This window comes from Streptomyces caeruleatus, assembly GCF_001514235.1.
Lineage (GTDB): Bacteria > Actinomycetota > Actinomycetes > Streptomycetales > Streptomycetaceae > Streptomyces > Streptomyces caeruleatus.
The window spans coordinates 654,898-770,240 of record NZ_KQ948926.1; the positions used below are offsets into that span (position 1 = coordinate 654,898).

The window sequence follows — 115,343 nt, forward strand, 5'->3', positions numbered from 1 at the left end:
CGTGAGCGCGGCTGGCAGTTGGCCCACTGGGCCGTGGCCAACGCCTCCGATCTGCACATCAAGCGGGTCGCGTACGCCGGCCGGGAGTGGACCGCCGGGAACACCGACAGCCAGTGGCGGGCGACCGCGGCGTCGGGTTCCTCGGGGGCGGAGAGCGGGCTGGACTCGGTCCGGATCGTGACGACCCACTAGGACCTGCCGGTCACGCGAGCCTGTCGTCGTACGCGCGAGGTACGCGCGGGCCGTACGCGCAGGAGTTCGGCGGCTCACTCGTGAGGATCACCCGAGGTGTCGGCCGGCGATGGTGTGGGCAGGTTTCCGCGCGGTCACCCCGGTATCCGTAAAAGCCCTTGGGAATCAAGGGCTGTAAGGATTCCGCAGGCTTTCCGGCGAGGATCTTTTTGCCCGTATTTATCCGCAGGCGATAATGCGACGCATTGCCAACTCTTTACGTTGCGCCGCCGCAACCTTCACGGGCTTCGAGCGGTAGTCACTGCGTCCGAGCCCGGAGATCAACAGCCAGTCGGTCAACTGCCGGGTGCGGTCGGACACTTCATCGTTCTCATCCGACATACCCGTCGAAGGAGCATCATGTCCCTCCCCCTGACCCGCCGGATCGCCCGTGCCGCGCTGATCGTCGCTGCGGGAGCGGCTGCCGGGGTCGGTGCGGCCGGCTCCGCCAGCGCGGCCCCCGAACTGCCCGACGCCACCAAGGTCGGCGGGCTGACCGCCCTGGACGGCGCGAGCGTCGTCGACGGCGCGGCCACCAACGCCACCGGGATCGCGGGTGGCGCCGTCGACACGGCCGTCGACGGCGCGCTGCCGACCGCCACGAAGGCCGGCGACAAGGTGACCAAGACCGGCGGCAAGGCCGCGAAGAAGGCCGTGCCGACCGCGACGAAGGCCGGCGGCAAGGTCGCCAAGAAGGCGACGCCCGCGGCGCAGCAGACCGCCGGCGGTGTGGCCGGGTCGGTCGGGTCCGTCCTCGGCGAGGCGGCCGGTACGGCCACGCAGGGCGGCGTGCCGGCGACCGGTTCGCTGCCGGTGCAGGGTCTGCCCCTCAGCTGACGCTCGGCTGACGCCTGGTCCGAGCCGGCGGGGCCCAGGGAGTTCCCTGGGCCCCGTCGGCTTTTTGCCTGCCTGGGGTGCTACGTCAAGCGCTGTACCGCTGCCCGTACCCGTTCGTCCGTCGCCGTGAAGGCCACGCGTACGTGCTGGGCGCCGGCCTCGCCGTAGAAGTCGCCCGGGGCCACCAGGATGCCGAGGTCGGCCAGGGCGGAGACGGTGGTCCAGCAGGACTCGCCCTTGGTGGCCCAGAGGTAGAGGCTGGCCTCGCTGTGTTCGATGCGGAAGCCGTGCGACTCCAGGGCCGCCCGCAGGGCGTCGCGGCGGGCGGCGTAGCGGTCGCGCTGGACGCGGACGTGTTCGTCGTCGCCCAGGGCCGCGACGACGGCCGCCTGGGTGGGCGCGGACGTCATCATGCCGCCGTGCTTGCGGATCTGGAGGAGGGGGCCGAGCACATCCGGGTCGCCGGCCAGGAACGCGGCGCGGTAGCCGGCCAGGTTGGAGCGCTTGGAGAGGCTGTGGACGGCGACGATGCCCTCGTACGAGCCGCCGTTCACGTCCGGGTGCAGGACCGAGACCGGGTCGGCGTCCCAGCCCAGCTCCAGGTAGCACTCGTCGGAGAAGACCAGGACGCCGTGCGAGCGGGCCCACGCCACGATCCGGGTGAGTTCCGGCTTGGCGAGGACCTTGCCCGTGGGGTTCGACGGCGAGTTCAGCCACAGGAGCTTCAGGCCCCGCGGGTCGAGCTCCGTCGGGTCGTCGTAGACCTCGTGGTCCGCGCGGGCCAGACGGGCGCCCACCTCGTACGTCGGGTACGCCAGCCGCGGGTGGGCCACCCGGTCGCCGGGGCCGAGGCCCAGCTGGGTGGGGAGCCAGGCGACGAGTTCCTTGGAGCCGACGATCGGCAGGACGTGCCGGTGGGTGACCTCGCGGGCGCCCAGGCGGCGCTCCACCCAGCCCGTGATCGCGTCCCGCAGCGCCGGGGTGCCCCAGACCGTCGGATAGCCCGGGGAGTCCGCCGCGTCGATCAGGGCCTTCTGGATCAGCTCGGGGACCGGGTCGACCGGCGTGCCGACGGAGAGGTCGACGATGCCGTCCGGGTGCGCGGAGGCCGTCTTCTTGTACGGCTCCAGCTTGTCCCAGGGAAAGGTCGGAAGGCGGTCGGAGACTGCGGACACGGGATCTCGCTCACTTTCTGGTACTGCCGGATACGGCAACGCCCCGGTCCCGTACGGCGATCAAGGCGATCAGGCCGTACGGGACCGAGGCGGCACGCTGTGCGGGTCGCCGGTGGGGACTACTCGGCCTGCGGCGGCAGCGCGGCGATGAAGGGGTGATCCCGCTCGATCAGGCCCAGCTTGCTGGCGCCGCCGGGGGAGCCGAGCTCGTCGAAGAACTCGACGTTCGCCTTGTAGTAGTCCTTCCACTCCTCCGGAGTGTCGTCCTCGTAGAAGATCGCCTCGACCGGGCAGACCGGCTCACAAGCACCGCAGTCGACGCATTCGTCCGGGTGGATGTACAAGGACCGCTGGCCCTCGTAGATGCAGTCGACCGGGCACTCCTCGATGCACGCCTTGTCCTTGACGTCGACACAAGGCTGCGCGATGACGTAGGTCACGCTGTCGTTCCTCCTCGATAGGGCGCTGGCGGGCCTCCGCAGGCTCCGCCGCCTGGCGCGCGGGAGCGCGGCGTCGTCGATGCCCGCCCCTAGTATCTCCGTTCTTGGGCATGATCCGAACAGGAGGGGTGAACTGACCTGTGGAAATCTCTGCGACAGGGCGCCTTGAGGTCCGTATCACCGCTGCTGACGTGGGTAAACGGGTCTCCGTACGCCGCCTGAACGATCCTTTGGCGGCGGGTGAGAAATTCACCGACACGGTGGGTGTTCTCGCATCATGGGACGAAGGTGTGCTGCTGATCACACGGAAGAGTGGCGAGACCGTCCGCATCGCGGAATCGTCGCTGGTGGCGGGGAAGGTCGTGCCGGGCGCGCCGGCCCGTCGCCGGGGGCCCTCGGCCTCGTACGAGGAACTCGCGCATGTCTCCACGCGCGCGTGGCGGCCGGTGGAGAGCGAGATGCTCGGCGCGTGGGAGCTGCGGGCCGCGTCCGGGTTCACCCGGCGGGCCAACTCGGTGCTGCCGCTCGGCGACCCCGGGATGCCGCTGCCGGACGCGCTCGATGTCGTACGGCGCTGGTACGGCGAGCGGGGGCTCCCCGCCTATGTCCAGACCGCCACCGGGGCCGAGGGCACGCAGGAGCTGCTGTGCGCGGAGCTGGAGCGGCTCGGGTGGGTGCGGGAGGTCTCCGCCGAGATGTGGATCGGGGCGCTGGCGCCGGTCGCCGACCGGGGCGAGGACGCCGGGGTGGTGCTGTCCCGGGAGGCGGACGAGGCCTGGCTCGCGCGGTATCAGCGCAAGGGGGTGAGCGAGGTGGCCCTGAAGGTGCTGGGCAGTGGGCCGTCGGTGTGGTTCGCGACGGTTCCCGGTGCGGGAGGCGGTGCGCCCGCCGCCATCGGACGGTGTGTCGTGGACGGGCGGTGGGCCGGGTTCGCCGCCGTGGAGGTCGATCCGGCGCTGCGCCGGCAGGGGCTGGCGACCCGGGTGATGACCGCGCTCGCGCGGCGGGCACTCGACGAGGGGGCGTCGGCGGCGTGGTTGCAGGTCGAGGCGGAGAACGTGGGGGCGCGGGAGATGTACGCCGGGATGGGGTTCGGCGCGCATCACTCGTATCACCACTACCGATCAGCTTGATCAGCCGCGTTCGATCAGTGTGAGCAGCGGTACGGATCGTCGTGAAAGGGCACTAGCCGGCTATGCGTCCCCCCTACCCCCCGCCGCCCGAACGCTCCGCCGAACTGCGGCGGCGGTTCGCCGAAGAGGCACGGTCCGAGCGGCCCGATCTGTCCCTGCTCTGTCTGCTGGTGGGCGCCGAGGCGGACGGGGAGCTGGACGAGGCGGGGATGGACGCGGCGCAGGTGGAGCTGGACTCGCTGGCGGGGCAGCTGCCGTTCCGGCCCGGGGGGCCGCGGGCGTGGGCTGTCGCCCTGCGGGAGCTGCTCGGGGAGCGGTACGGGTTCCGGGGCTCGGCCGCGGACTACCAGCGGCTGGAGTCGTCGTTGCTGCACCAGGTGCTGGTGCGGCGGCGGGGGCTGCCGATCCTGTTGTCGGTGCTGTGGATGGAGGTGGCGCGGCGGGCGGGGGCGCCGGTGTACGGGGTCGCTCTGCCGGGGCACTTCGTCGTCGGGTTCGGGCCGGCTGAGGAGCAGGTGCTGGCCGATCCGTTCGACGGGGGGCGGGTGCTGACCGGGGGCGATGCGGAGTTGCTGGTGGCGGGGGCGACGGGGGCGGCGCTGGAGCCGTCGATGTTGGCGCCGGCCGATCCGTTGGATGTGGTGTCGCGGATTCTGAACAACGTCCGGGCGTGGGCCGCGGCTCGGCCCGAGCGGACGGATGTGGCGCTGTGGGCCGTGGAGTTGTCGTTGGCGTTGCCTTCGCATCCGGCTCGGTTGCGGGTTGAGCGGGCGCGGTTGCTTGTTCAGCGGGGTGACTTCGTCGATGGGGCCGTGGGGTTGGAGGAGTACGCGGAGTTGATCAGCGGGGTGGATGAGGGGGCGGCTGAGCGGGTGCGGGGGGAGGCTCGGGCTGCTCGGGCGATGTTGAACTGACGGTGCGCCCAGGCGCCGTAGGGGGTTCGGTGGGTGGGCGGGGTGCCGGTACGTCGTGGCTTGTCGCGCAGTTCCCCGCGCCCCTAGGGGGTTGCCCGCAGGCGGCGTTCGGAAGCAGCTCTCTGCCTCTTACAGCCAGCCCTTCTCCCTCGCTATCCTCACCGCCTCCGCTCTGTTTCGTGCCGTGAGCTTTTGGATGGCTGTCGAGAGGTAGTTGCGGACCGTGCCCTGGGAGAGGTGGAGGGCGGCTGCCAGTTCCGCGTTGGTGGAGCCGTCCTCTGCTGCTCTGAGGACCTCTCGTTCGCGGTCGGTCAGGGGGTTGGCGCCCTCGGCGAGGGCCGCTGCCGCCAAGGTGGGGTCGATGACCCGCTCGCCTGCCAGGACCTTTCGTACGGCCTGGGCCAGTTGGGCCGCGGGGGCGTCCTTGACCAGGAAGGCGTCGGCGCCGGATTCCATGGCGCTGCGGAGGTAGCCGGGGCGGCCGAAGGTGGTGAGGACGACCAGCTTCACGGCGGGGAGTTCCTTGTGCAGCAGGGCCGCGGCCTCTATGCCCGTCGCGCCGGGCATCTCGATGTCCAGGAGTGCCACGTCGATGTCGTGCTCGCGGGCGGCCTGGAGGACCTCGTCGCCGCGGGCGACCTGGGCGACGACCTCGATGTCGTCCTCCAGGCCGAGCAGGGCGGCCAGGGCCTCGCGGACCATCGACTGGTCCTCGGCGAGCAGGACCTTGATCGTGGGGCTCATGGCGCGGATTCTACGGCTGCCGCGGTGGCGGTGACGGGGACGCGGGCGGTGAGACGGAAGCCGTGCCTGGTGCCGTCGGCGTCCAGGGTGCCGCCCGCCTTCTCCAGGCGTTCCGTCAGGCCCGTCAGACCGTTGCCGGGGCCCCCGCCCTGGTCGCCGGAGCCGTTGTCCTCGACGGAGAGTTCGAGGACGGGGCCGTCGAGGGTCTGGCGGCGCAGGAGTTCGACCGTGCAGCGTCCGGCGCCGCTGTGGCGCACGACGTTGGTGATCGCCTCGCGCAGGGCCCAGGCGAGGGCCGTCTCGCCGTCCTCGGCGACGCCGGTGAGGTCCGGTTCGGCGGCGGGCAGGGCGGCGACGACTCCGGCGGCGGTCAACGCGACCTTGGCGCCCGCCAGTTCGGCGGCGAGGCGCGGGCGGCGGTAACCGGTGACGGCCTCGCGGACGTCCACCAGGGCCTGGCGGCTGACCTGTTCGATGTCGGCGACCTGGCGGGCCGCCTTGTCGGGGTGGTCGGGGAGCATCCGGCCCGCCAGTTCGCTCTTGAGCGTGATCAGGGAGAGGGAGTGGCCCAGCAGGTCGTGCAGGTCCCGGGCCAGGCGCAGTCTCTCCTCGTTCGCGGCGAGCTGGGCGACCGTGGCGCGGGCCTCGCGCAGCGCGACCGTCGTGCGGACGAGTTCGCGTACGCCCGTCATGGCGAAGCCGCCCAGCAGGGCCGGGATCAGCAGACCGGCCAGGAAGGACCTGCCGCCCGGGGTCGCGAGGGCGATCAGGGTCATCAGCGTGCACGCGGCCGGGATCGTCCAGCGGGCCATGCGCAGGGGCAGGGCCGCGCCGGAGGCGATCGAGACGTACACGAACAGCACCAGCCACTCCCGGCCCAGGGTCAGCGCGAGGACCGTGGACTGGGCCGCGAGGACGCCGAGGGAGGCGAGGACGACGTTGTTGCGTTCGCCGCGGCCGGTGCGGAAGAGCAGCAGCATGTACCAGGTGACGAAGGCGCAGAGACCGGTCCAGCCGAGGATCCGCACGCCTGTGCTGTGGCCGCCGTGCAGCAGGTCGCTCGCCGGGGCGCTCAGGTAGACCAGCCAGATGCCGGTCCACAGGAGCTTGACGAGCCGCTGCTTGGTGTTCTCCGGGCGCTGCCCGATGCCGACGCCTGTGCCGCTCACGCCTTCAGTGTGTCCTTCCGGTACAGCCAGGCCGCGCCGCCCGTGAACAGGGCGAAGAAGACGGCGAGGACGACGAGGTCCTTCGCGTGCGGGGCCTGGCTCTGTTCGATGGCCTGCCCGAGGGCAGCGTACGCGTGCGTGGGCACCCAGGCGGCGATGTCCTGGAGCCACTGCGGGAAGGTGGTCGTGGGCATCCACAGGCCGCCGAGGATGGACAGCCCGAAGTAGGTGATCATGGTGATCGGACGGACCGAGTCGCCGCTCGCGAGGTAGCCGATCGCCACTCCGAGCGCGGCGAACACCAGGCTCCCGGCCCAGATCGCGCCGGTGAGCGCGAGCCACTGCCAGGCGTCGAGCCGTACGTCCTTCACCACGGCGGCGACGACGAAGATGACGACGATGGACGGCAGGCTGACCACGGCGGCGCTCGCGGTCTTCGCCAACACGTACCCGCGGCCCGGCAGGGTGGTCAGCCGCAGCTGCCGTACCCAGCCGCTCTCGCGCTCCTTGGCTATGCGCTCGCTGTTGCCCATCAGGACGGCCGTCAGGGCGCCGAAGGAGGCCATCGAGACCATCATGTAGGTCGGCAGTGTCAGGCCGGTGCCGTCGACCTTCGTCGTGCTGTCGGCGCTGCCCGCGATCAGCAGGAACAGGATCGACGGGTAGAGCACCGAGAAGAACAGGAACTTGCGGTTGCGCAGGGCGCGGGTGAGTTCCAGCCGGATCAGGCCCTTCATGAGGTACGCGCCTCCTCGGCGGTGGTGATGGCGACGAAGGCCTGCTCCAGGCCCAGCCCGGCGACCTCCAGGTTGCGGGGGTAGAGGCCGAGGCCGTAGAGGGAGTGGACGGTCGCGTCGGCGTCGGAGGACTGGAGCCGGACCGTGCGGCCGGACACATCGAGGGTGGTGAGGAAGGGCAGGGCCCGCAGTGCCGCCTCGTCGACGGGGCCGTCGGGCAGGTCGAAGGAGATCCTGCGGGCGCCCGCCTTCGCCTTGATCTCGGCGGCCGTGCCGTCGGCCAGCAGCCGGCCCCGGTGCAGGACGAGCACCCGGTCGGCGATGGCGTCGGCCTCCTCCAGGTAGTGCGTGGCGAACAGGACCGTACGGCCCTGGTCGGCCTGTTCGCGCAGGGTGGCCCAGAAGGCCTGGCGGGTGGTGACGTCCATGCCGGTCGTCGGCTCGTCCAAAACGATCAGGTCGCTGTCGCCGGCGGTGGCGAGGGCGAAGCGGACGCGCTGGGCCTGGCCGCCGGAGAGCTTGTCGGCCCTGCGGTCGGCGATCTGTGTGACGCCGGCGCGGGCGAGGACCTCGGAGACGGGGTACGGCCGCGGATGCAGATCGCAGGCCAGCCGCACCAGCTCGGCCACCGTGACCTCGTCCATCAGTCCGCCGCTCTGCAGCATGGCGCCGACCCGCCCGGCGACGATCGCCTCGCGCGGCTCGGTGCCGAACAGGCCGACCGTGCCGCTGTCGGGGCGCTTGAGGCCGAGCAGCAGGTCGAGGGTGGTCGACTTGCCCGCCCCGTTCGGGCCCAGCAGGGCCACGGTCTCCCCCGGGTGCAGCGCGAGCGTCAGGCCGTCGACGGCGCGCACATCCCCGTAGCTCTTGGTCACCTGGTCGAATCCGACCACTGTCGTTGTCATGTGCCCAGGGTGGCCGGGCGGGCCCCCGGACCGGCAGTGCCGACGGTCCTGACTGCCGGATGACAGATGTCATACGACGGCCAGGGGGCACCCGGCAGGTGCCGGGTGCCCCCTGGTCCGAGCGGTCGCGCTAGCTCGGGTTGGTGTCGATGGTGACGGTGCGCTCCGCCGCCGTCTTGGCGCGCAGGGCCTTGCGCAGGGCGGAGGCGACGTCCTGCGGCAGGACGTCGCGCTTGCCGCTGGCTCCGTTGATCTGCACGCCGTCGAAGGTGGCGCCGTACGCCGCCTTGAGTGCCGTGAGGTCGTAGGTGTCCACGAGCTTGCCGTCGACGGCCTTGACGCCGAGGATCTTCGGCAGGGACAGGGCGCCGAACGGGATGCTGTGCGCGGCGTCCGTCTGGATCGTGACCTTGTTGGCCATCGCGGGCTCCGCGAACTCCTTCATGAACCGGTCGACCTCGGCGTTCGAGACCGTCGGCTGCTGCGTCGTCGTCGGCACGGTCACCGGGTCGCTCGCGCCGGTCTCGACCTGGACGCGGTAGGCCTCCTCGACCGCGTCGGTGGACTTGGCGACGTCGATGCCCTTGCCCGCCTTGCCGTAGACGGCGACGGCCTTGCCGGAGTCGAACTTGACCGTGCCGTCGGTCACCGAGCCGGAGCCGCCGGAGGCCTCCTCCAGGGCGGCGTGCAGCTTCTCCTCGTCGGTGGGCATGACCGGGTCGACGACACGGTGGTTGCCGAAGAGGGAGCCGATGACGGAGACCGGGTTGTAGTCGCTGGTCGCGGCCGAGCTGACCGTCTGCTGCATGTCGAACTGCAGCCCGGCCTTGTCCGGCTCCAGCGTCACGGTCTTGCCGCCCACGGACAGCTTCAGCGGCTTGTTCACGCGGTCGTCGAAGGCGTCGTTGAGCTTCTTGACCGCGTCGTCGCGGGTGCCGCCGCCGATGTCGACGCCGAGCACGGTGGTGCCCTTGGGCACGTCGGAGTGGGCCATCAGCAGGCCCGCGCCGTACACGCCGCCCGCGAGGACGATCACTCCGCCGCCGACCAGCGCCAGCTTGTTGCGGCCCTTCTTCTTGGGCGCGCGGGAGGACTGGGTGTCCGACGAGCCGGTCTCGGGCAGCTTCGGCGGCGTGTGCGGCCCGGAGGGCTCGGTACCGCCCGGCCCGAAGGGTCCGCTCTGGGCACCCGAGGGCACGACGGGGATGCCGCTGGTGACGGTGTGACCGGAGACGTTGTCGGCGACGCCGCCGTAGTGCGGGGTGCCGGGCTCGGGGGCCGGCTTCTGCGGGGTGAGGATCGCGGTGTCGTCGCTGAGCCCACCGCCCGGGCCGTGGCCTGGGACGTGCGGGGAGGCGGCGCCGGGGCCCGCGGAGATGCCGGGGCCGACCGGGGCGCCCGGGCCGGAGGGTCCGGGAGGGCCACCGGGGCCGGAGGGGCCACCCAGGCCGCTGCCGGGCCCGCCAGGCCCACCGGGGCCACCCGGGCGGCTCGGACCCGCGGAGATGCCGGGAGCGCCCGGACCGGCCGGGCCACCCGGGCCGGCGGAGATGCCGGAGCCGACCGGACCGCCGGGGCGGCCGGGCGCACCGGAACCACGCGGGCCACCGGGGCCACCCGGGCCTCCGGGGCCACCGAATCCGCCCTGGCCGGCGCCCGCGACCGGCGGCACCGCCGGGCCGTCGCCGGTGACCGGGCCGGTCGTCGGGCCCGTGGGGCCGTGCGGGCCGCCCTGGCCGCCGCGGCCGTTCGGGCCGTTGAAGTCACTCGGGCCGCCGAAGTCGTCGAGGCCGCGAGGGGCACCGAAGTCGTCGAAGTCGTTCGGGGCGTTGAAATCGGCGGCGGGGTCGAAGCCGCCGGGGCCGCCCTGGGTGCCGTAGCCGTGCTGGCCGCCCTGGCCGTTCGGGCCGTGCTGGCCACCGTTGTCCGAGAAGTACGGCAGGTCGTCGCGGCGCGCCTCGTCGCCGGGGCGGGCACCGTTGCCGTTGCCGCGGGGGCCTGCCGCCAGTGCCTCGGTCACGTCGAAGGAACCGGTGCCTCCGCCGTGCCCGGGAGCCACGGGGCCGCCGGTCGCGCCGGAGAGGCCCGCGCCGTTCGTGGCACCGGGGCGGGAGCCGCCCGGGACGTTCATCGAGCCGACGGCACCACCGGGCCGAGCGGTGCCGGCACCGGCACCCGGACGCGCGCCACCGGCGCTCGGGCCCGCGGGACCGCCGGGGACCGAACCGCCGGGCAGACCGGCACCGTTGGAGGGCGGGCCGCCCTGACCGCCCTTGGGCGCGCCGGACTTGCGCGGTGCGAACCAGTCGCTCGTCTTCTCCCCCGCCTGCGCCGTGGGCTCGGCCGGGGGTTCCACGGTGCCCGTGGACATGGAGGTGGCGGCGGACGGCGTCGGCGTCTCGGCGGGGGCGCCGGAGCCGGAGCCCGAGGGCTGCCCGTCGGCGTCGGCGACGGGCTGGCGGACGACCACGGGCGGAATGGGCCGCGATCCGGGGATGTTGATCCGGATCCGCGTCGTCAGCGTGGTCTCGGTCTTGCGTTCCTCCGGCTGCGGGGCCGAACGGCCCGCGTCCGCACCGCTGTCGGAAGCCATGGGGGTCCCGTACGGCGGCGTGCCCGAGGGGTATGCGGCTCCGCCGTGCCCGTTGGGCCCGGAGGACGGAGTGTCAGTTTCACGACTCAAGGCAGGTTCTCCCGGTTGGCTCCGCCGCCGTTTCGACCCCATTGCTCCGGGCGGCTCGGCGGCGCGCACCACCATACTGGCCACTTCTGGCCCGTATCCCACGACCGCCTGGGAAACCCACACGGGACTCGCACGTGTGCGTTGTGGAGAAGTGGTACGTCACTTGCCAAGTCGGACGCCGTCGCCACCTGGTTGCCGCACCGGGGCGAGGGTGGCGCAGATCACAGCCACGGCCATGCCGCCGAGCAGGAAGAGATAGGACGAGGCGCCGGTGCCGAAGACGAAGTCGCCTTCGGGGCGGCTGGCGGTGAGCAGGATGACGGTGATCATCCAGCCGCCGGCGGGCGCGACGGCCCCGGCCCGGCTGCCCAGCGCCCGGGCGGCGCCCAGGCAGAGGCCCGCCTCGCCGGCGAGCGCGAGCAGCAGGCCGCCGGGGAACCAGGCGGGCTGCACCAGGGCTCCGGCCAGTGCGACGACCGCGCCGAGCACGAAGAGTCCGAGGTGGGCGAGGACGCGCAGGGCGGAAGGGCGCTTCAGCTTCAGCGGCTGGGCGAGCATCGAGCTCATGACGCCTCCCCGAGGGTCACTCCGGCGAACAGGTCGGTCTCCTTCGCGGCGCCCGGCTCCGCCGCTCTCTCCCCACGGACCAATTCGTAGTACTCGGTGGTGAAGAGGGGTTGCGCGAGTTCGTTGGAGAGCGCGAAGTACGGCGCGGTCGGCTCGGCCACCTCGATCTGGGTGGCGTGCGCCCGCATCGCGGCGGCCTTGGCGGTGGCGTGCGCGGCGCCGTCGATCACGGTGGTGATCCGCTCGTCGGCGACGACGCCCGGGACGTCGGCGACGACGGCCGCCTTGCCGAACGGCAGTCCGGGCAGATCCGCCTGAAGCCGGGCGAAGGCCTCGTCGGCGACCGTGCGCGGGACGCGGTTCCAGTAGATCTTGGGGATCCGCCAGCCGGCGTCGTCGGCGAGCTCGGCCGCGCGCATCGCGATGCGGTGGGCCTGGATGTGGTCGGGGTGGCCGTAGCCGCCGTCCGGGTCGTAGGTGACGAGGACCTGGGGGCGTACCTCCAGGATCACCTCGACGAGCTCGCGGGCCGCCTCGTCGACGTCCGCCTGCCACAGACAGGCCGGGTCGTCGTTGTCGGCGATGCCCATCATCCCGGAGTCCTCGTAGCGGCCCTTGCCGCCGAGGAGACGGAAGTCCTCGACGCCGAGCTCGCGCATCGCGGCCGTGAGCTCACCGAGGCGGTGTTCGCCGAGCGCGGTGCCGGTCAGGTGCCGGAGCCCGGCGGGAATGACCTCGCCGTGCTCACCGAGGGTGCAGGTGACCAGGGTCACCCGGGCACCCTCGGCCGCGTACCTGGCCATGGTGGCGCCGTTGTTGATCGACTCGTCGTCCGGATGCGCGTGCACCAGGAGCAGACGCCGGTCGGGCAGTTCCGTCATGGGCACCACCCTACGAGGCGCCACTGACAGCGCCGCGCCGAGCGGCGGCTCAGAACTTGATGCCGCCGATCATGCCCGCGATGTTCGTCGTCAGCTCGCTGATCGTGGGAGCGATGGTCGAGGACGCGAGATAGAAGCCGAGCAGCATGCACACGACCGCATGGCCCGCCTTCAGTCCTGACTTCTTGATCAACAAGAAGACGATGATCGCCAGCAGCACCACCGCCGAAATCGAGAGTGCCACGGCGGTTCACCTCCAAGAATCCCGAGGGCGGGGGGGTCGGACTATGGGGGCAGATAAATCCAAACAACAGCCAGCAGGTTCATACCCACTATGCGCTAGTGATCATAACTATCCGTCCGTGCGCATCGATCGGCGCACAGCCGCACAAGGGGGCGCACTGGCCAATATGGTCGGGGCATGACGACCGAGCCTGTCTCCTTCCCCCGCCGGCACGCCCGCACCCAGAGGTTCACGCTCGGCGCGCCGCGCGCGTTCGCGGTGGCGCCCGACGGTTCCCGTGTCGTGTTCCTGCGCTCCAGCTCCGGTACGGATCCGGCGAGTTCGCTGTGGGTGCTGGACACGGCGGACGGCCGGGAGCGCGTGGCGGCCGACCCGCGCGCCCTGCTGGGCGGCGTCTCCGAGGACCTCTCGGCCGAGGAGCGGGCGCGCCGCGAGCGCAGTCGGGAGGGCGGTGCCGGCATCGTCGGACAGGCCACCGACGCGGCTGTCGAGTTGGCGTCTTTCGCGTTGTCAGGGCGGCTTTTCACGGCCGAGCTGCGGGCCGGTACGGCACGTGAACTCCCGGTCCCCGGGCCGGTGATCGACCCGCGCCCCTCCCCCGACGGACGGCACATCGCGTATGTCGCGCAGGGCGCACTCCGGGTGGTCGGCGCCGAGGGGGAGGGCGACCGTGCGCTCGCCGAGCCGGAGTCGGACGGGGTGACGTACGGACTGGCCGAGTTCATCGCCGCCGAGGAGATGGGGCGCTCAAGGGGCTTCTGGTGGGGCCCGGAGTCGGACTCGTTGCTGGTGGCGCGCGCGGACGACACGCCGGTGCGCCGGTGGTGGATCGCCGATCCGGCGCGTCCGGAGCGGGAGCCGCAGCAGGTGGCGTACCCGGCGGCCGGGACGGCGAACGCCGAGGTACGGCTGTTCGTGATCGGGCTCGACGGGGTGCGTACGGAGGTCGCGTGGGACCGGGCTCGGTACCCGTATCTGGCACGAGTGCACTGGTCAGCGGCGGGTGCGCCGCTGCTGCTCGTACAGGCGCGCGACCAGCGCAGCCAGCTGTTCCTGGCCGTGGACCCGGCGACCGGGGCGACGCGGATGGTGCACGCGGACGAAGATCCACAATGGCTGGATCTTTTCCCTGGGGTGCCCTGTTGGAGCCCTTCCGGGCACCTTGTGCGCATCGCCGACGAGGGCGGGGCGCGGGTGCTCACGGTGGGCGAACGCCCGCTGACCGGGTCGCAGTTGCATGTCCGGGCGGTCCTGGACGTCTCCGACGACGACGTGCTGATCTCGGCTTCGGCGGGCCAGGGCGCCGCGGACCCGGAGATCGGTGAAGTGCATGTGTACCGGGTGAACGAGCTCGGCATGGAGCGCGTGTCACAGGGGCCCGGCGTGCACTCGGCGGTGCGCGCCGGGGGCGTGACGGTGTTGGTGTCCCATACGCCGGACCGGCCCGGGGCCCAGGTTCGGGTGGTGCGCGACGGGAAGCAGGCGGCGACAGTCCGGTCGTATGCCGAAGATCCCGGTTTGACCCCGCGCGTGACCCTCACCGAGGGGGGCGCACGGCGCATCCCGTGCGCCCTGCTTATGCCTCGGGACTACGCCGGAGACACACCGCTCCCGGTTTTGCTGGATCCCTACGGGGGACCGCACGCCTCCCGGGTCGTCGCCGCGCACAACGCCTACCTGACCTCGCAGTGGTTCGCCGACCAGGGGTTCGCGGTGGTCGTGGCGGACGGGCGCGGGACGCCCGGGCGCTCGCCCGCCTGGGAGAAGGCGGTCCACGGGGACTTCACGGCCTCCCTGGACGACCAGGTCGACGCGCTCCAGGACCTCGCGAAGTCCCACCCGCTCGATCTCTCCCGGGTGGCGATCCGGGGCTGGTCGTACGGCGGCTGGCTGGCGGGGCTTGCGGTGCTGCGCCGCCCGGACGTCTTCCACGCGGGCATCGCGGGCGCGCCGGTCACCGACTGGGGGCTCTACGACACGCACTACACGGAGCGGTACCTGGGCGACCCGGCCGCGCGGCCGGAGTCGTACGCGAGGAGTTCGCTGATCACCGAGGACGGGCTCTCCTCACCCGCCGAGCCGCACCGGCCGCTGATGATCGTGCACGGGCTGGCGGACGACAACGTCGTGGTCGCCCATGCCCTGCGGCTGTCCTCCGCCCTGCTGGCCGCGGGCCGGCCGCACGAGGTGCTGCCGCTGTCCGGGGTCACCCACATGACCCCGCAGGAGCAGGTCGCGGAGAATCTGCTGCTGCTTCAGGTGGACTTCCTGAAGCGGTCGTTGGCCCTGTGACGGCATAGCCACGCAAAGGCACACGAACCGCGTTAACACGCAGGCAACTTCACGGAAGCGGTACCGATATACGGACGGTGGAGGCTGAACAGCGTACGGCCGTGCGGGTGCCGTAAGCGGGCCGGGGTGCGCCATGTCACCCCGGCCCGTTGCTGTGCCCCGCCACCGCCGCCACCGCCGCGAAATGGCACGCCGAGTCGTGTGCCTCGGGGCCGCTCGGCGTCCGCAGTCGCGATGGCACGGCGAGCGGAGGTACCTCCCGGGCGCAGCGGTCCTCGGCCTTCCAGCAGCGGGTGCGGAAGCGGCAGCCGGAGGGGGCGTTCGTCGGGGACGGCACGTCGCCGGTGAGGATGACGCGTTCGCGGCGGTCGCGGGCCTCCGGGTCGGGGACGGGGACCGCGGAGAGCAGGGCCTGGGTGTAGGGGTGCGTGGGGTGGTCGTAGATCTCGGCGTCCCTGCCGATCTCCACGATCCGGCCGAGGTACATCACGCCGACGCGGTCGGAGATGTGCCGGACGACGGACAGGTCGTGGGCGATGAAGACGTAGGAGAGGTCGAACTCGTTCTGGAGGCGGTCCATCAGGTTGACGACCTGGGCCTGGACGGAGACGTCCAGGGCGGAGACCGGTTCGTCGGCGACGATGACCTCGGGGCGCAGCGCCAGCCCGCGTGCGATGCCGATGCGCTGGCGCTGGCCGCCGGAGAACTGGTGCGGGTAGCGGTTGATGTGCTCGGGGTTGAGGCCGACCACGTCCAGCAGTTCGCGCACCCTGCGGCGCCGGTCGCCCTTCGGGGCGACCTCGGGGTGGATGTCGTACGGCTCGCCGATGATGTCGCCGACCGTCATGCGGGGGTTGAGGGAGGTGTACGGGTCCTGGAAGACCATCTGGATGTTGCGGCGTACGGCCTTCAGGGCGCGGCCGGAGAGCCTGGTGATGTCCTCGCCCTTGTACCTGATCGAACCGGCCGTCGGGCGTTCCAGGTTGACCAGCATCTTGGCGACCGTGGACTTGCCGCAGCCGGACTCGCCCACGATGCCGAGGGTTTCGCCGCGGTGCAGGGTGAAGTCGACGCCGTCGACGGCCCTGACGGCACCGATCTGCTTCCTGAAGAGGATGCCGCGGGTGAGCGGGTAGTGCTTGACCAACCCGCTCACCTCGAGAATCGCCTCAGCCATGCAGGCACTCCCTCCAGAAGTGGCAGGCGCTGTGCCGGGTGGTGTCCGTGCCGGTGACCTCGTACAGCGGGGGTACGTCGGTGCGGCACAGGTCCTGGGCCAGGGGGCAGCGGGGGTGGAAGGCGCAGCCCCGCGGGATGTTCATGAGGTTGGGGGGCAGGCCCTTGATGGCGTAGAGCTCCCGGCCCTTGTGGTCCAGGCGCGGGATCGACTCCAGCAGGCCCTTGGTGTACGGGTGCGCGGGCGCCTTGTAGATGTCGTGGACCGGCGCGGACTCGACGATGCGGCCCGCGTACATGACGGCGATCCGGTCGGCCACGTCGGCGACGACGCCGAGGTCGTGGGTGATGAGGACGAGCCCCATGCGGTACTCGCGCCGCAGCTCGGCGAGCAGGTCCATGACCTGGGCCTGGACGGTGACGTCGAGGGCGGTGGTGGGTTCGTCGGCGATGATGAGGGCCGGTTCGAGGGCGAGGGCCATCGCGATCATGATGCGCTGGCGCATACCGCCGGAGAACTGGTGCGGGTACTGCTTGACGCGCTCCTTCGCGGCCGGGATCCGCACCCGGTCCATCAGCTCCACGGCCTTCGCCCGCGCGTCCTTGCGCGACATCCCCCGGTGCACGACGAACATCTCGCCGAGCTGGTCGCCGACGGTCAGCACGGGGTTGAGGGAGGACAGGGCGTCCTGGAAGATCATCGCCATCTCGGCGCCGCGGAGCCTGCGGCGCTCGTCCTCCCTGAGCTTCAGCAGGTCCCGGCCCTGGAAGAGGATCTCGCCGCCGGTGATCCGGCCGGGTGGCATGTCGAGGATGCCCATCACGGCCTGTGCGGTGACGGATTTTCCCGAGCCGGACTCTCCGAGGACGGCGAGGGTTTCTCCCGCGTCGACGCCGTAGCTGACGCCGTTCACCGCCTTGACGACCCCGTCCCGGGTCCGGAACTCCACTTGCAGATCACGCACTTCGAGCAGCATGCCGGGGCTCACCTCACTTTCCGGTTCAGGGCGTTGGCGCTGCGCTGGTTGTGCCGCGATGGGTCGTCGGTTGTGTGCAGGTCCGTCGTGGCTGGTCGCGCCCACGCGGCGGAGCCGCAAATCGATACAGCCCCGCGCCCCTGTGGGGACTGCCGAACCGGCGCGGACTCCGTTCGGCCTGCTTCGCCTGACGAAGGTCGGCCCCCGCCTCGCCGACCCCGGAAGCTTCCGCCCCACGTCAACCTCACCTCAGCTTCGGGTCCAGGGCGTCGCGGACCGCGTCGCCCAGCATGATGAAGGCGAGGACCGTGACGGCCAGGGCGCCTGAGGGCCAGAGGAGGGCGTGGGGGGCGTTGCGGATGTAGGGGGAGGCCGCCGAGATGTCGATGCCCCAGGAGACGCTGGGGGGTTTGAGGCCCACGCCCAGGTAGGACAGCGTTGCCTCCAGGGCGATGTAGGTGCCCAGGGCGATGGTGGCGACGACGATCACGGGGGCCACGGCGTTGGGCGCGATGTGGCGGAGCAGGATGCGGGAGTTGGAGGCGCCGAGGGCGCGGGCGGCCTGGACGTAGTCGTTCTGCTGGGCGGTGATGACCGCGCCGCGGGCGATACGGGAGATCTGGGGCCAGCCGAGCAGCACGATGAAGCCGATGACCGGCCAGATGCTGTTGCTGGTCACCACGGAGAGCAGGACCAGGCCTCCGAGGATCACCGGGATCGCGAAGAAGACGTCGGTGACGCGGGAGAGAAGCGAGTCCCACAGGCCGCCGAAGAAGCCGGCGAGCGCGCCCAGCACCGAGCCGAGGACGGCGACGCCGAGCGTGGCGCAGACGCCGACGGCGACGGAGGTACGGGCGCCGTAGACCGTGCGGGTGTAGACGTCGCAGCCCTGGCCGTCGTAGCCGAAGGGGTGGCCGGGCGCGGAACCCTGCTGGGCCTTGGCGAGGTCGCACTTGAGGGGGCTGCCGGAGGCGATCGTCGAGGGCCACAGGGAGATGACGACGAGGAAGACGATGATCAGGGTCGAGAGGATGAAGACCGGGTTGCGGCGCAGGTCCCGCCAGGCGTCGGACCACAGGCTGCGGGGGCGTTCGGGGGAGGCGGAGGGTGCCCCGGGGTCTTCGGGGGCTGAGGGCTTCAGCGTGGCCGTCCGGGGGGACAGCGGGCTTTCGAGGGTCTCCGCCTCGCTCGTGGCCCACGGCATCGCACCGCCCGTGCCACCGCTGCCGGCGACGGCTCCCGCGCCCTCGGGCTGGAACGGCTGTTCAGGCATAGCGGATCCTCGGGTCGAGTACGGCGTACAGGAGGTCGACGACCAGGTTGCAGAGGAGGAAGACGAGGACGAGGACCGTCACGAAGCCGACGACCGTCTGGGTGTTCTGGCGCAGGATGCCCTGGTAGAGCTGGAAGCCGACGCCGTGGATGTTGAAGATCCGCTCGGTGACGATCGCGCCGCCCATGAGGAAGCCGATGTCGGCGCCGAGGAAGGTGACGACGGGGATCAGGGAGTTGCGCAGGAGGTGCCGGGTGACCACCCGGTGCCGGGGCAGGCCCTTGGCGACGGCCGTGCGGACGTAGTCGGAGCGCCGGTTCTCCGCGATGGAGGTGCGGGTCAGACGGGTGACGTAGGCGAGGGAGACCGTGGCCAGGACGAGGCCCGGCAGGAGCAGTTCGCCGAAGGGGGCGGCCGGGGAGACCGACGGGCGGATCCAGCCCCACTCCACGCCGAGCAGCAGCTGGAGCAGCAGGCCGGTGACGAAGGTGGGGACGGAGATGACGACGAGGGTGAGCAGCAGGACGCCGGTGTCGACGGGGCGGCCGCGGCGCAGGCCGGTGAGGACGCCCAGCGTGACGCCGACGACGATCTCGAAGAGGATCGCCACGATCGTGAGCCGGAGGGTCACGGGGAACGCCGTCGACATCAGCTCGGTGACCTCCTGGCCGTTGAACGCCGTGCCGAAGTCCCCGGTGAAGACGTTCCCCATGTAGGTCAGGTACTGCTGCCACACGGGCATGTCGAGGCCGAACTCCTGGCGCAGCCGGGTCGCCGTCGCCGGGTCGCACTGCCGGTCGCCGCACAGGCCCGCGATGGGGTCGCCCATCACATGGACCATGAGGAAGATCAGCAGGGTGGCTCCGATGAACACCGGGACCATCTGGAGCAGGCGGCGTACGACGTACTGGCCCATGGCGGGCTCAGCCGACCTTGATCTCGTGGTAGACGGGGACGCTGAAGGGGTTGAGGGCCACGTTGGACAGCCGCTGCGACCAGCCGGCGCTGCCGTTCTGGTACCAGAGCGGGATGGAGGCCATGTTGTCCCGGACGACCTCCTCGGCCTTCTGGAACATCCGCACGGCCTTCGCGGGGTCCGTCTCGGCGTTCGCCTCGTCGACGAGCCGGTCGAACTCCTTGCTCGAGAACTTGCCGTCGTTGGAGGAGGCGTTGGTGTAGTAGAGCGGCTGGAGGAAGTTCTGGGTGAGCGGGTAGTCCATCTGCCAGCCCGCCCGGAACGGGCCGGACAGCTTCTGGGTCGTGGACTTGCTGCGGAAGTCGGCGAAGGTGCCGATCGGGTTGCCGACGCAGGCCCGGTCGTTGTCCAGGGCGTTGTTGATGGAGTTGCAGACGGCGTCGACCCACAGCTTGTGGGAGCCGGTGTCCGCGTTGTAGGTGATCTTCACCTGCCCGCCGGGCAGCCCGCCGCCCTCCTTGATCAGCTTCTTCGCGGCGGCGGCGTCGTACCGGCACCACTCGCCGCACAGCCCCGCCTTGTAGCCGCCGTCCTTGCCGAGGACGGGTGAGGTCCAGTCGGTGGCGGGGGTACGGGTCTTGTCGAAGATGGTGTCGGTGATCTGCTCGCGGTCGATCGCCCGGGACAGCCCCTTGCGGACCTTGACCGAGCCGGCGGTGTTCCATTCCCTGTCGTAGTGGGGGAAGGCCAGGGTCTGGATGATGCCGGCGGGGGTGCTGAGGTAGCGGTCGCCGAGGTCGCCGCGGACGTTCTTGAGCTGTTGGGCGGGGACGTCGTCGACGAGGTCGAGGTTGCCGGCCATCAGGTCGGTGTAGGCCGTGTTGTTGTCCGTGTAGACCTTGAGGGTGACGCCGCCGTTCTGTGCCGCGTCCGGGCCCGGGTAGGTGTCCCACTTCGTCAGGCGCATCTCGGAGCCCTTGGTGTACGACTCCACCGTGTAGGGGCCGTTGCCGACGGGCTTGGCCAGCCAGCCTGCGTGGTCGTCGTAGAACGCCCTCGGCAACGGGACGAAGGCGTTGTAGCCGAGGGTGTCGGGGAAGCCGGAGAACTTCTGGCTGAGCCGGACGGTGAACGTCCGGTCGTCGACGACCTTCAGTCCGGACAGGGTGTCGGCGCGCTGTTCGCCCTGCTCCGGGTGGACCTGGTCGTAGCCCTCGATGTAGCTGAAGAAGTAGGCGTTCTTCTGGTTGTTCTTCAGGCTCGCGCCGTAGTTCCAGGCGTCCACGAAGGACCTGGCGGTGACCTTCTCGCCGTTGCTGAAGGTCCAGCCGTCCTTGAGGGTGATCGTGTAGGTGCGCGAGTCGGGGGTCTCGATCTTCTCGGCGAGCATGTCCTCGGCGGCGCCGGTCTTCGGGTCGTACTGCTTCAGGCCCCGGAAGATCATGGAGAGGACCTTGCCGCCCTGTACCTCGTTGGTGTTGGCGGGCTCCAGCGGGTTCTGCGGGTCGGTCCACGAGGAGCTGAACACGGCGCCGCCGGCGCCCGCGCTGTCGCCCCCGCCTCCGCAGGCCGTGGCCGCGAGTGCGACCACCACCGCGCATACGGCCCGTCCGGCGTGCGTGGCTCCCCGCATGGAGGCCTCCTCTGTGTGCGCTGCGCTGGTCGGCGCCGAGACGCCGATCCCTTATCGGTCAATATCAACCCATAAGGTGCGCAACGCATGAGTACGCCCCCCTTTCGGGGTGGGGAGGAGGCCGACCGCCCCGGGTCAGGCGGCGCCCGCCTCCCGGCCCGGCCGGTGGGCCCGGCCGACGACGGCCGCCACCTCCGCACGGGACGAGACCCGGAGCTTTTTGAAGATCCGGCCCAGATGGGTCTCGACCGTCTTGTGGCTGATGGCCAGTGCCCGGGCGATCTGCTGGTTCGTCCGTCCGCCGCTGACCAGGACGGCGATCTCCGTCTCCCGGTTGCTCAGCGAGCCCAGCGGCCGGGGCGCGGCACCGACGTCCGGCGTCGGCGACGGCCCGGCGTCCGATACGTCGTCCACCACCTCGTCCGGGCCCGCGTCCTGGAGGGCGGCGAGCGCGGCGCACAGCGCGCCGGCCTCCTGCCGCAGGCGTTCGCTGTCGGTGCCCGCCGCGGCGTACTGCGCGCACGCGGCGTGCCGGGCGGCGCCCGCGGCATCTCCCCGGCTCAGGTCCAGGGCGCCCACGGCCGCGGCGAATCCGGGCACCAGGGCACGCAGCGAGCGGGACTCGGCGAGACGCAGCCCGCGTTCGTGGTGTCCACGCGCCGCCTCCTCACGTCCCAGGGCCGACTCGGCCACCGCCAGCCAGAAGACGCCGTCGAGATGGGGTACGACGGCTGTGCCGGAGAGACCGTCCAGCAGTCGGGCGGCGACCACCGAGTGGAGTTCGGCGTGCTCGGCCGCCCCGGAGCGGGCCGCCGCGGCGGCGATCAGGGCGTGGGCCCGGCCGCGCGCGGCTCCGGCCAGCGTTTCGAGCGCGCCGAGCAGTTCGGTGACCAGCGCTCCGTCCGGGGCGCCGATACGGGCGTCCAACTGACCGACCAGCCGGTCTGCCAGGAGCATGCCGGGCCGGGCCGGGCCGAGGCCGGTGACGTCGTGGTCCGCGTCGCGGGACTCGGTCGCCGGGGCCGCGGCCGCCAGTTCCGCGCCGGCCTCCGGATGCCGGCCGAGCAGCCTGAGCGCCAGGGCACGCCAGCGCGCCGCCTCCGCCGCGACAGCGACGTCCGGTGCGCTCTCGTCCCGCGGCATGGGCAGCACCCGCAGTGCCTCGCCGAGCCGTCCGTCGAGCACCAGGGCCGCGCCGAGCACGAGCCGCGCACGGTGACCGCTGTCCAGCGCCCTGCGCGCCCAGTCCGCCGCCCGCGCCGGGTCGGCCCACAACCGGGCGCTCGCCGCGGCGAGGAGGGTGCGGGAGCGGTCGGCGCTGTCGACGGTGGTGAGGGCGCGGTCGAGGTGGTCGGCGAGGATCGCTGGGGAGTGGTCGCCCGGACCGGAGAGGGCCTGGGCGGCGCGGGCATGGGCGCCGAGGAGCCAGCCGGGGCCGGCCGACTGGTAGGCCGCGGCGCGCAGCAGCGGGTTGCTGAAGCGCAGGCGGGCCGCGCCGTCGTCGGCACGCAGCAGGTCCTGCCGTATCAACTCGTCGATGGCGCGGCGCAGTTCGGCGTCGGTCACCTGGGCCACGGCCTGGAGCACGTCGAGTCCGCACGGTTCGCCCACGACCGAGGCCGCCTCGGCGACCAGCCGGCCGAGGTCCGACAGACCGCGGAAGTCACGCAGGCTCTCGGTGAGGACGTCGAGCGGCAGGACGTGGCCGCCGGTCTCCAGGAGCGAACGGGTGGCGGCGAACGCCTTCAGCAGACCGGGGTTGCGTCCCGAGCCGGTGAGCATCGACGCGCACCGGGTGCGGCTGAGATCGCCGGGCAGCAGTGCGCGGGCGGCCTCGTCGGACAGTTCGGGCGGGCCGACCCGGCGGGTCAGGCCGGTGCCCACCGCCAGGTTGAGCACGCTGCGCAGGCCGAGGTCCACCTGGCGCGGCCGGTGCGTGAGGGCGATCACCACGTCTCCCTGCGGCGGATGCCTGAGCAGGTACGACAGCAGGGCGAGCGACGCCTCGTCCGCCCAGTGCACGTTGTCGAGGCCCAGCAGCAGCCCGCCGTCCGCGCCGAGCGAGCCGAGCAGGGCGCGTACGGCACGGAAGACGCGGTAGCGCTCCAGCGGGTCGGCGGGGAAGAGACGGGGCTCGGCGGCGGGCACCGAGGGGAAGACGGTGGCCAGGGCGGCGGCCTGACCGTCCGTCCAGGCGTCGAGCAGTTCGGGAGCGCAGCCGGCCAGCAGATCGTCGAGCGCGTCCACGAAGACACCGAAGGCGACATTGGGCAGCGTGCGCGATTCGGCATATCCCGAGACGGCTCTCCAACCGCGTCCGGTGGCCTCGTCGAGAATATGGGAGAGCAGGACACTCTTACCGGTCCAGCGGTCTCCCTGGATTTCGATCACCGAATAGGTGCGGGAAGCTCCGAGAAACGACTCCGTCGCGCCGTTCCACGCTGCGTCGCCCTGCGCGGGAGTTGGATTTCCAGTGCTGATGAGCGGCGGAAGATGGGCCTCGATAGTCATGTGAGAAAGCCTCTTCGACGAGAAGTTCGCAAGGGCTGGTGACCCGGAACAAATTGCGCGAGGGGAACGGCTTGTGGCCGTTTCTCCCCGCTCCTCACTGCCAGCCGGTGGTGTCCTTCGACGCCTGTACGACGGCCACCGGAGCGGTGGCGGACGCGGGCGCGGCGGACGCGTGTCCCGCGGCGGCGACCTGGAGGGCCAGCGGCAGGACGAGCGCGGCGATGGCGAGGCGAACCCTGGTCATGTCAACTCCCGAGAGGGTGCGGGCGGTTCCGTGGCGCGACGGAGCACATGGCGTCGCCGCCCGCACCCCCGTGCCGTTCACCACTCACTTTTCACGATGCCGAGGCGCCGTGTCACCGCTCGGACCTGTCCTGATCCTGCAATGGCACATACCGTTCACCTGCGCCGTCCGACAGCAGCAGGTCGTAGAACGGGGCCACCAGCGGCACACCGCAGGAGACGATCTCCGCGTCCAGCAACGGCGGTCGCAGCCCGAGCGCCCTGAGCACGAGGGCGCGCGCCGTGCGCTCCGCGCTCTCCAGCGAAGGGGCGGTCACATACAGGCCGAGCACGAGCAGGTCCGAGCGGTCGGTGTGGACCACGACGTGTTCCACGTGCTCGGCGGGTTGCGCGAGTGACGACAGGGAATTTCGCAAGTCCGTGGGAACGGCGGCATCGGAGGTCCGCCGCAAATGCACATGGACTAGATACATGAGTAGGCATCCGGGAAGTCGTGCGCATCGGAGCGATGCGCGTCGGCAGGGTGGCATATCCCGGCCTGAACATGTTTCTGCCAGGGCGAGATCACGACGGGGCCGAAGATGGTGCCCCAGAATCGTGTGCGCCGCGCAGGGTGGGGCGGCGCCGGTATCGCCGGTGGAAAACCGAACAGGAAGCTGACTTCCGACCCGTTCTCCCAAGGCCGGTCCTTCACGGAGGATTCCATGAGTAACATACGCCATCCGATGAGCCGCCGGGCCGGACTTGCGTTCGCCGTTCTCGGAGAGGTCCGCCTCTGGCGCGACGGGGTCGAGGTCCCGCTGGGTCCGCCCCGCGGACGTGCCCTGCTCGCCGCGCTGTTGCTGCGCGAGGGAGCGCCGGTGGACCGGGACCACATCCTGGGCGGTCTGTGGGGCGACTCCTTTCATGTGGACGGCGCCAACCTCGTGCAGGTGTACGTGTCGAAGCTGCGCCGGCTCCTCGAACCCGACCGCGCGCCCAGGGCCGCCGCATCACTGCTGCCCCGGGTCGGCAACGCCTACCGGCTGGCGGTCGAGGCGGACCAGTGGGATCTGGGGTGCTTCCAGCGGGCGCGCACGGAGGCACGCGAGCTGCGGTCGGCCGGTCGACTCGCGGAGGCGGCACGGGCGTTGGGCGACGCCTTCGCGCTCTGGCCGGGTCCGGCCCTGACCGGGGTCGAGGGCCCGCTGCTGGACGTCGAACGCGTCCGGCTGGCCGAACTGCGCCTGGCGGCCACCGAGGAGCACCTCGAACTCGCCCTGGAGACCGGCGCGGAGGACGACGTGATCCCCGCGCTTCTCACGCTCACCCGTGAACACCCGTACCGGGAACGGCTGTGGGCGCTGCTGATGGTGGCGCTGTACCGAGGCAGCCGGCAGGCGGACGCGCTCGCCGCGTACCGCAGGGCCGCCCGCGCCCTCAAGGACGACCTCGGGCTCTCCCCCGGCCCCGAACTGCGCCGCGTCGAGGAGGCGATCCTGGCCGGCGTGCCCAGCGCCACGCTGGCCGCGCGGCCCCGCGCCGGTTCGGTCCGGCCGCCGCAGCACCGGTCGGGTGGCGCGCCGGGCCGGCCGCGGCTGACCCTGGTGCACGGCACGGGCGGCGGTGCCACGCCGTCCCGCGGGGCGGCCGTACCGCCGTATCGCGCACGGCGGCTCGGCGACCGGCACTGAGCCCTGCCTGCCTACGACGTCGGCTCCGCTTGTTCGCCGGTCTCCCACTCGGGGCTGCCGGTGATCTCCACGACGGCGCTGGTGCAGCTGTACCCGGTGCCGCCGCCGACCAGCAGCACGAGGTCGCCGGGGTGGACGGCGCGCCGCTCCATGAGGTCGTTGAGGCCCGCGAAGTGGTCACCGGCGCCCAGGTGGCCGACCTCGCCGCAGAACTCCCAGTTGGAGATCTTCTCGGGCACCCCGAGCTGGAGCTCCAACTGCCAGCGCATCCGGGAGCGTCCGGTGGCGTTGAGGACCACGCGCGTGATGTCCGCCATCTTCACTCCGGCCTCGTCGAGGGCACGGTGGACCGACTGGTCGGCGATCTCGGCGATGCGCAGGCCGGCCTGGCGGGCGAGGGCGGGCGTGTGGAGGAAGGCGTCGGCCCGGGCGCTGAGGTCGACGGGCGTCGAGGTGTCCGGCAGGGCGTCGAGGGCGGCTCCGCGGGCGACGGCCTCCAGGGAGTTGTCCACGGCGGTCGCCGTGGAGAGCAGGCGGGCGAACCCGGCGCGGGAGGAGAGCACCAGGGCGGTGCCGCCGTCGCCGTAGACCAGGCCGCGTTCGCAGCGCCAGCGGTCGAAGGCCGGTGCGGCGAAGCGGTCCGCGGTGGTGAGCAGGGCGGCGTCGTCGGGGCCCAGCAGCCGGGCGGCGTGTTCGAGCGCGGCGAGTCCGGCGTTGCACGACTGGAGCAGTTCGAGCGCCGGAACGTCCGCGCCGACGGTCCGGTGGGCGATGTACGAGGCGGGGGCCCACATCTCGGCGCCCTGGAACCAGGTGCGGCTGTGGAGGACGGACGTGACGTCCTGGCGGGCCGGCCCCGAGCGGGACAGCGCGACCCGGGCGGCGGCGACCGCCATGTCCGGCGGGGACGGCTGGTTCTCGCCGTCCGCGGCGGTGACCGAGACAATGCGGTTCGCCTGATGTTCATCGGTGTCGTATTGACCCGAGGCCAAGGCTTCCTCGACACGTTTGCGTTTCGGCAGCCAGCTGCCGGTTCCCGCAATGTGTACTTCATTCCAGCGCATGCCTCTCCCATCCCAAGACTCCGCGAGAGATATCCGGAGTCACTGCTCAGGAAATGATCGCGGACACCTCTTGGGCGCCACTGTCCGATCACTTACAGACGACTGAAATCCGTAGAAGTAAACTTTCTGACCATTTAGAAAAAACGTCGAAAAAAGGGGCATACAGGACTGCGTGAGCGGTTATACTGACGCTCGCCATCAGGATGCTCACTGACCATGAGCCTGTACGGGGGAGGGCTGTTTGTCGAACAGTCTTGACATTGGGGGCGACGCCGCACGCGTCTATCGGGCGATGCTGGCGCATCCGAGTATGGATCTCCAGGAGCTCAGGAATTGCACCGGTCTGCCGGAAGACGATCTCCGTGAGCAACTGGACAGACTGAGTGAGCTTTCCCTGGTCCGCCCGTCGACCAGCGAGCCTGGCGCGCTGCACGCGGTGGGGCCTCAGGTGGCGACAAAGCTCATCCTCGCGCGCCAGGAAGCCCGTCTGGCCGCGGAACAGAAAAAGACGGCCGATATCCGTCTGGCCATGGAGGAGCTCTCCGAGGAATTCCGGCAGGGATTCAGCTCCGGCGTGGACGGAATCGACGCGGCCCAGGGAATCGACGAAATTCGTGACCGTATCCACCTGCTGTGCTCCGAAGTGCGCGAGGAAGTCATGGCCATGGCTCCCTCCGGCGCGCAGACGGCCGAGAACATGGAATCAGCCAAACCGCAGGACGCGGAATTGCTGGCCCGAGGTGTGCGCATGCGCACGCTTTACCAGGACAGCCTGCGCAACGACCGGCCGACGGTGAACTACGCGGCATGGCTGACGAGTTCGGGCGGCCAGGTCCGTACAGCACCGACCCTTCCCGTCCGGCTGCTGATCTTCGACCGGTCCACGGCGATCATTCCCATGGACGCCCATGGCGGTGGCAGTCGGGCCCTGTTCGTCCGCAGCGGCGGTGTGCTGCTGGCCCTGTGCGAGCTCTTCGAGGCCGCGTGGGTCAACGCCGCGCCGCTCGGCGACGGCTCGCACAAGGAGCGGGAGCGTGAGCGGGGCCAGGAGTCGCTGGTGTCGCCCGAGCACGAGTACCTCCGGCTGCTCGCGCAGGGGCACACCGACGAGACGATCGCCAAACGGCTGGGCGTCTCCCCCCGCACGGCCCGCCGTATCGCCGCCCAGCTGATGGAGAAGCTCGGCGCGCGCAGCAGGTTCCAGGCCGGCGTGGAGGCGGCCCTGCGGGGCTGGGTGCAGACGGTCGACCCGTGAGCCGGCCGCACCGGGCCTACGGCGTGTCCCGCGGGCCGAAGACCCGGAAGGTCGGGTCGCCGGCGATGCGGGTCAGCAGGGTGCGGTAGTCGGCGGCGATGTCGTGGGCGCGTTCGGGTGTGTAGGCGGCGGTGCGGTGGGTGACGATGATGTCCGTGCCGCTCGCACCCGAGGTGACCCGCAGGGCGAGGTCGCGCTCGGCGCGGTCCCAGGGGAGGTCGACGGCCGGTTCGGCGCGTAGGCCGGGACCGATGTCCAGGCCGACGTCGGGGTCGCTCTCCTCGGTGAACAGCACCCGCGTGAGGTCCCGTCGGCCTGCGGCCGGCGCCCGTCGAAGCGCGCTCACCACGTCGTCCAGCGGCAGCTCGTGGTGCTCGAAGTCGGCCACCGTGTGCTGCCGCACCTGACGCAGCACGTCCAGGTAGGAGGGGTCGCCCGACAGGTCGGCCCGCAGCAGCAGGTAGTTGATGAACGCCCCGACCGTGCGCCCCAGCTCCGGCCGGTCGCGGTAGGAGTACGGGGTGGTGACGAGGACGTCGCGCTGCCCGGAGCGCCGGGCGAGCAGGATGTGCAGGGCGCTCAGGGTGACCATGAACAGGGTGGAGTTGTGCCGCCGCGCCAGCTCCCGGAGTGCCGCGACGACGTCGTCGGGGACGGCGAGCCGGAGGGTGCGGCCCTCGGGGCCCGAGCCGCCCGGGCCGTCGGCCGGGGGTGCCACCGGGACGGCGCCGTCCAGCCGCCGCGTCCAGTAGTCCACCAGGTTCCGGTGCTCCGGGCCGCTCAGCCGCTCGTTCTGCCACACCGCCAGGTCACCGGGCTGGACCGGGAGTTCCGGCAGCGGGGACGGCAGTCCGGACGAGAACGCCAGGTACAGCGCGCCGAGGTCCTCGATCACGATCTGGGTGGTCGCCAGGTCGCTGATGGCGTGGTGCAGGACCAGGACGACCAGATGCTCCCGCGCGCTCAGCCGCAGCACCTTCAGCCGCACCAGGTCGTCCTCGCCGGGATCGAAGGGCTCGGTGATGACGGCCGCCGCGCTGTCGGTGACGGCTTCGGGGCTCACGTCGGCGGTCAGCAGCGGCACACGATGCCCGACGGGCCGTACGACCTGGAGGAGTTCGCCCCGCTCGTCCAGCCGGAACCTGGTGCGCAGCGCCTCGTGGCGGTCGACGAGCGCGGCGTAGGCGCGGGCCAGGACCGTGGTGTCCAGCGGCCCGTGGAGCCTGACCCCGCCCACGGTGATCCAGGTGTTGGACCCGGGGTGCTCATGGTGCAGGTCCCACATCAGGCGCTGGATCCGGGACGCCGGGAAGACCGTGTCGTCACCGGAGCCGGAGCGCGCCAGCCGGGGGATCCCGGGGCGGGCGGTCTTCTGGCGGCGGGCCAGCAGGGTGGCCTCCAGCCGGGCGCGGGCGGCGAGTTCCGCGTCGGTCGTCGTCATGCCGGGCCCGCCTGTTCGCTCTCCGCGCGCAGTTGCTCGAAGATCCGGTTGCCGAGTTCCTCGACGGTCGGTTCGATCGCGAACAGCACCCGGAACGGAATCCGCACCCCCAGTTCCTCGTCCACGTCCGCGAGCATCCGGACGGCGCTCAGCGAATGGCCGCCCAGTTCGAAGAAGTTGTCGTGGATACCGACGCGCCGCACGCCGAGGACCTCGGCCCAGATCCGCGCGAGTTCCTCCTCGACGGGGGTGCGGGGCGCCACGTACTCGGCGGCCGCGACAGCCTGGCCCGGGTCCGGCAGCGCGCTCCGGTCGATCTTGCCGTTGGCGCTCAACGGCAGCTCGTCGAGGAGGACGTACGCCTTCGGGACCATCCAGTCGGGCAGCCGCTCGGCGAGGAAGTCCCGCAGCCGGGCCGGCTCGACCTCCGTGCCGGGGACCGGGACCGGATAGGCGACCAGCCGGGTGTCGCCGCGTGCGTCCTGGCGGGCCACGACCGCACAGCCCGTCAGGTCGGGGTGCTGGGCCAGGACGGCCTCGACCTCGCCGGGCTCGACCCGGTAGCCGCGGATCTTGACCTGCCCGTCGGCCCGGCCGACGAACACGAGGGTGCCGTCGGCGAGCCGGCGCACCAGGTCCCCGGTGCGGTAGAGGCGTCCGCCGGGCCGTGCGGAGTGCGGGTCGGGCAGGAAGCGCTCGGCGGTCAGGCCGGGCCGCGCGTGGTAGCCGAGCCCGACGGTGGGCCCGCCCAGGTACAGCTCGCCGGCCGCGCCCGTGGGCACCGGCTCCAGCCACTCGTCCAGGACGTACGCGGGGAAGCCCGCCAGCGGACGGCCGAGCGGCACGATCGCCTCGGGGGCCCCGCTGTAGTCGACCGTGGCCATGACGGTGATGCAGGACGCCTCGGTGACGCCGTAGGCCTGGACGAGCCGTCCCGGCCACTTCTGCCACGGCAGGATCTGGCCCAGCGCCGGGGCGGCCTCGCTGCCGAAGACCAGGACGCGGACCCGGGGCGGGATCGCGGCGCGCTCGGCGTCGGTCATGGCGGCCATCCGGGACGGGGTGACCGACAGGATGGTGGTGTCCGTCTCCCGGACCAGGTCCCACAGTTCGTGGGTGGCCATCGGCGGGTCCCCGTCGGGCAGGACGACGGTGCTGCCGCTCAGCAGGTGCGGGTGGATCTCCTCGCCGACGACGTCGAAGCCGAGCGGCGCCAGTTGCAGGCCCCGCTCCCCCGGGCCCAGTTCATGGGTGTGGGCGAGGGCGCGGTACAGGCGCAGGACGCCCCGGTGGGTGTTCATCGCGCCCTTGGGGCGGCCGGTCGATCCGGAGGTGTAGATGAGGTAGGCGAGATGGCCGGGGGTGATGTCCGCGGGCAGGGGCAGGTCGTCCGGCGCGGTCAGGGGCGTGTCCACGAGGATCCGGTCGAGGGTGCCGAGCCCCGCCGCGTCGCTCATCGGGGTGCTGGTGACGACGTGGGCGGCGCCCGAGTCGGACAGCATGTACGCGATGCGGTCGGCCGGGTAGTCGGGGTCGAGCGGGACGTAGTACGCGCCCGCCTTGACGATGCCGAGGTAGGTGACGACCAGTTCCGGGGAGCGGGCGAGGTGCACGGCGACCGGGGTGCCGGTGGTGACACCGCGGGCGCGCAGATGCCGGGCCAGCCGGTCGGAGGCGTGGTCGAGTTCGGCGTAGGTGAGCGCCCGGTCGCCGCAGACCACCGCGGTCGCCTCCGGGGTCGCGGCGGCCTGCCGGCCGAACGCGCCGTGCAGGGTGTCGGGCGCGTCGGCGAAGTCGGCCTCGTCGACGTGCAGCAGCGCCGCCCGCTCGGCGTCCTGGAGCAGCCGCAGCCGGGAGACGGGTGTGGCGGGATCGGTCACCGCGGCCGTCAGCAGGGTGACGAACTCGCGGCCCATGCGCGCGATGGTGTCGGCGTCGAACAGCTCGGTGCTGTACTCCAGGCCGCCGTGCCAGCCGTCGGGTCCGGGGACGAGTTCCAGGGACAGCTCGAACATCGTGGTGCCGGTGTCCACGTGCACGGGCTCGAAGTCGAGTCCGCCGGCCGTCCAGCCGTCCTGCGGGATGTTCTGCAGCGACAGCATCACCTGGGCGAGGGGCCCGCCCAGCCCGGAGTGCCGCGGCGGACGCAGTTCCTCCACCAGCTTCTCGTACGGCAGGTCCTGGTGGGCGTAGGCCTGCAGGCAGGTCTCCCGGGCGCGGCTCAGCAGCTGGGCGAAGGTGGGGTCGCCGCCGCTGTCCATGCGCAGGGCGAGCGTGTTGACGAAGAAGCCGATGACCCCGGCGATTTCGGTGCGGTGACGGCCGGCGACCGGCGAGGCCACGGAGAAGTCGTGGCTGCCGGAGTAGCGGGAGAGCAGCGCGGTGAACGCCGCGAGGCAGAACATGTAGGGGGTCGCCTCGTGCGCGCGGGCCATGCGCTCCACCCTGGCGACCAGGTCGGCGGGCACCTCGAAGGCGTGCGTCGCGCCGGCCGAGGACAGCTCCGCGGGGCGGGGCCGGGCGGTGGGCAGCTGGAGCGGGGTGAGGCCGGTGAGGCGGGTGCGCCAGTGGTCGACGAGCCGGTCCAGCGCGGGGCCCTGGAGGGTGTCGCGCTGCCAGGCCGCGTAGTCGACGTACTGGATGTCGAGCGGTTCGAGCCGGGGCGGGCGGCCCTCGACGTGCGCCTCGTAGTGCTGGGACAGTTCCTGGAAGAGGACCGCGTTGGACCAGCCGTCGGTGACGATGTGGTGCAGCGTCAGGACGGCGACGTGGTCGTCCGGGGCGCGGCGCAGCAGCCGCATCCGGAGCAGCGGGCCGGTGGCCAGGTCGAAGGGCCGCTCGACCTCGGCGCGGATCGCCGCCGGCAGCTCCTCCTCGGTCACCTCGTCCACGGGCAGGTCCAGGCGGAGCGTCGGCAGGATCACCTGGAGCGGTTCCACTCCGTCGAAGTGGAACACGGTGCGCAGCGACTCGTGCCGCTCGACGACCGCGTCGAGCGACCGGCGCAGCGCGTCGGTGTCCAGTTTGCCGCGCACCCGTACCGCCGCGACCACGTTGTAGGTGGCGGTGCCCGGCTCGACCCGGTCGAGCAGCCACAGGCTCCGCTGGGCGAAGGAGGCTTCGGCCATCAGGGACTCGTCGGCCTCGTCGGACTGCTCGGCCGTCAGGTTTTCGTCGAACATCTCGTCTTCCGTTGTCGCGGCGGGATTCGGGTGCGCGGGGCCGGTCAGACCAGGACGCGGTCTGCCGCCGTCTCCCGGCTGTCCCGGGACTTGCGCAGATCGCGCGTGACCGTGGCCTTCTTCAGCCAGCGGTCGGTGCCGTCGTAACGGGCGGTGAAGGCACGCCGGCCGTGCACCGCCAGGTAGTTGTCGACCACGAGCAGGCCGCCCGCGCCGACGACCACGTCCTGCTGGACCCGTTCCAGCTCGGTGACCAGCGCCTTCAGCGCCTGCTCGGCCTCGGTGTCGTCGTCGACGCAGCGCATGAAGAACGGGTCGATGCGCAGGAACGGCGAGTCGGCCGCGCCGAACAGGACGGCCACGGGCTCGGGGGTCTCCCGCATCCGGATCATGCGCATCAGGCCCGGGTGGTGCGGGTCGCGCGCGGCCAGCTGCCGCAGGTGCTCGTCGTCCGGGAGGATGTAGAACCGCGGTTCGGCGAGCAACCGCCGGACGTCGTCGGGCAGTTGCACGTCCCGGACGGAGGACAGGGTGGTCGGCACCCGGTCGTGGTTGCGGACGCCGAACAGCAGCAGGTAGTCGCAGCGGTACGGGTGGAAGCCGTCCTCGGTGTGCCACTCCAGCAGGGTGTCGCTGCCGTGGCCGCTCTGCTGGTCCTCCTCGCCCGCTATCGGCAGGACGTTCTGGATGGGGCGCCCGGCCTGGAGGGTGGACCAGCCGAAGACGTCGCCCAGGCAGCGGCTGACCAGGGCGAGGAAGAACTCCTCACGCCGGGCCCGCACCGAGGCGGCGGCGGCCTGCCAGTCGCCCGGGGTGGGCCCCACGACCGTGTCGTCGACCGGCAGTCCGAAGATCTGCAGACCGGCGGCCGGGTCGGTGCGCCGGAAGTCCTCCAGGGCCGCGCGCAGGCCGGTGGGCAGCCGGGCCGCGTACTCCCACGCGTCGTCGTGGAAGCGCATCTCGCCCGGGTCCCGCTCGCTGCGGACGAGGTCGGCCAGGAGCACCTCCAGCTGGGCGACCTCGTCCGCGGACAGGTCGTAGCGCGGCAGGGGTTCGGCGTACGTCGCCATGTACTTCCCTCTCTTTTGCATGTGGTCGGGCCGGTGGCGATGGACCGCGTTCGCCGCGGTCATCCGCGCGCTGTCACCGGCGCTCTCCCGCGGTGTCGGCGGGCAGCCGCAGGGCGCCGTCCGCGGCACGGCCCGCGCGGTAGCGGGAGCGGTCGACCCGGCGCGGCCCGGAGCCCGGACCGGCGGCGGCCGACGGCGCGGTGCCCGCGCTCTGCTCCACGAAGGCGGCGATGGCGGCCACCGTGGGCGTCTCGAAGAGCAGCCGCAGCGGCGGGACGGTGCCGAACTCCGAGCGCACGCGCTCGACCAGCCGGGACATCATCAGCGAGTGGGCGCCCAGGTCGAACAGGTCGTCGCCGCGCCCGATCCGGGTCTGCGGCAGCAGCCCCGAGGCGATCTCGGCGATCTTGATCTCCACCGGGCCCAGCGGTGCCTCGAAGCCGGCGTCCTGCGCCGGTCCGGCGGCCTCGTCGGGGTCGGGCAGCGCGCGCCGGTCGATCTTGCCGCTGGCGGTGAGCGGCATCGTCTCCAGCACGGTGAGCACGGAGGGCACGGCGTACGCCGGCAGCCAGGCCTTCAGGGCCTCGCGCAGGGCGCCGGGGTCCACCGCGGTTCCGGTGGGCTCGACGTAGGCGGCGAGCCGGGCGTCGGAGCCGGTGCCGTCCACGATGACGGCGGCCCGGCGCACGGACTCCAGGCGCTCCAGCGTGGACTCGATCTCGCCCAGTTCGATGCGGTGCCCGTGCACCTTGACCTGGGTGTCGGCCCGGCCCACGAACATCACCCGCCCGTCGGCACGCATCCGGACCAGGTCACCGGTGCGGTAGAGACGGGCGCCCGGGCGGCCGGAGAAGGGGTCGGGCACGAAGCGGCCGGCGGTCAGCCCCGGGCAGCCGAGGTAGCCGTGGGCCAGGCCGTCGCCGCCGATGTGCAGTTCGCCGGTGCTGCCCAGCGGCACCGGTCGCATGGCCTCGTCGAGGACGTACAGCCGGGTGTTGGCCAGCGGCCGGCCGAGCGGCACGTCGTCGCCGGGGGTCGTCACCCGCTCCCGCAGCGACCATACGGTGGTCTCCGTGGGGCCGTACATGTTCCACAACTCGGCGCCCCGGGCGGGCAGTTCGCGGGTGAGCTCGGCCGGCATCCGCTCGCCGCCGCACAGCGCGGTCAGGCCGGGGGTGCCCTTCCAGCCGGCGTCGAGCAGCAGTTGCCAGGTCACCGGCGTGGCCTGGAGCCGGGTGATGCCGGGGCCCTCCAGGCAGGCGCGCAGCCGGGCGCCCTGGGCGGCGGTGGCGGCGTCGGCGATGTGCAGGGTGGCGCCGCTGACCAGCGGCAGGTAGTAGTCCAGGGCCGCGATGTCGAAGGACGGGGTGGTGACCGAGAGCCAGCCGTCCCGCGCCGTCATGGACAGGTCGCGGCCCGTCGCCAGGACCAGGTTGGCCAATCCCCGGTGCGGTACGAGCACGCCCTTGGGCTTGCCGGTGGATCCCGAGGTGTAGATGACGTACGCCGGGGAGTCCTCGGGGAGGGGCACGGCCGGGGGCAGGTCCGCCTCGACGCCGTCGTACGGCGCGAGGACGCGGGCGCCCTCGATGTGCTGCTCCGTCAGGATCGCGGCCGCGCGGGCGTCCTCCAGCAGGAACGCGAGCCGGTCGGGCGGCAGCGCCGGGTCGAGCGGCAGATAGGTGGCGCCCGACTTCAGGACACCCAGCAGGACGGCGGGGAGCACGGGGGTGCGCTCCATCAGTACGGCCACGATGGCGCCGGCACCGATGCCCTCGGCGCGCAGCCGATGCGCCAGTCCGTTGGCGAGGCGGTCGAGGCGGCCGTAGGTGAGGGCGTCGGCGGGCGCGGCCCCGGAGTCCGCCGGGCCCGTCGGGTCCGCGGAGCTCAGGGACCCCGCGGCGACCACCGCGAGGGCGTTCGGGGTGGTCTCGGCCCGGCGCTCGATCAGACCCACGACCCCGCGGTCGAAGGTGTACGGCAGGTCGGTGGCGTTCCAGTCGTCGAGCAGCCGCTGTTCGGACGCGCCGAGTACGGGCAGTTCGCCGACCGGCACCGTGGCGTCGGCGGCGACGGCGGTCAGCAGGGCGGTGATCCGGTCCGCGACGAGGCGGGCGGCGGCGTCGCTGTAGAGGTCGGTGTCGTAGCGCAGCGAGCCGACGAGGCCGTCGGCGCAGCGGCCGAGGGTGAGGTGGATGTCGAACTGGCTGCTGGTGACGGGCAGTTCGGCGCTGCGGCAGTCGAGGCCGCCGAGGGTGAAGGGGGTGCCGGCCCGGTCGACGGCCAGTGCGACCAGGGCGTCGGCCCGGGCGCCGGCCCGGGCGCCGGGGGCCTGCTGGTAGGTGAACATGGTCCGCAGCAGGGGTCGGGCGGTGCGGTCCCGGACCGGGCTGAGCCGCTCCACGAGCGCGGCGAAGGGCACGTCGTCCCCGCCGAGCGCGGTGACGGACGCGCCGTGCACGCGGCGCAGCAGCTCCGCGAACGGCTCCCGGGCGTCGACGTCCGCGCGCAGCGGCACGGTGTTGACGAGGCAGCCGACGGTGCCGGCGAGGTCGGCGTCCGAGCGGCCGTGCACGGGGGTGCCGACGACCACGTCAGGCCGGCCGGAGCTGCGGGCCAGCAGCACCTGGAACGCGGCGAGGAGGACGCCGTAGAGCGTCGTGCCCGCACCGCGGGCCAGCTCGGTGAGGGCCCGGGTGGTGGCGTCGTCCACGGCGAGGGGCAGCGCCGCGCCCCGCATCCGGGAGGTGCCGTCGGGCGCGGTGCGGTCGGCGGGCAGGGTCGTCTCGGTGGCCGCGTCGGCGAGTTGGCGGGCCCACTGCTCCAGTCGGCGTGCGCCGTCGGGCGAGGCGAGGTGGCGGCTCTGCCGGTGGGTGAAGACCGGGTAGGCGACCGGCTCGGGCAACTCGGGGGCGGTGCCGGCCAGCGCGGCCGGGTACGCGGTGTCGAGCTCGTCGAACAGCAGGGACAGCGACCACAGGTCGGACACGAGGTGGTGCGCGGTGAGCACCAGCCGGTGCCGGTCGGGGGCCTGGGTGAGCAGCCGTACCCGCAGCAGGGGGCCGGTCACGAGGTCGAGCGGTTCCTCCGCCAGCCGGGCCGCCCGCTCGGTCAGCTCCTCGTCGCTCCAGCCCGCCGCGTCCCTCTGCTCGAAGGCGGGCGGCAGCTCGGCGTGCACGCGCTGCACCGGCTGGTCGTCCACCAGCGGGAAGGTGCTGCGCAGGGCCGCGTGCCGGGCGGACACCAGGGCGAGGGCCGCTTCGAGGGCCGACGGGTCCACGGTGTCGCGGATCTCGATGTGACAGGAGATCAGGTTCGCGGCGCTGCCGGGGGCGACCTGCTCCAGGAACCACAGGGCGGACTGGTTGCGGGAGAGCGGGTGGTCGCCGGGCGCGGAGTCGGCGGCGCGGTCCTCGGCGTGGTGCGGGGTGTCCGGCCCCGCCGCGATCTGCTCGGCGAGCGAACGGGCGAGCCCGGCCAGGTCGGTGCCGAGCGCGGCCTCGACCTCCAGGTCGACGCCGAGCAGGGTGCGCAGCTCGTGCCGCAGCCGTACCGCGCCCAGCGAGTCGAGCCCGGCGGAGGAGAGCTTGAGGTCGGGGGCGAGGCTGTCGGGTGCCACGTCCAGCAGGCCGGAGACCAGGGTGCGCAGGAGGTCCAGGAGCAGCGCCGGGCGCCGCTCGGCGTCGGCGGAGCGCAGTGCGGCCACGTCGGCGTCCGTCGGACGCGCGGGTCGGGGCTCGGAGGCACCGGTCTCACCCTGCGGCGCACGGCCGTCGACGGCCAGCACGGTCAGGGAGCTGTCCAGGTAGGACGCGGCACAGACATGGCGCTGCACCTTGCCGCTCGACGTCCGGGGCAGGGTCGCGGCGCGGATCAGCACGACCGCGAGCGGCCGTACGCCATGGGTCTCGGCCACGGCGTTGCGCACGTCACGGGCGAGCGTGGCGAGGTCGCCGTCCTGGTGGTCGCGGGCCACTTCGTGGACGACGACGACGTGGTCCTCGCCGTCCACGGCGACCTGGACCGCGGCACCGCAGTGGGGACGCAGCGCGGGGTGGGTGGCCTCGACGGTGCGCTCGATGTCCTGCGGGTAGTGGTTGCGGCCCCGCACGACGAGCAGGTCCTTGAGCCGGCCGGTCACGAACAGCTCGCCGTCCCGCAGCAGTCCGAGGTCACCGGTGCGCAGGAACGCGGGCGCCTCGGGCCCGGCGTCGGCGAGCCGGGCACGGAAGGTGCGCTCGCTGTGTTCGGGCCGGTTCCAGTAGCCCTGCGCCACGCTCGGCCCCGACAGCCAGATCTCCCCGACGGCGCCCTCCTCGACCCGGGTCAGGCCGACCGGGTCGACGATCTCCAGCCGCTGGTCCTCGTCGACGCGGCCGCTGCTGACCCGGTCGAAGAGAACGGGTTCCTCGGCGCCGCTGCCGGAGGTTTCGGCCCTGTTCGCGTACGACAGCACCGGCTTGGTTCCGTGCGGCTTGCAGGAGACGATCAGGGTCGCCTCGGCCAGGCCGTAGCAGGGGGTGAAGGCCTCGGCGCGGAAGCCGGCCGGGGCGAAGGCGTCGGCGAAGCGCCGCTGGGTCTGGGCGCGGATCGGCTCGGCGCCGTTGAACGCGACCTCCCAGCGGCTGAGGTCGAGGCCGGCGACCGTCTCGGGGGTCGCGAGGTCGGCGCAGAGGTCGTAGGCGAAGTTGGGGCCGCCGCTCACGGTCGCCCCGCTCCGGGTGATCTCGCGCAGCCAGCGCAGGGGGTCGCGGCTGAACTCGGCCGGTGACATCAGGGCGCAGGAGCCGGCGTAGTACAGCGGCTGGAGCATGCCGCCGATCAGTCCCATGTCGTGGAAGAGGGGCAGCCAGGACATCCCCACGGTGTCCCGCGTGGTGCGGAACGCCCGCTGGATCTGCGCGGAGTTGTGCAGCAGGTTGCCGTGGGTCAGCAGCACGCCGCGCGGGGTCGCGGTGGAACCCGAGGTGTACTGGAGGAAGGCGAGGGTGTCGGGTCCGACGTCGGGGCGGGTCCAGGCGGCTGCCTCGTCCTCGGGCACGAGGTCGGAGGCGACCAGCCGGAGCATCTCCATGAGGAGGCCGTCCGGGTTCTCCGGGAGCAGCCGGTCGCGGATGCGGGCCGTCGTGAGCGCCAGGGACGCGCCCGAGTCGACGACGATCGCGGCCAGCCGTTCGACGGAACGGGGCCTGCGGGTGGGCGGGTAGACGGGCACGGCGACGGCCCCCGCGTAGAGGCAGGCCACGAACGAGACGACGTAGTCCAGGCCGGGCGGCTGCAGCAGCACGACCGGCCGGCCGGCGGCGCCCTCCCGCTGGAGCCGGGCGGCGGTCGCCCTGGCCAGCAGGTCGAGCCTGCCGTAGGTCAGGACCTGGGGGGCCTCGTCCTCCGTCCCGGAGAACGTGAAGGCCGTCCGTCCCGGGTCCGTCGCCGCCGTGGAGGCGATCACGGAGATCCAGTTCTGGTGCGCTTGGGGGGCGTTCACGTATCTGCGTTCCTCGTCGCTCGGGCCGGTGCTTGCGGGGCGGTGGGGGCCGGTGGCCGGGGTCAGGCGCCTTCGGCGGCGAGGGCCTCGCGCAGGCTCAGGGGGCGCATGTCGGTCCAGGTCTCGTCGATGTGGGCGAGGCATTCGGCCTGGGTGCCCTGCTTGCCCTCGGCCGTCCAGCCGAGCGGCAGTGCACGGCCGGCCGGCCAGATCGAGTACTGCTCCTCGTGGTTGACGACGACCTGGAAGGACGTGGTGTCCGTGGTGTCCGCGCTGCTCATGGCGGTCCTCCGATCGATGGGGGTGGATGCGTGGGCGTCCGCGGAAGGTGCGGGTGGCACCGCCGGCGGTCGGGTGACCGCCGGCGGTGTCGTCTGGGCTGACGACGTGGTCCGAATGCTCCGCGAACACCGGGACGCGCAGAAAGTCAGGAGGTACCCCGACTGCGCGGCGCCGGGCCGCGCCGCATGAGGGGTTCCCCCGACTCGTAGGGCGGGCCGGGGGTTGCCACGATCTGGGTCGTGTCCGCGCTGTCAGAGAGGGGGCCGTCCCAGGTGCCCGCTTCGCTTCCCGCGCCGGTCTCCTCGCGGCGCCGTTTCGCGCCCGGTTTCGGGCGGCTGGTGTCGGCGAACACCATGTCCGGTCTCGGGGACGGCATTCGGATCATCGCGCTGTCCGTGTACGCCGCGACCGTGACCGACGACCCCGTCCAGGTCTCCCTGGTCACCGTCGCCGGCGAGCTGCCGTGGCTGCTCGTGGGCCCGTTCGCCGGAACGCTGATCGACCATGTGGACCGCTGGCGCGCGCTGTGGGTCTGCGACGCCGCGCGGTCCCTGGTGCTGGCCTGCTTCACCGCGCTGGTGCTCGCCGACCGGGTGGGCATCGCCGCGCTCGCGGTCACGGCGTTCCTGCTGACCTCGGTCGAGACGATGGCCGACAACCTCGCCCAGGCCGTCATCCCGCAGATGGTCGGCACCCGGTCCCTGGACACGGCCAACAGCCGGGTGCTGTCGGGCCGGCTGATCACCATGGAGTTCCTGGGCCCGCCGGTGGGCACGGCCCTGTTCGCGCTGGCCCATCTGCTGCCGTTCGGGGTGGCCACGGTGTGCTTCGCCGTCTCGACGGTGCTGGTGTTCGGCGTCCGCCCGGCCGGCGCGGCGAGCGGCGACAAGAGCGCCCGGCTCTCCCCGCGGCTGCTGGGCGCGCAGACCGCGCAGGGCATCCGCTGGCTGTGGCGGCACCGGCTGCTGCGCACGGTGTGCCTGCTGATGGCGCTGCTCAACTTCGCGGTCCTCGCGGTGCTGGGCATCGCCGTGCTCTACGCGATGCACACGCTGGGGGTCAGCGAGACGGTGTACGGGCTGCTGCTCCTGGTGATCGCCGCCGGCGGTCTGCTCGGACTGGCCGTCGCCCCGAAGGTCGTAGCCGTGGCCGGACGCGGCCGGTCGCTGCAACTGGTCTTCGCCATGAGCCCGTTGCCGTTCGTGGTGGCCGCGGTGACCTCGAACGCCCTCGTGGCGGCCTGCGCCCTGGTCTTCGTGGGGATCGCGGTGTCGATCTCCAACGTCATCACCACGACGCTGCGTCAGGAGCTGGTCCCCGAGGAGAGCTTCGGCCGGGTCAACGGCGCCTACCGCCTCGTCCTCAACGGGCTCGCCCCGCTGGGCGGTCTGACCGGCGGTTTCGTGGCGGACCAGGCGGGCCTGCGGGCCCCGTTCCTCCTGGCGGCCGCCCTGCTGGCCGTGGGGGCCCTCGCCTCCTTCCGGCTGCTGTCGGACCGGGCCGTCGAACCCTTCGCCGACCGGCCGGCGGGGACCTCGGACCCGGCCTCCCCCACTTCCACAGAAACGGCTGACCAGTGACCACGCCTCAACTCGCCCCGGACCCCGCGGCGGACGCACCGCCCCCGGGCACCGAGCCCGTCCACCGCCGACGCCCGCGGGGCCTGGCCGCCCTGCTGCTGCTCGCCGTGGTGGCCCTGCTCGCCGTCGGCACCACGGTCGCGGACCTCTCCCCGCCGAAGCCGCTCGGCGCCGACGCGCCCGCCGGCCGGTTCTCCGCCGCCCGGGCCCATCGCCATGTCGAGCGGATCGCGACGGAGCCCCGGCCCGTCGGCTCGGCCGCGCACGACCGCGTACGCGACTACCTCGTGGCCGAGTTGCGCGCGGCGGGACTGTCTCCCGAGGTCCTGCCGGTCGTCGGGGTGGAGACGAAGCGCAGCTCGGCGGTGACCGGCCGGATGCAGAACATCCGGGCCACCATCCCCGGTACGGACCCCACCGGCCGGGTGCTCCTCGTGGCGCACTACGACTCGGTGGAGCTCGGCCCGGGCGCCACGGACGACGGGCACGGCGTCGCGGCGATCCTGGAGACCGTCCGGGCGCTGCGCTCCGGCCCGGCGCCGCGCAACGACGTCACCGTCCTGTTCACGGACGGCGAGGAGCCCGGCATGGTGGGCGCCCAGGCGTACGCCACCTCGTCGCAGCTGGGCGACCCGGACCGCACCGTCGTGCTGAACCTGGAGTCGCGCGGCACCTCGGGCCGCGTCGTGATGTTCGAGACCGGCCCCCACAACTCGGCGCTGGTCCCGGCCCTGTCCGGTCATGTGCCGGTCACCACCTCACTGGCGTACGAGGTGTACCGGCTGCTGCCGAACTACACGGACTTCACGGCCTTCCGGCAGGCCGGTCTCACCGGGATGAACTTCGCCAACGTCGCCGGTTCGGCGAACTACGACACCGCGCAGGACAACCTCGCCAACTCCAGCCGGGCCTCGCTTCAGGATCTCGGCTCCACCGCGCTGGCGGCGACCCGGAAGCTGGGCTCCGCCGACCTCGCGGCGGTCGGCGAGGGGTCCGACGCCACGTACTTCTCGTTCGCCGGTCTGCTGGTGCGCTACCCGGGCGGGCTGGCGCTGCCGCTCGCGGCGCTGGCGACGGCCGGTTTCGCGGCGGCCCTGTGGTGGGCGGCGCGGCGTTCGGCGGTGGGTGCGCGGCGGGTGGCCGTGGCCGCTGCGACCGTTCCGCTTCCGCCGCTCGGCGCGGCCGGGCTCGGCTGGGCGGGCTGGCAACTGCTGCTGCTGGTACGGCCGGACTACGCGGGTTTCGTCAACGGCGACCCGTACCGGCCGGGCGTCACGGCCGCCGGGTTCGCGGTGCTCACGGTGGCCGTGGTCTGGATCTGGGCGGCGCTGCTGCGGCGCAGGGCCGGCGCGCTGGAGGTGAGCGCGGCCGTCACCGGCTGGCTGACCGGGCTGGCGGTGGTGACAGCGTGGCTGACGCCGGGCGCCTCCTATCTGTTCGTGTGGCCCGCGCTGTTCGGCGCGGCGGGACTGGCGGTCGCGGCGCGGATGCCTGAGGACGCGCCGCTGCGGGAGGCGGCCGGGGCCCTGGCCTGTCTGCCCGCCGCCCTGCTCCTGGTGCCGGTCGCGGTGCTGCTCTTCCCGACGCTCGGACTGGCCATGGCGGCGGGCCCGCTGCTGCTGGTCGCCCTGTGCGCCGCGACCCTGCCGCTGCCGTTCACCGGCTCCCGGCCGCCCGTGCGGGCCCGGGTCCTCGCCCTGCGGTCGGGGCTGGCCCTGGCGACCGGCGTCGCGGTGATCGCGGCCGGTGTCGCCCGGGACGGCGTCGACAGCCGTCACCCGAGCCAGGTCAGCCTGGTCTACGCCCTCGACGGCGACACGCACCGGGCGCGTTGGGCCAGCACGGGACTGGGTTCGCATGCCTGGCTGGAGCCCTATGTGGACGGCGGCGAGGCCCGGTTGGAGGACGCGTTCCCGCCAATGCGGTGGCCCGGGGTCTGGCGCACCGGCCCGGCGGACCGGATGGCGGCGCCGTCGCCGACGGTGAAGGTCGTGTCCTCGCGCGAGCGGGGCGGCACACGGGAGGTCCGGCTGCACGTCTCCGCCGAGGGCGGCGGCCCCGAGCAGCTGATGCTGTTCGTGGACACCCGGAACACGACCGTCGTCAGCGGCGGGGCCGAGGGCCTCGGGCTGCCCGGCGGTGACACCCGGGAGTCCCTCAACGGCCGCTGGACGTGGGGCTACACCTATCTGGCGCCGCCGGCCGCGGGCTTCGACCTGACGCTGACCGTCCGGGGGAAGGGGCCGCTGCGCGTGCGTGCCGTGGCGCAGACGACCGGCTTCCCGCGCGGCGCCCTGCGGACGCCTCCGCCCTCGACGCTCACCTGGTCGGGGCTGGACTCCGGGTTCACCTTGGTGACCAGGGCGTTCACCGTCTGAAAGAGGTGGACACGAGAAGGGGGGCGGGCTCGGTGAGCCCGCCCCCCTTCCTTGCTCTCCCGGGTGCGCGTGCCTTGGCCGCACCCGGACCTCAGGACCGTACGTCCACGGCGATCCACTGCGCCCGCGCCGCCGCGAGCAGCCGTCCGTCGGCGTCGTACAGCGCGGTCGCGTTGGTCGCCATCCGGCCCTCGACGCCCTCCAGGGACCCGACCACGACATAGCTGCCGCCCACCACGGGGAGCTCGGTGATCCGGGCGGTCATACGGCTGAGCAGGCGCGGCTGCCGGACCGGGTCGGCCGTCCAGCCTCCGGGGCAGTCCAGGGCGCTCCACACGATCTCGGCGGGAACCGTGCCGTCCCCGCCGGCCGGCTCGGCCGACGGCCGCCAGGTACAGGCCACCGTGCCCTGACGTCCCTCGACGAGGCCGGGGCGCAGCGACAGACCGTCGTGCGGGCGCTGCGTGCCGCAGACGAAGCAGCCGGGGAAGGGGTGGCCGACGCCGGTGAAGGCGTGCTCGGCCCGCTGTACGAGGTCCGGTTCCACCGGCGCCGGGGCAGGGACGTCCTCCGTGGTGGCCGCCACCGAGGCGATGACGTCCTCCCCGTGCCAGACGTGCCCGCGGCGGCCCGCCGGGCGGTACTCGACCGGTGTGCCGAGCGGCACCGGCAGATGCAGCGTCACCGCGACCTGTCCGGCGAGGTGCCCGGACTCCGCCGCCAGGGCGGCCATCCGACCGCACGCGTAGCCCCCGTTCGCGCTGTCGGGCGGCCCGTTGAACTCGGGGGCGACGGTGAGGACGGATGCAGCGGGCACGGCGACTCCTGTCAGGGGCGGGGCGGGGTGGACACCGGCTCATGGGCACGGCTGGTGGACACGGGCTCAGAGACACGGCCGGGGACAGCGGCTCAGAGACACGGCCGATGGACAGCGGCTCAGAGACACGGCCGGGGGACAGCGGCTCAGAAACACGGCCGGTGGATACCGGCGACCCTAGGACGGATTGCCCCGGGCGCCGCCCGCGGACGCTCCCCGAGCCCGTCAGGAATGTCCCGGACTACCTGCGGCCCGCCGCGATTGACACGCTGAGCAGCGCTCGGGTGTTCCCAGCCGTCCCACGGCTGAGCGGCCTCGCACAGCGCGCCGGACCGGGTCCACCGCCGTGCGGCGCGCGACGCCGAGTTCCTTATCGTCCCGCCCGCAACGCCTACCCGTGGAGACGGCCTTGCAGACCTCGCAACCGACCATCTTCCCCATGGCCTCCGCCCAGGAACGCCTGTGGATCGTCGAGCGGCTCACGCCCGGCACCAGCGCCTACAACATCCCGCTGGCCGTCCGGCTGCGCGGGCCGCTGGACCGGGACGCGCTGCACCGCGCCCTCCAGCACGTGCTGGACCGGCACGAGGCCCTGCGGACCCGCTTCACCCAGATCGACGGCCAGGCCGTGCAGGTGGTCGACGAGTCCGTGGCCCTCGAACTGCCGGTCACCGACGTGCCCGAGGAGGAGCTCGCCGGGCACGTCGCGGTCGCCGCGTCCCGGCCGTTCGACCTCGCCGCGGGCCCGCTGCTGCGCACCTCGCTGCTGCGCCTCGGCCCCGAGGACCACGTCCTGACGGTCACCCTGCACCACCTGGTGTCGGACATGTGGTCCTGCGGGATCCTCATGCAGGAGGTCGGCTCGGCCTACGCGGCGCTGACCGCGGGCCGGGCGGTCGAGCTGCCCGAACTCGACGTGCACTACCCGGACTTCTCCGTGTGGCAGCGCGAGCGGCTCGCCGGCGACGAGACCGAGGGCCTGCTGGCGTACTGGCGCGAGCGGATGGCCGACGCCCCGCAGCTGCTCGAACTGCCCCTGGACCGGCCCCGCCCCGCCGTGCAGTCGCTGCGCGGCGCCCAGGTCCAGGTGGCCCTGTCGTCCGAACTCTCCGCCGCCGTCGCCGAGTTGTCGCGCACGTCCGGGGCGACCCCGTTCATGACGCTGCTCGCCGCGTTCCAGCTGCTGCTGAGCACCTACAGCGGCCAGCGCGACATCGTGGTGAGCACCGGTGTGGCCACCCGTACGCCCGAGACGGAGGGGGTGATCGGCTGCTTCATCAACACCGTGCTGCTGCGCACCTCGACCGCGGGCGACCCGACCTTCGCGGAGCTCCTCGACCGGGTCAAGGCCACCACCGTCGAGGCGCTGGAGCACCAGGAACTGCCGTTCCAGCGGCTGGTGGACGAGCTCCAGCCGCAGCGCGACCTGAGCGTCAACCCGCTCACCCAGGTGCTGTTCCTGCTCCAGAACGCCCCCGAGCCGGCCCTGCGCCTGCCCGGTCTGGACGCCTCGGCCGAGGGTGTGGAGCGCGGCGGCGCGCAGTGCGACCTGAACATCCAGCTGCGCCACGTGGACGGCGAGTTCACCGGGTTCGTGGAGTACGCGGCGGACCTGTTCGACGAGGCCACGATCCGCCGGATGTGGGACCACTACACGGTCCTCCTGACGGCCGCGACCACCTACGCGGACCGCCGGGTGAGCGCCCTGCCCTATCTCACCGACGACGAGGTCACCCGCGCCGTCGCCGAGTGGAACGCCACCGCGGCCGAGGAGCCCGGCGGCTGTCTGCACGAGCTGTTCGAGCGGCAGGTGCGCGAGCGTCCCGAGGCGCGGGCGCTCGCCTGGAGCGGCGGCGAGATCAGCTACGCCGCGCTGGACGCGCGCGCCGACCGGTTGGCCCGCGTGCTGCGCGGCGCCGGCATCGGCCCGGACGTGCCGGTGGCGATCTGCCTGGACCGCTCGGTGGCGCTGGCCACGGCGGTGCTGGGCGTGCTCAAGGCGGGCGGCGCCTATGTGCCGCTGGACGCCGGATACCCGGCCGAGCGGCTGGCGTTCATGCTCGCCGACTCCCGGCCCGCCGTACTGCTCACCGACGCGGGCCACCTGGAGCGGCTGCCCGTCGACCCGGCCACGGGACGCGTGAGCGGCGTAGGCGACGACACCGCCGTACGCGTCGTGCTGATCGACCCCGCCTCCGGCGAGGTCCCGCAGTCCGAGCCGGTCGAGGAGGTGGCCGAGGGGCCCGCCGCGGTCCCCGCCGACCTGGCGTACGTCATCTACACGTCGGGCTCCACCGGCCGGCCCAAGGGCGTGGCCGTGACCCACCGCGGCGCCGCCAACAACATCGCGGACCTCAACCGCGGCCGGTCCGTCGGCCCCGGCGACTCGGTGCTGTCGCTGTCGTCACTCAGCTTCGACATGTCCGTGTACGAACTGCTCGGCATGCTCGCCGCGGGCGGCACCACCGTCCTGCCCGACGCCGACGCCGCCAAGGACCCGCGGCACTGGGCGGACCTCGTCGAGCGGTACGGGGTGACGGTCTGGAACTCCGCGCCCGCGCTGCTGGACGCCCTGGTGGACAGCTACGGCGACACCCGGCCGGCCCGTCCGACGCTGCGGGTGGCGTTCCTCGGCGGCGACTGGGTGCCGGTGCCGCTGCCGGACCGGGCCCGCGCGCTCTTCCCCGACCTCGACGTCATCGTGATGGGCGGGGCCACCGAGGCCTCCATCCACTCGATCCTCCAGCGGGTCACCGAGACCGGCGCCGACTGGGTGCACATCCCGTACGGCCGTCCCATGGCCAACCAGCAGGCGCTGATCGTCGACGCGGACCTGCGTCCGGTCCCGGTCGGCGTCCCCGGCGAACTGTGCCTCGGCGGCATCGGCCTGGCCCGCGGCTATCTGAACCGCCCCGCGCTGACCGCCGAGCGGTTCCTGCCCCACCCGTACGCGGGTGTCTTCCCGGGCGTGCCCGAGGGAGCCCGGCTGTACCGGACCGGTGACCTCGCCCGGTACGGACAGGACGGCACGATCCACCTCATCGGCCGGCTCGACCACCAGGTGAAGGTGCGCGGGTTCCGGATCGAGCTGGGCGAGATCGACGCCGCGCTCGGCCGGCACCCGGACCTCGCCGAGGCGGTCACGGTGGTCCGGTCCGACGAGGCCGGGCACGGCGTCGGGCTGACCGCGTACGTGGTCCCCGCCGAGGGCGCCGCCCCGTCCGTGGGCGAGCTCCGCAAGCACCTGTCGGCCACCCTGCCCGACCACATGGTGCCGGACGCCTTCGCGGTGCTCGACGCGCTGCCGCTGTCGGCCAACGGCAAGGTCGACCGCCGTGCGCTGGCCCGCACCGAGGCCCAGCCGGTCGGCCGGTCCGCCGCGCACGTCGCTCCCCGGACGCCGCTGGAGCGGGCCGTCGCCGGGATCTGGGCGGAGGTGCTGCAGACCGAACAGGTCGGCCTGCGCGACGACTTCTTCGAGCTGGGCGGCAACTCCTTGGGCGTCACCCAGATCGCCTACGCGCTCAGCGACCATCTGCGGCTGGACGTGTCGCTGCGCGACCTGTTCGACGCGAGCACCGTCGAGGGACAGGCGGCCCTGGCCGCATCCGCGGGCGAGGCCGCCGGGATCGACGCCACCGCGATCGCCGAGATCTACCTCCAGGTCCGCGCCCTGGACGCGACGCAGACCCATGACCTGCTCGACACCCTTGAGGAGAAGCACTGATGACGGCGGGTCTGTTCGACCGGACGCTGTACCACGGCGCGCGCCTGCTGGCCGAGCGCGATCCGGACCTGTACGACCTGCTGGAGCGCGAGCAGTTGCGCCAGCAGCAGACCCTCGCCATGGTGGCGGCGGCGAGCACGGCCGACCCGTCCGTCCTGGCCTGCGAGGCCAGCGCGACGAGCAACGTGACCACCGAGGGCTACCCCGGCGCGCGCTATCACGCCGGCTGCGAACTCGTCGACGAGGTGGAACGGCTGGCGGTGCGCCGGGCCAAGGAGGCCTTCGGCGCCCAGCACGCCAACGTGCAGCCGCACTCGGGCTCGACGGCGAACCAGGTCGTGCTGTGCAGCCTGCTGTCGCCCGGCGACGTGGTCCTCGGCATGGACCTCAAGGCGGGCGGCCATCTCACCCACGGCGCCTCGGCGTCGATGAGCGGCCGGTTCTTCACACCGGTCCGCTACGGCCTCGACGAGCGGGGTCTGATCGACTACGACGGCATGACGGAGCTGGCCCGCCGGCACCGGCCCCGGCTGATCTTCTGCGGTGCCAGCTCCTACCCGCGCACCGTCGACTTCCGGCGTTTCCGCGCGGTCGCCGACGAGGTCGGGGCCTATCTGGTGGCCGACATCTCGCACATCGCGGGGCTGGTCGCGGCCGGTGAGCACCCGAGCCCGGTCGACGTCGCCCATGTGACGACGACCAGCACCTACAAACAGCTCTACGGCCCCCGCGGCGGCCTGATCCTGCTCGGCCGCGACGCCGAGACGCGCACCGCCTCGGGCCGGACCCTGCGCGCGACGCTGGAGGACGCCGTCTTCCCCTACCTCCAGGGCACCCCGCGGCTCAACACCGTCGCCGCCAAGGCCCGCGCGCTGGCCGAGCTGACCACGCCCGCGTTCCGGGAGCGCGCCGAGCGCATCGTCGCCACGGCGCGGGCGCTGGCGAAGGAGCTGGACAGCCACGGCCACCGGGTGCTGACCGGCGGCACGGACACCCACATGGTGCTGCTCGACGTCGGCTGCCGCGGGCTGACCGGCCGTATCGCCGAACGCGCCCTGGAGAGCTGCGGCATCGTCGTCAACAAGAACAGCATCCCCGGCGACCCGCACGGCCCGCGCGTCACCAGCGGCGTCCGCCTCGGTACGAACGTGCTGGCGCTGCGCGGCATGGGGGTCGCCGAGATGGCGGAGTGCGCCGACCTGGTCCACACGGTCCTGGCCGCCGTACGCCCGTCGGGCGACCGCGACTACGAGCTGGACGAGGCGGTCCGCGGCGCGGTGGCGTCCCGGGCGCGTGCCCTGTGCGACCGCTTCCCGCTGCCGGACCATCCGCTCCCGGACCCCTCGCTGCCCACGCCCGCCGCGCCGGTGCCGGCGGCCTGATCAGGGGCGGGGTGCCGGACCCGGGGGAGGACCCACTGTCAGGCACTCTCCCGATTTCGACTCCCCGCCCGCTTCACGAAGCTGGTTGCCGACGGCCGATCGCAGGCCGCCCGAGCCCGGAAGGAAACCGCATGACCTGGCTGCGCGATTGGTCGCTGAGTGACGATGTCGCGCTGCGGCTGCTCTGTCTGCACCCCGCAGGCTCGGCGGCGCACGTCTACCGGCGCTGGCCGCGCCTGCTGCCCCCGGACGTCGGTGTGGTGGCGGCGGAGCTGCCCGGCCACGGCTCCCGGCTCGGCGAGGCGCCGCTGGAGACGATGGACGAGATCCTCAAGCAGCTGTGCGCTCAGGCCGCCGCGCTGACCGACCGTCCGCTGGTGCTCTTCGGCCACAGCATGGGCGGCACCCTCGCCGCCGAGCTCGCCCGCTGCCTGCGGCGCGAACTGGGCGTCACCCCGCGGCTGTTGATCGTCGCCGCCTGCGAGGCGCCGCGGCGTGAGCCCCGCCGGGACTACGCCCGCTGGCTGACGGAGGACGGCGTCCTCGCGTATCTGCACGAGATGGGCGGAACCCCGCCCGAACTCCTCGCCCACAAGGAGTTCCTGGAGATGACCCTGCCGGTCCTGCGGGCCGACCTGACGGTCCTGGCCGGCCCCCGCCCGGCGGACGACCGCCCGGTGGACTGCCCGGTCCGGCTCTACCTGGGCGAACGGGACGCCACGGTCCGGGAGGACCGGGCCCTCGCCTGGCGCGAGGAGAGCGACGGCGACTTCGCGGTGCGCCGCTTCGACGGCGGCCACTTCTTCGTCCAGGAGCAGGCGGCCGACGTGGTCGCCCGGGTCCGTGCCGACGTGGAGCACCTGCGCATGTCCACGGCACACACGGGACGGCCGTCATGACGTCCCCCATCAGCACTCAGCCCACTACCAGCCCGACAGAGCGAGAGGGTGAGGCGCGCATGCGTCCGGCCACACTGACAGCCGAACAGAGGGAGCTGCTCGACCGGCTGGTCGCGCGTCAGCTGCCGTCCGCCGGGGGCGGCCGTATCACCCGGTACGAGGGAGACCGCGGCGCGATCCCGCTCTCCCCCGCCCAGCAGCGCATCTGGTTCTTCAACCAGCTGGAGCCCGACGCCGTCTTCTACAACGTCTCGGGCGCCGCCCGGCTGAAGGGCCGCCTGGACACCGCCCTGCTGCACCGCTGCCTGAGCGAGATCGTCGAGCGGCACGAGGTGCTGCGTTCCACCTACCACCAGGTCGACGGCCTGCCCGTGCAGTCCGTGAACCCCTTCGCGGGCCTCGACATCCCCCTGGTCGACCTCACGCATCTGCCCGTCGCCGAGCGCGAGGCGGCCGCGCAGGCCCACTGCCAGGCCGTCACCGACCAGCCGTTCGACCTCGAACGCGACCTGATGCTGCGGCCCGTGCTGCTGCGGCTGGCCGAGGACGAGCACCTGCTGCTGATCGTCCAGCACCACATCGCCACCGACGGCTGGACGATGAACGTCCTCATCCGCGAGCTCGGGGAGCGCTACTCCGCCCGCGTCCACGGAGTGGAGCCGCGGCTGCCGGAACTGACCGTCCAGTACGGCGACTTCGCGGCCTGGCAGCGCGAGGAGCTGAGCGGCCCGGTCATCGACCGGCAGCTGGAGTACTGGAAGGAGCAGCTCGCGGAGAACCGGCTGGTCGACCTCGCGACCGGGCTGCCGACCCCGGCCGAGCCGACCTGGCGGGGCAGCACGATCCCGTACCGCATCGAGCCGGAGACCTTCCGCCGGCTGACCGAGCTCGCCGAGACGGAGCGGGCCACCCCGTTCATGGCGCTGCTCGCCGCGCAGTCCCTGGTGCTGTCCCGCTGGAGCGGCCAGGACGACATCATCATCGGCTCCGCCGTGGCGGGCCGGCGCCGCGCCGAGCTGGAGCACCTCGCGGGCTGCTTCGTCAACGAGCTCGTCCTGCGCATGCGCACCACCGGCTCGCCCACCTACCGCGACCTGCTGCGCCAGGCCCGCGAGGTGTGCCTGAAGGCCTACGACCACCAGGACGTGCCCTTCGAGCGGATCATCGAGGTGATCACCCCGGAGCGCGACACCCGCGCCAAGGTCCCCCTGGTCAGGCACCAGATGGGCTTCGACAACTCGCCCCGCTGGAGCGTGGAGCTCCCCGAACTGTCCTTCTCCGTCGAGCCCCTGAGCACGAAGACGGCACGGTTCGACATCGAGGTCGACCTGGAGCCCGACGACGACGACGGCGTGCGCGGCACCATCTATTTCTCCACCGACGTGTTCACCGAGGACGTCGTGCGCCGCATGATGGACTCCCTGACGACGGTCATCGCCTCCGTCCTGGAGGCGCCCGACACCCCGGTCCGCTCCCTTCCCGTGATCGGCGACCTCGACTCCGTACGACTGGCCGAGGAGCCCGGCGACACCGCCGCGGAGCCCGCCGGCGCCGAGGACGGGACGGTCCCCGCGCTGGTCGCCGAGCAGGCGCGGCAGCGGCCCGACGCCGTCGCGGTCCGGCACGGGGCGGAGAGCCTCACCTTCCGGGCGCTGGACGAGCGGGCCAACCGGCTGTCCTGGCGGCTGCGCGACCTCGGTGTGCTCGACGGCCAGCCCGTGGCGGTCTGCCTGCCGCCCTCACCCCGGCTGCTCGTCGCGCTGCTGGGTGTCCTCAAGGCCGGCGCCCTGGCCGTGCCGCTCTCCCCGGGCGCTCCCGTGGCCGACCTCAACGACGTCCTGCTGGACTGCTCCACGGCGCTCGTCCTCACCGACGGCGCCGGTCCCGACGGGCTCGATCCGATGGTGGAGCCCGTCGACATGGCGGCAGACCTCGGCAGGTGGCCCGCCGACCGGCCCGCGGCGACGCCCGGCCCTGCGCAGGGCGCGTTCGTCAACTACCGCCCGCCCGTGGACTCCTCGGCGCGCGGCCTGGTCAACACCCACGCCGGTGTCGTCCACCGGCTGCGTCAGACGGTCCGCGTCACGCGGTCGACCGGTGACCAGGCGGTCCTGACGACCGGTTCCGCGTTCGACCTCGCGCCCTGGGAGCTGCTGTGGCCGCTCCTCGCGGGTGCCCGTCTGGTCCTGCCCGCCGACGCCACACCCGCGGCTCTCGCCGCGACCGTGCGGTCCGAGTCGGCCGCCGTGCTGGGCTGCACCCCGTCCACGCTCTCGGCGCTGCTCGACGCGGACGGCCCGCTGCCGTCGCTGCGCCAGGTCGTCTGCACCGGCGAGCGCCCTTGGCCGGCCCTGGCGGCCCGGCTGCGCGAGGCCGCCCCCGGCGCGTCGCTGCACCTTCGCTCCGGCCGGGCCGACGCGGCCCTGGACATAGTGGTCCAGTCGTTCAGCGAGCCCGCACCGGGCGCCCTGCCCGTACTGCGGCCCCCGGCCGCGGGCGCCGTGCTGCGCGTGCTGGACGCGGCCGGTCTGCCGGTGCCCGGTGCGCTGCCGGGCGAACTCTGCGTCGGCGGGGTGCCGTTGCCCGACGGGATCCTGGGCCGGCCCCAGGAACTGCGCCGGCTCGTTGTCGACGACCCGCTGGGCGACGGACAGGTGCTGCGCACCGGTCTGCGGGCCCGACGGCTGCCCGACGGCACGCTGGACCTGCTCGCCGAGGAACTGCGCGTCCGCACCCACCCGGTGGAGACCGCCGACGTCGAGGCCGTCCTGCACAAGGCGCCCGACATCGACCGCGCCCTGGTCACCGCGCACTCCGGCGACCAGGACGACGCGCCCGACCTGGTCGCCCATGTCTCCCTGCGGGCCGCCGACGGCTTCGGCGGCGACGGTCAGCGCGCCCTGTTCGAGGAGATCTACGCCGGCCGGGCAGCGGAGGACGACCCCGCCCTCAACGTGACCGGCTGGACCAGCCCGCACACCGGCGAGACCCTGACCGCGGCCGAGATGCGCGAGTGGGCCGACACCACGTTCCGCCGCATCATGGCGCTGCGTCCGGCCAAAGTGCTGGAGATCGGCTGCCGCACCGGCACCCTGCTGTTCCGCCTCGCCCTGCGCTGCGCCGAGTACACCGGCACCGACCTGTCGGCGCACGCCCTGCGGCACATCCGCGACCACCAGGACTGGCTCGCCAGCAAGGTCGAGGACGTCACCCTGCTGGAGCGTGCCGCGGACGACTTCGAGGGCCTGCCGGACGACACCTTCGACACGGTCGTCCTCAACGCCCTCGTCCAGCACTTCCCGAGCGCGGAGTACCTGGAGCGGGTGCTGGAGGGCGCGCTGCGGGTGCTGCGGCCCGGCGGTCACGTCTATCTCGGTTCGGTGCGCAGCCTGCCCCTGGCCGGCGCCCTGCACCTGCCGGGCCGGCTGGAGCAGCTGAAGCCCGAGGACCCGGCCGCCCGGCTGCGGGAGGCGCTGGCTGCCCGGACCGGCCAGGAGGAGGAACTCCTGCTGGACCCGCGGTACTTCGGCACGCTGTCCGCGCGGCTCGCAGGGCTGGGCGAGGTGTATCTGCTGCCGCGGCTCAGCAGGACCCGCAACGAACTGAGCCTGTACCACTACGACGTGGTGCTGCGCGCCCACGACCCGGCCGCGCCCGCCGCCCCGCCCGCCGGCCCCGCCCTGGACTGGCAGGCGGCCGGGCTCACCGCCCGGTCGCTGGCCGAGCACCTCGCCGAGCAGGCCCCCGAGCGGCTGCTGGTCGGCTCGGTGCCGGACGCCCGGGTCCACCCCAGGCTGGCCGCCCTGGACGCGCTGCACGAGGGCCGCACCCACACGGTCGCCGACACCCTCGCGGCTCTCGCCCCCAGCGCGGCGTCGCCGGGCGGCCCGGTCGACCCCGGCGCCCTGGTGACGGCCGCCGAGAAGGCGGGCTACTCCGCGCTGGTGCAGTTCGGGCCGCGCGTCGGCGAGTTGGAGCTGTTCCTCAGCCGCACCGGAGCCGACGGCGAGGTGCCCGCGCTGTCGCTGCCGCCGGGCCTGGGCCGACCGGCTCCCGGTGCCGAAGCGGGCGACGCCCCGCTCGCCAGCGACCCATCGGGGGTGGCCCGGACCAAGGCCGTCACGTCGGATCTGCGCCGACGGCTCACGGAACAGCTGCCCTTCCACGCCGTACCCGCCCATGTGGTGGTCGTGCCGGGCTTCGCCGTGGACGGCGCCGGTCTCGCCGACCGGCACGCCCTGCCCCGCCCCGACCTGTCCGGGGCGGCGGCCGACGCCCAGCGGGCGCCGAGCACCCCGACGGAGCTCGCGCTGGCCGGCATCTGGACCGAGGCCCTGGGCGTCGACCGGGTCGGCGTGCACGACGACTTCTTCGCCCTGGGCGGGCACTCCCTGCTCGGCTCGGAGGTCATGGAGCGGGTGCGCGGCGAGTACGAGATCGACGTACCGCTCAGCCTCCTGTTCGAGTCACCGACCATCGCCGCCATCGCCGCGTTCGTGGACGAGCAGACGGCGAAACCCCGGGAAACTCCCGCCGCCATCCAACGCGTCGACCGGTCCGCCCTGCGCCGACGCAAGCCGGGAGCCCCGTCGGGCTCCGCCGTCTCCAAGGAGCACTCGTGACGCAACTGACCGAAACCCAGCCGGCCCCGGCGGACGGCTCGGCCGCCGTGACCGCCGCGCCGGTCCTGGCCGCGCTGGTCGCGGTGCTGTACCGGCGGACCCTTCAGGACACCGTGCGGATCGGCTACCGGGACGCCGACGCGGAGGCCGTGTTCGCCTTCGACGTGGCCGACGCGACGACGCTCGCCGAGCTCCTCGCGGACGCCGAGAAGGCCGTCCTGACCGCCGGTGACGAGGAGCCCGACCCGGGCGCGCTCACCGACGCGCGCCTCGACTGGGACGTGGCCGCCGACGGACCCGCCCGGGGCGTGACCGTCGCCGCGGACACGGCGGGCGGCGTCGGCGTGACGCTGGGCGCGGGCGCGTTCCCGGCCGGCGAGTCCGCCCGGCTGGAGCGTCAGCTGAGGCACGCGCTGGCCGCCACGGCCGCGCCGGAGGTCCGCCTCGCCGTGCTGCCGCTGGCCTTTGACGAGGACCTCGCCGAGGCGGCCGTACACGCCGGGACGGGCCGGGCGCCCCGGCCCGCCGAGCCGGTCCACGTGCTCGTCCAGCGGCAGACGGACCGTACGCCCGACGCGGTGGCGGTGAGCGACGGACAGCTCTCGCTGACCTACCGCGGGCTGACGGCCGACGCGGACCGGCTGGCGGCACGGCTGCGGGCGGCAGGAGCGGGCCCCGGCGAGGTGGTCGCGGTGCTCGCGGAGCGCTCCGTCGAACTCGTCGTCTCGCTGCTGGCCGTCCTCAGGACCGGCGCCGCCTACGCCGCGCTCGAACCGGACCTGCCGCAGCACCGGCTGCTGCGGCTGCTGGCGGACACCGGGGCCCGTACGGCCCTGGTCCAGGAGAGGTTCGCGCCGCTGGTCCCGGCAGGTGTCACCGCGCTGGTCCCGGAACCCGCCGGAAGCGCGGACCCGCGCGAGGCGGGCGCACCGCCCGCACGGGTGCCGGCCTCGGCGGCGGCGTACGTCAGCTTCACCTCGGGCTCGACGGGCGAGCCGAAGGGCGTCCGGGTGCCGCACGCCGCGGTCTCCCGGCTCGTCGTGGCCCCGGACTGGGCCGAGTTCCGCGCCGACGACGTGTTCCTCCAGCTCGCCCCGGTGGCGTTCGACGCCTCGACGCTGGAGCTGTGGGCCCCCCTGGTCAACGGCGGCAGGCTGGCCCTGCACCGGCCCGGGCCGGTCGCCGTCGAGGAGGTCGCCGCCACCCTGGTCGAGCAGCGGGTGACCGTGGCCTGGATGACGGCCGGGCTGTTCCACCAGATGGTCACCCAGCACCTCGACGCCTTCGCGGGCCTCCGGCATGTGATCGCGGGCGGCGACGTGGTATCCGCCTCCCATGTCCGCCGCCTGCTGACGGCCCACCCGGGCCTGCTGTTCACCAACGGCTACGGCCCGACGGAGAACACCACGTTCACCGCCTGCTGGACCTCCGCCGAACCCCCGGCCGGCAACTCCGTCCCGCTCGGCCGGCCCGTCAGCGGCACCCGCGCCCTGGTCCTCGACCCCGAGCTGCGCCCGGTCCCCGCCGGAGTCCCCGGCGAGCTGTACGCCGGCGGCGAGGGCCTGGCCGACGGCTATGTGGGCCGGCCGGGCGCCACGGCCGAGCGGTTCCTGCCCGACCCGTTCTCGACCGTTCCGGGGGCCCGTCTCTACCGCACCGGCGACCTGGCCCGACGGCTGGCCGACGGCACCCTGGAGTTCCTCGGCCGCGCCGACCGGCAGATCAAGATCCAGGGCTACCGGGTGGAGCCGGGCGAGGTCGAGGCGGTCCTGGCCGGGCACGAGGACGTCCGGCAGGCGGTCGTGCTCACCCAGACCGACGACGTCCAGGGCAAGCGGCTGCTGGCGTACATCACCGCCGAACGCCCCGAGGACGACGAGCCGGCCGCCCTGGGCAGGCGGCTGCGGGAGTGGCTGCGCGACGAGCTGCCCGGATACATGGTGCCCTGGGCGATCCTCCCGCTGGCCGAGTTCCCGCTGAACCGCAACGGCAAGGTGGACCGCTCGGCCCTGCCCGCCGCCCGCCGCAGCCCGCGCTCCCTGGGCAGCGAGTACACGGCCCCGCGGACCTCGACCGAGAGCGCGGTCGCCGAGGAGTGGGCCGATCTGCTGGGCGTCGAACCGGTCGGCGTGGACGACGATTTCTTCGAGCTGGGCGGCCACTCGCTGATCGCCGCCGACCTGCTCGGCCGTCTCCAGGCCCGGTTCTCGGTGGAGCTGTCCGCGCGGACCCTCTATCTGCGGCCGACCGTCGCCGAACTCGCCGAAGAACTCGACAACCACCCGGCCGCCCCGACCGGCCGCTGAGGACACAGGAGAACACCCCGACATGAGGCTCAACCAGCCGGTGCCCCACGAGGACATCGATCTGGAGGCGGTCGACCTGACCGACTCCACCCTGTACGGGGCGGGCGACCCGCACTCGATATGGAACGCCATGCGCCACCGCGACCCGGTGCGCTGGCAGCAGGTCGACGAGACCCTCGGCTTCTGGTCGGTGACCAGGTTCGAGGACGCCGACCTCGTGCTGCGCGACCACACGCTGTTCACGTCCCAGCGGGGCACGATGCTGTTCCTGCTGGGCAAGGAGGACCCGGCGCGGGGCCGGCAGATGGCCGCCACCGACCCGCCGCGGCACACCCGTATGCGGGTGCCGATGCAGCGTGCGCTGACCAACAAGCAGGTCGAGAAGTACCGCGACGCGGTCACCACCGAGGTGCACCGGCTGCTGACCCCGGCGCTCGGCGGCGAGCCGTTCGACTTCGCCGAGGCGATGATGAACCTGCCGATGGCGACGGCCGGCACGATGATGGGCCTGCCCCGGGCGGACTGGACCCGGCTGACCCAGCTGACCACGATGTCCATCGCCCCGGAGGACCCGGAGTTCGCCGGGCCGGGCGGGGTCGAGGCGACCCTGCAGTCGGCGCACCGCGAGCTGTTCGCGTACTTCCACGACATCCTGCGCGAGCGCCGCGACAACCTCGGCGACGACCTGATCAGCCTGCTGCTGGGCATGGACATCGACGGGCGGCGGCTGGAGACGGGCGCGATCCTGTCCAACTGCTACAGCCTGATCCTCGGTGCCAACGTCACCACGCCGTTCGTGCCGACCGGCGCGATGGCCGAGCTGGTCGGCACGCCGCTGCTCGACGAGTGGCGCTCCGACCCGAAGCTGCTCAACACCGGTGTCGACGAGGCGCTGCGCTGGGCCTCCCCGGCCAACCACTTCATGCGCTACGCCCTTCAGGACATCGAGCTGCGCGGCAAGAAGATCCGCGCGGGGGACGCGGTGGTGGCCTGGCTGGGCTCGGCCAACCGGGACGAGGAGGCCTTCGACGACCCGTTCACCTTCGACATCCGCCGCAAGCCCAACCGGCACATCGCCTTCGGCAGCGGCGCGCACTACTGCGTCGGCCACACCGTGGCCCGGATGAGTCTGAAGATCCTCTTCACCGAGCTCTTCGAGAACTTCGAGTCCTTCGAGCTGGCCGGTGAGATCGAGCACCTGCACTCCAACTTCGTGGCCGGCATCAAGCACATGCCGATGGTCGCGAAGCTGAAGCAGGGGTCCGTCAAGCGCTACGCGGAGCTGGCCCGATGAGCGACGACGCCCGCTGGTTCCTGCGCCGGCCCTCCGCGGAGAGCGCCGCCCGGCTGTTCGCCCTGCCGTACTCGGGCTGCGGCGCGACCATGTACCGCAAGTGGCCACGCTTCATCGGGGACATCGAGGTGGTCCCGATCCAGCTGCCCGGGCGGGAGAACCGCTTCCGGGAGGAGTCGTACAAGACGTACGAGGCCCTCGCGGACGACCTCGTCGAGGTGCTGCTGCCCTATCTGGACCGGCCGTTCGGCCTCTTCGGGCACTGCGGGTCGGCGCTGCCGGGCTACGAGACCGCGGTGCGGCTGCTGGAGCGGGGCTGTCCGATGCCGACCCGGCTGTTCATCTCCTCGCAGGTCGCCCCGCACCGCGGCCCGCACGGCCGCTTCCTTCGGATGACGGACGCCGAACTCGCCGAGGAGGTCCACCAGTTGATCGTGGAGCTCGGCGGCACCCCGCGCCCCGACCTGGTGGAGCTGAGCCTGGAGATCCTGCGCGCGGACGTGGAGACCAACAAGCGGTACCACCCGGCCGAGCCGACCCTGCTGCCCTGTCCGATCACGGCGCTGGGCTGGGACCAGGACGTGGAGGTCGACCACCGGCTGATGGACTCCTGGGCGGACTGCGGCGAAACAACGTTCCGTCTGCTCAAGGGGCCCCACTACCGTTTCATGGAGGCCCCCGACGATCTGCTCGACGCCTTCGTCGCGGACCTGACCGTCTGACCCGACCGTCCGACCCGACCGTCCGTCCTCGCCCCGCCCGGCGGCCCGCCCGGCCGGCCGCCGGCTCCGTACCTGCGAAAGGCACACGCACTCATGACCACGGTGCGCACCGACACCCCCGACGCGTGGGACGAGCGTTCCACGCTGACCACGTTCCTCGACTACGCGCGGGCCACGGTGGCCGCGAAGTGCGAGGGGCTGACCGACGAGGACGCCCGCAAGGCACCGCTGCCGGGCTCCCCGCTGATGAGCATCGCCGGGCTCGTCAGTCATGTGCGCTGGGTCGACTACTTCTGGCTGCGCGTGATCTTCCTGGGCGAGGAGGACCACCACCCGGCCACCGACGAGGACCCCGACCGCGAGATGCGGATCGCCCTCGACGTGCCGCTCGCCAAGCTGCTCCAGGAGTACGAGGACCAGTCGGCCGAGCTGCGCGAGCTGGTCGCGAACACCCCGCTGGACTCGGTCGCCGCCGAGCCCGTCCGGGGTGGCGTGCATGTGACCCTGCGCTGGATCCTGAACCACCTGATCGAGGAGACCGCCCGGCACAACGGTCACCTGGACATCCTCCGGGAGCTGGCGGACGGCACCACCGGCATGTGACCTGGTGCTCTTCACCGGTATGGACCACTGGCTGTCTCAATCTCATCACTTCGCTGTTCTCGCAGGCCACATGGGGTTTCATGCGCTGTCGGCGCGCGCAGTAAAGCGCTGACAGCGCAACAAGCCGTCCCTGTGCAAGCGATGACGTGAGGTCACGATCATGAGCACACGAGAGCAGCACAGCAGAGCGCGGCGTCTCCTCGCCGCCGCGGCCGCCGCCCTGACGGTGTCGGCCGGACTCGCGCCGCACCAGGCGGCGGCCGCTGACGGCGACAAGGTCCTCACCGTCGCGGTCGCCCAGAGTGTCGACTCACTGAGCCCGTTCCTGGCACAGCGGCTGCTCAGCACGAGCATCCACCGGCTGATGTACGAGTACCTCACGAACTACGACCCGGGGGACGCCCACGCCGTCCCGGCGCTGGCGACCGGGTGGAAGTCGTCGCCGGACAAGCTGACCTGGACGTACACGATCCGTTCCGACTCCAAGTGGTCGGACGGGCAGCGGGTCACCGCGCAGGACGCGGCCTGGACGTTCCAGAAGATCATGACCGACGAGGGCGCGGCCACCGCCAACGGCAGCTTCGTCGGCAACTTCCGCGAGGTGAGCGCCCCGAGCCCCACCGAGCTGGTCATCCGGCTGAAGAAGCCGCAGGCCACGATGACGGCCCTGGACGTGCCGATCGTGCCGAAGCACGTCTGGGAGAAGGTCGGCGACTTCTCGAAGTTCAACAACGACAACGACTTCCCCGTCGTCGGGAACGGGCCGTTCATCCTCACCGACTACAAGCCCGACAGCTACGTCCGTCTCAAGGCCAACAAGGACTTCTGGCGCGGCGCGCCCAAGTTCGACGAGCTGGTCTTCCGGTACTACAAGGACCAGGACGCCGCGGTCGCCGCCCTGCGCAAGGGCGAGGTCTCCTTCGTCGCCGGGTCGCCGTCCCTGACGCCCGCCCAGGCGGACTCCCTCAAGGGCGAGAAGAACATCCACGTCAACGACGCGCCCGGCCGCCGCTTCTACGCCCTCGCCACCAACCCGGGGGCACGGGCCGCGAACGGCCAGAAGTTCGGTGACGGCCACCCGACCCTGCTGGACGAGCGGGTACGGCACGCGCTGTTCCGGGCGGTCGACCGCGAGACCGTCATCGACCGGGTGTTCCAGGGACACGCGGTGCGGGGCGAGGGCTACATCCCGCCGCGCTTCTCCTCGTACTTCTGGAAACCGGCGGACGGGCAGGAACTCTCCTACGACCCCGCCGAGGCCGCCCGCCTCCTCGACCAGGCCGGCTACAAGAAGAACGGCGACGGCAAACGGCTCGGCAAGGACGGTAAGCCGATCACCTACCGCGTGCTGTGCCACGCCACCGACCCCAACGACAAGGCGATCGGCCAGTACCTCGAGGAGTGGTGGGGCGAGCTCGGCATCGGCGTGACCCTCGACTGCCTGGACAACGTCACCGACCCCTGGCTCGCGGGCACCTACGACCTCGCCTTCGACGGCTGGTCCGTCAACCCCGACCCGGACTTCGTGCTGTCCATCCACACCTGCGCCGCCCTGCCCGCGACCCCGAAGGACACAGGCGCGACGGACAACTTCATCTGCGACAAGCGCTACGACGAGCTGTACGCGCGCCAGCTCGCCGAGTACGACCCGGCCGAACGGGCGGACATCGTCAAGCAGATGCAGTCCCGGCTGTACGACCTCGGGTACATGAACGTCATGGCGTATCCGAACGCGGTCGAGGCCTATCGCACCGACCACATCAAGTCGATCACGACGATGCCCGAGAAGGCGGGCAACATCTACGGGCAGGACGGCTACTGGAGCTGGTGGTCGGCGACCCCGGCGGACTCCGACGCCTCCTCCGGCGGCTCCGGCTCGGCAGGCGTCGTCATCGGGGTCGTCGCCGGCGCCGCCCTCCTCGTCGCCGCGGGCGTGTTCTTCGCCCTGCGGCGCCGGGCGACCGCCGAGGACCGCGAGTAGCCGCCGATGACCGCCGACGCACCCTCCGCCTCGGCCGTCAAGGCCGCCGCGCCCGCTGTCCGGGGACAGCGGGCGCGCACCGCCACGGGCTATCTGCGCTACGGCGCCGGCAAGGTGGGCGGCGCCGCCGTCTCCCTGCTCGCCGTCCTGGCCACCGGGTTCTTCCTGTTCCGGCTGATCCCCGGCGACCCGGTCAAGACCATGACGGGCGGCCGGCCCATCTCGGCGGAGCAACTCGCCGCCTACCGCGAGGAGTTCGGACTGGACCTGCCGCTGTGGCAGCAGTTCACCGACTACTGCGGCAAGGCCCTGACCGGGGACCTGGGGACGTCGTACCAGTTCCGGGCGCCCGTCGTCGACAAGATCTCCGAGGCGCTGCCCAACACGCTGCTGCTCACCGGCACCGCGTTCGTCCTGTACACGCTGCTCGGCATCGTGCTGGGCACCCGCTCGGCGTGGCGGCACGGCGGGCTCGGCGACCGGCTGAACACCGGTCTGGCGCTGACCCTGTACTCCATCCCGTCGTTCTGGCTGGGCCTGCTGCTGATCATCGTGTTCTCGGTGGGGGTGGGCCCGGTCCCCGGGCTGTTCCCGACCGGTGGCATGGAGTCGGGCGGCGAGGAGGGCTTCGCGTACGTCCTCGACGTCGCCCACCATCTGATCCTGCCCGTCGTCACGCTGGTCGCGGTGGAGTACGGCCAGACCCTGCTGGTGGCCCGCTCGGCGCTGCTGGACGAGATGGGCAGCGACTATCTGACGACCGCCCGCGCCAAGGGCCTCAGGGACGACCTGGTCCGCCGTCGGCATGCCGTGCCGAACGCGCTGCTGCCGACGGTGACGCTGGTCTTCGTCAATCTGGGCCGGACGGTCGCGGGCGTGATCCTGGTCGAGACGGTGTTCTCCTGGCCGGGGCTCGGCGGGCTGTTCTACCAGGCGCTGAGCGTGCCCGACCTGCCGCTGGTGCAGGGCCTGTTCCTCTTCTTCGCGGCCGCGGTGATCGTCATGAACACCCTGGCCGACCTGGTCTATCCGCTGCTCGACCCGAGGGTGGGCCGATGACGACCGAGGCCAAGGCCGGGGCGGCCGGGCCGCGCGCGCTCGCCTGGCAGCGACGACGCCGCTCCGCCGTGCGGTTCTGGCAGCAGTACCGCACCCACCGCGCGGGCCTGGTCGGCCTGGCCGGGCTCGCCCTGTTCGCGCTGCTCGCCCTGACCGCCCCGCTCACCGTCGGCACCGACGTGTCCAGCGTGACCGGGGCGCCGGGGCGGCCCATGGAGAGCCCGAGCGCCGAGTTCCCGCTGGGGACGGACCGGTTCGGGCGGGATCTGCTGGGTCTGCTGGTGTGGGGCTCACGGGTGTCGCTGCTGGTCGGGCTGCTGGCGGCCGCGCTGTCAGTGGCGATCGGCACGACGGTCGGGGTCACCGCGGGGCACTTCAAGGGGGCGTACGCCACCGTGCTGATGCGGATCACCGACTGGTTCCTGGTGATGCCCACCCTGGTCCTCGCCATCGCGCTGGCCACCGTGCTGCCCCGCTCGCTGGGCACCGTCGTGCTGGCCATCGGCGTGACCTCCTGGCCGACCACGGCCCGGCTGGTGCGGGCGCAGACCCTGGCGGTGGAGTCACGGCCGTACATCGAACGCGCGAAGGCGCTGGGCGGCGGGCACTGGCACGTCATGTCCCGGCATGTGCTGCCCAATGTGATGCCCCTGGTCCTCGCCCAGACGACCCTGATGATCTCGTCCTCCGTCCTCGCCGAGGCGACTCTCGCCTTCCTGGGCGTGAGCGATCCGACCGTCCTGTCCTGGGGCGGGCTGCTCCAGGACGCACGGGAGGCCGGGGCGGTCAGCTCGGGGAACTGGTGGTACCTGGTGCCGCCCGGCATCGCCATCGCGGTGGTGGCGCTGGCGTTCACGCTGTGCGGGCGCGCGGTGGAGTCGGTGCTGAACCCGAGGCTGGGGGTGGGGCGTTGAGCCTGCTCGACGTCAGAGACCTCACTGTCACCTACCCCGGCGGGGCCGCCGCCGTGCGGGGCGTCGACCTGACGGTGGCGGCCGGGCAGAAACTCGGTATCGCGGGCGAGTCGGGCTGCGGGAAGTCCACGCTCGCCCTCGCGCTGCTGCGGCTGCTGCCGGCCGGGACGCGGATCGGCGGGCAGGTCCTGCTGGACGGCGAGGACGTCCTCACCATGAAGTGGGGCCGGGTGCGTGCGGTGCGCTGGGCCGGGGCGTCCATCGTGTTCCAGGGCGCGATGCACTCGCTCAACGCCGTCCACCGCGTCGGCGACCAGATCGCCGAGCCGATCCTGCTGCACCGCAAGGCCACCCCGGCGGGCGCCCGCAAGAGGACCGGCGAGCTCCTGGAGCAGGTGGGGCTGCCCGCGGCGCGGGCGTCGGCGTATCCGCACGAACTCTCCGGCGGCCAGCGTCAGCGCGTGATGATCGCCATGGCGCTCGCCTGCGACCCCCGGCTGATCGTCGCCGACGAGCCGACCACCGCCCTGGACGTGATGATCCAGGCGCAGATCCTGCGTCTCATCGAACAGCTCGTCGCGGAGCAGGAACTGGGCCTGATCGCGATCAGCCACGACCTGGCGGTCCTCGCCGACACCTGTGACCGGCTGGCGGTGATGTACGCCGGCCGGGTGGTCGAGGAGGGCCCGGCCCGCCAGGTCTACGAGGACGCCCGGCACCCCTACGGCAAGGCCCTGTCGGAGGCGTTCCCGAGGATCGGCGACCCGGCGTCGCGGTTCGCCCCGCGCGGCCTGCCCGGCGACCCACCCGACCCGTCCGCCGTGCCCTCCGGGTGCGCCTTCCACCCGCGCTGTCCGGTCGCCCTGGACTCCTGCGCGGTCGACGACCAGGAACTGCGCACGGCCGACGAGGACCGCCGGGCGGCCTGTGTGCACGTGAGCGCGACAAGGAGCGGCCCATGACCCTCTTGACGGCACAGTCCCCGCACGGCGCCGGAGCCAGCCCGGCCCCGGCCGACGACTCCGCCTACGGCAGGACGACGCCACCCCGCGCCCCGCGCCCGTCGGCCCCATGGACACAGGACCGACCACCGGCCCCGCCGTACGCGCCGGGGGCAACGCAAGCCGCGAGGACCCGACCATGACCCTCCTGAGCGCACAGGCCCTGCACGTCACCTACCCCCGCCGCCACGGCAGCCCGCCCGCCCGTGCCGTGGACGGGGTCGAACTCGGCATCGGCGCCGGGGAGATCGTGGCCCTGGTCGGCGAATCGGGCTGCGGCAAGACGACGCTGGCGCGTGCTCTGCTGGGGCTGGAGCCGCCGACCGGCGGGCGGGTCGTCTTCGACGGGGAGCCGCTGCGGTACTCGTCGCGGGCGCTGAAGGCGTACCGGCGGCGCGTCCAGCTGGTGCTCCAGGATCCGACGGGGTCGCTGAACCCACGGCACACGGTGTACGAGGCGGTGGCGGAGGGCCTGCGGATCCACGGCCACGGCGGCGACGAGCGCACGGCGGTCGCCGAGGCGCTGTCGCGGGCCGGTCTGCGGCCTGCGGAGCGCTTCTTCCTGCGGTATCCGCACGAGCTGTCCGGCGGGCAGCGCCAACGCGTGGTCATCGCGGGCGCGCTGGTCCTTCAACCCGAACTCCTCGTCGCCGACGAGCCGGTGGCCTCCCTGGACGCCTCCGTGCGCGGCGAGATCCTCGCCCTGCTGCTGCGGCTGCGCGCCGACCTCGGTCTGTCGGCGCTGGTCGTGACGCACGACCTGGGTCTCGCGTGGAACATCGCGGACCGGGTGGCGGTGATGTACCTGGGCCGGATCGTGGAGACGGGGGACGTGGAGCAGGTGCTCACGGCACCCCGGCACCCGTACACCCAGGCTCTGCTGTCGGTGCTGCCGGAGGCGCCGGGCGACCCGGTGGTGCTGACCGGCGAGCCCCCGGACCCGACCCGGATCCCCGCCGGATGCCGTTTCCACGCCCGCTGCCAGGTGCTGGCGAGCGGGGAGGCGGAGCGCGCGGGCGTGGCGGACACCTGCCGGAACGAGGACCCGGAGGTGCTCGGCGGCGACGCGCGGGCGCAGGTGGCGTGTCACTGGGCCCGGGCGCGGATCACCGCGTGAGGCGCGCGGGAAGGGGGACGGACGTGGGGGCGGGAAGGGGGACGGACCCGGGGGCGGGAAAGGTGAAAGACCGGGGGCGGGAGAGTTCGCTCTCCCGCCCCCGGTCTCCTGACGATTTCCGCCGGTCAGCCCTTCGAGACCGCCGTGTCACCGTCGGCGCTGTCCTCCAGGGCCTTCAGCCCCTGGTCCAGCACCACGTCCTCGCCCCGGTCCGCGATGGTCGGCTCCTCCGGGAAGTGGCACGCCGTCAGGTGCCCCGGCTTGCTGCCCTCGATACGGACCAGCGGCGGCTCCTGCGTCGCGCACTTGTCCTGCGCCTTCCAGCAGCGCGTACGGAACCGGCAGCCGGACGGCGGGCTGATCGGCGAGGGCACGTCGCCCGCGAGCCGGATCCGCTCCCGCTTGGCCGCGTCGATGTCCGCGTCCGGCACCGCCGACAGCAGCGCGTGCGTGTAGGGGTGACGGGGCCTGTTGTAGAGCGAGTCGCGGTCCGCGATCTCCACGACCTTGCCGAGGTACATCACCGCGATGCGCTGCGAGAAGTGCCGCACGATCGCCAGGTCGTGGGCGATGAAGACGAACGCGATCCCCATCTCCCGCTGCACCTCCTGCAGCAGGTTCACCACCTGGGCCTGGATCGACACGTCGAGGGCCGAGACCGGCTCGTCCGCGATGATCAGCTTCGGCTGGAGCGCGACGGCGCGCGCGACACCGATGCGCTGGCGCTGACCGCCGGAGAACTCGTGCGGGAAGCGGTTGTAGTGCTCGGGGTTGAGACCGACGATCTCCAGGAGCTCCCGGACCCGCTTCTCACGGCCGCCGGGCGGGTTGATCCCGTTGATCTCCATCGGGCCCGCGATGATCTTGCCGACCGTCTGCCGCGGGTTCAGCGAGGCGTACGGGTCCTGGAAGATCATCTGGATCTCGGACCTGATCGGCGCCATCTGCGACCGGCTGGCGCGACTGATGTCCCGCCCCTTGTACTCGATGGTGCCCTCGGTCGGCTCGTACAGCCGGGTCAGCAGTCGCCCGGTCGTCGACTTGCCGCAGCCGGACTCGCCGACCAGGCCCAGGCTCTCGCCCGGGAAGACCTCCAGGTCGACGCCGTCGACGGCCTTGACGTGGCCGACGGTGCGCCGGATCGGGAAGCCGCCCTTGATCGGGAAGTGTTTCTTCAGGCCGGTGACCCGAAGGAGCGGCGCGCTGTCCTCGTCCCGCTGCTGCGGGGTCGCGTCGGCGACCGCCGTGGTGGTGTTGCTGTTGTCGCTCATGGTGATGCCCCAGTCCCGGTTTGGCTCAGCCCAGCCGGGGCTGAATCGTCTCGATGAACAGCTGCTGTCGCTGATCCCCCGTCAGATGGCACGCGGCTGCGCGCCCCTGGGCGAGCAGCGGCCGCTCGCTGGAGCAACGGCCACCGGACACGTCCTCGGTGAACGCGCACCGCGGGTGGAAGGCGCAGCCCGAGGGCGGGTTGAGCAGCGAGGGCGGCGATCCGGGGATCGGCACCAGCGGCTCGTCGACATCGGAGGTGAGCCTCGGCATCGACCCCAGCAAGCCCCAGGTGTACGGGTGCTGAGGCGACTTGAGCACCTCGCGGACCGTGCCCCGCTCGACCGCCCGGCCCGCGTACATCACCAGGATGTCGTCGGCCATGTTGGCGACCACGCCGAGGTCGTGGGTGATCATGATGATCGCGGAGCCGAACTCCTGCTGGAGGTCCTTGAGCAGGTCGAGGATCTGCGCCTGCACCGTCACGTCGAGCGCCGTGGTGGGCTCGTCGGCGATGAGCAGGTCCGGGTCGCAGGCGAGCGCCATCGCGATCATGGCGCGCTGGCGCATACCGCCGGAGAACTGGTGCGGGTAGTCGTCGACCCGCTGCTGCGGGTGCGGGATGCCGACCTTCTCCAGCAGATCGATGGCGCGCACCCGGGCGTCCCGCTTGGAGGCGCCGGTGTGCTTCATGAACGGCTCGCCGATCTGCCGGCCGACCGTGTAGTACGGCGACAGCGCGGTCAGCGCGTCCTGGAAGATCATCGCCATCTTCTTGCCGCGCAGCGACTCCAGCTGCTTCTCGCCGGCGTCGGTCAGCTCCTGGCCGTCCAGCGTGATCGAGCCGTCGATGGCGGTGTTCTTGCGGTTGTGCAGGCCGAGTACGGCGAGGTTGGTCACCGACTTGCCGGACCCGGACTCACCGACGATACCGAGGGTCTTGCCGCGCTCCAGGTCGAAGGAGAGCCCGTCCACCGCCTTGACGACGCCGTCCTCGGTGGAGAAGTGGACCTTGAGGTCACGTACCGAGAGGAAGGCCCGCTCCGCGGCGGTGGCCGCGGCCTCTTCGGGCTTGGTCTGAGTGGTCACGGTGGTTCTCCTAGGACAGACGCACGCGCGGGTCGATGACGGCGTACAGGGCGTCCACAATCAGGTTGAAGACGATGATGAGCGCGGCGCTGATCAGCATGACGCCCATCAGCATCGGCAGGTCCTTGTCGGTGACTGACTTCAGCGCGAGCCGGCCGAGACCGGCCAGACCGAACGTCAGCTCCGTCACCATGCCGCCCGCCAGCAGGGAGGACAGGTCGATGCCGAGGATGGTGACGATGGGGATGAGCGAGCCCCGCCAGGCGTAGCGGAAGAACACGAAGTTGGCCGACATGCCCTTGGCGCGGGCCGCCTTCACGTGTTCTTCCTGTAGTTGCTCGATCATCGAGGAGCGGCTCATACGGGTGTAGTTGGCCGTGAAGATGGTCGCCATCACCACCCAGGGGATCAACAGGCCCATGAACCAGCCGCCGAGGTCCTCGGAGAACGGCACGTACTTCGGCTTCTCGAGCCAGCCGGTGCTGTAGACCAGGGCGAGCAAAACCAGCGGGCCGAGGAAGTAGATCTGCATCGAGCTGATGACCAGCGAGGCCGAGCTGAACGTCTTGTCCAGCCAGGTACCACGGTACTTGGCGGCAAGGAGACCGGTGCCGAGGCCGACCACGAGGAAGACCAGCAGGCTGCCGACGGTCAGCGAGAGGGTCAGCGGGAAGCGGTCGAGGATCGTGTCCCAGACGTTCTGGTTGTTGGCGAAGGAGACACCGAAGCAGGGGGCGGCGCAGTGGCCGACGGCGAAGTCCCGGCCGGCGAAGATGCCGACGAGGAAGTTCCAGTACTGCACCGGGACGGGCGAGTCGAGGCCGAGGTTCTTGTGGATGATCGCCAACGCGTCCGGAGTGCAGTTCTTGCCACAGGCCAGCAGGGCCGGGTCCTGCGGGATGGCGAAGAACATGAAGAACGTGAACGCGCTGATCAACAGCAGGATCAGCGCCGCGCCGAAGGTCCGGCGAATGAGGAATTGAAGCATGGCAGGCAGCTGCTCTCAGGACGGCGGCAGTCGATGGTGAGGTCTGGAAGATCCGGGCCCCGGTGGTGGGCGCTCCGCCACGCGCCCACCACCGGTTTCCCGACGAACCGGGTTACTTCTTGAGGAAGATCCGGGTGACGTCCACGTAGCTCGAGTCGGAGCTGTAGCGGATGCCGCCGATGTTCGAACCGAAGATCTGGAAGACCTTGGTGTAGTAGATCGGGGCGGCCGGGTTGACCTTCTCGGTGATGTACTTGTTCAGCGCGTCCCAGGCCTTGGTGGCCTCAGCGATGTCCGTGATCTTCACGATGCGCGCGATCTCGGAGTTGACGTGCGGGTCGTTGATGTGCGAGTAGTTCGACGAACCGTCCTGGATCTGCGTGCCGTCGTACACCGGCGGGAAGACCGTGGAGGCGGACGGCCAGTCCTGGCCCCAGCCGGTCATGTACAGGTCGTAGCCGTTCTTGACCTTGCCGACCTGCTCGTACCAGGTGGCGGAGTCGATCTCCTTCTTCTGGATGTCGAGGCCGATCTTCTCCAGAGCGTCGGCGATCAGAACCGCCTGCTGCTGCCGGACCGGGGTGTTGCCGTAGGCGTAGACGAGCTTCTTGCCCTTGAAGCCGCCTTCCTCGATCAGCTTCTTGGCGGCCGCGATGTCACCGTTGGGCTTCTTGGCCCGGTTGAACGGGTCGTACTTCTCGTCGTAGCCCGGAGTGGTGGGCGACATCAGGGAGTTGGCCGCCTCGCCGCCGTACGCGCCACCGTCGGCCTTGAAGACCGAGGTGGCCGGCAGTGCCAGGGTGATGGCGTCGCGGAGCTTCTTGTCCTTGACGCGGTCCAGGTTGAAGTTGAGCTGCCACACGTAGGGCGCGTAGCCCTGGATGGTGCGCTTCATGGCGGCCTTGTCGCTCACCACCTTCTGCAGCTGGGTGGTGGCGACCTGACCGGTGAACATCATCGTGTTCTTGGCGTCACCCTGGTCGGCGAGGAGGGTCTTGGTCTGGTCCTCGTCGTCGTGGTTCATCTCGATGTTGAAGCCGTCGACGTACTGGTGACGCACCGAGTCGGACTTCGGGTCCCACTGGTCGTTCTTGACGAGCTTCATCGACTTGCCCGGCTTGAAGTCGGCGATCTTGTACGGGCCGGCCGCGACGGGGGCGTTGTCGTACTTCTCCTTGGTGTCCGTCTCCTCCGGGACGACGCTGTAACCGGGCATGGTCAGCATCTGCGGAAGGTCGGGCTGCGCGTCCTTGAAGTGGAAGACGATCGTCTTGTCGTCCGGCGTCTCCAGGACGCTGTCCGGCAGGTGCTTGCCCTTGTCCGGACCCGCGTAGGCCTTGCGGTAGGTGGTGCCGGCACCGGACAGCCACTGCTGGAGGTAGGTCGGGCCGTCGGTGATGTACGACGCGTACAGGCGCTCGACCGTGTGACGGATGTCCGCCGAGTTGATCGGGTTGCCGTTGGCGTCCTTCAGGCCGGACTTCAGGGTGTACGTCCAGGTCTTGCCGCCGTCGGAGGCCTTGCCGGCGTCGGTGGCGAGGTCGCCCACGACGGTCAGGTTGCCCTGGTCGTCCTCGGAGTACTGGGTCAGACCGCGGAAGATGAGGCGGCTGAGCAGCTTGCCGTCCGAGACGTAGATCTGGCCCGGGTCCAGGTGCGAGAAGTCCGCCTCCTGGTAGACGTTCGCGGTGCCGCCCGCCTTGGCACCGGGAACCTCGGGAGCGGGGCCGGTGGACGCCTTGGCATCGCCGATCTGCACCGGCTTGGACTGCGCCTTGGCGTCCTCCTTCTTCTTGCTGTTGTCCTGAGCCGCGTTGTCGCTGCCGCCGCCGCAGGCGGTGAGGGTCAGGGCGCCGGCTGCCACCGCGACGAGCGCGGCCGTCGTGGTGCGGTTACGGAAGATGCTCATGGAGTTGAATCCACCTGCCTGTGAGTAGTGAGCATTGCTGGTAGCTGGCCGGAGCCGGGCCGTGGGGACCGAGGCCGACGTGGGCAAGAGCGTGTGGCCTGCCCGTGCGTGGGGGGCTCTCAGCGACCGGTCTTGGGATCGAAGGCGTCCCGGACCGAGTCACCGAGGAGGTTGAAGGCCACGACGAAGACCACCATGGCCACGCCGGGGAAGAGCATGTAGTACGGGTCCTGCTCGACGATGTCGGCGCCGATGGCGAACATCCGCCCCCAGTCCGGGGTGGGTTCGACGTAGCCCACTCCCACGAAGGAGAGGAAGGCGATGCTCAGGATGGTGCTCGGCAGCGTGAGCGTGGCCTGCACCAGCACCGGGGTGACGATGTTGGGCAGCAGCTCCTTGCGGATGATCCGCCAGGGCGAGGCCCCGGAGATCCGTGCCGCCTCGATGAACTCCCGGTCGCGCAGCGACAGGGTGGCGGCCCGGATGAGCCGCGCCATGCTCATCCAGCCCAGGAAGGACAGGACGATGATGATCGCGCAGGTGCGCACGTAGGTGGGCGTCTCCTCGTCCGGTGCGACGAAGACCGTGGTGATGACGGGCATCGCGGCGACGAAGAAGAGCTGGTTGGGCAGGGCCATGAAGAAGTCGGTGATGCGGCCGAGCCAGTAGTCGGTCTTGCCGCCGAAGTAGCCGCCGGCGAGGCCGATCAGCACACCCACCACGGTCATCAGCACCGTCGCGGCCAGCGCCGTGAACATCGACGTCCGCATGCCGTAGAGCAACTGCGTGAAGACGTCGCGGCCGAGGACCGGCTCGATGCCGAACCAGAACTCCCCGTTCATGCCACCGGCGGGCCCCGCCGGCATGGTGAACATGTCCAGGAGTTCCGGCCGATCCTGCCCGTAGAGGGTGTACGGGTCCTTGCCGTACACCTTGGAGATCAGCGGCGCCGCTGCCGCGATCGTGAAGAAGAACAGGACGACGACGGCGGAGACCACACCGGTTCGGTCGCGCTTGAAGCGGCCCCACATCAACTGCCCGGGGCTGCGTCCCTCAAGCTTCTTCGACTCCTTGGCGTCGCTCTGGGGCGCGCTCTCCTTGTCCACGAGGGAAGGGGTTTCAGCACCCTCGAGCTCGATTGGACTCGTCATGATTCGTCCGTTTCACAGATGTTGGAGGTCGTCTGCACTGCACAGTGCCCGACGGCCTTCGCACGGCGTACATCTTTCGCAGCGCGCGAGGAGAACAACAACGGTTGGGGGTGAACCCCCTGAGGAACCCTGGCTGGCGATCGGAACCGACCGCCGACGGAACGTACCGTCAGGGCAGTTCGCGTCGCCTGGCCGCGGCCACAACCGCCGCGACGGGACTCCACGCACCCGCGGGGCCTACATCTGCCATCCGGGACGACGTGACCCATATGGCGCTTGTGGCACCTCGCATGGGTTCCTCCTCATGAATCCGCTGGTTCACTGCAAAGGGGCAGCGCGCGACACGTCCGGGCCCGTCTCCGGTGCCCAGGTTCGCCAGGTGCCCCCACGCTCGCGAGTCGGCGCCCCGTCAGCGCGTGACCCGTTCTTCCGAGCTCTACGCGCCTAACTATCTGCTATCGGCCAGGGGACGAACCACACTCTCGAGGTCTCGGTTCGATCACAGATAGGGGCTAGGTCTTCCAAAACCCGGACAAAGGGTTTGGTGAGAGATCGCTGCGAAACGGACTTGTTACACATCTACCGGGGGGAGGTGTCCGTTTACCGGACGTTCTACGCCGGAAAAACGGTTGCCAGTCGCGCACTCTCGGTGCAGGGTGCCCTGCCGGGCCGTGTCGTGCTCAACACGCTTGACGTAAAGCGTCGAGGGACCGTCAGGCGCGTTGCTTCCGGGCAGGTTAATAGGATTCGACCCGCTCAACGGCCTCTCGCAACAGATTCAAGGGTTTTCCCTACGCCCCTTCGCGCGCCGCCGCGGTCCGCCGCGCCCCCTCTCACATCCCACGCAAAACGGCACCGGGCACCCGCTGGCGGGGTGCCCGGTGCCGTCCTGAGCGTGGATCAGCCGTGCTCGGCGCGTCCTCAGCCGTGCTTGGCGCGGCTCGCGGCGCGGGCGCGCTCGCGGGCGTCCAGGTTCACCTTCCGGATGCGCACGGCCTCCGGGGTGACCTCCACGCACTCGTCGTCGCGGCAGAACTCCAGGGACTGCTCCAGCGACAGCTTGCGCGGCGGGACGATCGCCTCGAACGAGTCGGCCGAGGAGGACCGCATGTTCGTGAGCTTCTTCTCCTTGGTGATGTTCACGTCCATGTCGTCGGAGCGGGAGTTCTCACCGACGATCATGCCCTCGTACACCTCGGTGCCGGGGTCCGTGAAGAGCACACCGCGCTCCTGAAGGTTCGTCATCGCGAACGCGGTGACGGCACCGGAGCGGTCGGCGACCAGCGAGCCGTTGTTACGGGTCTGGAGGTTGCCGAACCAGGGCTCGAAGCCCTCGTGGATGGAGTGGCCGATGCCGGTGCCGCGGGTCTGGGTCAGGAACTCGGTCCGGAACCCGATGAGACCGCGGGACGGCACCACGAACTCCATGCGGACCCAGCCGGAGCCGTGGTTCGACATGTTGTCCATACGGCCCTTGCGGACACCCATGAGCTGCGTGACCGCGCCCATGTGCTCCTCGGGCACGTCGATCGTCATGCGCTCGACGGGCTCGTACGTCTTGCCGTCGACGTCCTTGGTGACGACCTGCGGCTTGCCGATGGTCAGCTCGAAGCCCTCGCGGCGCATCTGCTCGACCAGGATGGCGAGCGCGAGCTCACCACGGCCCTGGACCTCCCAGGCGTCGGGGCGCTCGGTGTCGATGACGCGCAGCGAAACGTTACCGATCAGCTCGCGGTCGAGGCGGTCCTTGACCTGGCGGGCGGTGACCTTGCGGTCCTTGACGGCCGCCTTGTTGTCGGCGCCCTTGCCGGTGCCGCCACGGCCGACCAGCGGCGAGGTGTTGGTGCCGATGGTCATGGAGATCGCGGGCTCGTCGACCGTGATCAGCGGCAGCGGGATCGGGTTCTCGGTGTCGGCCAGCGTCTCGCCGATCATGATGTCCGGGATACCGGCGACGGCGCAGATGTCACCCGGGCCGGCCTTCTCGGCGGGCTTGCGGGTGAGCGCCTCGGTCATCATCAGCTCGGTGATGCGCACGTTGCTGATGGAGCCGTCACGCTTGATCCAGGCGACGGTCTGGCCCTTGCGCAGCTCGCCCTGCTCGACACGGAGCAGCGCGATACGGCCGAGGAAGTTGTCCGCGTCCAGGTTGGTGACGTGCGCCTGGAGCGGGGCCTCCTCGTCGTAGGTCGGGGCCGGGATGTGCTGGAGGATCGTGGAGAAGAACGGCTCCAGGCTGGTGGAGTCCGCCGGGACCGTGCCGTTCTCCGGCTTGGTCAGCGAGGCGATGCCGTCACGGCCGCAGGCGTAGACGATCGGGAACTCGATCTGCTCCTCGTCGGCGTCCAGGTCGAGGAAGAGGTCGTACGTCTCGTTGACGACCTCGTCGATCCGGGAGTCGGGCCGGTCCGTCTTGTTGATGCACAGGATGACGGGCAGGCGCTGCTGCAGCGCCTTGCGCAGCACGAAGCGGGTCTGGGGCAGCGGGCCCTCGGAGGCGTCGACGAGCAGCACGACGCCGTCGACCATGGACAGACCGCGCTCCACCTCACCACCGAAGTCGGCGTGGCCGGGGGTGTCGATGATGTTGATGGTGATGACGTCCCCCCCGTCCTTGGGGTGGTACTTCACCGCCGTGTTCTTGGCGAGGATCGTGATGCCCTTCTCACGCTCCAGGTCGTTCGAGTCCATCATGCGGTCGTCGACGCCTTCGAGCTGGTGGGCGGCGAAGGCACCGGCCTGCTTCAGCATTCCGTCGACGATGGTGGTCTTGCCGTGGTCGACGTGGGCGACGATGGCGACGTTGCGGATGTCGTGGCGCGTGGCCATATTGCGGCGTACTCCCGGAGTGTGAGGACGGCTCTCGCGTACATCTGTGTTACGCGGGCCCTGCCGGGCTTGACACGCCACGGCCTTACCCCATGGTACGTGGCCGTTCCCACTGGGGCTCGCCGGCCTATGTCTCCGCAGGTGAACCCCCCTTTGAACGCCCCCGCCGCCCCTACCCGTCCCATCCTTCTGGGGCTCCGCCCCAGACCCCGCTCCTCAAACGCCGGAGGGGCTGAATTTGCCGGGGCTGGATCTTTCAGCCCGTCCGGCGTTTGAGGACGAGTCTTTGCCGTCCCTAGCCCCCACCCACCCGCAGGGGGCGAGGTCTTTTAGCCCGTCCGGCGTTTGAGGACGAGGCCCGAAGGGCCGACAGCGGGGGTCTGGGGGCGGCAGCCCCCAGGGATGGGACGGGTAGGGGCGGCGGGGGCGAAGAAAGGTCAGTTGGTCGATGCGGTCGCGGCGGGCTTCGGGCTCTTCTTCAGGAAGCCCATGTCCTCGTACACCGGCGTGCCGAACCCGAAGGCCCCGGCGTTGGCGACGTTCGACCTCGTGGCCATCAGCTGAGGACGCTGGAAGAGCGGAAGCGAACCCGCCGCCGCCCAGATCCGGGAGTCGGCCTTCCGGATCAGCGCCCGCGACTCGGACTCGTCCAACGTGGCGACCGCCTGGTCGAACAGCTGGTCCACCTGATCGGTACCGACACGGGTGTAGTTCTGCTCGACGTTCAACGACCCGTCGGCGGCCGGGACAGGCTTGGCGTAGATCGGCCGGGCGTCGGTGGCGGGGTACGCGGAGGCGGGCCAGGAGTACAGCGCGAGATCGTACTGACCGGACGCGATGTGATCCTTGAAGTAACTCTCGTCCGCCACCTTCATGATCTCGGTACGGATCCCCACCCGCTCCAGCATCACCCCGATCCGGTCCGCCACCGTCCGCAGCGTCTGCGACCCCGCCCCCTCCGGCACCACGAACCGCAACGTCAACGCCTTGCCGTCCTTGGCCAACGGCCGAGCCGCCGCACCCGCCGGCGCGGGAGTGCCCTGCGGCGCGTACGCCCCGGGCGCCCCGCCCTGCTGCACCTGCTTGGTGCCGTACTGCTTGCCGTCCTGAGCGAGGTTCCGCGCCTCGTCGTGATCGGCGTCCTCCCCCTTGTGGCCCTCGTGCCGGTGCGCCTTGTTGTCCTCCCCGACGATGTACGTCCCGTCGTCGTCGGACCCGGACTCGGACTTGGAGTGGGACTTGGACTCGGACTGGGACTGGGACCGGGACTCAGAGCCCTTCTCCGCCTTGTCAGCCCTCTCGTCCATGTCGCCCTTGTCGCCCCTCTCGTCCTTGTCAGCCCTGTCGTCCTTGTCGTCCTTGTCGGCCTTCTCGGCCTTCTCGGCCTTCCCGGCCTTCCCGGCCTTCCCGGCCTTCTCCCCCTCACTCCCCGCCGCCTCCTCCCCCTTCTTCTTCTCCTTGACCGGCCCGCCCGGCACCCACCCCGCGTCCGCGAGCAGCGCCTGCGCCTCCGCCGTGTCCTGGTCGCCGATCGCGCCGCTGTTGTCGGCGTAGGCGGCCTGCCCGGACAGGGCGAGATGGCTGCCGACCGGCTTGGCGGGCAGGCCCAGCGGGGAGAGGACCAGCTTCGCGAGTTCCTCCCGGTCGATGGCGCGGGCGACGGCCCGCCGGATCCGCTCGTCGGCGAGCACGCTGTCGCCGCCGTTGAGGGCCAGTTGGGTGTACGCCGGCTCCAGGGACTTCCGTACCTCGAAGCCCCGGAACTTCGCCCGGTCCTGCCGCTGCTTCGCGGTGAGGGTGCGCCGGTCGGGGCCCATCAGCGGTGTGCCGGAGGGGCTGGCGGACGCCGCTCGCGGCGGCGCGGCGAGCGCGATGCGCCGGGCCGCGGCGGAGTCGATCTCGGCGATGTCGAGATCGCCGGCGGCCAGGGCCGCGGCCCGCTGGTCGCGCGGGACGGCGCGCAGCACGATCTCGTGCAGCTTGGCCGGTTCCCCCCACCAGCGGGGGTTGCGGGTGAGGGTGACGTCGCCGCCCTTGCGGTCGATCTTCTGCACGATGAACGGCCCGGCGGTGACCTTGAGCCCGCGCCGCGCCCCGTCGTTGAACGAGTCCGGCGTGCCCATGACCTCCTTCGGGTACAGCGGCGAGAAAAGGGAGCGCCAGTCCGCGTACGGGCGCCCGAAGGTGACCCGCACCTCCAGGTCGTTGTCGCCGCGCTCGATCTTCTCGATGCGGTCGTAGCCGGCGTTGCGGGCGGTCCAGTAGGCGCTGTCCTTGCCGGACAGGGCCCGCCACTGGGCGGCGAAGTCGGCGGCGCCGATCTCCCGGCCGTCGCTCCAGACGGCCTGCTGGTTGAGCTTGTACAGCACGACCTGCTTGGGCTCGGTCTTGACGATCTTCGCGGACTCCAGGTACTCCGGGTTGCGCTGCGGGCGCCCGTTCCCGTCGAGCCGGAACATCGAGGGCAGCGTGGCCTGCGCGATCCGGGTCGTGGCCGCGTCGGCGTCCGACTGGAAGGTGTTCAGCGTCTCCGGTACGGCGTCCACGGCCCACCGCAGCGTGCCGCCGTCGAGGAGCTGGGCCCGGGCGGCCGTGGCGATGTCCTGCCCGGCCAGCGGCTTTCCGGCCGGATCCGGGTCGCTGCACCCGGCGAGTGCCGGCAGCGCGAGCGCGCCCGCGACGAGGAAAGTGGCCGAGCGCAGGACCGCGCTGCGGCCAGGCCTGGGTCCGACGCTGGGTCCGACGCTGGGTCCGATGCCGACGTGGGACATCTCAGGTACCTCCGGGGAGCGGCCCGCCGGTGACAATAAGTGCGTTCTGATCACATTTGGCGGTATTTTGGAGCTGATCAGATCTAAGGCACCCCACTGAAGAGGAAAGGGTTCGCCAGGCGGAGACGACACGGCGGCAGGGGCGTACAAGGCCACCCGTGCGGAGCAACGCGCTCCGCACCTCGCACTCCTCGCCACCTTTCGGCCCCCCGGCGTGCACAGAGCGCTTGCGGGCGTGCAATGGAGGCGTGCAATCCGCCAATCGCTGCACATCCCTTCACAGCGACAGGTGTGACGCGCAACACTCGCAGGCGCATGAACGTTGCCACCCAGGGCCGTAGGGCCCACGGAAGTGAGGTCACGTCATGTCCGTGCAAGACGACCTGACAGCTGTCCAGCGCTGCCTCGACGACCTGGCCCGGTCCGTGGGCCGGCTGGAGAAGCAGCTGGGCACCGGCGGAATCGAGATGCGCCGCGTCCGCACCGACGCCAACCATCTGCGCGAGAGCGTCGCGCTGCTGAGGGACGCTGCCGCGTCCCCCGCCACCCAGCGCAAACCGGAGCTCGTCACCATCCCCGACACGCCGTACGACGACTCTCTGTGGATCGACACGGATGACGAGGGTCTCGGCGCAAGGGACCGCCGCGCCCCCTGATCCCCCACCTGACCCGACCGGAGTCATGCATTGGCCACTGGTACGGAACCCCATCTGAACAGCGGCGGCGTACGCACCGGTACGCGCGCCGCGATCTCCGCCCCGCACCTGCGGACCGACCGCTGGTGGCTGGCCCCCGCCGTCACCGCGGCCGGTCTGCTCGCGTTCATCGTGTACTCCACGTGGCGGGCCTTCGCCAACGCGGACTACTACGCGGCGCCGTACGTCTCCCCGTTCTACTCGCCCTGTCTGGCGGAGAACTGCGAGCCGATGCGCGCCGGGCCGAACTGGGAGCTCTTCGGGAGCTGGTGGGGCATCTCCCCCGCGATCATCATCCTGATCTTCCCGCTCGGCTTCCGTCTGACCTGCTACTACTACCGCAAGGCCTACTACCGGGGCTTCTGGATGTCGCCCCCGGCCTGCGCGGTGGCGGAGCCGCACAAGAAGTACTCCGGTGAGACCCGCTTCCCGCTGATCCTGCAGAACATCCACCGGTACTTCTTCTACGCCGCGCTCCTGGTCGCCGGGATCCTGACGTACGACACGGTGCTCGCCTTCCGCGACGAGAACTACGAGTGGGGCCACATGGGCCTCGGCACCCTCGTATTCCTCCTCAACATCGTGCTGATCTGGGCGTACACCCTCTCCTGTCACTCCTGCCGGCACATCGTGGGCGGCAAGCTCAAGCACTTCTCCAAACACCCCGTGCGCTACCGCATGTGGCAGTGGATCGGGAAGCTCAACGCCCGCCACATGCAGCTCGCCTGGGCGTCGCTGCTGAGCGTGGCGCTCGCCGACTTCTACGTCTATCTCGTCGCGTCCGGGGTCTTCGACGATCCGCGCTTCTTCTAGATTGGGTGGGGACTGAACAGATGACCGTGGTCGAACGGCAGGAGTGGGACGTCGTCGTGGTCGGCGCCGGGGGCGCGGGCCTGCGTGCCGCGATCGAGGCACGCGAGCGAGGCGCCCGTACGGCCGTGATCTGCAAGTCGCTGTTCGGCAAGGCGCACACCGTGATGGCCGAGGGCGGCATCGCGGCGGCCATGGCCAACGCCAACGAGCACGACAACTGGCAGGTCCATTTCCGCGACACCATGCGCGGCGGCAAGTTCCTCAACCAGTGGCGGATGGCCGAGCTGCACGCGCGGGAGGCGCCGGACCGGGTGTGGGAGCTGGAGACCTGGGGGGCGCTCTTCGACCGCACGAAGGACGGCCGTATCTCCCAGCGCAACTTCGGCGGCCACGAGTACCCGCGTCTCGCGCACGTCGGCGACCGCACCGGACTGGAGCTGATCCGCACACTGCAACAGAAAATCGTTTCCCTGCAGCAGGAGGACAAGAAGGAGACCGGGGACTACGAGTCCCGGCTGAAGATCTACCAGGAGTGCACCGTCACCCGGATCCTGAAGGACGGAAGCAGGGTCTCCGGGATCTTCGCCTACGAGCGCGAGACCGGCCGCTTCTTCGTCCTGGACGCCCCAGCCGTGGTGATCGCCACGGGCGGCATCGGCAAGTCCTTCAAGGTGACGTCGAACTCCTGGGAGTACACGGGCGACGGCCACGCGCTGGCCCTGCTCGCCGGGGCTCCCCTGCTCAACATGGAGTTCGTGCAGTTCCATCCGACGGGCATGGTCTGGCCGCCGTCGGTGAAGGGGATCCTGGTCACGGAGTCGGTGCGCGGCGACGGCGGGGTGCTGCGCAACTCCGAGGGCAAGCGGTTCATGTTCGACTACATCCCCGACGTCTTCAAGGAGAAGTACGCCCAGTCGGAGGAGGAGGGCGACCGCTGGTACGAGGACCCGGACAACAACCGGCGTCCGCCCGAGCTGCTCCCGCGGGACGAGGTGGCGCGGGCCATCAACGCCGAGGTGAAGGCGGGCCGCGGCTCCCCGCACGGCGGGGTCTTCCTCGACGTGTCGACGCGTATGCCGGCCGAGGTGATCCGCCGCCGACTGCCCTCCATGTACCACCAGTTCAAGGAGCTGGCGGACGTGGACATCACGGCGGAGGCGATGGAGGTCGGGCCGACCTGTCACTACGTCATGGGCGGCATCGCGGTCGCGTCGGACACGGCGGCGGCGCGCGGGGTGCCCGGCCTGTACGCGGCCGGCGAGGTCGCGGGCGGCATGCACGGCTCGAACCGGCTCGGCGGCAACTCTCTGTCCGACCTGCTGGTCTTCGGCCGCCGCGCGGGCTGGCACGCCGCCGAGTACGCGGCCGCGCAGGCCTTCGAACGCCCCGAGGTCAGCGACATGCAGGTCGACACGGCGGCGGCGGAGGCGCTGCGGCCCTTCTCGGCGGAGGGTCCGGCCGGGGGCGCGGACGACGGACGTCCACCGGAGAACCCGTACACCCTCCACCAGGAGCTCCAGCAGACGATGAACGACCTCGTCGGCATCATCCGCCGCGAGGGTGAGATGGAGCAGGCGCTGGAGAAGCTGGCCGATCTGCGCGTACGGGCCCGCCGGGCCGGCGTCGAGGGGCACCGCCAGTTCAACCCCGGCTGGCACCTCGCGCTCGACCTGCGCAACATGCTGCTGGTCAGCGAGTGCGTGGCGCGGGCGGCGCTGGAGCGCACCGAGTCGCGCGGCGGGCACACCCGCGAGGACCATCCGACGATGGACCGCAAGTGGCGCAACATCAACCTGCTGTGCCAACTGGCCGACCCGACGGGCGGCCTGGCGGCCACGGACCCCGAACGCGGCCAGATCACCCTGCTGCGCGAGACCACCGACCCCGTCCGCCAGGACCTGCTGGCTCTCTTCGACAAGGAAGAGCTGGTCAAGTACCTCCCCGAAGAGGAGCTCTACCAGTGAGCAGCTACGAGGCCCGTTTCAAGGTGTGGCGGGGCGATGTTCAGGGCGGCGGCCTGGAGGACTTCGAGGTCGAGGTGAACGACGGCGAGGTCGTCCTCGACATCATCCACCGCCTCCAGGCCACCCAGGCCCCCGACCTGGCCGTCCGCTGGAACTGCAAGGCGGGCAAGTGCGGTTCGTGCTCGGCGGAGATCAACGGCCGCCCCAGGCTGATGTGCATGACACGCATGTCGGTCTTCACCCGGGAGGAGACGATCACGGTGACGCCGCTGCGGGCGTTCCCGGTGGTCCGCGACCTCGTCACGGACGTCGGCTTCAACTACACGAAGGCCCGCGAGGTCCCCGCCTTCGTCCCACCCGCCGACCTCGGCCCCGGCGAGTACCGCATGATGCAGGAGGACGTGGACCGCTCGCAGGAGTTCCGCAAGTGCATCGAGTGCTTCCTGTGCCAGGACACCTGCCACGTCGTCCGCGACCACGAGGAGAACAAACCGGCGTTCGCCGGCCCCCGCTTCCTGATGCGCGTCGCGGAACTGGACATGCACCCCCTGGACGCGGCCGCGGAGACCGGCCTGGACCGCAAGGCCACGGCCCAGGAGGAACACGGCCTCGGCTACTGCAACATCACCAAGTGCTGCACGGAGGTCTGCCCCGAGGGCATCAAGATCACGGACAACGCGCTGATCCCGCTGAAGGAACGGGCGGTCGACCGCAAGTACGACCCGCTGGTGTGGCTCGGCAACAAGATCATGCGCCGGACCTCGTCGGGCTGAGTCCGCGGCCGACCAGCTCCAGTGCCTCGCGCAGGTTGTGCTCCGCGATGCCCCGCATGGCCTGCGGGTCGGGAAAGTCGCCGTCCAGCAGCCGAAGCGGTCCGGCCACCAGGGACAGCCGCATGGCGAGGCGGTAGAGACGCAGGCGGTCCTCGTCCAGGCCGGGGGCGCGCAGGACGTCGTAGGCCTCGTGGAAGCGCAGCTCCAGGAACACGTGCTCCCACTCCACGTCGCAGTACAGCAGGCCCTCGACGTCGATCAGGGCGGGCATGCCGTCGGCGTCCAGCAGGACGTGGTCCGGGCCGAGCTCGCCGTGGACGAGGGTGTGGCGGCCGCGGGGGCGGACCGCGGCGGACAGTTCGCGCACGGCCGTCTCCAGGTCCTCGCGCGCGGCCGCGATCCGTGCGTCCCGTACGGCGGTCCCGGCGATGTCCCGCAGGGCGCCCTCGGTGATGCGCTGCTCGCAGGAAAGGGCGGACGGGACAACTCCGTTGTCGACGAGGGCGACCTTGCCGAAGGCCGGGCCCTCGTGCGCATGCAGGGTGCTGAGCTGTTCCGCCAGCCGTTCCAGGGCCACGCGGCCCGCGACCGGGTCCCGCTCCATCGCCTCCTCCAGGCTCCCTCCCCGCAGGTCCTCGACGATCGCCGCGTCCGTCGGAAGGTGGGTGTGGGTGGCGTCGGCGTAGATGAGGCGGGGCGTGCGGACACCGGCCGCGGTCAGCCGGTCGTGCGCCGCGGTGAGCTGGTCGAGGCCGTCGCTTGCGTGGAAAGGGTCGACGGGATCGACCGCGTGGTCGGGCTGGGCGTCCCAGTAGTCCTCCTCCGGCGACCAGACGTAGGCGACGGCGGTCGTGTCGTCGTCGAAGGTCAGCCGGTAGACGCCCTTCTTGGAGCCACCGCGCAACCGGGTGACGCCGGCCAGGGTGCGGCGCGGGCCGGTGGCGGCCCGGGCGAGAGGGGCCAGGTCGGCGCGCGTGAGGTGCTTGCGGGTGGCGGTCACGGGGGTGGGCTCCTCGCTGGTCGACGGTACGGGCACCGCGCTGTCGGCGGCACGCGAGCCTCCGATCCTGGCACCGCCGCCGGTCGGGCCACAGCCGGTTTTCCCAGCGCACGCGGCCGTCCGCACCCGCCCCTGACGCATCCCGCGCCCACCCTTCACGCATCCCGGCCCCACCCCGGACCCATCCCGGTCGCGCCCCGGCATTCCTCCTCATACGCTCCGAAATGTGACGTCATCCTTGATACGGGGCCGGCCGCGGCGGGGCAGCTCGCACATACGGGCGCGGGTGGTGCACGCGCTGGTGGGCGGGCTGGTCGGGGTGGCGTGGCTGGTGCTGCCCGTGGTGACGGTTCTGAACGGGGGTGCGGTCGCGGGTGGGTCCGATCGGCCTGTGGCCGGTGCGGCGGCCCAGGGGGAGGCCGAGGGGACCTCGGACGTCGATCTGGTGCTGCCGGTGCTGGCGGTCGTCGCGGCGGTGGTGGTCGGGGGGTACGGGTTCGTGCGGCGCAGGCGGCGGGCGCGGGGGCGTACGACACCCGGTGGGGCGCCCGTTGAGACGGCCGTGCCGCCAGCCGGGGACCTCGACGAGCGGGCTCGGGCGCTGCTGGTCGAGGCGGACGACTGGGTGCGGGTCAGTGCGGAGGAGCTCGGGTTCGTCGCGGAGAAGGCAGGGGGCGCCGAGCTGGTCGAGCCCTTCGTCCGGGCGCTGCGGGACGCCCGGGCCGAGTTGGCGGTCGCCTTTCGGATGCGGTGGCAGTACGAGGGCGGGGTGCCGGAGGAAGGCGCCGCGCGGCGGCACGCGCTCGCCGGGATCGTCGGGCGGTGCGAGGAGGCGGGTCGGCTGCTGGACGCGCGGGCCGCCGCGTTCGATCAGGTACGGGGGCTGGAGGAGGGCCTGGGCGGAGGGCTGGGGCAGGCCCTGGTAGTCGCGGAGGGCCGGTTCCGGGAACTGACGGGACGTACCGGAGCTGCCGGCGCGGCGCTCCGGGAGCTCGGCGAGCGGTACGCTCCCTCGGCCACCACCGCCGTCGCGGGCCATGTCGAACAGGCCAAGGACCGGCTCGTCTTCGCCACCACCCGCCTCAACCAGGCCCGCCAGTCCGCCGACTCGGGCGACCACGAACGGGCGGCGGGCCGGTTGCGTGCCGCCGAGGGCGCGATCAGCCAGGCGGCCGTCTTCGTCGACGGCGTGGAACGCCTCGCCGGGGACCTCGCCACCGCCTCGACGATGGTGCCGGCCGCGCTGACCGGCGGCGAGGCGGAGATCGCCGGCGCACGGAGGTCGCCGCCCGGTGCCGTTGACCCGTACCTGCCCATACCGCCCGGCGAGCTACGCGCCCGCGTCACCCACGCCGACCTCGCCCTGTCCGGCGTACGCGAAGAGCTGACCTCGGGGCGGCCGTACGACCCCCTGGACCTGCTGCGCCGGATCGTCCGGGCCGTCTCGCCCGTCGCCACGGGGCGGGCCGGGGTGATCCCGGCCGCCGCGCTGCTCTGCGCCCGTGCCGCGGTGGCCGGCGCGGACGACGTCGTCGCGACCCATCGGGCGGCGGTCGGCAGCGAGCCCCGCACCCACCTGGCCGAGGCCCACCGCCTGCTGGCTCCCCCGGCACCCCTCGCCGACCTCCTGTCCGCCGACACCCTCGCCTGGCAGGCCCAGGACCTGGCCGAACAGGACATCCGCCGCCACGGCCACCCCACCACCCCCACCGAGACCGTCCAAGGCCTCACCGGAGCCCTCCTGGGCGGCATCCAGCCGAACACCGGCCCACCGGCAAGCTATGGCGGCCCGCGCACCCGGGCCCGGCGTACAGGGGACACGGCACGTCCGTGAGCCCCGCGCGCTCCGCCACGCGAACCCGCGGGCGGCGACGGTGAGATGGCCCCACCGGGGCCGCCCGCACCCGACGACGATTGCCGCACGGGCGGTGCGGGTGGGTAACGATCCGGCCGAAGGCGAAGCCGAGGCTGCGGCCCTTCTGGCGGAGCCGCCCGTCAGAAGAGGCTCAGCAGCGCCTCCGCCGGGTCCGCCAACCCGTTCTCACCGTCCGGCAGCGGCAGTTCGAACCACACCGTCTTGCCCCGCGGCGTACGACGGGAGCCCCACGCCGCACTGAGCAGCCCGACCAGCTGCAACCCCCGGCCACCCTCGTCGGTGTCCCGGGCACGACGCCGCCGCGGCTGGACCAGCCCCGAGTCCCAGACCTCGCACACCAGCGTGCGGTCCAGCAGCAACCGCAGCCGGATCTCGCCCTCGCCGTATCGCAGCGCGTTGGTGACCAGCTCACTGACCAACAGCTCCGTGGTGTCGACCAGCGGCTCCAGATCCCAGGACAGCAGCTGCCCGCGGGCGTACTCCCGGGCCCGCCCCACACTGCGCGGCTCGCGCGGCAGCGTCCAGTCGCCGACCGACTCGGCGGGCAGCCCCTGGACACGTGCCATCAGCAACGCGATGTCGTCCTCGCCGTGATGGCTGTCGAGGGTGTTGAGGACGTGGTCGCAGACGTCCTCCAGGGGACGCGTGGGGTCGGTCAGGGCGCCCACGAAGGCCTGGAGGCCCTCGTCCAGGGGGTGGTCGCGGGACTCGACGAGGCCGTCCGTGTAGAGCGCCAGCAGCGCGCCCTCCGGCAGCTCGACCTCCACCTCCTCGAACGGCTCGCCACCCACGCCCAGCGGCATCCCGGGCGGCACGTCGAGCATCAGCGCCGCCTCGCCGGGTTCGACGAGGACCGGCGGCAGATGGCCGGCGTTGGCGAAGGTGCAGCGGCGCGTGACGGAGTCGTAGACCGCGTAGACGCAGGTGGCGAGGTACACCTCCGACAGGTCCGCCTCCCGGGGCCGGCGGGCCGCGCGGGTGGCCTGCTGGACGCCGCCGGGGGCACCGAGGCCGCGCGCGATCTCGTCCAGCGCCGAGAGGACCTCGGCCGGTTCGAGGTCCAGCAACGCCAGTGTTCGTACTGCCGAACGGAGTTCGCCCATCGCGACGGCTGCCCGTAGGCCCCGCCCCATCACGTCCCCGACAACCAACGCCGTACGGTGGCCCGGGAGTTCGATCACGTCGAACCAGTCGCCGCCCACCTCGCTGGGCCGGTCGGCGGAGGAGTTGCCGGGCAGGTAGCGGCAGGCGATGTCGAGGCCGGACGCGACCGGGTCCCCGGGGGGCAGCAGGGACCGTTGCAGTATCAGCGCCCGTTCGTGCTCGCGCCGGTAGAGGCGGGCGTTGTCGATACAGACCGCCGCCCGCGCCGCCAGCTCCACCGCGAGATCACGGTCCCGGTCGCCGAACGGCTCGCTGCCCTTCGTCCGGGCGAACTGCGCCAGTCCTACGACCGTGTCGTGGGCGACCATCGGCACCGCGAGCGTGGACTGCACCAGGCCGCCCTCCTCGCCGGGCACGAACTGCGGCCGGGTGGTGCGCAGGGCGTCCGCGCAGGGCGAGTTGAACGGGTAGTGGTGGACGGCGCCGACCGCGACGGGCACGCCGCCGCCGACGAAGGGCGCGTCGGAGACGGCACTGGAGAAGGCGACGCGGCGCAGTTCCGCGCTGCCGTCGGCGAGGCCGGGCGGGGTCTCGTCGCCGGCCAGCAGCCCCTGGTAGAGGTCGACCGTGGCCAGGTCGCAGAAGCCGGGGACGACGACGTCGAGGAGTTCACGGGCCGTGGTCTCCAGGTCGAGGGAGTTGCCTATACGGGCGCCGGCCTCGTTCAGCAGGGCGAGATTGCGCCGGGCCGCGGCGGCCTCGCGGGCGGCGGCGCGGCGCGCGGTGATGTCGATTCCGAGCCAGGCGATGCCGATGGGGCGGCCGCTGCCGCTGTGCACCCGGTAGAGGTTGACGGACCAGTGGCGGCGCTCGTCGGAGCCGGGCAGAAAGCCCGTGACGTGCATGTCCGTGATGGAGTTGCCGCTCTCCAGGACGCGGCGCAGGGTCGCCGCGACGCGGTCGGCCTCGGAGCGCGGCAGATAGTCGTGGACGCCCCGGCCGCGATGGTCGTCGGGGGAACCGCCGAAGAGGGAGGCGAACCGGTGGTTGACGCGGCGCACCCGCAAATCGGTGTCGATCAGCAGGAAACCGAACGGAGATTGACCGAATATCGACTGCGAGGCCGCGAGGTCGGTCTCCATCCGACGGAGGGTGCGGACGTCGACGACGATGCAGACGGCGGCCTTCTCGCCGTCCTCGGTCCGCGTCGGCATGACGTACACCTCGGCGAGACCGTCCTGGCCGCGCCGTCCGTCCACGTCGTCCGGCGTCCGGAAGGGGACCACTCCGGTCCACTCCCGTCCGTCCAGGATCTCGGCCATCTTGCGCTGCCCCTGCTCGCGCAGGTCGGGGTCGATGAACGCCTCGATGGGGTCCATGCCCACGGCCCGCCGGGCGGGGATGCCGAACAACTGCTCGGCGCGCAGGCTCCACTGGTCGACGAGGCCGTCGGGGCCGATCGAGAAGGACGCGACCTTGATGTAGTCGTAGATCGAGCCGGGCGGACTGCTCTGCCAGACGGGGTCGCCGGGGCGGGGCTCGTCGGAGGCGAAGCCGGGGGCCCGGGAAGCGGGGGGTGCCTGTGTTTCGGGAGAGGCGTGTGTGCCCCGGGAGGTGCCGTGGGAGGCCTGTGTGTCGTCGGAGGCCTGTGGGTCGTGGGCCCGCTCCCCCGCGGCCCTCGCCCTCGCGCCGTCCGACGGGTCCTCGGACTCCGTGGCCTTCGCTGGTATCTCGCTCACGCGAACCGTCCCCTCCAGCTCACCGCGTCCGGCACCGGTCACCGGGGGCGGCTGCCCGCAGTATCCAGCACTACGGCCCCGCACAACACGGTGTTCACGATCACAGCACGTTCCCGATGGTTTTCGGTCCCGGCACCGGAAACACTTCCAGTCTTCTAACCAGCGGACACGCAGTCGAATCACGCGGTTCGACAACTGCCACTGGCCTGAACCAGTCGCTCGACAGGGTCGGGGTGGGCGTACACCGCCCTCACCGTGGTGGTCACCGTGGGACCGCGAGTTCGAACCACACCGTCTTGCCCGTGTTCCGGCCCGGCCGGGTGCCCCAGCGGCGCGAGGAGTGCGCCACGAGCTGGAGTCCGCGGCCGCTCTCGTCCTCGGGGTGGGGGGCGCGTTCACGGGGCGGGTCCGGGAGGGGGTCGGAGACCTCGACCAGGAGGACGCCGTCGAGGTCGGCGGGGCGTACCAGACGTACCCCGATGGGGCCCGTGGCGTGCCGCAGGGAGTTGGTCACCAGCTCGCTGACCAGCAGCGCCGTGAGGTCGGCGAGGCTGTCGAGCTCCCAGTCGCGCAGCCTGCCGCGCACGGCGGCACGGGCCGCGCGCACCGCTCCCGCCTCCGCGGGAAAGGTCCACTCGGCGCAGTCGCCATCGGTGTCGATCACGCCGATCACTTCCCAGGCCAGCGGGTTCGCCCATGTCCGGTTTCGCAGGGTTAGTGACCCCATACCCGATATTCGGGGGGCGGTACCGCGCGCGAGGTATGCGAACGGGTAGGAACCCGGGAAGCTTCCTCAGGAACGAAGCCGTCCCGCCACCTCTTCGACCGCCGGGACGTCCGGGTCCAGCCAGTCGACGTCCCAGAGCTCCCCGGCGCCGAGCCAGCGCAGGGCGTCGTGGTCCTGGAGGGGCTCGGGGTCTCCGGAGCCGGGGAGCAGACGGGTCGTCCACACCTGGAGGACGTAAGGGGGTTTCAGGGGCCACTCCCCCGGCAGGCGCTCGATCACCTCGGCGTCCACGCCGAGTTCCTCTCGCAGCTCCCGCACGAGCGCCACCTCGGGCGCCTCGCCGGGCTCGACCTTGCCTCCGGGCAACTCCCAGCGTCCGGCCAGTTCCTCGGGGGCGCTACGGCGCGCCGCGAGCAGGCGGCCTCCGTCCAGCAACGCGGCCCCGACCACGATCCGTTCCGTCATGCGCCTGAGCCTAGGCGCTCCGCTCGGAAAGCCGACTCTCGACTGCGGCGCCGTCGTGGCTGGTCGCGCAGTTCCCCGCGCCCCTGCAAGTGCGGCACCGTCGTGGCTCGTCGCGCAGTTCCCCGCGCCCCTGGAGGGTGCGGCGCCGTCGTGGCTCGTCGCGAAGTTCCCCGCGGCCCTCGGGGCGCGTCTAGTCGCCGGTCTGGGCGAGGCGTTCGACCCAGTAGAGCTGTTTGTGGCCGCGGCTGTCGAGGCTGTCTGCGATCTTCTGGGCCTCGGCCCGGGTCGCGTACCGGCCTACGCGGTAGCGATTGCCGTTGTCGTCCTGTCGAACCACGAGCCAAGGAAGAGTGATCGTGCTGTCGTTCATCGCGCCCCACCGCTCCTTCCCGCCCACAGCCGCCCGGGTACCGCTCGCGGCCTGTGCCGTGCCCCGCCCGCTAAGGAAACCGCAATCCGCATATGCCCGAGCCTACGCCTAACCTTTACGCTGCGAATACGGCTTTTCACAAAGAGGTACGCAACCAGCCAAGTCGGAGGGGGCGCACGGCGTCGAACGCGCCGTGCGTGGACGTCGATGCATCCGGTCACGGGCATGCCGCGCACGCCCGCGACGACCTGCGAAAACTGCCAGATTCGAACGACGTTTGAAGGGGCGGGAGTTGAGGCCCGGCCGGAGGTAACTGCGGTGAAGGTGTGCGCTACTTCACCGGGAGGTGGTACGCGACCCGGTAACGGTCCGCCGGAATCACGACGTCCGCCGTCTCCACCGGACGCCCGGAGGCGTAGTAGGTGCGCTGGATGACCACGACCACATGACCGGGGACGCCGCCCAGCGTCAGCAGCTCCTCCGCGAGGCCGGGGCGGGCGCCCACCTCCTCGGTGACGTTGTCCACGACGACGTCGATGGCCGCCATGCGCTCGACGACGCCCATGCCGCCGAGCGGGCCCTCCTCGGGCAGCATCACGGGCGTACGGCCGGTGACGGCGAGCGGCTCCCAGGAGGTGGAGATCATCATCGCCTCGCCGGCGTCCCGGAAGAGGTACTTGGTGCACATGACGCGGTCGCCGGGCCGGATGCCGAGCCGCTCGGCGACGGCGACGCTGGCCTCGGCCTGCCGGCTGCTGGACTCCCAGGTGCCGCGCGTCTCGCCGTCGGCCTGCTCCTGGCGGAAGGGGGTGGCCCCGCTCGGCGGGCGGAAGCCGGAGCGGGAGATACGGCGGGGCACGGGGCGCTCCCGGACGTACGTCCCGGAGCCGGAGCGGCCCTCGACCAGCCCCTCGGCCATCAGCACCTTGCGGGCTTCGAGGGCGACGGTGTCCGAGACGCCGTACTCCTCGCGGATCCTGGCCTGGGACGGGAGGCGGGTGTGCGGTGGCAGCGAACCGTCGACGATCTTCTTGCGGAGATCACCCGCGACGCGCAGGTACGCCGGCTGCTCACCGAAAGTCACTGGCCGCTCCCATCAGCTTGTACAGACAGCTACAGCGTGGCAACCGTGGGTTGTCCCGTGCAAGCAAAGGCCAGAGAATCACTCGATGTGATGACTTGTGCCCGCGGAGGGCTTTACGCAGGCACTTTCTCCCCGCTATAGCCGCGCTCACACCTCCGCTCACACGGCCAGGCCGCCCCCGCTCCCGCTGTCGTCGCCGCTGCCGAAGTCGTCCTCGTAGGTCGGCATCGTGGTGTCCAGGCCCAGAGCCTTGCGCGCGGTGACGGTGGTGGGGCCGTCGACGTACTCGTACCCCTTCTCGTAGTGGGTGTAGTACGTGTCCGCGTCCTTCGACGCCGCCGCCCGCGACCACTCCGTGCGGGCGTCTTCCATCTCCTCGATCAGATCGGCGACCGGCTGCTTCGCCCCGGTCGGAAAGCTGTGTCCGCGCAGCGCCTCGATCTGCTCGCCGAGCACGGTGTGGACGTCCCTCGCCCAGGCCTGGTTGGCCGCCAGGTCCTCCTCGGGGTATTCCCCCGGCTCCTCGTACAGGACCGTGTCGATGGCGTTGGTCGCGGTGAGGAAGGCGGTCTGGTCGGCGTCGAGTGTCGTGGGGTCGGCGCGCAGCGAGCCGGTCAGTCTGCCGTCGTCGGCCGTGCTGCCGAAGATGCAGGTGATCTCGCGGTCGCCGGCGCGCCAGCTCTGCCGGGACGGGACGAGGTAGTAGACGTCCACGTCGTCCGGTAGGGCCCAGGTGTCCATGGCGTAGCCGTCCTGGAGGTCGTAGCACTTGTCGTCCGCGGTCCGTCCGAGCTCGTCGTCGCCCGGGAAGGAACCGCCCGGCAGCGTGACGACGGCGAAGACCTCGGCGTCGTGCCCGCCGGCGCAGGACACCTCGTCGACGTCGTAGGCGTCGCCCTCCAGGTCGCCGTTCGGTGTGTCGAAGCAGTCGCCCTCGGCCAGCGCGTAGGCGGTGCCCTCGCCGCTCGCGGCGCCCTTGAAGCCGTCCCAGAAGTCGGAGGCGGACCCCGTGGACAGCATCAGCGCCCACAGCGCGAGCCCGACCGTGGACAGCACCGAACCGGCCACCGCCATGCCCTTGCCGCTCTCGCCCCGCTTCTTGATCTGCGCCAGCGCGATCAGCCCCAGCACGAGCCCGACGGCCGGCACGAAGCAGAGGATGCCGAGTACCAGGGAGCTGATGGCGACGCCGTTGACGCGGACCGGACGGCCGTAGGGGCCGTAGGGGCCGTAGGGCTGGTACGGGTACGCGAACGGTCCCGGGGCACCGGGTGCGCCGTGCGGGTACGGCGACGCCGATGGGTACTGGCCCTGCCCGTACGGCCCTTGGGGCTGCTCCGGGCCGGGAGGCGGAGGTATGGACACGGGTACCGTGCTCCTGGTTCAGGCGGCGGTGCCGGGGTGGGAACGGGCGTACGACTGGGCGAATGGTAAGCGGGGGACGAGGGGGGATGTCATGCGGGTTACGCATGCGACGATCCGGATGATCGACGCGCTCACCGCATCCGTCGGCCGCGGTTCGGTGTGGCTGGTCGCGCAGTTCCCCGCGCCCCTTTGGGGGCGCTGCGGCGCTCGGCGTTCGGTACACGCGGCTCGTCCTCGCGGCCGGCTGGGTCTTGGACCCGGAGCCGTTCCGCGAGGACGAGGATGAGGGGTGACGTCAGGTCAGAACTGGAGTGCCCAGGCGTCGATGCGTCCGGTGTCGTAGTTCGCGTTGTCGCTGACGCGTAGCTTCCACGTGCCGTTGGCGGCCTCCGAGGAGGCGTTCACCGAGTACGTGGTGTCGATGTTGTCCGAACTGCCGCCCGTGCCGTACGACTTCAGCGTGTACGCCGTGCCGTCGGGGGCGATCAGCTGGACCTGGAGGTCGCCGACGTACGTGTGCACGATGTGGACCTCGACGGCCAGGGACGAGGGCGCGTTGCCGGAGACGCCGGAGACCGTCACCGGGGACTCGACCGTGGCGTTGTCGCTGATCGTGTGGTCAGCGGTGTTCTCGAAGCGTGGGCCCGGAGGGGTCGTCGTACCGCCGCCGACGTACAGGAGCCGGTTGGGCGAGCCCGTGCCGGGGCTGGTGACGACGCCGGTCGTGGCGGCGGACGTCAGGGCCGAGGCGACGTCGGACGGGGTGGCCGAGGGGTGGTCGGCCAGATAGAGGGCGGCCGCGCCCGCCACGTGCGGGCTGGCCATCGACGTACCGGAGATGGTGTTGGTCGCCGAGTCGCCGGAGTTCCAGGCCGAGGTGATGGACGAGCCGGGCGCGAAGAGGTCGAGCACCGAGCCGTAGTTGGAGTAGCTCGCCCTGGCGTCCGAGCTCGTCGTCGCGCCGACCGTGATGGCCTCGGTGACGCGGGCGGGGGACTTGGTGGAGGCGTTCGTCGACTCGTTGCCCGCCGCCACCGCGAAGGTGATGCCGGAGGCGATGGCGTTGCGTACGGCCGTGTCGAGGGCGGAGTCGGCGCCGCCGCCGAGGGACATGTTGGCGACGGCCGGCTTGACCGCGTTCTGGGCGACCCAGTCGATGCCGGCGACGACCTGGTCGGTGGTGCCCTGACCGGAGTTGTTCAGCACCCGGACGCCGACGATCTTCGCCTTCTTGGCGACGCCGTACGACGACCCGGCGACCGTGCCCGCCACGTGCGTGCCGTGGCCGTGGCCGTCCTGGGCGGTGTTGTCGTTGTCGATGGCGTCGTAGCCGTAGGAGGCGCGGCCGCCGAAGTCGCCGTGGGTGATGCGGACGCCGGTGTCGATGACGTACGCCGTCACGCCCTGTCCGGCCGAGTCCGGGTAGGTGTAGGAGCTGTTGAGCGGCAGGGCCTTCTGGTCGATGCGGTCCAGGCCCCAGGAGGGCGGGTTGGTCTGGGTCGCGTCGACGCTGAAGGTGCGGTTCTGGACGACGGAGGCGACGGCCGGGTCGGCGGCGAGCCGCTCGGCCTCGGCCTCGGAGGCCTCGATCGCGTAGCCGTTGAGGGCCTTCCGGTAGGTGCGCTCGATGTCGGCGCCGTACTTCTCGACCAGGGCGCGCCCGGCCTGGGAACCCGAACGGGCGTGATCGGCCTTGAGGTTCACGATGTAGCTGCCGGCGACGGCGTCGGCGGCGCCCGCGTACTGGACACGGCCCTCGGGGGCCGCCGCGGCGGGGAGAGCGGAGACGAGGCCCGCGGTGAGGGCCGCGGTGGCCGCCACGCCGAGCGCGGCCAGTCTTCGCCGGGTGCCTCTTCGGGAGTTACGCATCACTGCCATCTGAGGGGTCCTCCTCGATCGGTGGTGCGCCGGTGGGGGAACTCCGAAGTGGACAGGAGCATGTCAATTTCCTGTGCCACTCCTGTGCGTCAGCCGAAAGATTGAGGCCTCCACAGGAATTGCACAAGGGCCGTGCACGGCGAACTCCGCCCGCCCGTCCGGGGTTTCAGGCCCCCGAACCCCGCCTGCCGACCGACACGGCGACCGGGTGACCGATCACTGTCCGTGAACCTTCGACATGCAGGCTGTGCGGGTCTACGCAAGCCTGGGGGCATTCCGCCAGGACGACGTGTCCTCGCGGGCCTCCCAGGAAGGACGCTCACATGCGCTACGCAGCTGCCCTTTTCATCGCCGCCATACTCGCGGCGGTCGCCGCCCCCGCCGCCTCGGCCGCCCCCGCCGCCCCCATGCCGTGCGACTCCCACACCCTCAGCAGGCTCTGCTGGTAATCGCTTCCTGAGCGAGGGACAGGCCGTGGACCCGGCGTCGCGGCCTGTCCCCGTTCTCGCGACGTTCTCGCGACGTTCTCGCGACGTTCTTGCGGAACGGCAGGACGGCCTCAGTCGTCGAACCCCGTCGCCCGCGTCGACTTCTCCCACGCCCCGACGTCCTCGCGGACCTGGTCCAGATGGCCGAGTACGGCCGTGACCCCGTCGTCGCCCAGGGGCAGCCGCAGGGGGGTCCGCTCGGCCTCCAGCGCGGCCCGGATCAGGGCCGCCGCCTTCGCCGGGTCGCCGGGCTGGGTGCCGTCCCCGGCGGAGACGGCTTCGCGGGTCTGCGCCACCTTGGGGTACAGGCCGCTGTCCGTGCTGGTCCCCGCCCGGCCGGTCTCGAACAGTGCCGTGCGGAAGGAACCGGGCTCGACGATCAGCACCTTGATGCCGTACTCGGCGACCTCGTCGGCGAGCCCCTCGGACAGGCCCTCCAGGGCGAACTTCGTGCCGCTGTACGCCGAGAAGCCCGCGAAGGACATCTGCCCGCCCATGCTGCTCATCTGCACGATCGCCCCGGACCGGCGCTCGCGCATGTGCGGCAGTACGGCCCGGGTCAGGGCGGCCGGCCCAAAGACATGCACGTCGAACAGTTCGCGCAGTTCCCGCTCGGTCGTCTCCTCGAAGGCGCCGACGTGGGTGCGGCCCGCGTTGTTGACCAGGACGTCGATCCGCCCGTGCCGCGCCACGACGTCCCGTACGGCCGCCTGAGCCGCGCCCGTCTCCGTGACGTCCAGCCGCAGCGCCTCCGCCTGGTCGGGGTGCGCGGCCACCAGGTCGTCCAGGCCCTCGGGCCGGCGGGCCGCGCCGACCACCACGTCGCCCTCCGCGAGCGCCGCCTCCGCGAGCGCCCGTCCGAAACCGCTGGTCGCGCCCGTGATCAGCCACACCTTGTTCATGACAGCTCCTCGTAGTCGCATCGGCCCCGGATCGGCCCACTGCCCAGCGTGCGGCGGGCGGCGGTAGCCCGTCCAAGACCCACGCCGATAACCGATGGTTATGACCATGGACGTTCATGTGCGCGACCTGCGCTACTTCGTGGCGGTGGCCGAGGAACTGCATTTCACCCGCGCGGCCGAGCGGTTGTATCTCTCGCAGCCCGCGCTCAGCAAGCAGATCCGGGCGCTGGAGCGGCAGTTGGGTGTCGAGCTGTTCCGGCGCGATCCGCGGGGCGTGCGGCTGACCGAGGCCGGGAGCGTGCTGCTGCCGTACGCGCGGCAGGTGCTGGACGCCTGGTCGGCGGGGTCCGCGGCGCTGGAGGCCGCCCGCGCGGCGGCGCGCGGCACGCTGGTGGTCGGGATGAGCACCAGCCCGGGCCGCGGCGGCCTGCTCCCGGCGATCCGCTCCCGCTTCACCGCCGCACACCCGGACACCGCCCTGCGGCTGCGCCAGACGAGCTGGGAGGACCCCACGGCGGGCCTGGCGGACGGCACCGCCGACGTCGCCTTCGTCTGGCTGCCCCTCCCCGACGCCGGCCGCTACGCCTGGACGGTGCTCGCGGAGGAACCCCGCCTGGTCGCCCTCCCGGAGTCCCACCCGCTCGCGACCCGCGCCGAGATCGATTTCACCGACCTGCTGGACGAGCCGTTCCTCGCCCTGCCGCCGAGCGCCGGTCCGCTGCGCGACCACTGGCTCGCCCTGGAGGAGCGGGGCGGCCGCACGCCGCGTGTCGGCGCGGAGATCGCCGGCACCGAGGAGACGTACGAGGCCATAGTCGCCGGCCTGGGCATCTGCCTGGTCGCGACGGGCAACGCCCCGCTGATCACCCTGGGCGGGGTCGTCACCCGCCCGGTCCGCGGGCTCTCGCCCAGCCGCTACGCCCTGGCCTGGCGCCGCGCGGACGCCCGGCGTCCCCTCGTGCGCGCCTACGCGCACGCCTGCCGACAGGCCACGGGGCAGCCATGACCGGGCACACGCTCACGCCCGCTCCGCCGCGGGCCCGCCTGGCCGCTACGCCCTGGCCTGGCGCCGCGAGGACGCCCACCGACCCCTCGTGCGTGCCTACGCGCAGGCCTGCCGACAGGCCACGGGGCAGCCATGACCGGGCACACGCTCACGCCCGCTCCGCCGCGGGCCCGCCTGGCCGCTACGCCCTGGGCTGACGTCGCGAGGACGGACGGGGGCCCTCCTACGCGCCTGTGCCGGAGCCTGCGGGCGGGCGCGCGGGCGTGGCCAGGGCTGTGTTCATGCCTGTTCCGTCGCCGGCTCGGCGGGGGTCGTGCCCAGCCGGGCCTGCTCCTCCTCGACGATGCGGCGGGCCAGGGCGAGGTCGGAGATGTCGACGGCGTCCGGGGTGGACTCGGCGACCGCGCTGCGGCGGGCGTAGGCGTCGAACAGGCGGGACTTGTTCTCCAGCAGCCGCACGAGGCGTTCGTCGACGCCGCCCGTGCAGAGCAGGCGGTGCACATGGACCGAGCGGACCTGGCCCATGCGGTGGGCGCGGGCGACCGCCTGGTGTTCGACGGTCGGCTTGAGCTGGGGTTCGCAGAGGATGACGACGGAGGCGGCCTGCATGTTGAGGCCCACTCCCCCGGCCTCGATCTGCGCGAGCAGGACCGCGTGGCCGGGCGCGGCGGCGAAGTCGTCGACGAGCTGCTGCCGACGGGCGGGCGGCACGCTGCCGGAGATCGGCCCGAAGAGCCGGCCGGGCGCCTGACTCGTGCCCGCGGCTCCTCCCTGAGCGTCCGTCAGTGCGTCCCGCACCGCCCGCAGCACGTCCCGGAAGCCGGAGAACACAACGACCTTCAGTCCGTTCTCGGCGGCCTCCCCGGCGATCTCGCGCAGCCGGTCCAGCTTCGCCGAGCGCTCGGGGCGGGCGTACGCCGCCCTGCGCATCGCCATGAAGTTGCCGGCGCGGACGGCCTCGCGGTAGGCCTCCTCGTCCGCCGCGCTGGGCTCCTCCCACTCGTCCGTGTGCTGGAGGGCGGGGAGTTCGGTGAGGACGTCCTGCTGGTTGCGGCGCAGGTAGACCGGCGCTACCGCCCTGCGGAACGCCTTCGAACCGGCCACCGAGTCGTGGTCGTCGACGGACTCGGCCAGGTCGGGCCTGAGGATCCGCACCAGGCTGCGGAACTCCTCGACGCGGTTCTCCATGGGCGTACCGGTCAGGAACAGCACCCGGTCGCACGTCCCGGCCCATGCGGAGACGGTCCGGGAGCGGAGGGTGTCGGGGTTCTTCACATAGTGCGCCTCGTCGACGACGAGCATGCCCAGCTCGCCGCCGCCCGGCGCAGGGAAGCCGCGCAGGGCGTCGAAGGTGGTGACGGCGACGCCGCCGCGGTCCTTCCAGTCGGTGAACGCCTCCCGCCGGTCGGGGCCGTGCAGCGGTGTCACGCGCAGCGTGCTGCGCTTCTCGATCTCCCGGGTCCAGTTGATCAGCACGCTGGCCGGGCTGACCACCAGGAAGTGGCTCTGTCCGGCGGCGGCGAGGTGCGCCAGCGCGGCGATGGCCTGGATCGTCTTGCCGAGTCCCATCTCGTCGCCGAGGATCGTGCGGCGCTGGGCGAGGGCGAAGCGGGTGCCGAAGGCCTGGTAGCCGCGCAGCGAGACCCTGCGGTGGGTGTCGTCGAGCGTCTGGGTCCGGACCCGCTCGGCCACCTCGTCCGGCAGGAACCCCTCGGCCGCGGCGGGGTCGGGGGCGCGGCCGCAGACCTCGGCGAGCAGGCCGTAGTACTCGGCGGAGCGCAGCTCGAAGTCGACCAGGGCGGCCGGTTCGGACTCCGGGTGGCGCAGCAGGTCGACGGAGGCCTGCGCGAGCAGTTCGGGTACGCCGTCCCGGTCGGCCTGTTCGGTCAGGGCGCGGATCTCGGCGGCCGCCGCCAGCGCGCGCTCCCGTTTGGCCTGCCCCGCGAACAGCATGCGCAGCCGCCCGGCCACCGGCCCCGCCTCGGCCAGCAGCGGGCCGAGCCTCCCGCTCAGCGCCCCGGCCGCGTCGACGGCCCGGCGCGCCTCGGGGCCCGCCTCCACCAGTACGCCGAGCGCCATGACCAGGGCCGTGGTCCGGGGTTCCGGGCGGTCCACGTCGATGTGTACGGCGATGGTGTCCCGTACGGCGTCGGCGATCCGGCGGGCGGCGGCCACCGTCTGGTCGGCGGTCTGCTGTCCGACCCCGGGCAGCTGACGCAGCCGGTACGGCCCGGCGTCGAGGACCTGCCCGACCGTCCGGAACCCGCCCTTCTCCACCTCGCCGAGCCGCAGTCTGCCCTCGGTGACGTCCTTGAGCCGCGCCACCGGGATGACGTCCAGCTCGCGCCGGGCCAGGTCGTCGTGGATCGGCGCCAGAGCCTCCCGTACGGCCTCCACGGCGCGCGCGTGGTCGCCGGCCAACGCCTGTGCCGCCTCGTACAGCCGCCCGCCCCGGGCCACCGTCTCCCGTTCGCTCCGCCCCATCGCCCCCGGCCCCTTCCCGCCCCTCCCGCCGCGTCCTCGCATCCTGCCATCCGGGCGGGGGCGGGTCCGAGCTGCGGTCCGCGTCCCCCGGTCGGTGACCTCACTGTCAGTGGCCCCCACTACTGTGACGGCCACTTGATCGAACGATCACCGGCCGGGGGGCCGGCGAAGGGGAGGGGCCGTGCGGCGCTGGGAGTTTGTCGGAGACGGTTCGGCGAAGTTCTGGGAGGCGGGGGCCGAGGGAGCCGTCGTCACCGTGCGCTACGGGCGAGTCGGCGCGCAGGGCCGTACGCAGGTGAAGGAGCTGGACTCGGCCGAGGCGGCCGCACTTCATCTGGCGAAGGTCATCGCGGAGAAGGAGCGCAAGGGGTACCGGGAGATCTCGGCCGAGGTCGCAGCAGCCGCCGTCGAGGCCGCGGACGCGGCGCCGAACTCGCCGGACCGGGCCGCTCCGGCCGACGAGGTCGTGCTGCCCGACGAGGAGACCTTCGAAGTACCGGCCGCCTGGCGGCGGTTGGTCCACCCGAGGCGGGGCGGGATCAAGCGTGGCGCTGTCGCGCCGCACAGCGACGCCGAGGAGCTGGTGGCCGGCCGGCTGAAGCAGGAGGCGGACTGGATCGAGCAGATGCTCACCTCCCCGCTGAGCGACGCCCGGATCGTCGGGGCGGTCCGCTCGCATCTGAGCGGCAGTCACGGTCCGCTCGGCGCTGCCGCGCTGGCCGCGATGACCATGCACTACCAGCTCCCCCACGGGGTCTTCGTGGACACCTGGGTCCACGACCACGGCCTGGCCTTCGCCGCCCGCGCGGTCGTGGAGTACTTCGACCTAGAGGTCCACTGGCGGCAGTACGGCGTGAACCGCCAGGACCCCCGGCTCAGCTTCCGGGCCGTCGGCGGCTATGTCGAGGGCCAGTGGGCGCGCCCGCACTTCGCGGACCGGATGCGGGCCCTGCTCGCCTCGGCCGACGAGGACTCCTACCGGGAGGCCGTCACCGCGCTCGCGCCGTGCCGGGACGCGGAGCGCCGTCGCGTCGTCGTGTCCTATCTGGTGCCCGGCGAGCGGGAGTGGGTCGCCGAGTGCTGCACGGGCGAGGTCGTGGACGACCCGCTGCTGCGGGAGATGCTGCTGTGCTCGATCGGCTCTCCCGACCAGCTCGCCCACTTCGGCAGCAGGCTGCGTCTGCACTGGGGCGGCTGGTCGATGGCGTTCGTCGCCACGCTCGCCGAGGGCACCGGCACCGCGTTCGCGCCGATGCTGGAGGAGGGGCTGGACGTCGCGTACGGCTCCGACCGGACCAAGGCCCTCGCCGGCGCCCTGGTCGAACTGCCCTCGGACGACGCCTTCGGCATCCTTCTCGCCCGCGTCGAGGACAAGCACGTCCGCCCGCATCTGCTGGAGGCGATGCGGCGTTACCCGGTGCGCGCCCTGCGCCTGCTGGGCAGGGCGGCGCTGGGCACCGCCAAGTACGCCTCCATGGCCCGGCAGTTGCTGGCCGCGCACGTCCACACGCACCCGAAGCTGACGGCCGCCGTGCTGCCCGACCTGCCCGGCGCCGTCGCCGACCTCGTCGAACCGATGCTCACCAGCAGCGACCGAGTGGCCGACGCCCCGCCGCAGGCGCTGCCCGCACTGCTGGTCAGCCCGCCGTGGTCGAGGAAGCGTACGGCCCGCAAGGCGCGCGTGGCGGACGGGACGCCGGTCGTGCCGGAGCCCCGGGTCGCCTGGCTGCCGGGTGAGCGGGAGGAGTGGGCCGGCACCACGTCCTGGTACGCCCGGTGGCGCAAGGGGCACACCTGGAGCAAGGAGATCGGGATCCTGCAGCGGGGCGAGCAGTTGAAGGACGTCCGGGACGTCCGGCTGTTCGTCGACGGGCCCGAGGACGTCGTACGGCCGCTGCTGGCCGTCTGCGCCCCCAAGGACTACTGGGACGGCGAGGCCTCGCTCAAGCCGGTCGCGGCCAGGCACGGGGTGCACGCCCTGCCGTTGCTGCTGCACGCCGCCGCCCGGCATCCCTCCACCCTGGGCGGGCCGGTCCTGCCGTATCTGAGTGTCGAGGTCGCCGCGCTGGTGTGCGACTGGCTGGCCCGGCTGAAGTCGGCCGACGCGACGGCCCGTTCGTGGCTGGCGCGGCACGGTCTGGCCGCCGTCCCGTTCCTCGTCCCCCACGCGGTGGGCAAGCCCGGCCTGGTGCGCCGGGGCGCCGAGCAGGCCTTGCGGCTGGTGGCGGACGCCCAGGGCGGGGAGGCGGTGCTGAAGGCCGCCGCCGAGTGCGGGCAGGAGGCCGCGGACATCGTCGAGGAGTTGCTGGCCGCCGATCCGCTGGAGAGCTCGCTGCCGGCACGTATGCCGGTTGTGGGCGCCTGGGCGGCCCCCGCGCTGCTGCCGCAGATCCTGCTGAAGGAGGGCGGCGCGCTGCCCGCCGACGCGGTGGGGCACGTCCTGACCGTGCTGGCGGTGTCCAAGCCCGGCGAGGTCTACCCCGGCCTCGACGTGCTGACCGAGCACTGCACGGCCGACTCCCTCGCCGTTTTCGCCTGGGGTGTGTTCGAGCAGTGGCGGCTCGCCGGGATGCCCCCGAAGGAGAGCTGGGCGCTGCACGCGCTGGGCTGGCTCGGGGACGACGACATTGTCCGGCGTCTGACTCCCGTGCTGCGCGCGTGGCCCGGTGAGGGGGCGCACCACCGTGCCGTGGAGGGGCTGAACGTCCTCGCGTCGATCGGCACCGACGTGGCGCTGCTGCATCTGCACGGCATCGCCCAGCGGGTGCCGTTCAAGGCCCTGAAGGTCCGGGCCCAGGAGAAGATCGCCGAGGTCGCGGAGGGTCTCGGTCTCACGGCCGAGCAGCTCGGCGACCGGCTCGTCCCCGACTTCGGCCTGGACTCCGACGGCAGCACGGTCATCGACTACGGCACCCGGCGCTTCACCGTCGGCTTCGACGAGCAGCTGCGCCCGTATGTGCGGGACGCCGACGGCAAGCCCCGCAAGGCCCTGCCCGCCCCGGCCGCCAAGGACGACCCGGAGCTCGCGCCGGCCGAACGCAAGCGGTTCGCCGCGCTGAAGAAGGACGTCCGGACGGTCGCCTCCGACCAGGTACGGCGGCTGGAGGCGGCGATGGTCACCGGGCGGTCCTGGACGGCGGCGGAGTTCCAGGAGCTGTTCGTGGCGCATCCGTTGCTGTGGCATCTGGTGCGGCGCCTGGTCTGGCTCGGCGAGGCGGACGGGGAGGTGACGGCGTTCCGGGTGGCGGAGGACCGTACGTTCGCGGACGTGGGCGACGACGAGCTGACGCTGCCGGAGGGCGCGAGCGTCCGTCTGGCGCATCCGCTGCACCTGGGTGACGACCTCGGCGCCTGGTCGGAGCTCTTCGCCGACTACGAGATCCTCCAGCCGTTCCCGCAGCTGGGCCGGTCCGTGCACGCCCTCGGCGAGGAGGAGGCCACGAGCCGCCGGCTGGCCCGGTTCGAGGGCGCGACCGTGCCGGTGGGCAAGCTGCTCGGCCTGACCAAGCGCGGCTGGGAGCGGGGCGAACCGCAGGACGCGGGCGTGGAGTGCTGGTTCTACCGGCGTCTCGGGGAGGGCCGCTACCTGGTGATCGACCTCGACCCCGGCATCCCGGTCGGCATGGTCGAGGAACTCGGCGACCAGACCTTCAGGGCCGTGGGCCTGGACAACCGCCCGGACGGCTGGTGGAACAACCGCGACAGCGGGCTGCGCTTCGGCGGCCTCGACGCGGTCATCGCCTCCGAGCTGCTCGCCGATCTCACCGAGGTGACCGCGAAGTGACCGCACCCGTGACGTCCGAGAGCGCCGAGGAGCGGTTGCAGCGCCCGCCCGCCGAGGTCCGTTACGCCGACGAGCTCGCCGCCCTGCGCGCGGCCGACGGTGATCCGCGCCCGCCGGGCTGGCAGCTCAGCCTGCGCGCCGCGCGCCGCTTCGTCGTCGGCGACGAACAGGCGGGCGTCAGCCGTAAGTTCGTCGGCAACGTCTCCTTGGTGGAGCGGGCCCTGGTGACCCTGGCCACCAACCGGGGGCTGATGCTCGTCGGCGAGCCGGGCACCGCCAAGTCGCTGCTGTCCGAGCTGATCGCGGCGGCCGTCAGCGGCAGTTCCGCGCTGACCGTGCAGGGCGGCGCGGCCACCACCGAGGACCAGATCAAGTACTCCTGGAACTACGCGCTGCTGGTCTCCGAGGGCCCGTCCTCCCGTTCCCTCGTGCCCGCGCCGATGCTGCGCGGCATGGCCGAGGGCCGGATCGTGCGCTTCGAGGAGATCACCCGCTGTCCGCTGGAGGTGCAGGACTGTCTGCTGTCGCTGCTGTCCGACCGGGTCATCGCCGTTCCCGAACTGGACGGGCCGCAGGGCATGGTCTTCGCCCGTCAGGGCTTCAACGTCATCGCCACGGCCAACACCCGTGACCGGGGCGTCAACGAGATGAGCGCCGCCCTCAAGCGCCGTTTCAACTTCGAGACGGTCTTCCCCATCCCGGACTTCGACACCGAGCTGGCGTTGGTCGAGGCCGAGGCCACGGCGTTGCTGCGGCAGTCCGGGGTGACGGCGGCGCCGCGCCGGGACGTGCTGGAGGTCCTGGTCGGCACGTTCCGTGAACTGCGGGGTACGGCCGGGCGGGGTGAGCGGATGTCGGCGGTGATGAGCACCGCCGAGGCCGTGTCGGTGGCGCACGCGGTGGGGGTGCGCGGCTGGTTCCTGCGCGGTGAGCCGGGCGGCGCGGCGGACGTCGTGGCGAGCCTGGCGGGCACGGCCGCGAAGGACAGTCCGGAGGATCTGGCGCGGCTGCGGCGGTTCCTGGAGCAGGAGGTGCCGCGACGCAAGGGCGGGCAGTGGCAGGCACTGCACGACGCGCGGCATCTGCTGGCGGACTGATGCCGGGCACATCCACGGCCGTCGACGTGCCGCCGCGCGCTGCCGGGTCCGCCGTCTTCCTCGGCGTACGGCACCACTCGCCCGCGTGCGCCCGACTGGTCGGCCGGGCGATCGGGGAACTGCGGCCCGCGTACGTCCTGGTGGAGGGCCCCGCCGACATGAACGACCGGCTGGACGAGCTGCTGCTCGGGCACCGGCTGCCGGTCGCCGTGTTCAGCCACTACCGGGACGACACGCGCGTCGCGACCTCGTGGGCGCCGCTGTGCGACTACTCCCCGGAGTGGGTCGCCCTGCGGGCGGGCCGCGCCTCGGGCGCCGAGGTGCGCTTCATCGACCTGCCGTCCTGGCACCCGGCGTTCGCCGAGCGCGCCGACCGGCACACCAACCGCTACGCCGACGCCGAGGCGAGGTACGCGCGGGCGACGGAGCGGCTCTGCGCGCACTTCGCCGTGGACTCGGTGGACGCGCTGTGGGACGGGTTGTTCGAGGTCACGGACGGCAGGGACGGTGCCGGCGGCACGGACGGTGCGGACGGCTCGGGCAGCCCGGACGGCACGGACAGCCTGGGCGCCGAGGTCGATCTGCGGGCGCGCCTGGACGCCTATTTCGAGCTGGTGCGCGGGGACGCGGAGGCCGATCCCGGGGACCGTGCGCGCGAGGAGTACATGGCGTCCTGGGTGCGCGCGGCGGTGGCCCGTGCCGGGGAGCGGCCCGTGCTGGTGGTGACCGGCGGCTTCCATCAGCCGGCGCTGCGCGCGCTGTCGGCGCGGGAGGACGGCCGCGTCGGTACGCCGCCCTGGCCGGAGGTCCCCGCGCCGCCCGAGGGCGCGGTCGGCGGCAGCTTCCTGGTGCCGTACTCCTTCCGGCAGCTGGACGCCTTCGCCGGCTACCAGTCCGGCATGCCCTCTCCCGGCTACTACCAGCGGCTGTGGGAGGACGGCCCGCACGCCGCCGCGCAGGGTTTGCTGCGGTCCGTCGCCGAGCGGCTGCGCACCCGCGGGATCCCGGCGTCCACGGCCGACCTGATCGCCGCGCGCGGGCTGGCCCAGGGGCTCGCGCTGATGCGGGGCCATGCGTACGAGACGCGGGTGGACGTCCTGGACGGTCTCGCCGGGGCGCTGATCAGCGACGATCTGGAACAGCCGCTGCCGTGGACGGGCCGGGGCACGCTCGGCGTCGGCGCCCATCCGGTCGTCGTGGAGATGATCGCCGCCTGCGCCGGAGACACCGAGGGCCGGCTGCACCCGGACACCCCGCTGCCACCGCTGGTGCACGACGTCGCCGAGCAACTGGCCCGGTTGGGCCTGGCCGACGCGGACGGCCCGGTCAGGCTCGACCTGACCCACGCGGACGGCCTGACACGCAGCCAGGTCCTGCACCGGCTGCGCGTGATGGGCGTTCCCGGGTTCACCCGGGTCTCGGGTCCGTCCGACGGCGCCGACCCGGTGCTCACCGAGCGCTGGGAGCCCGGATCGGCGAGCGGGCGTGAGGCGGCGCTCATCGAGGCGGGCGCGTACGGGGCGCGGCTGGACGAGGCGGCCTCGGTGGTGCTCGGTGAGCGGGCACAGGTGGCGGGTACGGATGCCGGGCCGCTCGCCGGGCTGCTGTTCGACGCCGTGCTGTGCGGCGTCGGGCCCCTGTGCGACGAGTTGCTGGAGACAATCGCCGCCCAGGTCGGCCGGGTGCCCGAACTCGGGCCGCTCGGCGAGGTGTTGACGGCCGCGTTGGGTCTGTGGCGGCACGACCGGGTCTTCGGGGTGGCCCGCGGCCCACTGCTGGGCGGAGTCGTAGGGGGCGCCACCGACCGGGTGTTCTGGCTGGCGGAGGGGTTGCACGGCGGGCCGGGCGTGGACTTCGCCCGGTTGCGCGCACTGGCGGCCGCGCGCGACGTACTGCTGCACGCCCCCGAGTTGCCGTCGGTCACCCGCGAGGCCGCCGTCGGAGCCGCCGCCCGTATCGGCCGCGACCCGCGTGCCCCCGCCGACCTGCGCGGTGCCGCCTTCGGTCTGCGCTGGGCGCTGGGCGCCCCCGACGACCCTGCGACGGCCGTCCAGGCCCTCGCCGCCACCGCGTCCGACACCCTGGGGGACTGGCTGGCCGGCCTGTTCGCGCTGGCCCGCGAGGAGGTCACCGCCGAGACGGCCGGGGACGGGGAGCCCTTGATCGACGTACTGGACGGCGTCGTCTCCGCGATGACCGAGGGCGACTTCCTGACCGGCCTGCCCGCCCTGCGCCAGGCCTTCGCCTTCTTCCCGCCCCGCGAACGCGAACGCATCGCGGAACGCCTGCTGCGGCGGCGCGGCAAGCACGGCTCGGCGCGCTCCCTGCTGCGCACGACCGCCGACCCGCTGCTGCTGGCCCGCGCCCGAGCCCTGGAGGAGAACGTGGCCCTACTGCTCGACCGGCACGGTCTGGGGGCGGTGCGATGAGCTCCGCCGCTCCCGAGGGGACGCCGGCGGCCGCGGACCCGTCGCTCGAACGCTGGCGCCTGATCCTCGGCTCCCCCGCCGAACGCCACACCGGCCCCCCGCACGGCTCCGCCGCGGCCCGTGACGCCGCGCTCGACTGGCTCTACGGCCGTGACGAGGACCTGCGCCGCCGCGGGGTGCGCCGGGGCGGTTCGGCCGGGTCCCGGGAGGGCGGCAGCGGGCCCTCGCAGCTCACCGCCGTGGACTGGCTCGACGACGTCCACAAGCTGTTCCCGAAGGAGACGGTGGAGCGGCTGGAGCGGGACGCCGTCGAGCAGTACGGCATCGACGAGATCGTCACCGACCCGGACGTCCTCGCCCGCGTCGAGCCCAGCCCGACCCTGCTGCGCGCGGTGCTGCGCACCAAGCACCTGATGAACCCCGCCGTGCTGGCGGCGGCACGGCGGATCGTCGAGACCGTCGTACGGCAGCTGATGGAGCGTCTGCGCCCGGAGGTCCGCCGCGCCTTCACCGGCTCCCGCTCGCGCCGCCCCAGCCGCGTCCCCCTGGCCCGGGACTTCGACTTCCGCACCACCGTCCGCGCCAACCTCGCGCACTACCAGCCCGCAGAACGCCGGATCCTCATCCAGCGGCCGCACTTCCACTCCCGCACCAGCCGCCGCCTGGAGCAGTGGCAACTCGTGCTGCTGGTGGACCAGTCGGGCTCCATGGCCGGCTCGGTCATCCACTCCGCCGTCACAGCCGCCTGTCTGTGGGGTCTGCCGGGGCTGAAGACCCACCTGGTCGCTTTCGACACCGAGGTGGTGGACCTGACCTCCGAGGTGACCGATCCAGTGGAGCTGCTGATGGGCGTGCAGCTCGGCGGCGGCACCGACATCGCGCGGGCCGTCGACTACGGCGCCTGTCTGGTCGAGAACCCGCGGCGCACGATCGTCGCCCTGATCTCCGACTTCTACGAGGGCGGCGACCCGTTCCGGCTGGTCCGCACCGTGCGCCGGCTGGTGGAACAGGGGACGACCGTGCTGTGCCTGGCCGCCCTCGACGAGGCCGCCGATCCCGTCTACGACCGTGCCCTGGCCGGGCGGCTGGCCCAGGCCGGTGCCCCGGTGGGCGCGATGACACCGGGGCGGCTCGCCGAGTTCGTCGCCGAGCGGATCGGCCGGGGAGGACACACCGGACGATGAGGACCGAAGCTGTCACCATCCGCGCCGATCTGCTGGCCCTGACGCCCCGGACGCTGGCCTCCCTCGCCAACCGGGGCCTGGTCAAGCGCGCCGAGAAGGACCTCGCGGCAGGCGCCGGCCCAAAGGTCACCGTCGGCGAAGACGGCACCGTACACGGACGCTTCCCGGACGGCACCGACACGGCCCTCCCGCCGGGCCTCGGCCTGGACGCGGCGGACTGCGGGTGCGGGGCGACGGGCGTGTGCCGGCACCGCATCGGTCTGGTGCTCGCGTACCAGCGCACCGCCGAGGACACGGACACGGACACGGAGCCTGAGGCGGAGGGCGGGGCGGACGCCGGGGTGGACGGTTCACCGCGAGCCGAGGCCGTGTTCGTCGACTGGTCTCCGGCCGAGTTCGACGACGAGGCACTGGCCGCCGCGCTGGGCCGGCCCGCCCTGACCGCCGCGCGGCGCGTCAAGGAGCACGGCTACCTCGCGCGGCTGCACCGTCCGACCGCCGCCGACCCGGAGCCCCGCGTCGAACTGCCCACCTGCACCGTCCGTTTCCCGGTCCCGCACGAGCTGGGGTACGCCCTCACCGACGCGTCGGCCGCGCTGCGGGGCGAGGTCGTGGCGTTGGCGGTCTGGGCGTTCCGGGCCGGGGACGCCGAGCGGTCGACGGAGGTGAGCGTCGGCGGCCGTACGGCCACCACGGAGCGTGCCGACGCGGCCCTGCGCAGCGCCCTGGCCCTCGCCGACGACCTCCTCCTGGACGGCGTACAGCAGGCGGGGCCGGTGTTCGCCGGATCCCTCGCGCGCGCCCAGCGGTCGCTGACGGCGGCCTCGCTGCACTGGCCGGCCGGGGCGGTGGCCGAGTTGCGGGAGCAGCTCGACGCGTACGCCGCGCGCGGCACCCGGTACGCGGCGGAGCGCTTCGCCCTGCTGCTGGCCGAGCTCCACGCCCGGCACCGCGCCGCCGGACGGGACCCGGTCGGGGTGCTCGGCACCAAGGAGGCTCCGCAGACGCCGCTGCGGCGGGTGCGGCTGGTGGCGCTGGGCTGCCGGGTCGGGGGCACCGCGGGCGACCGGGTCGCCGAGACGTACTTCGCCCACGCCGAGGCCGGGATCGCACTGGTGCTGCGCAAGCGCTGGGAGGTGACGGAGGGTCAGTCGCTCACCGGGCACGAGCTGTCGGCCCGTCGTCTGCTGGGTTCCCCGCTGCGGGCGCTCGCCACCGCGAACGTGGTCAGCGAGCACACCGCACGGGCCGCCGACCGGACCGTGACCATCGCCCGGGGCCGGATCGCCGCCACCAGCGTCACCCCGCTCGGCTCCGCCTGGCGGGAGCTGCCCGGCAGCCTGCTGCTCACCGACGTCGCCGCTCATCTGCGGGCGGCCGGCGAGCGGCCGCCCCGGCTGATCCGTCCGCGCGTCGAGGCGGAGTCGGTGCGGGTGGTGCGGGTGTCGGCCGTGGAGTCGATCGGCTACGACCCCGCCGCGCAGCGACTGGAAGCGGTCGTACGCGATCCGGCGGGCAACGAGATCCTCGTCCGCGCCGACCACAACCCCCTGTGCCCAGGCGGCCTGGACGCGCTCGCGGCCGCGCTCGGTGACGAGGAGGTCCAGTGTGTCAGCGGCATGCTGCGCCGCGCCCACGGCCGGATCGTCCTCGACCCGCTGGCCGTGCTGACCGCCATCGGCGTGACCGTCCCGGACCTGGCCCCCGGGGACGGCGACACCACGCTCGCCATGGTTCCGTCCCGCCCGTCCGACCCGGTCACGGCGGCCCTGGAGTCGGCGCTCGGCGCCCTGTCCGAGGCCGCCCATCACGGTCTGCGCCGGCTGACCGCCCCGGCCCGCACCCGCCTGACCGACAGCGCGACCGCCCTCCGGCGCACCGGACTGCACACCGCCGCCCACCTGGTGGGCGCCCTGGACACGGCCCTCACGCGTGAGGGCGCCACGGCGGCCGTCCCGGCGTGGGCCGACGCCCAGATCCAGCTGGCGGTGAGCCTGGAACTGCATCAGGAGGGTGCCGGAGAAGTGCGGGGCTCAGCCTGACTCCTGCCAGCTGTGCGGTGCGCGGAAGCCCGGGGTGCGTTCCAGTCGGCGCCAGCCCGCCGGGCCGTCGGAGCAGTGCTCCTCGGCGGGGTCGGGCCGGGCGGCGGCGCGGGCCAGGAGGACCGCGGTGAGGGCCGCGATCTCCTCGGCGCTCGCCCTGCCCCTCTCGACGCGGAGTTCGGCGGCGACCGCGCCGGCCGGGGTGCTCACTGCGGGGGGTTGCCGTGCTTGCGCGACGGCAGGTCGGCGTGTTTGGTACGGAGCATCGCGAGCGAGCGGATCAGGATCTCGCGGGTCTGAGCCGGGTCGATGACGTCGTCGACCAGGCCGCGCTCGGCCGCGTAGTAGGGGTGCATCAGCTCGGATTTGTACTGCTTGACCATCTCGGCGCGCTTGGCTTCGGGGTCGTCGGCCGCGGCGATCTCGCGCCGGAAGATGACGTTCGCCGCGCCCTCCGCGCCCATCACCGCGATCTCGTTGCTCGGCCAGGCGAAGGTCAGGTCGGCGCCGATGGACTGGGAGTCCAGCACGATGTAGGCGCCGCCGTAGGCCTTGCGCAGGACGATCGAGACGCGGGGGACGGTGGCGTTGCAGTAGGCGTAGAGGAGTTTCGCGCCGTGGCGGATGATGCCGCCGTGCTCCTGGTCGGCGCCGGGCAGGAAGCCCGGCACGTCGAGCAGGGTCACGATCGGGATGTTGAAGGCGTCGCACATCGTCACGAAGCGGCCGGCCTTCTCCGAGGCCGAGATGTCCAGCACTCCGGCCAGCGTCTGCGGCTGGTTGGCGACGATGCCGACCACCCGGCCGTCCAGCCGGGCGAGGCCGCACACGATGTTCCGGGCCCAGCGCTCGTGGACCTCCAGCCAGTCCCCGTCGTCGACGAGTTCCTCGATCACCTTGTGCATGTCGTACGGCTGGTTGCCGTCCTGCGGCACCAGGTCGTAGAGCGTGGAGGCGACCCGGTCCGCCGGGTCGTCCGAGGGGTGGACGGGCGGGTTCTGCCGGTTGTTGGAGGGCAGCAGGGAGAGCAGGTAGCGCACTTCCGCCAGACAGGTCTCCTCGTCCTCGTAGACGAAGTGCGCCACCCCGGACGTGGTGGCGTGCACATCGGCGCCGCCCAGCGCGTTCTGGGTGAGCTGCGCGCCGGTGACGGCGCTGACCACGTCGGGGCCGGTGATGAACATCTGCGCGGTCTCGCGCACCATGAACACGAAGTCCGTCAGCGCCGGCGAGTAGGCCGCGCCGCCCGCGCACGGTCCGAGCATCACCGAGATCTGCGGGATCACCCCCGAGGCACGGGTGTTGCGCCGGAAGATCCCGCCGTAGCCGGCCAGCGCGGAGACGCCCTCCTGGATCCGGGCCCCGGCCCCGTCGTTGAGGCTGACGAGCGGAGCGCCCGCCGAGAGCGCCATGTCCATGATCTTGTGGATCTTCGCCGCGTGCGCCTCGCCGAGCGAACCGCCGAAGATCCGGAAGTCGTGCGCGTAGACGAAGACCGTCCGGCCGTCGACCGTGCCCCAGCCGGTGATCACCCCGTCCGTGTACGGCCGCCGGTGCTCCAGGCCGAAGCCGCTCGCCCGGTGCCGGCGCAGCTGTTCCACCTCCTGGAAGGAGCCGGGGTCCAGCAGCAGCGCGATCCGCTCGCGGGCCGTCAGTTTCCCTCTGGCGTGCTGCGCCCGGGTGGCCTGCTCCCCCGGGCCGGCCTCGGCCTCCTGACGGATCCGCGCCAGGCCGGCCAGGTCCTCACCGGTCAGTTCGCCGGTCACCGCGTGGGTCACGTCGTCGGTCACGGACATGGTTCCTCCTCAACTCTCCTCAGCCGGCGTGCGCGTGCGCGCCTTGTCCGGCGGCGGCCACGCAGGCGCCCGTCCCGGAGCACAGGGCGGCGAACCCGCGGTCCACGTACACCGCGGGCGCCCCCTTCTCCTCGACGTGCACGGACTGGACCTCGCCGAGCAGGATGATGTGGTCGCCCGCCGGGTAGCGCTCGTGGACCGTGCACTCGACGACCGCGAGCGCCCCGTCGAGCACGGTCCCGCCCCGTGCGGTGCGGATGAACTCCCCGCCCGCGAACTTGTCCGCCGACTTGCGCGCGAAGCGCATCGCCAGCTCGGTGTGGTCGTCCCGCAGCACGCTCACCGCGAACTCGCGGCAGCTGTCGAACACCGGGAAGGAGTTGGCCGTACGGGCCAGGCAGACCAGCGCGAGCGGCGGTTCCATCGAGACGGACACGAACGAGCTGGCGGTGAAGCCGTGCGGGACCCCGGTGCGGTCATGGGCGGTGACGAGTGCCACCCCGGCGGGCACCCGGGCCATGGCGTCCCGGAGGATTCCCTGGTCGGCGGCCATCTTTTGACTCCTTAGGCGAGGCAGGTGGGCAGCCGCCCACCGTTGTAGGCGACCAGCTCCGAGAAGATCTCCATGGCGTCCCGCGGGGGCCTGCCCAGCAGCTCCTCGTGAGCGCGGTGCAGGTTCGCGACGAGGCGCTCCGCGTCCAGCAGTTCGGCGTAGGCGCCGAGGTCCGCCTCGCGCGCGGCCTGCAGCGGGGTCAGTCCGCTGTCGGCCGCCTCGGCGGCGAGGCGCTGGACCCAGCGCAGGTACTCCCGGTTGGCGTCGAGCACCTCGGGTCCCGCGACCGGGCCGTGCCCGGCGACGACCACCTCGGGCTCCAGGGCCGCCAGCCGGTCGAGCGCGGCCAGCGTGCCGGTCACCGAGCCGAAGAGCGCGAACGGGGTGACGCCGGACATCACGATGTCCCCCGCGAACAGCACCCGTTCCTCGGGCAGCCAGACCACCACGTCGTGGTCGGTGTGCGCGGGGCCGACGCGGATCAGTTCGGCCCGTCGCTCGCCGATGTGCACGGTGAGGTGGTCGCGGAAGGTGACGGTCGGCGGTGTCACCTCGATGTCGCCCCAGTCGACGCGCGGCCAGAGCCCGGTGAGGGCGAGGCCGGTCGTCACCATGGCGGTCCGCATGTCCTCGTGCGCGATGATCTGCGTCCCCGGCGGGAACACCTGATTGCCGAAGGCGTGGTCGCCGTGGAAGTGGGTGTTGACCACGGTGCGGGCCGGGCCCGCGGCGAGCTTGTCGACCGTCTCGGCCAGCCGCCGCGCCCTGGGGATCGTCGACAGGGTGTCGACGACGAGGGCGCCGTCGCCGCCCACGACGATGCCCGCGTTGCTGACACACCAGCCGCCGGGGGCCTGCTCGTAGGCGTGGACCCCGTCGGCGACCTCGTGGACGGCGGCCGTCATGACGTCTGCCCGGCGTCGGCGGCGGCCGCCGCCGCGTGGCTGAGCGTGGCCCGGCTGTTGGCGCCGAGCGCGTCCCGCAGATAGGCGCGGGCGTCGGCGACGGTCGTGCCCTCGCCCAGGACCTCCTCGATCCGGGTCGGGTCGATCGCCACGGTGTGGCGGGCGGTGACCGTGTCCTTGTCGAAGAGCCAGGCGCCGCTGTGCCCGGTGAGCAGGGCGGGCGGCACGAGCTGCTTGTAGACGATGGCCTCGCCGGGGAAGCAGAGCCGGATCGAGCGGGTCGTGTGCGCGCTGCCGTCGGCGGTGACGGTCTCCATCGTCATGTCCTGCACGACAGGCGAGCGGCCGTCCGCCGACTCCTCGGTCAGCGTCACCTTCCCCACGTGCGGCAGCCGGTCCGGCCACAGGTCGCTGCGCTCGATGAAGGCGTACGCGTCGCCCCCGGAGGGCACCTGGAGGGTGTCCTCGAACGTGAACAGGAGCTCGTCGACCGGGTACGGCCGCTCGGCGAGCCGGGCCAGCGCGGCCAGTTCCTTCTCGCTGTTGGTGTCCAGCGCGGCGCGCAGTGCGGGCAGGGCGTCCTCGTCGACGGCGGCGAAGTCGTGGGTCAGCACGATCTCGGTGCCGTCGCCGTCGGCCCGGAACTCCCAGCTTCCGCCCATCGAGGCGATCGGCGGCTGGGTGCGCTCCTGGCGGAACGTGACCCGCAGCGCGTCGGGGTCCAGGGTGCGACGGGACGTCCAGGTCTTGACCTGTCCGGCCACGCTCGCCCAGATCCGGAAGCGTTCCGTGCCCCCGTCGCGCTCCAGGATCCGCACGTGTACGGCGGGTTCGAAGACGGCCGGCCAGTGTTCGGCCCGCGCGACCAGCTCGTACAGCCGTCGCGCGGGGGCCGTGGTCCTCAGGGTGTGGACCACCCGGTGTTCGTCCGGCCGGCTCATGCTGCCTCGGCCAGCGCGCCGTTGACCAGGTCGAGCAGCTCACGCGGGGTGTCGACACGGCCCGCGACGTCGTCGGGGATGGCGACGCCGTAGCGGCTCTCCAGCCGGGCCGCGGTCTCCATCAGGGCGAGCGAGTCGTAGCCGATGGTCTCGAAGCGGGTGTCGAGGATGTCCCCGGACAGCTCCGTTCCGTCCGCTTCGCCCGCGCATTCGATGAGGACGCGGCGCAGGTCGTCGATGGTCAGCAGGGTTGCCATTACGGTCTCCAGTTCTCGGTGTGGCTGTGGGGTGGGTGGTTACGAGGTCGGTTCGGGGCGGCGCAGGACGACCGCCGAGTTGAAGCCCCAGCGGCCCCTGGCCAGGACCAGGGCGGTGCGCAGGGGCGCCGGGCGCGGGGCGCCGAGCACCAGGTCGATGCCGTACTCGCGCGGTACGGAGCGCACGCCCGCGGTCGGCGGGATCACGCCTTCGCGCAGGGACATCAGGGCGGTCACCACGTCGAGTGGGCCGCCGCCGGAGTAGAGCCGGCCGGTCGTCGTCTTGGGGACGGTGACGGGGACGCCGCGGTCGCCGAACACCTGGCCGATGGCTTGGGCCTCCGCGGCGTCCAGCTCGGGTACGCCCGCGCCGTCGGCGAAGACGACGTCGACGTCCTCGGGGCCGAGCCCGGCGTCGGCCAGCGCGAGCCGGATGGCGCGCTCCAGGCCCGGAGGGCGTCCGGAGCCGGGGGGCGGGTCGAAGGTCGAGGCGCAGCCCGCGAGTTCGCCGTAGGCCTCGTGCCGGCCCCGGGCCTCGGCGGCCTCGCTGTCCTCCAGGACGAGGAGGGCGCCGCCCTCGCCGGGGACATAGCCGGCCGCCTGCTCGTCGAAGGGCAGATAGGCCCGCTCCGGGTCGGTGGCGGTGCTGATCCGGCCGCTCGCGACCTGCGAGACCCAGCCCCAGGGGTCGAGCGCCGAGTCGACCCCGCCGGAGACGACCAGGGGGGTGCCGCGGCGGATGGTGCGGCGGGCGTGGCCGAGGGCGTCCAGGCCGCCGGCCTGTTCGGCGACCAGGGCGCTGCTCGGGCCGCGCATGCCGTGCCGGATGGAGATCTGGCCGGTGTTCACGGCGTAGAACCAGGCGAAGGACTCGTACACGCTGACCGACTTGGGGCCCTCGGTCCACAGTTTGCGGAACTCTCGGTGCGTGAAGTCGAAGCCGCCGCAGGCGTTGGCCGTGACCACGCCCATGTCGTAGTCGGTGAGCGACTCCGGGTCGGCCTTCGCGTCCTGGAGCGCCCAGGCGGCGGCGGTCAGCGCGAGCCGGGTGGAGGGGTCCGTCTGCGGCAGCAGCCGGCCCGGGACGTGGTCGGGTGCGTGGAAGTCGTCGATCTGGCCGGCGAGCGTGGCCGCGTACCGGCTCACGTCGAAGCGGGTGACCGGGCCGAGGCCGATGCGGCCGGCCAGGACGGACGCCCAGTACGGTTCCAGGCCGAGGCCGTTGGGTGCGACGACGCCGACTCCGGTGATGAGGACGCTCATGCGACGGCCTCCGCAGCCTCGGCGCCGCGCAGGACCATGGCGCTCTGGAAGCCGCCGAAGCCGCTGCCCACGGTGAGGACGGTCCCGAGCTTGCGCTCCCGCGCTTCGAGTGGGACGTAGTCGAGGTCGCACTCGGGGTCGCTGGTGTGCAGGTTCGCGGTCGGTGGCACCACCCCGTGTTCGAGGGCGAGCACACTGGCCGCTATCTCCAGCGAGCCGATCGCGCCGAGCGAGTGCCCGACCATCGACTTGATCGAGCTGACCGGGGTGCGCCGGGCGTGATCGCCGAGCGCCCGCTTGTAGGCCGCGGTCTCGTGCCGGTCGTTCTGCCGGGTGCCGGAGCCGTGGGCGTTGATGTAGTCGATGTCGGTCGCGTCCGTACGGGACTCGTCCAGGGCGACCCGGATGGCCTCGGCCATCTCACGGCCGTCGGCCTTCAGCCCGGTCATGTGGTACGCGTTGCAGCGCGTCGCGTAGCCCGGGATCTCGGCGTGGATGTGGGCGCCTCGGGCCAGCGCGCTCTCGTAGTCCTCCAGGACGAACATCGCGGCTCCCTCGGCCAGCACGAACCCGTCGCGGGTGCCGTCGAACGGCCGCGAGGCGTGCTCCGGGTCGTCGTTGCGCGCCGTGGTGGCGCGGATCGCGTCGAAGCAGGCGACGACGATCGGGGTGATGGGGGTGTCGGCGGCCCCGGCGAGCATCACGTCGGCGCTGCCCTCCTCGATCAGCCGCACCGCGTGGCCGACGGAGTCCAGGCCCGAGGTGCAGCCGTTGGAGACCATCGCGACCGGGCCCTCGGCGCCGACCGCCCAGGCCAC

At 72.3% G+C, this 115,343-nt stretch carries 84 protein-coding genes (2 of these 84 only partly in view); 34 read left to right on the plus strand and 50 right to left on the minus strand.

From position 1 onward, the window contains the following. Together AQJ67_RS11760 and AQJ67_RS11765 are read left to right on the plus strand one after the other, a co-directional pair. Positions 1-192, plus strand: the end of a protein-coding gene (locus tag AQJ67_RS11760) for a VldE C-terminal domain-containing protein (RefSeq protein ID WP_107122848.1). It extends 792 nt beyond the left edge of the window; the window shows 192 of its 984 coding nt (coding positions 793-984); its start codon lies off the left edge, out of view; it ends in the stop codon at positions 190-192. Between the two features lie 399 nt (positions 193-591). After that, the gene (locus AQJ67_RS11765; protein WP_062718214.1) at positions 592-1,068 is read left to right on the plus strand and encodes a hypothetical protein; all 477 of its coding nucleotides are present in this window, start codon (positions 592-594) and stop codon (positions 1,066-1,068) included. Between the two features lie 80 nt (positions 1,069-1,148). On the opposite strand, the gene AQJ67_RS11770 is transcribed toward AQJ67_RS11765, so the two are convergent. Further along, positions 1,149-2,243, minus strand: coding sequence for a bifunctional succinyldiaminopimelate transaminase/glutamate-prephenate aminotransferase (locus tag AQJ67_RS11770; protein WP_062718216.1), 1,095 nt, complete (start codon positions 2,241-2,243; stop codon positions 1,149-1,151). Between the two features lie 119 nt (positions 2,244-2,362). Continuing rightward, on the minus strand, positions 2,363-2,683 hold the full coding sequence (fdxA, locus tag AQJ67_RS11775) for a ferredoxin (protein WP_030929316.1): 321 nt from the start codon (positions 2,681-2,683) through the stop codon (positions 2,363-2,365). Between the two features lie 140 nt (positions 2,684-2,823). Here fdxA and AQJ67_RS11780 point away from each other — a divergent pair, with 140 nt between their 5' ends. Continuing rightward, a complete protein-coding gene (locus tag AQJ67_RS11780; RefSeq protein ID WP_079055892.1) occupies positions 2,824-3,816 on the plus strand; it encodes a GNAT family N-acetyltransferase in 993 nt (330 codons plus the stop codon). A 62-nt stretch (positions 3,817-3,878) separates the two neighbouring features. Then, entirely contained in the window at positions 3,879-4,730 is an 852-nt protein-coding gene (locus AQJ67_RS11785) for a transglutaminase family protein (RefSeq protein WP_062718220.1), read from the plus strand. Positions 4,731-4,859: 129 nt separating this feature from the next. Here the strand turns inward: AQJ67_RS11785 and AQJ67_RS11790 are convergent, their stop codons facing one another. The 8 genes from AQJ67_RS11790 to AQJ67_RS11825 all read right to left on the minus strand — a co-directional run bounded on the left by AQJ67_RS11790 (position 4,860) and on the right by AQJ67_RS11825 (position 12,660). Continuing rightward, complete coding sequence (locus tag AQJ67_RS11790) at positions 4,860-5,474, minus strand: response regulator transcription factor (protein ID WP_062718222.1); 615 nt, start codon at positions 5,472-5,474, stop codon at positions 4,860-4,862. Beyond that, entirely contained in the window at positions 5,471-6,643 is a 1,173-nt protein-coding gene (locus AQJ67_RS11795; protein WP_062718224.1) for a sensor histidine kinase, read from the minus strand. Before AQJ67_RS11795 ends, AQJ67_RS11790 begins: the two co-directional genes overlap by 4 nt. Then, the gene (locus tag AQJ67_RS11800; protein WP_062718226.1) at positions 6,640-7,380 is read right to left on the minus strand and encodes an ABC transporter permease; all 741 of its coding nucleotides are present in this window, start codon (positions 7,378-7,380) and stop codon (positions 6,640-6,642) included. The genes AQJ67_RS11795 and AQJ67_RS11800 overlap by 4 nt, the downstream gene beginning before the upstream one ends. Continuing rightward, entirely contained in the window at positions 7,377-8,285 is a 909-nt protein-coding gene (locus AQJ67_RS11805; protein WP_062718228.1) for an ABC transporter ATP-binding protein, read from the minus strand. The genes AQJ67_RS11800 and AQJ67_RS11805 overlap by 4 nt, the downstream gene beginning before the upstream one ends. A 130-nt stretch (positions 8,286-8,415) precedes the next feature. Continuing rightward, positions 8,416-10,968 carry a hypothetical protein gene (locus tag AQJ67_RS11810; protein WP_062718229.1) on the minus strand — a complete coding sequence of 851 codons (2,553 nt, stop codon included), beginning with the start codon at positions 10,966-10,968 and terminating at the stop codon, positions 8,416-8,418. A gap of 159 nt (positions 10,969-11,127) precedes the next feature. Next, positions 11,128-11,535, minus strand: a complete 408-nt coding sequence (locus tag AQJ67_RS11815; RefSeq protein ID WP_062718232.1) for a DUF6113 family protein — start codon at positions 11,533-11,535, stop codon at positions 11,128-11,130. After that, positions 11,532-12,416 (minus strand): N-acetyl-1-D-myo-inositol-2-amino-2-deoxy-alpha-D-glucopyranoside deacetylase, encoded by an 885-nt coding sequence (mshB, locus tag AQJ67_RS11820; RefSeq protein WP_062718234.1) that lies wholly within the window; start codon positions 12,414-12,416, stop codon positions 11,532-11,534. Before mshB ends, AQJ67_RS11815 begins: the two co-directional genes overlap by 4 nt. 49 nt (positions 12,417-12,465) lie before the next feature. Then, positions 12,466-12,660: a hypothetical protein gene (locus AQJ67_RS11825; protein WP_030048865.1), complete on the minus strand. Its 195-nt coding sequence runs from the start codon at positions 12,658-12,660 to the stop codon at positions 12,466-12,468. A 177-nt stretch (positions 12,661-12,837) separates the two neighbouring features. Here AQJ67_RS11825 and AQJ67_RS11830 point away from each other — a divergent pair, with 177 nt between their 5' ends. Next, on the plus strand, positions 12,838-14,952 hold the full coding sequence (locus tag AQJ67_RS11830) for a prolyl oligopeptidase family serine peptidase (protein ID WP_062718235.1): 2,115 nt from the start codon (positions 12,838-12,840) through the stop codon (positions 14,950-14,952). Between the two features lie 136 nt (positions 14,953-15,088). On the opposite strand, the gene AQJ67_RS11835 is transcribed toward AQJ67_RS11830, so the two are convergent. The 8 genes from AQJ67_RS11835 to AQJ67_RS11865 all read right to left on the minus strand — a co-directional run bounded on the left by AQJ67_RS11835 (position 15,089) and on the right by AQJ67_RS11865 (position 24,043). Continuing rightward, positions 15,089-16,129: an ABC transporter ATP-binding protein gene (locus AQJ67_RS11835; protein ID WP_062718237.1), complete on the minus strand. Its 1,041-nt coding sequence runs from the start codon at positions 16,127-16,129 to the stop codon at positions 15,089-15,091. Continuing rightward, positions 16,122-17,105: an ABC transporter ATP-binding protein gene (locus tag AQJ67_RS11840; protein ID WP_062718569.1), complete on the minus strand. Its 984-nt coding sequence runs from the start codon at positions 17,103-17,105 to the stop codon at positions 16,122-16,124. Before AQJ67_RS11840 ends, AQJ67_RS11835 begins: the two co-directional genes overlap by 8 nt. A 244-nt stretch (positions 17,106-17,349) precedes the next feature. Next, positions 17,350-18,378, minus strand: a complete 1,029-nt coding sequence (locus tag AQJ67_RS11845) for an ABC transporter permease (protein WP_062718239.1) — start codon at positions 18,376-18,378, stop codon at positions 17,350-17,352. Further along, positions 18,371-19,294, minus strand: coding sequence for an ABC transporter permease (locus AQJ67_RS11850; RefSeq protein WP_062718241.1), 924 nt, complete (start codon positions 19,292-19,294; stop codon positions 18,371-18,373). Before AQJ67_RS11850 ends, AQJ67_RS11845 begins: the two co-directional genes overlap by 8 nt. Before the next feature lie 7 nt (positions 19,295-19,301). Further along, positions 19,302-20,927: a peptide ABC transporter substrate-binding protein gene (locus AQJ67_RS11855; protein ID WP_062718243.1), complete on the minus strand. Its 1,626-nt coding sequence runs from the start codon at positions 20,925-20,927 to the stop codon at positions 19,302-19,304. 135 nt (positions 20,928-21,062) lie between these two features. Continuing rightward, the gene (locus AQJ67_RS11860) at positions 21,063-23,438 is read right to left on the minus strand and encodes a helix-turn-helix transcriptional regulator (RefSeq protein WP_079055894.1); all 2,376 of its coding nucleotides are present in this window, start codon (positions 23,436-23,438) and stop codon (positions 21,063-21,065) included. Positions 23,439-23,532: 94 nt separating this feature from the next. Further along, positions 23,533-23,682, minus strand: a complete 150-nt coding sequence (locus tag AQJ67_RS47615) for a hypothetical protein (protein WP_159058757.1) — start codon at positions 23,680-23,682, stop codon at positions 23,533-23,535. Between the two features lie 112 nt (positions 23,683-23,794). Beyond that, positions 23,795-24,043, minus strand: coding sequence for a hypothetical protein (locus tag AQJ67_RS11865; RefSeq protein ID WP_159058758.1), 249 nt, complete (start codon positions 24,041-24,043; stop codon positions 23,795-23,797). A 342-nt stretch (positions 24,044-24,385) separates the two neighbouring features. Here AQJ67_RS11865 and AQJ67_RS11870 point away from each other — a divergent pair, with 342 nt between their 5' ends. Further along, positions 24,386-25,354, plus strand: a complete 969-nt coding sequence (locus tag AQJ67_RS11870; protein WP_159058759.1) for an AfsR/SARP family transcriptional regulator — start codon at positions 24,386-24,388, stop codon at positions 25,352-25,354. A gap of 11 nt (positions 25,355-25,365) precedes the next feature. Here AQJ67_RS11870 and AQJ67_RS11875 read toward each other — a convergent pair whose 3' ends face one another. Then, the gene (locus AQJ67_RS11875) at positions 25,366-26,346 is read right to left on the minus strand and encodes a ketoacyl-ACP synthase III family protein (protein WP_244190433.1); all 981 of its coding nucleotides are present in this window, start codon (positions 26,344-26,346) and stop codon (positions 25,366-25,368) included. A gap of 313 nt (positions 26,347-26,659) precedes the next feature. Here AQJ67_RS11875 and AQJ67_RS11880 point away from each other — a divergent pair, with 313 nt between their 5' ends. Then, on the plus strand, positions 26,660-27,673 hold the full coding sequence (locus AQJ67_RS11880) for a helix-turn-helix transcriptional regulator (RefSeq protein ID WP_244190434.1): 1,014 nt from the start codon (positions 26,660-26,662) through the stop codon (positions 27,671-27,673). Between the two features lie 16 nt (positions 27,674-27,689). Here AQJ67_RS11880 and AQJ67_RS11885 read toward each other — a convergent pair whose 3' ends face one another. The 5 genes from AQJ67_RS11885 to AQJ67_RS11905 form a co-directional block, all read right to left on the minus strand. Then, positions 27,690-29,114, minus strand: coding sequence for a condensation domain-containing protein (locus AQJ67_RS11885; protein ID WP_062718255.1), 1,425 nt, complete (start codon positions 29,112-29,114; stop codon positions 27,690-27,692). Further along, a complete protein-coding gene (locus tag AQJ67_RS11890; protein WP_062718258.1) occupies positions 29,111-32,296 on the minus strand; it encodes a non-ribosomal peptide synthetase in 3,186 nt (1,061 codons plus the stop codon). The genes AQJ67_RS11885 and AQJ67_RS11890 overlap by 4 nt, the downstream gene beginning before the upstream one ends. 44 nt (positions 32,297-32,340) lie before the next feature. Beyond that, a complete protein-coding gene (gene gntD, locus AQJ67_RS11895) occupies positions 32,341-33,366 on the minus strand; it encodes a guanitoxin biosynthesis L-enduracididine beta-hydroxylase GntD (protein WP_062718571.1) in 1,026 nt (341 codons plus the stop codon). Between the two features lie 73 nt (positions 33,367-33,439). Continuing rightward, on the minus strand, positions 33,440-38,851 hold the full coding sequence (locus AQJ67_RS11900; RefSeq protein ID WP_062718260.1) for a non-ribosomal peptide synthetase: 5,412 nt from the start codon (positions 38,849-38,851) through the stop codon (positions 33,440-33,442). Between the two features lie 62 nt (positions 38,852-38,913). After that, positions 38,914-39,132, minus strand: coding sequence for an MbtH family protein (locus AQJ67_RS11905; protein WP_062718261.1), 219 nt, complete (start codon positions 39,130-39,132; stop codon positions 38,914-38,916). 240 nt (positions 39,133-39,372) lie between these two features. Here AQJ67_RS11905 and AQJ67_RS11915 point away from each other — a divergent pair, with 240 nt between their 5' ends. Both AQJ67_RS11915 and AQJ67_RS11920 read left to right on the plus strand, forming a co-directional pair. Then, positions 39,373-40,713 (plus strand): MFS transporter, encoded by a 1,341-nt coding sequence (locus AQJ67_RS11915; RefSeq protein ID WP_208614944.1) that lies wholly within the window; start codon positions 39,373-39,375, stop codon positions 40,711-40,713. Next, positions 40,710-43,091, plus strand: a complete 2,382-nt coding sequence (locus AQJ67_RS11920; RefSeq protein ID WP_062718267.1) for a M20/M25/M40 family metallo-hydrolase — start codon at positions 40,710-40,712, stop codon at positions 43,089-43,091. The genes AQJ67_RS11915 and AQJ67_RS11920 overlap by 4 nt, the downstream gene beginning before the upstream one ends. A gap of 91 nt (positions 43,092-43,182) precedes the next feature. Here AQJ67_RS11920 and AQJ67_RS49220 read toward each other — a convergent pair whose 3' ends face one another. Next, on the minus strand, positions 43,183-43,908 hold the full coding sequence (locus tag AQJ67_RS49220; protein ID WP_062718269.1) for a hypothetical protein: 726 nt from the start codon (positions 43,906-43,908) through the stop codon (positions 43,183-43,185). A 439-nt stretch (positions 43,909-44,347) separates the two neighbouring features. Here AQJ67_RS49220 and AQJ67_RS11930 point away from each other — a divergent pair, with 439 nt between their 5' ends. The 13 genes from AQJ67_RS11930 (at position 44,348) to AQJ67_RS11990 (ending at position 65,535) form a co-directional block, all read left to right on the plus strand. Then, positions 44,348-47,635, plus strand: a complete 3,288-nt coding sequence (locus tag AQJ67_RS11930) for a non-ribosomal peptide synthetase (RefSeq protein WP_159058760.1) — start codon at positions 44,348-44,350, stop codon at positions 47,633-47,635. After that, positions 47,635-49,017, plus strand: a complete 1,383-nt coding sequence (locus AQJ67_RS11935) for a serine hydroxymethyltransferase (RefSeq protein WP_062718273.1) — start codon at positions 47,635-47,637, stop codon at positions 49,015-49,017. Before AQJ67_RS11930 ends, AQJ67_RS11935 begins: the two co-directional genes overlap by 1 nt. A 131-nt stretch (positions 49,018-49,148) precedes the next feature. Continuing rightward, positions 49,149-49,916 (plus strand): thioesterase II family protein, encoded by a 768-nt coding sequence (locus tag AQJ67_RS11940; RefSeq protein WP_062718275.1) that lies wholly within the window; start codon positions 49,149-49,151, stop codon positions 49,914-49,916. Positions 49,917-49,975: 59 nt separating this feature from the next. Further along, the gene (locus AQJ67_RS11945) at positions 49,976-54,538 is read left to right on the plus strand and encodes a condensation domain-containing protein (protein WP_062718277.1); all 4,563 of its coding nucleotides are present in this window, start codon (positions 49,976-49,978) and stop codon (positions 54,536-54,538) included. Next, a complete protein-coding gene (locus tag AQJ67_RS11950; RefSeq protein ID WP_244190435.1) occupies positions 54,535-56,844 on the plus strand; it encodes a non-ribosomal peptide synthetase in 2,310 nt (769 codons plus the stop codon). Before AQJ67_RS11945 ends, AQJ67_RS11950 begins: the two co-directional genes overlap by 4 nt. 22 nt (positions 56,845-56,866) lie before the next feature. Then, the gene (locus tag AQJ67_RS11955) at positions 56,867-58,138 is read left to right on the plus strand and encodes a cytochrome P450 (RefSeq protein ID WP_062718278.1); all 1,272 of its coding nucleotides are present in this window, start codon (positions 56,867-56,869) and stop codon (positions 58,136-58,138) included. Then, positions 58,135-58,860, plus strand: coding sequence for a thioesterase II family protein (locus AQJ67_RS11960; RefSeq protein ID WP_062718279.1), 726 nt, complete (start codon positions 58,135-58,137; stop codon positions 58,858-58,860). Before AQJ67_RS11955 ends, AQJ67_RS11960 begins: the two co-directional genes overlap by 4 nt. 93 nt (positions 58,861-58,953) lie before the next feature. Then, positions 58,954-59,463, plus strand: coding sequence for a DinB family protein (locus AQJ67_RS11965; protein WP_062718280.1), 510 nt, complete (start codon positions 58,954-58,956; stop codon positions 59,461-59,463). Positions 59,464-59,623: 160 nt separating this feature from the next. Further along, positions 59,624-61,444, plus strand: a complete 1,821-nt coding sequence (locus tag AQJ67_RS11970) for an ABC transporter substrate-binding protein (protein ID WP_062718281.1) — start codon at positions 59,624-59,626, stop codon at positions 61,442-61,444. Positions 61,445-61,450: 6 nt separating this feature from the next. Continuing rightward, complete coding sequence (locus tag AQJ67_RS11975) at positions 61,451-62,503, plus strand: ABC transporter permease (RefSeq protein ID WP_062718282.1); 1,053 nt, start codon at positions 61,451-61,453, stop codon at positions 62,501-62,503. Further along, positions 62,500-63,417: an ABC transporter permease gene (locus AQJ67_RS11980; protein ID WP_062718283.1), complete on the plus strand. Its 918-nt coding sequence runs from the start codon at positions 62,500-62,502 to the stop codon at positions 63,415-63,417. The genes AQJ67_RS11975 and AQJ67_RS11980 overlap by 4 nt, the downstream gene beginning before the upstream one ends. Continuing rightward, on the plus strand, positions 63,414-64,379 hold the full coding sequence (locus AQJ67_RS11985) for an ABC transporter ATP-binding protein (protein WP_062718284.1): 966 nt from the start codon (positions 63,414-63,416) through the stop codon (positions 64,377-64,379). Before AQJ67_RS11980 ends, AQJ67_RS11985 begins: the two co-directional genes overlap by 4 nt. 178 nt (positions 64,380-64,557) lie before the next feature. Next, on the plus strand, positions 64,558-65,535 hold the full coding sequence (locus AQJ67_RS11990; protein WP_062718575.1) for an ABC transporter ATP-binding protein: 978 nt from the start codon (positions 64,558-64,560) through the stop codon (positions 65,533-65,535). A 125-nt stretch (positions 65,536-65,660) separates the two neighbouring features. Here the strand turns inward: AQJ67_RS11990 and AQJ67_RS11995 are convergent, their stop codons facing one another. The 7 genes from AQJ67_RS11995 to AQJ67_RS12025 form a co-directional block, all read right to left on the minus strand. Further along, positions 65,661-66,806, minus strand: a complete 1,146-nt coding sequence (locus AQJ67_RS11995) for an ABC transporter ATP-binding protein (protein ID WP_062718286.1) — start codon at positions 66,804-66,806, stop codon at positions 65,661-65,663. 25 nt (positions 66,807-66,831) lie between these two features. Beyond that, complete coding sequence (locus tag AQJ67_RS12000) at positions 66,832-67,893, minus strand: ABC transporter ATP-binding protein (RefSeq protein WP_062718289.1); 1,062 nt, start codon at positions 67,891-67,893, stop codon at positions 66,832-66,834. A 10-nt stretch (positions 67,894-67,903) separates the two neighbouring features. Beyond that, the gene (locus tag AQJ67_RS12005; protein ID WP_062718291.1) at positions 67,904-68,881 is read right to left on the minus strand and encodes an ABC transporter permease; all 978 of its coding nucleotides are present in this window, start codon (positions 68,879-68,881) and stop codon (positions 67,904-67,906) included. Between the two features lie 112 nt (positions 68,882-68,993). Continuing rightward, positions 68,994-70,790 (minus strand): ABC transporter substrate-binding protein, encoded by a 1,797-nt coding sequence (locus tag AQJ67_RS12010; protein WP_062718293.1) that lies wholly within the window; start codon positions 70,788-70,790, stop codon positions 68,994-68,996. A 119-nt stretch (positions 70,791-70,909) separates the two neighbouring features. After that, positions 70,910-71,941: an ABC transporter permease gene (locus tag AQJ67_RS12015; RefSeq protein ID WP_062718294.1), complete on the minus strand. Its 1,032-nt coding sequence runs from the start codon at positions 71,939-71,941 to the stop codon at positions 70,910-70,912. Positions 71,942-72,862: 921 nt separating this feature from the next. Next, a complete protein-coding gene (typA, locus tag AQJ67_RS12020; RefSeq protein ID WP_062718297.1) occupies positions 72,863-74,770 on the minus strand; it encodes a translational GTPase TypA in 1,908 nt (635 codons plus the stop codon). Positions 74,771-75,207: 437 nt separating this feature from the next. Beyond that, positions 75,208-77,541 (minus strand): ABC transporter family substrate-binding protein, encoded by a 2,334-nt coding sequence (locus AQJ67_RS12025; protein WP_062718299.1) that lies wholly within the window; start codon positions 77,539-77,541, stop codon positions 75,208-75,210. A gap of 365 nt (positions 77,542-77,906) precedes the next feature. On the opposite strand from AQJ67_RS12025, the gene AQJ67_RS12030 reads away from it, so the two are divergent. From AQJ67_RS12030 to AQJ67_RS12045, 4 genes are read left to right on the plus strand one after another with little or no spacing between them, the layout of a single operon-like run. Continuing rightward, positions 77,907-78,197 carry a hypothetical protein gene (locus tag AQJ67_RS12030; RefSeq protein ID WP_062718301.1) on the plus strand — a complete coding sequence of 97 codons (291 nt, stop codon included), beginning with the start codon at positions 77,907-77,909 and terminating at the stop codon, positions 78,195-78,197. 30 nt (positions 78,198-78,227) lie between these two features. Further along, on the plus strand, positions 78,228-79,049 hold the full coding sequence (locus AQJ67_RS12035) for a hypothetical protein (protein ID WP_062718309.1): 822 nt from the start codon (positions 78,228-78,230) through the stop codon (positions 79,047-79,049). Between the two features lie 20 nt (positions 79,050-79,069). After that, positions 79,070-81,013 (plus strand): fumarate reductase/succinate dehydrogenase flavoprotein subunit, encoded by a 1,944-nt coding sequence (locus AQJ67_RS12040; RefSeq protein ID WP_062718311.1) that lies wholly within the window; start codon positions 79,070-79,072, stop codon positions 81,011-81,013. Continuing rightward, entirely contained in the window at positions 81,010-81,786 is a 777-nt protein-coding gene (locus AQJ67_RS12045) for a succinate dehydrogenase/fumarate reductase iron-sulfur subunit (protein ID WP_062718313.1), read from the plus strand. Before AQJ67_RS12040 ends, AQJ67_RS12045 begins: the two co-directional genes overlap by 4 nt. On the opposite strand, the gene AQJ67_RS12050 is transcribed toward AQJ67_RS12045, so the two are convergent. Beyond that, entirely contained in the window at positions 81,761-82,786 is a 1,026-nt protein-coding gene (locus AQJ67_RS12050) for a phosphotransferase family protein (RefSeq protein WP_062718315.1), read from the minus strand. The genes AQJ67_RS12045 and AQJ67_RS12050 overlap by 26 nt on opposite strands. A 226-nt stretch (positions 82,787-83,012) precedes the next feature. Here AQJ67_RS12050 and AQJ67_RS12055 point away from each other — a divergent pair, with 226 nt between their 5' ends. Next, positions 83,013-84,620 (plus strand): hypothetical protein, encoded by a 1,608-nt coding sequence (locus AQJ67_RS12055; protein WP_062718317.1) that lies wholly within the window; start codon positions 83,013-83,015, stop codon positions 84,618-84,620. Between the two features lie 161 nt (positions 84,621-84,781). Here the strand turns inward: AQJ67_RS12055 and AQJ67_RS12060 are convergent, their stop codons facing one another. From AQJ67_RS12060 to AQJ67_RS12090, 7 genes are all read right to left on the minus strand, one after another. After that, positions 84,782-87,505 carry a SpoIIE family protein phosphatase gene (locus AQJ67_RS12060; protein WP_062718319.1) on the minus strand — a complete coding sequence of 908 codons (2,724 nt, stop codon included), beginning with the start codon at positions 87,503-87,505 and terminating at the stop codon, positions 84,782-84,784. 262 nt (positions 87,506-87,767) lie between these two features. Then, on the minus strand, positions 87,768-88,232 hold the full coding sequence (locus AQJ67_RS12065; protein WP_079055900.1) for an ATP-binding protein: 465 nt from the start codon (positions 88,230-88,232) through the stop codon (positions 87,768-87,770). Between the two features lie 66 nt (positions 88,233-88,298). Continuing rightward, positions 88,299-88,697 (minus strand): (deoxy)nucleoside triphosphate pyrophosphohydrolase, encoded by a 399-nt coding sequence (locus tag AQJ67_RS12070; RefSeq protein ID WP_062718323.1) that lies wholly within the window; start codon positions 88,695-88,697, stop codon positions 88,299-88,301. 190 nt (positions 88,698-88,887) lie between these two features. Then, positions 88,888-89,067, minus strand: a complete 180-nt coding sequence (locus tag AQJ67_RS12075; RefSeq protein ID WP_062718325.1) for an SPOR domain-containing protein — start codon at positions 89,065-89,067, stop codon at positions 88,888-88,890. Positions 89,068-89,398: 331 nt separating this feature from the next. Then, complete coding sequence (locus AQJ67_RS12080; protein ID WP_062718332.1) at positions 89,399-90,151, minus strand: GntR family transcriptional regulator; 753 nt, start codon at positions 90,149-90,151, stop codon at positions 89,399-89,401. Positions 90,152-90,310: 159 nt separating this feature from the next. Next, on the minus strand, positions 90,311-91,516 hold the full coding sequence (locus AQJ67_RS12085; RefSeq protein ID WP_062718334.1) for a DUF4190 domain-containing protein: 1,206 nt from the start codon (positions 91,514-91,516) through the stop codon (positions 90,311-90,313). A gap of 300 nt (positions 91,517-91,816) precedes the next feature. Then, positions 91,817-93,394, minus strand: a complete 1,578-nt coding sequence (locus tag AQJ67_RS12090; RefSeq protein ID WP_062718336.1) for a S8 family serine peptidase — start codon at positions 93,392-93,394, stop codon at positions 91,817-91,819. Between the two features lie 323 nt (positions 93,395-93,717). On the opposite strand from AQJ67_RS12090, the gene AQJ67_RS50175 reads away from it, so the two are divergent. Continuing rightward, a complete protein-coding gene (locus AQJ67_RS50175; protein WP_279616883.1) occupies positions 93,718-93,843 on the plus strand; it encodes a hypothetical protein in 126 nt (41 codons plus the stop codon). Between the two features lie 110 nt (positions 93,844-93,953). On the opposite strand, the gene AQJ67_RS12095 is transcribed toward AQJ67_RS50175, so the two are convergent. Next, the gene (locus tag AQJ67_RS12095; protein ID WP_062718338.1) at positions 93,954-94,784 is read right to left on the minus strand and encodes an oxidoreductase; all 831 of its coding nucleotides are present in this window, start codon (positions 94,782-94,784) and stop codon (positions 93,954-93,956) included. A gap of 100 nt (positions 94,785-94,884) precedes the next feature. Between AQJ67_RS12095 and AQJ67_RS12100 the strand changes: the two genes are divergently transcribed. Then, complete coding sequence (locus AQJ67_RS12100) at positions 94,885-95,790, plus strand: LysR family transcriptional regulator (protein WP_208614945.1); 906 nt, start codon at positions 94,885-94,887, stop codon at positions 95,788-95,790. Positions 95,791-96,069: 279 nt separating this feature from the next. Here AQJ67_RS12100 and AQJ67_RS12105 read toward each other — a convergent pair whose 3' ends face one another. Beyond that, entirely contained in the window at positions 96,070-98,274 is a 2,205-nt protein-coding gene (locus AQJ67_RS12105; RefSeq protein WP_062718342.1) for a DEAD/DEAH box helicase, read from the minus strand. Positions 98,275-98,455: 181 nt separating this feature from the next. On the opposite strand from AQJ67_RS12105, the gene AQJ67_RS12110 reads away from it, so the two are divergent. From AQJ67_RS12110 to AQJ67_RS12130, 5 genes are read left to right on the plus strand one after another with little or no spacing between them, the layout of a single operon-like run. Further along, positions 98,456-102,058, plus strand: coding sequence for a DUF4132 domain-containing protein (locus AQJ67_RS12110; RefSeq protein WP_063807314.1), 3,603 nt, complete (start codon positions 98,456-98,458; stop codon positions 102,056-102,058). Continuing rightward, the gene (locus tag AQJ67_RS12115; RefSeq protein ID WP_208614946.1) at positions 102,055-103,155 is read left to right on the plus strand and encodes an ATP-binding protein; all 1,101 of its coding nucleotides are present in this window, start codon (positions 102,055-102,057) and stop codon (positions 103,153-103,155) included. The genes AQJ67_RS12110 and AQJ67_RS12115 overlap by 4 nt, the downstream gene beginning before the upstream one ends. Continuing rightward, positions 103,155-105,584, plus strand: coding sequence for a DUF5682 family protein (locus tag AQJ67_RS12120; protein ID WP_062718344.1), 2,430 nt, complete (start codon positions 103,155-103,157; stop codon positions 105,582-105,584). The genes AQJ67_RS12115 and AQJ67_RS12120 overlap by 1 nt, the downstream gene beginning before the upstream one ends. Beyond that, positions 105,581-106,768 carry a VWA domain-containing protein gene (locus AQJ67_RS12125; RefSeq protein WP_062718347.1) on the plus strand — a complete coding sequence of 396 codons (1,188 nt, stop codon included), beginning with the start codon at positions 105,581-105,583 and terminating at the stop codon, positions 106,766-106,768. Before AQJ67_RS12120 ends, AQJ67_RS12125 begins: the two co-directional genes overlap by 4 nt. Continuing rightward, on the plus strand, positions 106,765-108,810 hold the full coding sequence (locus AQJ67_RS12130; protein ID WP_062718349.1) for a hypothetical protein: 2,046 nt from the start codon (positions 106,765-106,767) through the stop codon (positions 108,808-108,810). Before AQJ67_RS12125 ends, AQJ67_RS12130 begins: the two co-directional genes overlap by 4 nt. Here AQJ67_RS12130 and AQJ67_RS12135 read toward each other — a convergent pair. The 8 genes in view from AQJ67_RS12135 to AQJ67_RS12170 are tightly spaced (at most 39 nt apart) and all read right to left on the minus strand, a layout consistent with a single transcriptional unit that may run on beyond the window. Continuing rightward, the gene (locus AQJ67_RS12135) at positions 108,802-109,020 is read right to left on the minus strand and encodes an acyl-CoA carboxylase epsilon subunit (protein ID WP_062718351.1); all 219 of its coding nucleotides are present in this window, start codon (positions 109,018-109,020) and stop codon (positions 108,802-108,804) included. The two genes, AQJ67_RS12130 and AQJ67_RS12135, sit on opposite strands and share 9 nt — an antisense overlap. Then, complete coding sequence (locus AQJ67_RS12140) at positions 109,017-110,606, minus strand: acyl-CoA carboxylase subunit beta (protein WP_062718353.1); 1,590 nt, start codon at positions 110,604-110,606, stop codon at positions 109,017-109,019. Before AQJ67_RS12140 ends, AQJ67_RS12135 begins: the two co-directional genes overlap by 4 nt. Before the next feature lie 19 nt (positions 110,607-110,625). Continuing rightward, positions 110,626-111,159 (minus strand): flavin reductase family protein, encoded by a 534-nt coding sequence (locus AQJ67_RS12145; protein WP_062718356.1) that lies wholly within the window; start codon positions 111,157-111,159, stop codon positions 110,626-110,628. Between the two features lie 11 nt (positions 111,160-111,170). Continuing rightward, positions 111,171-112,064, minus strand: a complete 894-nt coding sequence (locus AQJ67_RS12150; RefSeq protein ID WP_062718358.1) for an MBL fold metallo-hydrolase — start codon at positions 112,062-112,064, stop codon at positions 111,171-111,173. Further along, positions 112,061-113,005, minus strand: a complete 945-nt coding sequence (locus AQJ67_RS12155) for an aromatase/cyclase (protein WP_062718360.1) — start codon at positions 113,003-113,005, stop codon at positions 112,061-112,063. Before AQJ67_RS12155 ends, AQJ67_RS12150 begins: the two co-directional genes overlap by 4 nt. Continuing rightward, the gene (locus AQJ67_RS12160; protein WP_062718362.1) at positions 113,002-113,262 is read right to left on the minus strand and encodes an acyl carrier protein; all 261 of its coding nucleotides are present in this window, start codon (positions 113,260-113,262) and stop codon (positions 113,002-113,004) included. The genes AQJ67_RS12155 and AQJ67_RS12160 overlap by 4 nt, the downstream gene beginning before the upstream one ends. Before the next feature lie 39 nt (positions 113,263-113,301). Next, positions 113,302-114,525 carry a ketosynthase chain-length factor gene (locus AQJ67_RS12165; protein WP_062718364.1) on the minus strand — a complete coding sequence of 408 codons (1,224 nt, stop codon included), beginning with the start codon at positions 114,523-114,525 and terminating at the stop codon, positions 113,302-113,304. After that, positions 114,522-115,343: the 3' portion of a beta-ketoacyl-[acyl-carrier-protein] synthase family protein gene (locus AQJ67_RS12170; protein ID WP_062718365.1), read on the minus strand. Its footprint extends 588 nt past the window's final position; the window shows 822 of its 1,410 coding nt (coding positions 589-1,410); its start codon lies beyond the right edge, outside the window; it ends in the stop codon at positions 114,522-114,524. Before AQJ67_RS12170 ends, AQJ67_RS12165 begins: the two co-directional genes overlap by 4 nt.

What these genes read in the sequence shown, in the direction of transcription:
- AQJ67_RS11765 (WP_062718214.1), top strand. Translation starts at nt 592, where the DNA reads ATGTCCCTCCCCCTGACCCGCCGGATCGCCCGTGCCGCGCTGATCGTC.
- AQJ67_RS11785 (WP_062718220.1), top strand. Translation starts at nt 3,879, where the DNA reads ATGCGTCCCCCCTACCCCCCGCCGCCCGAACGCTCCGCCGAACTGCGG.
- AQJ67_RS11790 (WP_062718222.1), bottom strand. Translation starts at nt 5,474, where the DNA reads ATGAGCCCCACGATCAAGGTCCTGCTCGCCGAGGACCAGTCGATGGTC.
- AQJ67_RS11800 (WP_062718226.1), bottom strand. Translation starts at nt 7,380, where the DNA reads ATGAAGGGCCTGATCCGGCTGGAACTCACCCGCGCCCTGCGCAACCGC.
- AQJ67_RS11805 (WP_062718228.1), bottom strand. Translation starts at nt 8,285, where the DNA reads ATGACAACGACAGTGGTCGGATTCGACCAGGTGACCAAGAGCTACGGG.
- AQJ67_RS11815 (WP_062718232.1), bottom strand. Translation starts at nt 11,535, where the DNA reads ATGAGCTCGATGCTCGCCCAGCCGCTGAAGCTGAAGCGCCCTTCCGCC.
- mshB (WP_062718234.1), bottom strand. Translation starts at nt 12,416, where the DNA reads ATGACGGAACTGCCCGACCGGCGTCTGCTCCTGGTGCACGCGCATCCG.
- AQJ67_RS11830 (WP_062718235.1), top strand. Translation starts at nt 12,838, where the DNA reads ATGACGACCGAGCCTGTCTCCTTCCCCCGCCGGCACGCCCGCACCCAG.
- AQJ67_RS11835 (WP_062718237.1), bottom strand. Translation starts at nt 16,129, where the DNA reads ATGGCTGAGGCGATTCTCGAGGTGAGCGGGTTGGTCAAGCACTACCCG.
- AQJ67_RS11840 (WP_062718569.1), bottom strand. Translation starts at nt 17,105, where the DNA reads ATGCTGCTCGAAGTGCGTGATCTGCAAGTGGAGTTCCGGACCCGGGAC.
- AQJ67_RS11845 (WP_062718239.1), bottom strand. Translation starts at nt 18,378, where the DNA reads ATGCCTGAACAGCCGTTCCAGCCCGAGGGCGCGGGAGCCGTCGCCGGC.
- AQJ67_RS11850 (WP_062718241.1), bottom strand. Translation starts at nt 19,294, where the DNA reads ATGGGCCAGTACGTCGTACGCCGCCTGCTCCAGATGGTCCCGGTGTTC.
- AQJ67_RS11855 (WP_062718243.1), bottom strand. Translation starts at nt 20,927, where the DNA reads ATGCGGGGAGCCACGCACGCCGGACGGGCCGTATGCGCGGTGGTGGTC.
- AQJ67_RS11860 (WP_079055894.1), bottom strand. Translation starts at nt 23,438, where the DNA reads ATGACTATCGAGGCCCATCTTCCGCCGCTCATCAGCACTGGAAATCCA.
- AQJ67_RS47615 (WP_159058757.1), bottom strand. Translation starts at nt 23,682, where the DNA reads ATGACCAGGGTTCGCCTCGCCATCGCCGCGCTCGTCCTGCCGCTGGCC.
- AQJ67_RS11870 (WP_159058759.1), top strand. Translation starts at nt 24,386, where the DNA reads ATGAGTAACATACGCCATCCGATGAGCCGCCGGGCCGGACTTGCGTTC.
- AQJ67_RS11885 (WP_062718255.1), bottom strand. Translation starts at nt 29,114, where the DNA reads ATGACGACGACCGACGCGGAACTCGCCGCCCGCGCCCGGCTGGAGGCC.
- AQJ67_RS11890 (WP_062718258.1), bottom strand. Translation starts at nt 32,296, where the DNA reads ATGTTCGACGAAAACCTGACGGCCGAGCAGTCCGACGAGGCCGACGAG.
- gntD (WP_062718571.1), bottom strand. Translation starts at nt 33,366, where the DNA reads ATGGCGACGTACGCCGAACCCCTGCCGCGCTACGACCTGTCCGCGGAC.
- AQJ67_RS11905 (WP_062718261.1), bottom strand. Translation starts at nt 39,132, where the DNA reads ATGAGCAGCGCGGACACCACGGACACCACGTCCTTCCAGGTCGTCGTC.
- AQJ67_RS11930 (WP_159058760.1), top strand. Translation starts at nt 44,348, where the DNA reads ATGGCCTCCGCCCAGGAACGCCTGTGGATCGTCGAGCGGCTCACGCCC.
- AQJ67_RS11935 (WP_062718273.1), top strand. Translation starts at nt 47,635, where the DNA reads ATGACGGCGGGTCTGTTCGACCGGACGCTGTACCACGGCGCGCGCCTG.
- AQJ67_RS11940 (WP_062718275.1), top strand. Translation starts at nt 49,149, where the DNA reads ATGACCTGGCTGCGCGATTGGTCGCTGAGTGACGATGTCGCGCTGCGG.
- AQJ67_RS11945 (WP_062718277.1), top strand. Translation starts at nt 49,976, where the DNA reads ATGCGTCCGGCCACACTGACAGCCGAACAGAGGGAGCTGCTCGACCGG.
- AQJ67_RS11955 (WP_062718278.1), top strand. Translation starts at nt 56,867, where the DNA reads ATGAGGCTCAACCAGCCGGTGCCCCACGAGGACATCGATCTGGAGGCG.
- AQJ67_RS11960 (WP_062718279.1), top strand. Translation starts at nt 58,135, where the DNA reads ATGAGCGACGACGCCCGCTGGTTCCTGCGCCGGCCCTCCGCGGAGAGC.
- AQJ67_RS11965 (WP_062718280.1), top strand. Translation starts at nt 58,954, where the DNA reads ATGACCACGGTGCGCACCGACACCCCCGACGCGTGGGACGAGCGTTCC.
- AQJ67_RS11970 (WP_062718281.1), top strand. Translation starts at nt 59,624, where the DNA reads ATGAGCACACGAGAGCAGCACAGCAGAGCGCGGCGTCTCCTCGCCGCC.
- AQJ67_RS11975 (WP_062718282.1), top strand. Translation starts at nt 61,451, where the DNA reads ATGACCGCCGACGCACCCTCCGCCTCGGCCGTCAAGGCCGCCGCGCCC.
- AQJ67_RS11980 (WP_062718283.1), top strand. Translation starts at nt 62,500, where the DNA reads ATGACGACCGAGGCCAAGGCCGGGGCGGCCGGGCCGCGCGCGCTCGCC.
- AQJ67_RS11990 (WP_062718575.1), top strand. Translation starts at nt 64,558, where the DNA reads ATGACCCTCCTGAGCGCACAGGCCCTGCACGTCACCTACCCCCGCCGC.
- AQJ67_RS11995 (WP_062718286.1), bottom strand. Translation starts at nt 66,806, where the DNA reads ATGAGCGACAACAGCAACACCACCACGGCGGTCGCCGACGCGACCCCG.
- AQJ67_RS12005 (WP_062718291.1), bottom strand. Translation starts at nt 68,881, where the DNA reads ATGCTTCAATTCCTCATTCGCCGGACCTTCGGCGCGGCGCTGATCCTG.
- AQJ67_RS12010 (WP_062718293.1), bottom strand. Translation starts at nt 70,790, where the DNA reads ATGAGCATCTTCCGTAACCGCACCACGACGGCCGCGCTCGTCGCGGTG.
- AQJ67_RS12015 (WP_062718294.1), bottom strand. Translation starts at nt 71,941, where the DNA reads ATGACGAGTCCAATCGAGCTCGAGGGTGCTGAAACCCCTTCCCTCGTG.
- typA (WP_062718297.1), bottom strand. Translation starts at nt 74,770, where the DNA reads ATGGCCACGCGCCACGACATCCGCAACGTCGCCATCGTCGCCCACGTC.
- AQJ67_RS12025 (WP_062718299.1), bottom strand. Translation starts at nt 77,541, where the DNA reads ATGTCCCACGTCGGCATCGGACCCAGCGTCGGACCCAGCGTCGGACCC.
- AQJ67_RS12030 (WP_062718301.1), top strand. Translation starts at nt 77,907, where the DNA reads ATGTCCGTGCAAGACGACCTGACAGCTGTCCAGCGCTGCCTCGACGAC.
- AQJ67_RS12040 (WP_062718311.1), top strand. Translation starts at nt 79,070, where the DNA reads ATGACCGTGGTCGAACGGCAGGAGTGGGACGTCGTCGTGGTCGGCGCC.
- AQJ67_RS12065 (WP_079055900.1), bottom strand. Translation starts at nt 88,232, where the DNA reads ATGGGGTCACTAACCCTGCGAAACCGGACATGGGCGAACCCGCTGGCC.
- AQJ67_RS12070 (WP_062718323.1), bottom strand. Translation starts at nt 88,697, where the DNA reads ATGACGGAACGGATCGTGGTCGGGGCCGCGTTGCTGGACGGAGGCCGC.
- AQJ67_RS12075 (WP_062718325.1), bottom strand. Translation starts at nt 89,067, where the DNA reads ATGAACGACAGCACGATCACTCTTCCTTGGCTCGTGGTTCGACAGGAC.
- AQJ67_RS12090 (WP_062718336.1), bottom strand. Translation starts at nt 93,394, where the DNA reads ATGGCAGTGATGCGTAACTCCCGAAGAGGCACCCGGCGAAGACTGGCC.
- AQJ67_RS50175 (WP_279616883.1), top strand. Translation starts at nt 93,718, where the DNA reads ATGCGCTACGCAGCTGCCCTTTTCATCGCCGCCATACTCGCGGCGGTC.
- AQJ67_RS12095 (WP_062718338.1), bottom strand. Translation starts at nt 94,784, where the DNA reads ATGAACAAGGTGTGGCTGATCACGGGCGCGACCAGCGGTTTCGGACGG.
- AQJ67_RS12100 (WP_208614945.1), top strand. Translation starts at nt 94,885, where the DNA reads ATGACCATGGACGTTCATGTGCGCGACCTGCGCTACTTCGTGGCGGTG.
- AQJ67_RS12105 (WP_062718342.1), bottom strand. Translation starts at nt 98,274, where the DNA reads ATGGGGCGGAGCGAACGGGAGACGGTGGCCCGGGGCGGGCGGCTGTAC.
- AQJ67_RS12120 (WP_062718344.1), top strand. Translation starts at nt 103,155, where the DNA reads ATGCCGGGCACATCCACGGCCGTCGACGTGCCGCCGCGCGCTGCCGGG.
- AQJ67_RS12125 (WP_062718347.1), top strand. Translation starts at nt 105,581, where the DNA reads ATGAGCTCCGCCGCTCCCGAGGGGACGCCGGCGGCCGCGGACCCGTCG.
- AQJ67_RS12130 (WP_062718349.1), top strand. Translation starts at nt 106,765, where the DNA reads ATGAGGACCGAAGCTGTCACCATCCGCGCCGATCTGCTGGCCCTGACG.
- AQJ67_RS12140 (WP_062718353.1), bottom strand. Translation starts at nt 110,606, where the DNA reads ATGTCCGTGACCGACGACGTGACCCACGCGGTGACCGGCGAACTGACC.
- AQJ67_RS12145 (WP_062718356.1), bottom strand. Translation starts at nt 111,159, where the DNA reads ATGGCCGCCGACCAGGGAATCCTCCGGGACGCCATGGCCCGGGTGCCC.
- AQJ67_RS12150 (WP_062718358.1), bottom strand. Translation starts at nt 112,064, where the DNA reads ATGACGGCCGCCGTCCACGAGGTCGCCGACGGGGTCCACGCCTACGAG.
- AQJ67_RS12155 (WP_062718360.1), bottom strand. Translation starts at nt 113,005, where the DNA reads ATGAGCCGGCCGGACGAACACCGGGTGGTCCACACCCTGAGGACCACG.
- AQJ67_RS12160 (WP_062718362.1), bottom strand. Translation starts at nt 113,262, where the DNA reads ATGGCAACCCTGCTGACCATCGACGACCTGCGCCGCGTCCTCATCGAA.
- AQJ67_RS12165 (WP_062718364.1), bottom strand. Translation starts at nt 114,525, where the DNA reads ATGAGCGTCCTCATCACCGGAGTCGGCGTCGTCGCACCCAACGGCCTC.